The organism is Paeniclostridium hominis (assembly GCF_014306135.1).
GTDB classification, from domain to species: domain Bacteria; phylum Bacillota; class Clostridia; order Peptostreptococcales; family Peptostreptococcaceae; genus Paraclostridium; species Paraclostridium hominis.
Genome location: NZ_JACRWD010000001.1, coordinates 173,015 through 288,357, shown reverse-complemented (window position 1 = coordinate 288,357; position 115,343 = coordinate 173,015). Strand labels below are relative to the sequence as shown.

The 115,343-nt window shown below is 26.7% G+C and carries 116 protein-coding genes, 3 tRNA genes, 1 pseudogene and 1 other annotated feature (2 of these 121 running past the window's edge); of the genes and pseudogenes, 21 read left to right on the top strand and 99 right to left on the bottom strand.

Annotation, left to right across the window (positions count from 1 at the left end; genetic code table 11):
• The 15 genes from H8891_RS01420 to H8891_RS15410 all read right to left on the bottom strand — a co-directional run.
• Positions 1-586 carry the 5' portion of a bifunctional riboflavin kinase/FAD synthetase gene (locus tag H8891_RS01420; RefSeq protein WP_187004884.1) on the bottom strand. 338 nt of this gene lie to the left of the window's left edge, so only the first 586 of its 924 coding nucleotides appear in the window; the start codon lies at positions 584-586; its stop codon lies beyond the left edge, outside the window.
• Positions 587-610: 24 nt separating this feature from the next.
• Entirely contained in the window at positions 611-1,516 is a 906-nt protein-coding gene (gene truB / locus H8891_RS01415; RefSeq protein ID WP_187004883.1) for a tRNA pseudouridine(55) synthase TruB, read from the bottom strand.
• A gap of 11 nt (positions 1,517-1,527) precedes the next feature.
• Positions 1,528-2,508: a DHH family phosphoesterase gene (locus H8891_RS01410; RefSeq protein ID WP_187004882.1), complete on the bottom strand. Its 981-nt coding sequence runs from the start codon at positions 2,506-2,508 to the stop codon at positions 1,528-1,530.
• A 3-nt stretch (positions 2,509-2,511) separates the two neighbouring features.
• A complete protein-coding gene (gene rbfA, locus H8891_RS01405) occupies positions 2,512-2,901 on the bottom strand; it encodes a 30S ribosome-binding factor RbfA (RefSeq protein WP_187004881.1) in 390 nt (129 codons plus the stop codon).
• A gap of 18 nt (positions 2,902-2,919) precedes the next feature.
• Entirely contained in the window at positions 2,920-4,824 is a 1,905-nt protein-coding gene (gene infB / locus H8891_RS01400) for a translation initiation factor IF-2 (RefSeq protein WP_207723576.1), read from the bottom strand.
• 53 nt (positions 4,825-4,877) lie between these two features.
• Positions 4,878-5,201 (bottom strand): L7Ae/L30e/S12e/Gadd45 family ribosomal protein, encoded by a 324-nt coding sequence (locus H8891_RS01395; RefSeq protein ID WP_187004879.1) that lies wholly within the window; start codon positions 5,199-5,201, stop codon positions 4,878-4,880.
• Positions 5,194-5,466, bottom strand: coding sequence for an RNase P modulator RnpM (rnpM, locus tag H8891_RS01390; protein ID WP_187004878.1), 273 nt, complete (start codon positions 5,464-5,466; stop codon positions 5,194-5,196). Before rnpM ends, H8891_RS01395 begins: the two co-directional genes overlap by 8 nt.
• An 18-nt stretch (positions 5,467-5,484) precedes the next feature.
• A complete protein-coding gene (gene nusA, locus H8891_RS01385) occupies positions 5,485-6,558 on the bottom strand; it encodes a transcription termination factor NusA (protein WP_147545856.1) in 1,074 nt (357 codons plus the stop codon).
• Positions 6,559-6,586: 28 nt separating this feature from the next.
• Positions 6,587-7,048: a ribosome maturation factor RimP gene (locus H8891_RS01380; protein ID WP_147545859.1), complete on the bottom strand. Its 462-nt coding sequence runs from the start codon at positions 7,046-7,048 to the stop codon at positions 6,587-6,589.
• A gap of 153 nt (positions 7,049-7,201) precedes the next feature.
• Complete coding sequence (locus H8891_RS01375) at positions 7,202-8,581, bottom strand: hypothetical protein (RefSeq protein ID WP_187004877.1); 1,380 nt, start codon at positions 8,579-8,581, stop codon at positions 7,202-7,204.
• A 14-nt stretch (positions 8,582-8,595) separates the two neighbouring features.
• Positions 8,596-9,099, bottom strand: a complete 504-nt coding sequence (locus H8891_RS01370) for a sigma-70 family RNA polymerase sigma factor (protein ID WP_147545865.1) — start codon at positions 9,097-9,099, stop codon at positions 8,596-8,598.
• Between the two features lie 199 nt (positions 9,100-9,298).
• A complete protein-coding gene (locus tag H8891_RS01365; RefSeq protein WP_187004876.1) occupies positions 9,299-9,505 on the bottom strand; it encodes a zinc ribbon domain-containing protein in 207 nt (68 codons plus the stop codon).
• A gap of 88 nt (positions 9,506-9,593) precedes the next feature.
• On the bottom strand, positions 9,594-10,544 hold the full coding sequence (locus tag H8891_RS01360; protein ID WP_187004875.1) for an alpha/beta hydrolase: 951 nt from the start codon (positions 10,542-10,544) through the stop codon (positions 9,594-9,596).
• Between the two features lie 122 nt (positions 10,545-10,666).
• Positions 10,667-10,801 carry a hypothetical protein gene (locus H8891_RS15415; RefSeq protein WP_276510598.1) on the bottom strand — a complete coding sequence of 45 codons (135 nt, stop codon included), beginning with the start codon at positions 10,799-10,801 and terminating at the stop codon, positions 10,667-10,669.
• A gap of 326 nt (positions 10,802-11,127) precedes the next feature.
• Complete coding sequence (locus H8891_RS15410; RefSeq protein WP_207723524.1) at positions 11,128-11,439, bottom strand: chloride channel protein; 312 nt, start codon at positions 11,437-11,439, stop codon at positions 11,128-11,130.
• Here H8891_RS15410 and H8891_RS15105 point away from each other — a divergent pair.
• Positions 11,433-11,627, top strand: a complete 195-nt coding sequence (locus tag H8891_RS15105; RefSeq protein ID WP_207723522.1) for a hypothetical protein — start codon at positions 11,433-11,435, stop codon at positions 11,625-11,627. The genes H8891_RS15410 and H8891_RS15105 overlap by 7 nt on opposite strands.
• A gap of 41 nt (positions 11,628-11,668) precedes the next feature.
• On the opposite strand, the gene H8891_RS01350 is transcribed toward H8891_RS15105, so the two are convergent.
• The 5 genes from H8891_RS01350 to H8891_RS01330 all read right to left on the bottom strand — a co-directional run bounded on the left by H8891_RS01350 (position 11,669) and on the right by H8891_RS01330 (position 17,147).
• Positions 11,669-11,743, bottom strand: a tRNA-Thr gene (locus H8891_RS01350).
• A 3-nt stretch (positions 11,744-11,746) separates the two neighbouring features.
• Positions 11,747-11,822 (bottom strand) — tRNA-Asn (locus H8891_RS01345).
• 13 nt (positions 11,823-11,835) lie between these two features.
• Positions 11,836-11,909: transfer RNA gene (locus H8891_RS01340), tRNA-Cys, on the bottom strand.
• A 71-nt stretch (positions 11,910-11,980) separates the two neighbouring features.
• On the bottom strand, positions 11,981-12,697 hold the full coding sequence (locus H8891_RS01335) for a CPBP family intramembrane glutamic endopeptidase (protein WP_187004874.1): 717 nt from the start codon (positions 12,695-12,697) through the stop codon (positions 11,981-11,983).
• A 145-nt stretch (positions 12,698-12,842) separates the two neighbouring features.
• Positions 12,843-17,147, bottom strand: coding sequence for a PolC-type DNA polymerase III (locus H8891_RS01330; RefSeq protein ID WP_187004873.1), 4,305 nt, complete (start codon positions 17,145-17,147; stop codon positions 12,843-12,845).
• Positions 17,148-17,552: 405 nt separating this feature from the next.
• Between H8891_RS01330 and H8891_RS15100 the strand changes: the two genes are divergently transcribed.
• A complete protein-coding gene (locus H8891_RS15100) occupies positions 17,553-17,948 on the top strand; it encodes a hypothetical protein (RefSeq protein ID WP_207723519.1) in 396 nt (131 codons plus the stop codon).
• Positions 17,949-17,986: 38 nt separating this feature from the next.
• Here H8891_RS15100 and H8891_RS01320 read toward each other — a convergent pair whose 3' ends face one another.
• The 7 genes from H8891_RS01320 to H8891_RS01290 all read right to left on the bottom strand — a co-directional run bounded on the left by H8891_RS01320 (position 17,987) and on the right by H8891_RS01290 (position 27,562).
• A complete protein-coding gene (locus H8891_RS01320) occupies positions 17,987-20,464 on the bottom strand; it encodes an SH3 domain-containing protein (protein ID WP_187004872.1) in 2,478 nt (825 codons plus the stop codon).
• A 183-nt stretch (positions 20,465-20,647) separates the two neighbouring features.
• Entirely contained in the window at positions 20,648-20,995 is a 348-nt protein-coding gene (locus H8891_RS01315) for a cupin domain-containing protein (RefSeq protein WP_147546597.1), read from the bottom strand.
• Positions 20,996-21,079: 84 nt separating this feature from the next.
• A complete protein-coding gene (locus H8891_RS01310) occupies positions 21,080-22,075 on the bottom strand; it encodes a peptidylprolyl isomerase (RefSeq protein ID WP_187004871.1) in 996 nt (331 codons plus the stop codon).
• A gap of 306 nt (positions 22,076-22,381) precedes the next feature.
• Positions 22,382-22,963 carry a GNAT family N-acetyltransferase gene (locus tag H8891_RS01305; protein WP_187004870.1) on the bottom strand — a complete coding sequence of 194 codons (582 nt, stop codon included), beginning with the start codon at positions 22,961-22,963 and terminating at the stop codon, positions 22,382-22,384.
• 132 nt (positions 22,964-23,095) lie between these two features.
• Positions 23,096-24,796, bottom strand: a complete 1,701-nt coding sequence (locus tag H8891_RS01300) for an ABC transporter ATP-binding protein (protein WP_187004869.1) — start codon at positions 24,794-24,796, stop codon at positions 23,096-23,098.
• 357 nt (positions 24,797-25,153) lie between these two features.
• Positions 25,154-25,891 (bottom strand): LytR/AlgR family response regulator transcription factor, encoded by a 738-nt coding sequence (locus H8891_RS01295; RefSeq protein ID WP_187004868.1) that lies wholly within the window; start codon positions 25,889-25,891, stop codon positions 25,154-25,156.
• Positions 25,892-25,903: 12 nt separating this feature from the next.
• On the bottom strand, positions 25,904-27,562 hold the full coding sequence (locus tag H8891_RS01290; protein ID WP_330604948.1) for an ECF transporter S component: 1,659 nt from the start codon (positions 27,560-27,562) through the stop codon (positions 25,904-25,906).
• A gap of 241 nt (positions 27,563-27,803) precedes the next feature.
• On the opposite strand from H8891_RS01290, the gene H8891_RS01285 reads away from it, so the two are divergent.
• Entirely contained in the window at positions 27,804-28,145 is a 342-nt protein-coding gene (locus tag H8891_RS01285; protein ID WP_147546575.1) for a hypothetical protein, read from the top strand.
• 36 nt (positions 28,146-28,181) lie between these two features.
• Here the strand turns inward: H8891_RS01285 and H8891_RS01280 are convergent, their stop codons facing one another.
• Positions 28,182-29,123 (bottom strand): dipeptidase, encoded by a 942-nt coding sequence (locus tag H8891_RS01280; protein ID WP_187004867.1) that lies wholly within the window; start codon positions 29,121-29,123, stop codon positions 28,182-28,184.
• Between the two features lie 212 nt (positions 29,124-29,335).
• Between H8891_RS01280 and H8891_RS01275 the strand changes: the two genes are divergently transcribed.
• Entirely contained in the window at positions 29,336-30,064 is a 729-nt protein-coding gene (locus H8891_RS01275) for a hypothetical protein (RefSeq protein WP_187004866.1), read from the top strand.
• Positions 30,065-30,140: 76 nt separating this feature from the next.
• On the opposite strand, the gene H8891_RS01270 is transcribed toward H8891_RS01275, so the two are convergent.
• From H8891_RS01270 to murJ, 3 genes are all read right to left on the bottom strand, one after another.
• The gene (locus tag H8891_RS01270) at positions 30,141-30,698 is read right to left on the bottom strand and encodes an NUDIX hydrolase (protein ID WP_187004865.1); all 558 of its coding nucleotides are present in this window, start codon (positions 30,696-30,698) and stop codon (positions 30,141-30,143) included.
• A gap of 148 nt (positions 30,699-30,846) precedes the next feature.
• Positions 30,847-30,969: a hypothetical protein gene (locus H8891_RS15405; protein WP_270647861.1), complete on the bottom strand. Its 123-nt coding sequence runs from the start codon at positions 30,967-30,969 to the stop codon at positions 30,847-30,849.
• A gap of 133 nt (positions 30,970-31,102) precedes the next feature.
• Positions 31,103-32,650: a murein biosynthesis integral membrane protein MurJ gene (gene murJ / locus H8891_RS01265; RefSeq protein ID WP_147546566.1), complete on the bottom strand. Its 1,548-nt coding sequence runs from the start codon at positions 32,648-32,650 to the stop codon at positions 31,103-31,105.
• A gap of 179 nt (positions 32,651-32,829) precedes the next feature.
• Here murJ and H8891_RS01260 point away from each other — a divergent pair, with 179 nt between their 5' ends.
• The gene (locus H8891_RS01260; RefSeq protein ID WP_187004864.1) at positions 32,830-33,132 is read left to right on the top strand and encodes a hypothetical protein; all 303 of its coding nucleotides are present in this window, start codon (positions 32,830-32,832) and stop codon (positions 33,130-33,132) included.
• 71 nt (positions 33,133-33,203) lie between these two features.
• Here the strand turns inward: H8891_RS01260 and dltC are convergent, their stop codons facing one another.
• The 6 genes from dltC to H8891_RS01230 all read right to left on the bottom strand — a co-directional run bounded on the left by dltC (position 33,204) and on the right by H8891_RS01230 (position 39,952).
• Positions 33,204-33,434, bottom strand: coding sequence for a D-alanine--poly(phosphoribitol) ligase subunit DltC (dltC, locus tag H8891_RS01255; protein WP_147546562.1), 231 nt, complete (start codon positions 33,432-33,434; stop codon positions 33,204-33,206).
• Positions 33,435-33,452: 18 nt separating this feature from the next.
• Complete coding sequence (gene dltB / locus H8891_RS01250; protein WP_187004863.1) at positions 33,453-34,601, bottom strand: D-alanyl-lipoteichoic acid biosynthesis protein DltB; 1,149 nt, start codon at positions 34,599-34,601, stop codon at positions 33,453-33,455.
• Positions 34,601-36,115 carry a D-alanine--poly(phosphoribitol) ligase subunit DltA gene (gene dltA / locus H8891_RS01245; protein WP_187004862.1) on the bottom strand — a complete coding sequence of 505 codons (1,515 nt, stop codon included), beginning with the start codon at positions 36,113-36,115 and terminating at the stop codon, positions 34,601-34,603. Before dltA ends, dltB begins: the two co-directional genes overlap by 1 nt.
• Before the next feature lie 122 nt (positions 36,116-36,237).
• Positions 36,238-37,428: a D-alanyl-lipoteichoic acid biosynthesis protein DltD gene (gene dltD, locus H8891_RS01240; protein WP_187004861.1), complete on the bottom strand. Its 1,191-nt coding sequence runs from the start codon at positions 37,426-37,428 to the stop codon at positions 36,238-36,240.
• Positions 37,429-37,677: 249 nt separating this feature from the next.
• A complete protein-coding gene (locus tag H8891_RS01235; RefSeq protein WP_187004860.1) occupies positions 37,678-38,991 on the bottom strand; it encodes an FAD-dependent oxidoreductase in 1,314 nt (437 codons plus the stop codon).
• 4 nt (positions 38,992-38,995) lie between these two features.
• Positions 38,996-39,952 (bottom strand): hypothetical protein, encoded by a 957-nt coding sequence (locus H8891_RS01230; protein ID WP_187004859.1) that lies wholly within the window; start codon positions 39,950-39,952, stop codon positions 38,996-38,998.
• 211 nt (positions 39,953-40,163) lie between these two features.
• Here H8891_RS01230 and H8891_RS15760 point away from each other — a divergent pair, with 211 nt between their 5' ends.
• Entirely contained in the window at positions 40,164-40,835 is a 672-nt protein-coding gene (locus H8891_RS15760) for a TMEM164 family acyltransferase (protein WP_187004858.1), read from the top strand.
• Positions 40,836-40,840: 5 nt separating this feature from the next.
• Here H8891_RS15760 and H8891_RS01220 read toward each other — a convergent pair whose 3' ends face one another.
• The 14 genes from H8891_RS01220 to H8891_RS01155 form a co-directional block, all read right to left on the bottom strand.
• Entirely contained in the window at positions 40,841-41,479 is a 639-nt protein-coding gene (locus H8891_RS01220; RefSeq protein WP_187004857.1) for a hypothetical protein, read from the bottom strand.
• Positions 41,480-41,695: 216 nt separating this feature from the next.
• Complete coding sequence (locus tag H8891_RS01215; RefSeq protein WP_187004856.1) at positions 41,696-43,129, bottom strand: leucyl aminopeptidase; 1,434 nt, start codon at positions 43,127-43,129, stop codon at positions 41,696-41,698.
• Between the two features lie 82 nt (positions 43,130-43,211).
• Positions 43,212-43,652, bottom strand: a complete 441-nt coding sequence (locus tag H8891_RS01210) for a MarR family winged helix-turn-helix transcriptional regulator (RefSeq protein WP_147546542.1) — start codon at positions 43,650-43,652, stop codon at positions 43,212-43,214.
• Between the two features lie 193 nt (positions 43,653-43,845).
• The gene (gene ytfJ / locus H8891_RS01205) at positions 43,846-44,268 is read right to left on the bottom strand and encodes a GerW family sporulation protein (protein ID WP_187004855.1); all 423 of its coding nucleotides are present in this window, start codon (positions 44,266-44,268) and stop codon (positions 43,846-43,848) included.
• Positions 44,222-44,908: a hypothetical protein gene (locus H8891_RS01200; protein WP_187004854.1), complete on the bottom strand. Its 687-nt coding sequence runs from the start codon at positions 44,906-44,908 to the stop codon at positions 44,222-44,224. Before H8891_RS01200 ends, ytfJ begins: the two co-directional genes overlap by 47 nt.
• 75 nt (positions 44,909-44,983) lie before the next feature.
• Positions 44,984-45,511: an SMC-Scp complex subunit ScpB gene (gene scpB / locus H8891_RS01195; RefSeq protein WP_147546536.1), complete on the bottom strand. Its 528-nt coding sequence runs from the start codon at positions 45,509-45,511 to the stop codon at positions 44,984-44,986.
• 1 nt (position 45,512) lies between these two features.
• Positions 45,513-46,238, bottom strand: a complete 726-nt coding sequence (locus tag H8891_RS01190; protein ID WP_187004853.1) for a segregation and condensation protein A — start codon at positions 46,236-46,238, stop codon at positions 45,513-45,515.
• A 30-nt stretch (positions 46,239-46,268) separates the two neighbouring features.
• Positions 46,269-46,862, bottom strand: a complete 594-nt coding sequence (locus tag H8891_RS01185) for a site-2 protease family protein (RefSeq protein WP_243207740.1) — start codon at positions 46,860-46,862, stop codon at positions 46,269-46,271.
• A gap of 165 nt (positions 46,863-47,027) precedes the next feature.
• Positions 47,028-48,152, bottom strand: coding sequence for a D-alanyl-D-alanine carboxypeptidase family protein (locus H8891_RS01180; RefSeq protein WP_408637156.1), 1,125 nt, complete (start codon positions 48,150-48,152; stop codon positions 47,028-47,030).
• Between the two features lie 104 nt (positions 48,153-48,256).
• Positions 48,257-48,529 carry a DUF503 domain-containing protein gene (locus tag H8891_RS01175; RefSeq protein WP_330606097.1) on the bottom strand — a complete coding sequence of 91 codons (273 nt, stop codon included), beginning with the start codon at positions 48,527-48,529 and terminating at the stop codon, positions 48,257-48,259.
• A 30-nt stretch (positions 48,530-48,559) separates the two neighbouring features.
• Positions 48,560-49,330 (bottom strand): helix-turn-helix domain-containing protein, encoded by a 771-nt coding sequence (locus H8891_RS01170; protein ID WP_187004852.1) that lies wholly within the window; start codon positions 49,328-49,330, stop codon positions 48,560-48,562.
• Between the two features lie 111 nt (positions 49,331-49,441).
• Positions 49,442-50,551 (bottom strand): ABC transporter ATP-binding protein, encoded by a 1,110-nt coding sequence (locus tag H8891_RS01165; protein ID WP_187004851.1) that lies wholly within the window; start codon positions 50,549-50,551, stop codon positions 49,442-49,444.
• 114 nt (positions 50,552-50,665) lie between these two features.
• A complete protein-coding gene (locus H8891_RS01160) occupies positions 50,666-51,001 on the bottom strand; it encodes a YlbF family regulator (protein ID WP_147546524.1) in 336 nt (111 codons plus the stop codon).
• Between the two features lie 57 nt (positions 51,002-51,058).
• Positions 51,059-52,729, bottom strand: coding sequence for a ribonuclease J (locus H8891_RS01155; protein ID WP_187004850.1), 1,671 nt, complete (start codon positions 52,727-52,729; stop codon positions 51,059-51,061).
• 231 nt (positions 52,730-52,960) lie between these two features.
• On the opposite strand from H8891_RS01155, the gene H8891_RS01150 reads away from it, so the two are divergent.
• A complete protein-coding gene (locus H8891_RS01150) occupies positions 52,961-53,698 on the top strand; it encodes a metal-dependent hydrolase (RefSeq protein ID WP_147546522.1) in 738 nt (245 codons plus the stop codon).
• A gap of 21 nt (positions 53,699-53,719) precedes the next feature.
• Here the strand turns inward: H8891_RS01150 and H8891_RS01145 are convergent, their stop codons facing one another.
• The 10 genes from H8891_RS01145 to H8891_RS01100 form a co-directional block, all read right to left on the bottom strand.
• Complete coding sequence (locus H8891_RS01145) at positions 53,720-54,154, bottom strand: Fur family transcriptional regulator (protein ID WP_330594260.1); 435 nt, start codon at positions 54,152-54,154, stop codon at positions 53,720-53,722.
• 174 nt (positions 54,155-54,328) lie between these two features.
• A complete protein-coding gene (locus H8891_RS01140) occupies positions 54,329-55,300 on the bottom strand; it encodes an LCP family protein (RefSeq protein WP_187004848.1) in 972 nt (323 codons plus the stop codon).
• Positions 55,301-55,364: 64 nt separating this feature from the next.
• Positions 55,365-56,150, bottom strand: coding sequence for an ElyC/SanA/YdcF family protein (locus H8891_RS01135; protein WP_187004847.1), 786 nt, complete (start codon positions 56,148-56,150; stop codon positions 55,365-55,367).
• Positions 56,151-56,268: 118 nt separating this feature from the next.
• The gene (locus H8891_RS01130; RefSeq protein ID WP_147546514.1) at positions 56,269-56,538 is read right to left on the bottom strand and encodes a DUF1292 domain-containing protein; all 270 of its coding nucleotides are present in this window, start codon (positions 56,536-56,538) and stop codon (positions 56,269-56,271) included.
• A gap of 68 nt (positions 56,539-56,606) precedes the next feature.
• Entirely contained in the window at positions 56,607-57,032 is a 426-nt protein-coding gene (gene ruvX / locus H8891_RS01125; RefSeq protein ID WP_147546616.1) for a Holliday junction resolvase RuvX, read from the bottom strand.
• 149 nt (positions 57,033-57,181) lie between these two features.
• Positions 57,182-59,350 (bottom strand): hypothetical protein, encoded by a 2,169-nt coding sequence (locus H8891_RS01120; RefSeq protein ID WP_187004846.1) that lies wholly within the window; start codon positions 59,348-59,350, stop codon positions 57,182-57,184.
• Positions 59,351-59,359: 9 nt separating this feature from the next.
• Positions 59,360-59,620 carry an IreB family regulatory phosphoprotein gene (locus H8891_RS01115; RefSeq protein ID WP_276510597.1) on the bottom strand — a complete coding sequence of 87 codons (261 nt, stop codon included), beginning with the start codon at positions 59,618-59,620 and terminating at the stop codon, positions 59,360-59,362.
• Positions 59,621-59,667: 47 nt separating this feature from the next.
• Positions 59,668-62,313: an alanine--tRNA ligase gene (alaS, locus tag H8891_RS01110; protein ID WP_187004845.1), complete on the bottom strand. Its 2,646-nt coding sequence runs from the start codon at positions 62,311-62,313 to the stop codon at positions 59,668-59,670.
• A 68-nt stretch (positions 62,314-62,381) separates the two neighbouring features.
• Positions 62,382-62,601, bottom strand: a binding site (T-box leader).
• Positions 62,602-62,713: 112 nt separating this feature from the next.
• Positions 62,714-63,799: a tRNA 2-thiouridine(34) synthase MnmA gene (gene mnmA, locus H8891_RS01105; protein WP_147546506.1), complete on the bottom strand. Its 1,086-nt coding sequence runs from the start codon at positions 63,797-63,799 to the stop codon at positions 62,714-62,716.
• Between the two features lie 57 nt (positions 63,800-63,856).
• Complete coding sequence (locus H8891_RS01100) at positions 63,857-64,276, bottom strand: Got1/Sft2-like family vesicle transport protein (RefSeq protein WP_187004844.1); 420 nt, start codon at positions 64,274-64,276, stop codon at positions 63,857-63,859.
• 190 nt (positions 64,277-64,466) lie between these two features.
• Between H8891_RS01100 and H8891_RS15180 the strand changes: the two are divergent.
• From H8891_RS15180 to H8891_RS01090, 3 genes and pseudogenes are all read left to right on the top strand, one after another.
• Positions 64,467-64,817: pseudogene (locus H8891_RS15180) on the top strand (aminopeptidase P family N-terminal domain-containing protein); the annotation flags it as partial.
• On the top strand, positions 64,791-65,033 hold the full coding sequence (locus H8891_RS15175; RefSeq protein ID WP_330604954.1) for a M24 family metallopeptidase: 243 nt from the start codon (positions 64,791-64,793) through the stop codon (positions 65,031-65,033). The pseudogene H8891_RS15180 and the gene H8891_RS15175, both read left to right, overlap by 27 nt.
• Before the next feature lie 249 nt (positions 65,034-65,282).
• Complete coding sequence (locus H8891_RS01090; RefSeq protein WP_147546502.1) at positions 65,283-65,696, top strand: DUF3783 domain-containing protein; 414 nt, start codon at positions 65,283-65,285, stop codon at positions 65,694-65,696.
• 36 nt (positions 65,697-65,732) lie between these two features.
• Here the strand turns inward: H8891_RS01090 and H8891_RS01085 are convergent, their stop codons facing one another.
• The 3 genes from H8891_RS01085 to H8891_RS01075 form a co-directional block, all read right to left on the bottom strand.
• Entirely contained in the window at positions 65,733-66,653 is a 921-nt protein-coding gene (locus H8891_RS01085; RefSeq protein WP_187004843.1) for a YybS family protein, read from the bottom strand.
• Between the two features lie 121 nt (positions 66,654-66,774).
• The gene (locus tag H8891_RS01080; protein ID WP_187004842.1) at positions 66,775-68,445 is read right to left on the bottom strand and encodes an MFS transporter; all 1,671 of its coding nucleotides are present in this window, start codon (positions 68,443-68,445) and stop codon (positions 66,775-66,777) included.
• A 258-nt stretch (positions 68,446-68,703) separates the two neighbouring features.
• Positions 68,704-69,399 (bottom strand): hypothetical protein, encoded by a 696-nt coding sequence (locus H8891_RS01075; RefSeq protein WP_187004841.1) that lies wholly within the window; start codon positions 69,397-69,399, stop codon positions 68,704-68,706.
• Positions 69,400-69,744: 345 nt separating this feature from the next.
• On the opposite strand from H8891_RS01075, the gene H8891_RS01070 reads away from it, so the two are divergent.
• Positions 69,745-73,176, top strand: coding sequence for a pyruvate carboxylase (locus H8891_RS01070; protein ID WP_187004840.1), 3,432 nt, complete (start codon positions 69,745-69,747; stop codon positions 73,174-73,176).
• A 37-nt stretch (positions 73,177-73,213) separates the two neighbouring features.
• Here H8891_RS01070 and H8891_RS01065 read toward each other — a convergent pair whose 3' ends face one another.
• From H8891_RS01065 to H8891_RS01035, 7 genes are all read right to left on the bottom strand, one after another.
• Positions 73,214-75,220, bottom strand: coding sequence for a HAMP domain-containing sensor histidine kinase (locus H8891_RS01065; protein WP_187004839.1), 2,007 nt, complete (start codon positions 75,218-75,220; stop codon positions 73,214-73,216).
• 20 nt (positions 75,221-75,240) lie between these two features.
• The gene (locus H8891_RS01060) at positions 75,241-75,465 is read right to left on the bottom strand and encodes a hypothetical protein (RefSeq protein WP_147546490.1); all 225 of its coding nucleotides are present in this window, start codon (positions 75,463-75,465) and stop codon (positions 75,241-75,243) included.
• Positions 75,440-76,135 carry a response regulator transcription factor gene (locus H8891_RS01055; protein ID WP_187004838.1) on the bottom strand — a complete coding sequence of 232 codons (696 nt, stop codon included), beginning with the start codon at positions 76,133-76,135 and terminating at the stop codon, positions 75,440-75,442. Before H8891_RS01055 ends, H8891_RS01060 begins: the two co-directional genes overlap by 26 nt.
• Before the next feature lie 250 nt (positions 76,136-76,385).
• Positions 76,386-76,838, bottom strand: coding sequence for a Fe-S cluster assembly scaffold protein NifU (gene nifU, locus H8891_RS01050; RefSeq protein WP_147546486.1), 453 nt, complete (start codon positions 76,836-76,838; stop codon positions 76,386-76,388).
• 1 nt (position 76,839) lies between these two features.
• Positions 76,840-78,027 carry a cysteine desulfurase NifS gene (gene nifS, locus H8891_RS01045; protein ID WP_187004837.1) on the bottom strand — a complete coding sequence of 396 codons (1,188 nt, stop codon included), beginning with the start codon at positions 78,025-78,027 and terminating at the stop codon, positions 76,840-76,842.
• Between the two features lie 18 nt (positions 78,028-78,045).
• Positions 78,046-78,501, bottom strand: coding sequence for an RrF2 family transcriptional regulator (locus H8891_RS01040; protein ID WP_187004836.1), 456 nt, complete (start codon positions 78,499-78,501; stop codon positions 78,046-78,048).
• A gap of 166 nt (positions 78,502-78,667) precedes the next feature.
• A complete protein-coding gene (locus H8891_RS01035) occupies positions 78,668-79,438 on the bottom strand; it encodes a GNAT family N-acetyltransferase (protein ID WP_187004835.1) in 771 nt (256 codons plus the stop codon).
• Between the two features lie 223 nt (positions 79,439-79,661).
• Between H8891_RS01035 and H8891_RS01030 the strand changes: the two genes are divergently transcribed.
• A complete protein-coding gene (locus H8891_RS01030; RefSeq protein WP_187004834.1) occupies positions 79,662-80,219 on the top strand; it encodes a hypothetical protein in 558 nt (185 codons plus the stop codon).
• 50 nt (positions 80,220-80,269) lie between these two features.
• On the opposite strand, the gene H8891_RS01025 is transcribed toward H8891_RS01030, so the two are convergent.
• Positions 80,270-81,544, bottom strand: a complete 1,275-nt coding sequence (locus H8891_RS01025; protein ID WP_187004833.1) for a replication-associated recombination protein A — start codon at positions 81,542-81,544, stop codon at positions 80,270-80,272.
• A gap of 157 nt (positions 81,545-81,701) precedes the next feature.
• Here H8891_RS01025 and H8891_RS01020 point away from each other — a divergent pair, with 157 nt between their 5' ends.
• Both H8891_RS01020 and H8891_RS01015 read left to right on the top strand, forming a co-directional pair.
• Positions 81,702-82,340 carry an SIMPL domain-containing protein gene (locus H8891_RS01020; RefSeq protein WP_187004832.1) on the top strand — a complete coding sequence of 213 codons (639 nt, stop codon included), beginning with the start codon at positions 81,702-81,704 and terminating at the stop codon, positions 82,338-82,340.
• Between the two features lie 36 nt (positions 82,341-82,376).
• Entirely contained in the window at positions 82,377-82,547 is a 171-nt protein-coding gene (locus H8891_RS01015; RefSeq protein WP_187004831.1) for a hypothetical protein, read from the top strand.
• Between the two features lie 13 nt (positions 82,548-82,560).
• Here the strand turns inward: H8891_RS01015 and H8891_RS01010 are convergent, their stop codons facing one another.
• Both H8891_RS01010 and H8891_RS01005 read right to left on the bottom strand, forming a co-directional pair.
• Positions 82,561-82,980, bottom strand: a complete 420-nt coding sequence (locus H8891_RS01010; RefSeq protein ID WP_187004830.1) for a DUF3785 domain-containing protein — start codon at positions 82,978-82,980, stop codon at positions 82,561-82,563.
• A gap of 12 nt (positions 82,981-82,992) precedes the next feature.
• Entirely contained in the window at positions 82,993-83,898 is a 906-nt protein-coding gene (locus H8891_RS01005) for a transglycosylase domain-containing protein (RefSeq protein WP_187004829.1), read from the bottom strand.
• Positions 83,899-84,108: 210 nt separating this feature from the next.
• Here H8891_RS01005 and H8891_RS01000 point away from each other — a divergent pair, with 210 nt between their 5' ends.
• A complete protein-coding gene (locus H8891_RS01000) occupies positions 84,109-84,279 on the top strand; it encodes a DUF362 domain-containing protein (protein ID WP_147546468.1) in 171 nt (56 codons plus the stop codon).
• Between the two features lie 38 nt (positions 84,280-84,317).
• Here H8891_RS01000 and H8891_RS00995 read toward each other — a convergent pair whose 3' ends face one another.
• The 10 genes from H8891_RS00995 to H8891_RS00950 form a co-directional block, all read right to left on the bottom strand.
• Positions 84,318-84,806 (bottom strand): hypothetical protein, encoded by a 489-nt coding sequence (locus H8891_RS00995; RefSeq protein ID WP_187004828.1) that lies wholly within the window; start codon positions 84,804-84,806, stop codon positions 84,318-84,320.
• Between the two features lie 223 nt (positions 84,807-85,029).
• Positions 85,030-86,091: a serine/threonine-protein kinase gene (locus tag H8891_RS00990; RefSeq protein ID WP_187004827.1), complete on the bottom strand. Its 1,062-nt coding sequence runs from the start codon at positions 86,089-86,091 to the stop codon at positions 85,030-85,032.
• Between the two features lie 162 nt (positions 86,092-86,253).
• Positions 86,254-86,757 carry a 3'-5' exonuclease gene (locus tag H8891_RS00985; RefSeq protein ID WP_187004826.1) on the bottom strand — a complete coding sequence of 168 codons (504 nt, stop codon included), beginning with the start codon at positions 86,755-86,757 and terminating at the stop codon, positions 86,254-86,256.
• Between the two features lie 122 nt (positions 86,758-86,879).
• On the bottom strand, positions 86,880-87,809 hold the full coding sequence (locus tag H8891_RS00980) for a S8 family peptidase (protein WP_207723516.1): 930 nt from the start codon (positions 87,807-87,809) through the stop codon (positions 86,880-86,882).
• Positions 87,810-87,984: 175 nt separating this feature from the next.
• Positions 87,985-88,923 (bottom strand): SPFH domain-containing protein, encoded by a 939-nt coding sequence (locus tag H8891_RS00975; RefSeq protein WP_147546458.1) that lies wholly within the window; start codon positions 88,921-88,923, stop codon positions 87,985-87,987.
• Positions 88,924-88,941: 18 nt separating this feature from the next.
• On the bottom strand, positions 88,942-89,367 hold the full coding sequence (locus H8891_RS00970) for an NfeD family protein (RefSeq protein ID WP_187004825.1): 426 nt from the start codon (positions 89,365-89,367) through the stop codon (positions 88,942-88,944).
• 80 nt (positions 89,368-89,447) lie between these two features.
• Entirely contained in the window at positions 89,448-90,632 is a 1,185-nt protein-coding gene (locus tag H8891_RS00965; protein WP_187004824.1) for an MORN repeat-containing protein, read from the bottom strand.
• A gap of 193 nt (positions 90,633-90,825) precedes the next feature.
• Positions 90,826-91,839, bottom strand: a complete 1,014-nt coding sequence (locus H8891_RS00960) for a PTS sugar transporter subunit IIC (RefSeq protein WP_147546451.1) — start codon at positions 91,837-91,839, stop codon at positions 90,826-90,828.
• Between the two features lie 159 nt (positions 91,840-91,998).
• Positions 91,999-93,021, bottom strand: coding sequence for a 3'-5' exonuclease (locus tag H8891_RS00955; RefSeq protein WP_187004823.1), 1,023 nt, complete (start codon positions 93,019-93,021; stop codon positions 91,999-92,001).
• 123 nt (positions 93,022-93,144) lie between these two features.
• Entirely contained in the window at positions 93,145-94,005 is an 861-nt protein-coding gene (locus H8891_RS00950; protein ID WP_187004822.1) for a tRNA 2-thiocytidine biosynthesis TtcA family protein, read from the bottom strand.
• A gap of 271 nt (positions 94,006-94,276) precedes the next feature.
• Here H8891_RS00950 and H8891_RS00945 point away from each other — a divergent pair, with 271 nt between their 5' ends.
• The 3 genes from H8891_RS00945 to H8891_RS00935 are packed head-to-tail and all read left to right on the top strand — an operon-like array spanning position 94,277 to position 95,333.
• Positions 94,277-94,480, top strand: coding sequence for a spore coat associated protein CotJA (locus tag H8891_RS00945; RefSeq protein WP_270646391.1), 204 nt, complete (start codon positions 94,277-94,279; stop codon positions 94,478-94,480).
• Positions 94,480-94,743 (top strand): spore coat protein CotJB, encoded by a 264-nt coding sequence (locus H8891_RS00940; RefSeq protein WP_147546443.1) that lies wholly within the window; start codon positions 94,480-94,482, stop codon positions 94,741-94,743. The genes H8891_RS00945 and H8891_RS00940 overlap by 1 nt, the downstream gene beginning before the upstream one ends.
• A 17-nt stretch (positions 94,744-94,760) precedes the next feature.
• On the top strand, positions 94,761-95,333 hold the full coding sequence (locus H8891_RS00935; RefSeq protein WP_187004821.1) for a manganese catalase family protein: 573 nt from the start codon (positions 94,761-94,763) through the stop codon (positions 95,331-95,333).
• 53 nt (positions 95,334-95,386) lie between these two features.
• On the opposite strand, the gene H8891_RS00930 is transcribed toward H8891_RS00935, so the two are convergent.
• The gene (locus H8891_RS00930; protein ID WP_187004820.1) at positions 95,387-95,794 is read right to left on the bottom strand and encodes a hypothetical protein; all 408 of its coding nucleotides are present in this window, start codon (positions 95,792-95,794) and stop codon (positions 95,387-95,389) included.
• Between the two features lie 115 nt (positions 95,795-95,909).
• A complete protein-coding gene (locus H8891_RS00925) occupies positions 95,910-97,304 on the bottom strand; it encodes a C40 family peptidase (protein WP_187004819.1) in 1,395 nt (464 codons plus the stop codon).
• A gap of 248 nt (positions 97,305-97,552) precedes the next feature.
• Here H8891_RS00925 and H8891_RS00920 point away from each other — a divergent pair, with 248 nt between their 5' ends.
• Positions 97,553-99,703 (top strand): type IA DNA topoisomerase, encoded by a 2,151-nt coding sequence (locus tag H8891_RS00920; RefSeq protein WP_187004818.1) that lies wholly within the window; start codon positions 97,553-97,555, stop codon positions 99,701-99,703.
• Positions 99,704-99,767: 64 nt separating this feature from the next.
• On the opposite strand, the gene H8891_RS00915 is transcribed toward H8891_RS00920, so the two are convergent.
• The 4 genes from H8891_RS00915 to H8891_RS00900 form a co-directional block, all read right to left on the bottom strand.
• Positions 99,768-100,205, bottom strand: a complete 438-nt coding sequence (locus H8891_RS00915) for a YaiI/YqxD family protein (protein WP_187004817.1) — start codon at positions 100,203-100,205, stop codon at positions 99,768-99,770.
• A 404-nt stretch (positions 100,206-100,609) separates the two neighbouring features.
• Complete coding sequence (locus H8891_RS00910) at positions 100,610-101,296, bottom strand: bacteriorhodopsin (RefSeq protein ID WP_187004816.1); 687 nt, start codon at positions 101,294-101,296, stop codon at positions 100,610-100,612.
• Between the two features lie 134 nt (positions 101,297-101,430).
• The gene (locus H8891_RS00905; RefSeq protein WP_187004815.1) at positions 101,431-102,069 is read right to left on the bottom strand and encodes a pentapeptide repeat-containing protein; all 639 of its coding nucleotides are present in this window, start codon (positions 102,067-102,069) and stop codon (positions 101,431-101,433) included.
• 1 nt (position 102,070) lies between these two features.
• On the bottom strand, positions 102,071-103,459 hold the full coding sequence (locus H8891_RS00900; RefSeq protein ID WP_187004814.1) for an MATE family efflux transporter: 1,389 nt from the start codon (positions 103,457-103,459) through the stop codon (positions 102,071-102,073).
• A gap of 243 nt (positions 103,460-103,702) precedes the next feature.
• Here H8891_RS00900 and H8891_RS00895 point away from each other — a divergent pair, with 243 nt between their 5' ends.
• Both H8891_RS00895 and H8891_RS00890 read left to right on the top strand, forming a co-directional pair.
• On the top strand, positions 103,703-104,890 hold the full coding sequence (locus H8891_RS00895) for an SAM-dependent methyltransferase (protein ID WP_187004813.1): 1,188 nt from the start codon (positions 103,703-103,705) through the stop codon (positions 104,888-104,890).
• A 310-nt stretch (positions 104,891-105,200) separates the two neighbouring features.
• Positions 105,201-106,262, top strand: coding sequence for a glycosyltransferase family 2 protein (locus H8891_RS00890; protein ID WP_187004812.1), 1,062 nt, complete (start codon positions 105,201-105,203; stop codon positions 106,260-106,262).
• Positions 106,263-106,296: 34 nt separating this feature from the next.
• On the opposite strand, the gene H8891_RS00885 is transcribed toward H8891_RS00890, so the two are convergent.
• From H8891_RS00885 to glyS, 9 genes are all read right to left on the bottom strand, one after another.
• Positions 106,297-106,950, bottom strand: a complete 654-nt coding sequence (locus tag H8891_RS00885) for an HD domain-containing protein (RefSeq protein WP_187004811.1) — start codon at positions 106,948-106,950, stop codon at positions 106,297-106,299.
• Between the two features lie 77 nt (positions 106,951-107,027).
• Complete coding sequence (locus tag H8891_RS00880) at positions 107,028-107,756, bottom strand: TraX family protein (protein ID WP_187004810.1); 729 nt, start codon at positions 107,754-107,756, stop codon at positions 107,028-107,030.
• Positions 107,757-107,934: 178 nt separating this feature from the next.
• A complete protein-coding gene (locus H8891_RS00875) occupies positions 107,935-109,011 on the bottom strand; it encodes a hypothetical protein (RefSeq protein ID WP_187004809.1) in 1,077 nt (358 codons plus the stop codon).
• Positions 109,012-109,013: 2 nt separating this feature from the next.
• Complete coding sequence (locus H8891_RS00870; RefSeq protein ID WP_187004808.1) at positions 109,014-109,532, bottom strand: hypothetical protein; 519 nt, start codon at positions 109,530-109,532, stop codon at positions 109,014-109,016.
• A gap of 151 nt (positions 109,533-109,683) precedes the next feature.
• Positions 109,684-109,932 carry a zinc ribbon domain-containing protein gene (locus H8891_RS00865; protein ID WP_187004807.1) on the bottom strand — a complete coding sequence of 83 codons (249 nt, stop codon included), beginning with the start codon at positions 109,930-109,932 and terminating at the stop codon, positions 109,684-109,686.
• Positions 109,933-110,076: 144 nt separating this feature from the next.
• Positions 110,077-112,695: a pyruvate, phosphate dikinase gene (gene ppdK / locus H8891_RS00860; protein ID WP_187004806.1), complete on the bottom strand. Its 2,619-nt coding sequence runs from the start codon at positions 112,693-112,695 to the stop codon at positions 110,077-110,079.
• 275 nt (positions 112,696-112,970) lie between these two features.
• Complete coding sequence (locus tag H8891_RS00855) at positions 112,971-113,807, bottom strand: pyruvate, water dikinase regulatory protein (RefSeq protein WP_147546400.1); 837 nt, start codon at positions 113,805-113,807, stop codon at positions 112,971-112,973.
• Positions 113,808-113,817: 10 nt separating this feature from the next.
• Positions 113,818-114,459, bottom strand: a complete 642-nt coding sequence (locus tag H8891_RS00850) for a CBS domain-containing protein (protein WP_187004805.1) — start codon at positions 114,457-114,459, stop codon at positions 113,818-113,820.
• Positions 114,460-114,727: 268 nt separating this feature from the next.
• Positions 114,728-115,343, bottom strand: the end of a protein-coding gene (gene glyS / locus H8891_RS00845) for a glycine--tRNA ligase subunit beta (RefSeq protein WP_187004804.1). 1,451 nt of this gene lie beyond the right edge of the window; 616 of the gene's 2,067 nt are visible here — the last part of the coding sequence; its start codon lies beyond the right edge, outside the window; the stop codon is at positions 114,728-114,730.

The window sequence follows — 115,343 nt, the reverse complement described above, 5'->3', positions numbered from 1 at the left end:
TAGCATGAATTACTTCACCTTCTAAGGAATAATTTCTCCCTAAAAAGTCTTTTATATTATGAACTTTCCCTTGACTAATAAGTTGTCTTATATAGCTACTACTAACTCTTATATTATTTATCTTTATAGGATTTATAACTTCAATTTCCATATTATATACTTTTCCAAGTGACTTTAATTTTTCTACAGTACCTTCTTTGTTTCTAGCAAAAGTAAAGTCATGTCCTACTATAACTTTTTTACACTTTAATTTTTCTATTAAAATTTCTTTAACAAAATTTATAGCAGATATTTTCGTCATATATTCATTAAACGGAACCATAAGAATTATATCTACACCTAATGATTTTAATATATTTATTTTTTCGTCATTCGTAATTATACTTTTTATAGAGTTTTCCCTAAAATATCTCATAGGATGATTTTCAAAAGTAAATACTATGCTTTTGAATTTTTTGTGTTTAGCTTCTCTAACAGCTTTTTTTATTAATTTTATATGCCCTTTATGAATACCATCAAAGTTTCCAATTGTTATAATACTATTTTCAATATTTATTACTTTATCTAATGATTTTATAATAGTCATAATAAATTCTCCACTACTTATATTCTATATAAATAGTTTATCACTTTTTAAGCATAATGTGCCATCAACTTTTAGGAATTTTCCAACTCCTAAAAACTTACCTTCACTGTATACTCTTACAAATTCATCACTTTCATTAAAATTTCCTTTTACAAACCCTTTTTTATACACTATAGCTCCATTAACATACGATTTAACAGCTAATGGATTTATATGTATGCTATTAAAGTTTGATAATACATAATCTATGTCATATAGGTGTTTATCTAATTTCTCTTCTTTATATAAGTTTTCTAATTCTTCTAGTGTTATTGCATTTTCTAAATTAAACTTTCCTGATGATGTTCTTAGTAAAAAAGACATATGTCCACCACAACCTAGCTTTTCACCTATGTCATAACATATGCTTCTTACATAAGTTCCCTTAGAACATTTAACATAAAACATTACCTTATTATCTTTAAACGAAAGTATATTTAATTCTTTTATATTAACATCTCTATACTTAAGTTTTATTTCATCAGCTCTTCCAGCTCTAACTAAATCACACATTCTTTTTCCATTAACTTTAAGAGCAGAGTACATTGGAGGAAGTTGTTTTATTTCGCCTATTTGAGTATCAAATGCCTTTTCAAGATCATCCATACTTATATTTCCAACTTCAAATCTTTCTATTATTTCTCCTGATGAATCATAGGTATCTGTGTTTATACCTAAAGTTAGTTCACAAATATACGATTTATCCTTATTAAGTATAAGTTCACTTACTTTTGTAGCTTTTCCTATACATATAGGTAGTACCCCTGATGCATCTGGATCAAGGGTACCTGTGTGACCAACTTTTTTTATATTTAAAATTTTTCTAACCTTACCTACAACATCATGAGATGTCATACCTGTAGGTTTTAATATATTTACTATTTTATTCATACTAATCATCCTTAAATATGTTTTAAAACTTCGTCAATCACCATTTTTTTAACGTTTTCTATAGTATCTTTTATAGTGCATCCAGAAGCTCTAACATGACCTCCGCCTCCAAAATGTTGTGCTATAGTACTAACGTTTACATAGTTTTTAGATCTAAAACTTACCTTGATCTCATTAAGTTCTTTTTCTTTAAATAAAATGCCAACTTCAACTCCATCTATGTCTCTAGTATATGATGTAACTCCATCTGCATCATTAAAAGAAATTTTATTTCTTTCTAGCATATCCATTGTTAACATCATACTAGCAACTTTTCCCTCTACAATATCTAAAGTATCTAAAGCTTCGCCTAGTAACTTATAATAATTGTATGGATTACTTTGGAATATTTTTTGAATTATAATGTCTTTTTTAGCTCCTATACAAACTAAATCATATGCCATTAAGTAACTGCTCGGATTAGTGTTTGAATAAGAGAAATTTCCAGTATCTGTTAAAAGACCTGTGTATAGACAAGTTGCTATAGTTTCATCTATTATATTTTCACCTACAACTTTTGAAAACTCTTTTAGTAAGTTGTATACTAATTCACAAGTAGATGATTCATTTGGATTTATATAATTTAAATCTCCAAAATTATCATTGCTTGCATGGTGGTCTATACAAATTAATTTATTAACAGATGTTTTTATATGCTCACTAACACATATTCTATCTGCATCTCCACAATCAAGAGATATTAAAATATAATCATTTATATCAATATCTATTTCTTCCGATTTTAATATTTTTATATCTTTAACTAAAAATTTTAAATTAACAGGTATAGTATCATCTAGTACATATAATACATTCTTACCTAATTTTTTAAGCGTGTAATACATAGATAATGTAGAGCCTATATTATCTCCATCCGGACTATAATGAGAGGTAACAATAAAATTGTTACCTTCCCTTATAGCTTTTATAATATTGTTAATATTATTTAGCATAGATTACTCTCCTTGGGTTTCTTCATTAGAATCTTTTTTATTACCTTGATTCTCTTGATTAACTTTTTTAATTAGACTTTCCATATACATTCCTTTTTCTATAGAATCATCTAATTTAAATATAATTTCCGGAGTATGTCTAAGCTTTACATTTCTTCCTACTTCTTTTCTTATATATCCACAAGCACTTTTAAGTCCTGCCATACTTGATTCTTTATTTCCACCTAATATACTTACATACACATAAGCATAACTTAAATCATTAGTTACTTCAACATCAGTAACACTAACCATAGAATTTATTCTATAGTCTTTTATACCACTTATAAGCATTGTACTTACAACTTTTCTTATTTCTTCGCCTATTCTTTGTGTTCTATTATATGATGCCATAATATCGACCTCTTTTTACTATTTTAATTTTCTTTCAACCTCTTTAGTTATATAAGCTTCTATTATATCGCCTTCTTTTAAATCGTTGAAATTAGTAATTGTTATACCACATTCATATCCATGGTTAACTTCTTTAGCGTCATCTTTAAATCTCTTTAATGCTGCTATTTCACCTTCATGTATTATGAATCCATCTCTTACAACTCTTACTTTACCATTTCTAAATATCTTACCACTTAAAACATAACATCCAGCTACAGTACCAACTCCAGATATTTTAAATGTTTCTCTTACTTCTGCTTTACCTGTATCCTCATCTATATATTCTGGGTCTAACATACCTGTCATAGCAGCTTGTACATCTTCTATAGCCTTGTATATTATTGTGTAAGTTCTTATATCAACTTCTTCTTTTTTAGCCATTACTTCAGCAGTAGCAACTGGTCTTACATTAAATCCTATTATTATTGCATTAGATGCTCTTGCTAGCATAACATCAGATTCAGTTACAGCTCCAACACCGCCATGTATAACTCTTACAGCAACTTCTTCATTAGATAATTTTTCTAAAGATTGTTTAACAGCTTGAACAGAACCTTGAACATCAGCTTTAACAACTAGGTTAAGTTCTTTAACTTCAGCATCAGACATTTGACTAAAGAATTCGTCAAGACTTACTCTTTGGTTAGATTTTAACATTTCTTCTCTAGCTATATGTTGTCTCTTCTCAGCTACACTTCTAGCTATTTTATCAGTAGCAACTGCTACAAATTGATCTCCACCTTGTGGAACTTCTGACAATCCTAATATCTCAACAGCAGTAGATGGTCCAGCAGTCTTAACTCTTCTACCTTTATCATTTATCATAGCTCTTACTTTACCACAAGCAGTCCCTGCAACTATAGGATCTCCTACTTTTAAAGTACCTCCTTGAACAAGTACAGTAGCAACTGGTCCTCTACCTTTGTCAAGTTGAGCTTCTATTACAGTACCTACAGCTCTCTTGTTTGGATTAGCTTTTAATTCTTCTACTTCTGCAACTAAAAGAATCATTTCAAGTAATGAATCTATATTAGTTTTTTGTCTAGCTGATACTGGAACAGATATTACATCTCCACCCCAATCTTCAACTAATAAACCTTGGTCTGCTAATTCTTGCTTAACTCTATCAACATTAGCCGCTGGTTTATCTATTTTATTTATTGCAACTATTATTGGAACTTCTGCAGCTTTAGCATGGTTTATAGCTTCTATAGTTTGTGGCATTATACCATCATCTGCAGCAACAACTAATATAGCCATATCAGTAACTTGCGCTCCTCTAGCTCTCATAGATGTGAAAGCTTCATGTCCTGGGGTATCTAAAAATACTATCTTTTCTCCATTTATAGTAACTTCTGATGCCCCTATATGTTGAGTTATTCCTCCAGCTTCATTTGTAGTTACACTTGTTGATCTTATAGCATCTAGTAATGATGTTTTACCATGGTCAACGTGTCCCATAACTGTAACTACAGGAGGTCTTTTTACTAAATCTTCTTCTTTATCTTCTTGTATATCTATTAATTCATCTATTTCAGCTTCTTCTTGCTCTGTCATATCTTTTTCTACAAGCTCAAATCCATAATCTTTAGCTACTAATGAAGCTATTTCAAAGTTTAACTCTTGATTTATTGTTGCCATAGTTCCCATTTTCATAAGCTTCATTATTATTTCTGTAGCAGGTTTTTCTAAACTATTAGCTAATTCTTGAACAGTTAATTTTCCTTCAACTGATACAGTTGGAAGTCCACTTCCTGCTGCAACTTCATCACCTAATAATTCCATAGCCATATCTGCATCATCTTGGCTTAATTCATCATTTTTATTTTTTACGTTTATATCTAGTTCTCCTAGCTTAGCTATAAGTTCTTCGCTAGTCATTCCTAAATTTTCTGCTAATTGGTATACTCTTGTTGACACAAGACCACCCCCTATTATATTTTTGTATTTTCAATAAGTTCTAAGACCTTATCTGCAAAGCTCACGTCTTTTATTCCCATAACTGCTCTAGGCGCTTTTCCTATAGCTAACCCTAATTGTAGTTTTGTTGAATATGTAACGCATGCTATATTTCTAAAAGATGTTTTATCTTTAAATAGCTTTTTCGTATTATTTGAAGCATCTTCTGCCACTATTACTAATTTTACCCTATTTTTTTTAATATCAAGCATAGTAGAATCATCACCTGATACTAGCTTTCCTGCACGTTGTGCTAAGCCTAGGAATGAGTAAATTTTGGCTTCATTGGCTTTATTCATTGTCACCTATCTCCTTCATCAGGCTTTCATATACTTCATCAGGAACTTCAACTTTAAAAGCTCTACTTAAAGCTTTACTTTTAATTGCTTTTTTTAGACATTCGCTACAGTTACAAATATATGCACCTCTACCATTTGCTTTACCTGTTTTATCTAAAAATATTTGTCCTTCTTTATTTTTGACAATTCTTATTAACTCTTTTTTATTGTCTCTATCTTGACAAGCTATACACTTTCTTTGAGGAACTTTCTTTACTTTTTGCAAATGTATCACTCCTTATAATTAAGCATCTAATTCTTCTTTATTATCTGCTTCTTTAGCTGCTTGACTTTCGCTTTTTATATCTATCTTCCAATTAGTAAGCTTAGCTGCAAGTCTTGCATTTTGCCCTTCTTTACCTATCGCAAGTGATAATTGATAGTCAGGAACTACAACTAAAGCACTCTTTTCTTCTTCATTTACATCTACAGATACAACTTTTGATGGACTAAGTGCTGCAGATATAAATTCTACTGGATTTTCACTGTATTTGATTATATCTATTTTTTCATCGCCTAATTCATCAACAATATTTTTAACTCTTGATCCTTTAGGTCCAACGCATGCTCCTATTGGATCTATGTTTTCATCTACAGAGTAAACTGCCATCTTAGTTCTTGATCCAGCTTCTCTAGCGATGCTCTTAACTTGAACAGTACCATCAAATATTTCAGGAACTTCCATTTCAAATAATCTCTTAACTAAACCTGGATGGCTTCTTGAAACAGTTATTTGAGGTCCTTTGTTAGTTTTCTTCACTTCTAATATATATACCTTTATTTTTTGTCCTGCTTGATAGTATTCACCTGGTATTTGCTCTGCTTGAGTCATTATAGCTTCTATTCTTCCAAGGTTTACATGAACTATATTTTTGTTTACTCTAGCAACTTCTCCTGTTACTATTTCATCTTGCTTGTCTATAAATTCATTGTATACTATATCTCTTTCAGCTTCTCTTATTCTTTGAACAACTACTTGCTTAGCTGTTTGAGCTGCTATTCTTCCAAATTCTGTAGTAGTTATTTCACTTTCTATTATATCACCTATTTCATAGTTAGGGCTTATTTGTCTTGCTTCATCTATTTCTATCTCTAAGAATGTATCGTATATATCTTCTGAATCTACAACAACTCTTTGAGAGTAAACTTTTACATCTCCTTTTTCTCTATCAAAGTATACTCTAACATTTTGAGCAGATCCAAAATTTTTCTTATAAGCAGTTAAAAGTGCTTGTTCTATAGTATCTATAAGTATATCTTTATCAATTCCTCTATCTTTTTCTAATTCATCTAATGCTTCTATAAACTCGTGGTTCATTTTTTTGTCCTCCTATATTAAGTTTTAATTAGAATTTTATAGCAAGTCTTATAAGTGCTATATCTTTTTTATCAAATTCCATTTCTTCATTATCAACTATAAGTTTAACTATTTTATTGTCCACTAACTCAACTAATTGAGCTTCGAAATGTTTTAATCCATTTATAGGTTTATATAATTTAACTTCTACGTCTCTTCCCGCATATCTTATAAAATCTTTTTCTTTTTTAAGTGGTCTATCAAGACCTGGTGAAGATACTTCTAAGAAATAGTTTTCTTTTATTGGGTCTTTTTCATCTAATATTGGATTTATAGCTCTTGTTATAACTTCACAGTCATTTAGAGATACGCCTCCATCTTTATCTATAAATATTCTTAAATAATATTCTCCTGCTTCTTTAACATATTCAACATCAACTATCTCTATGTTGTGCTCATTAGTTATCGGAAGTACTAATTCTTCTATTAATGATTCTGTACTCTTTTTCATTTTGCTTCCCTCCTATTCAGTTGTTATTTTATAGCATTGTAAATGCTATAATAAAAGAGTGAGAACTTTTCGTCTCACTCTTAGTTTTTGCATTATATACTATTTTATATACTATGATACCATAGATTGTTTTTATTTGCAAATTTTCTAGTATTATTCAATAGTGAAACTCCAGTTTCCTTTTATATTATATCTATTTCCTTCAAGTTTTATATATAATTTATCACTTTTGGGATATGGCAATTTAAATGTATATGAGTATAAATTTTCATCTTCAGCTCCTACTGATAGACCTCCCTCAAAAAAATCTGCTTTTACATCTTTTATACTTTCACCTGAAGGCCTTATGTATATACTTTCAATTTTCATTGGATTTTTTTGTTCGTTTAGCTTTTGTATATATATAGTATAATTATCATTCTCTTTAATACCCTTTATTAATTTAACTTTGTCATTTGCATTTTTAAATAAATTACTATTTGTTTTTAATTTTACTATTTTATTTATAGTTGTTTCTACGTTATCAGATTCTATATCTAATTGCAATTCCTCACTTTTAATTTTCTCATTAAGTGCAAATGTTGATATTTCAGGTATAATTATCTTATATGGCTTTTTTAAATTAGTTGTATCAAATCTAAAGTGATTATACCTTTCTGGATGTTCTATAAATGCCCCTACTGCAAATTTACCATTTGAATCAATTAATTTTATAACGTCTTTTTGTTTTCTTGCATAATTACTATAAACATCTCTTTCATTTATTTCTTGTCCATAAAATGTTAATTCATTTTTTATGTCTCTATTATTAATAAAGTTTACATCCAATTTATTTTTACCTTCTTCTATCATAGCAGTTATAGTCATATTACATTTAGTATCAGTTACTCCAAGGCTTTTAATATCTGATTTTGACTTAACCTCTATAAGTTTTGTGTTAAATTCTACACTTTCCCCACTTTCCCACTTCATGGTAAATTTTATATTATCATTTTTATACTTTTTATAATACTTAAATGTACATTCATATACCCAATTATCAGCTCTGCCATCTCCACTAGTTGAAGTTGATATGTATCCTCTTGAAACTTTTTTTCTATTTCCTATCTCTATTGTAGATATTTCACTAGGCTCATAAAACTCTCCTTCTACCTTTACACTTATTTCATTATTAGCTTCATTTATATTTATATCCCTTAAAGTTATATCTGTTGATTTATTTAATTTTTGATAAATAGGTCTTTCCAATATATATTTTAATCCATCATCAGTTGTAACCATTCCACTTCCTGGAATATATTTATAATTTTGGTTAATGTAAGCTTTTACAATAAATGGCGCTGATGTTATTACTATCAATCCAATGATTGATGCTATCATTAATTCTCTCTTTATTTTCTTACTTTGTCTTTTTTCATTTATACTCTTTAATGTATCATCAATTCCCTTAATTATTTCTACTGGAACTTCTAAATTATCTTTTTCTCTTAGGAATTTATTTATCTCTATATCAAGCTTATTATTCTTATCCATTTTAAGTCCTCCATTTAGTTTATATCTATCATTTCTTTTAACTTACCTCTAGCCCTTGATAGTCTTGACTTTATAGTTCCTTTAGGTATCTTTAAAATTTCTGATATATCGCTTATTCCCATGTCTTCATAATAGTATAAAATTATTAGTATTTTTAGTTCTTCTTCTAGATTGTTTATTATACTTTTAATTTCTATTTCAGCAGAATTATCCATATATGAATTGTGTATATTTTCATTAAAGCAATTTGATGATTTTCTATTTTTTTCAACTGTGTAATTACATTGATTTATTAAAATTTTTATTAACCAAGTTTTAAAATACTTTTCTTGTCTTAAATTTTTTATATTTGTATAAGCTTTTAATATAGTTTCTTGAATGCAATCTAATGCATCTTCATTATTTTTAGTTATAGCTATAGCTACTCTATATAAATCTTTTTCATAGTTTTTTATTAAAGTAGAAAATGCAATATCATTCCCCTTTTTACTTTTTTTGACTAGTTTTACTATATCCAAGCGTCATCCTCCCATCCCTCATTATCAATTCTTCTATATATTAGATAGTTTTTATATAAAATTGGTTCTCATAATTTTTTATTTTTTAAGTAAAACATTAAAATAAATTGTCTTAAATTAATTAGGAACCTTCTTAATTCTATTTTAATATAAAAAAAGACTACTTGATTACCAAGCAGTCTTCTTGTTTTTAATTATATTAACCTATTATAAAATCGAATATATCATCAATTTTATTTGTTGGCACTTTGTAAATTTCAGTATATTTACATCTAGTACAAGTTACTGTTGTAAATTTTCTATTTTGAACATCAAATATCTTAGAAAATCCACTACCTGTTGTACATATTTCATCTTTTTCATATTCAGTATTACTACATTTTGGACATACATATCCTTTACTCATATAAATCTCCACCTTAATATAAAATATACACTAAATTATATCATAATATTATAAATAAATATAAAATAACATCAATTCTTTTTTAAATCTATTTGCCAACAACTTTATCATCTATAAACTTATATATTCTATTAAAGTATTCATCTCCTAGAATATCATATCCATTGACATGTTGAACTTTATCTATAAGCCAAATTTCTTTTTTATCATGTGGTATATTATCATATATTATCTGACTACTTTTTGGAGAACATACTTTATCTTCTTTTCCATGTATTAAAAACATCGGCGTAGTTATATGTTGTACTGATTTATATGGTTTTACATCTTCATAATTAAATCCTGATTTAACTTTAGTATATATATTCCCCATAGTTCTTGCATATCCTACAGGTAAAAGTGGTATGTTTTTTGCTTCAATACCTAATCTTATAGCATCCGACATTTCATGATATGGTGAATCAGCTATATAAAAATTTACATACCTATTTTTTTCATTTATTTCAGAATGCATTACTACAGTTGCAGCCCCCATTGAATGTCCATGAGCTCCTAATAATCCATTAGGATATTTTTTATGAATAAACTTAGCAACATTTTCTAAATCATATTTTTCTCTTAACCCAAAAGTATAATCACTTCCTCCAGTTTTACCTGTGTGCCTTTGATTATATAACATAACATTGTATCCATGATCTAAATATTCATATGCCTTTTTTAAATATTCATAGTAATTACTTTCAATCCCATGAACTAGTATTATTGTATTGTCAGTATTTTTATTAGACTTTATAAATTTACCTTCTACTTTATATCCATTTTCTGGAGAACTTATAAATACATCTTCATACTTATAATTTTTAAGTTTTTCTAGTGGTCTTCCTTCTCTATGAGAAAATACTTCTACTATATCTTCATCTTTTATTTTTTGAACAGAACCAACCGAACCATCATATACTAAGAAACCAACTACGTAAGATATTATTAAAAATAATAATATACAAACCGATGAAATTATTATGATTGCTTTTCTCTTCATTTTTTCCTCCTGATATTATTATCTAGTACTAATACTTAGTATATATCAAGTGTTAATTTTTTTCTACTTATTTTTTATAAAAATAATATATATGTTAGAAATAAAAAAAGATTAGCTAAACGCTAATCTTTTTTTATTTCTAACAAACTACTATCTGAGGATGTATATATTCCACTTCTATCATCAAATACATAACTTATTACACAAACAATAAACAAGTATTCTATGCTAGCAGATCCCGATAACTCTATTTCCATTACAAGAGATGCGATCGAAGTTTTAGTAGCTCCTGCTAATAAATTTCCTAGTATTGCTCCTATTACAAATAATAGAGTAACCTTACCGCCTTGAAATCCTACCGCTAATGTTAATGATGTTAATAGTAGTTTTATTATAAATGCATCACTTAGTAAATCTAAACTTAGACCAAGATATATTCTAGTTCCAAGTATTATTATACCTCCTATAAAACTCTTTAGTGATGTGTTAGGTATTTTTTCTGCAAATAATTTTTTAAGCTATGTATAAGTTCATCAAAAAGTTTACTTGTAAGTCCAAATAAAATCTCACATAATATAACTTTTTAAAATACATCAACCCCATTTATAGGAGATACTATATTATAGTGACTATGTTGCATTTTAAATAATTTTGCTACAAAATTTCCTATGTAACTCGCTATAAAACAAGGTATTATAGCTTCATATCGCATCTTACCGACAGTACTTACTTCGAGTCCAAATATAGTTCCTCCAATTGGAGTACCAAAAAATACTAATGGAGCCATTCTAAATGGTATATTCCCTGCTCCTTGATTAATTCTCTCAATTATTAAGTTGTTTCCTTTAGATGATTCTCTTCCATATCTAGCATATAAATAACTTACAAATGCCACCTAATGGTAATAGATATAATAACTATGGATTTGCTTATCTTGTACTAGTTGCTCATAGTAGGCTCTTTAAAAAGAAAGATATTATTATTCCTACTACAACCCCAGATATAGAAGCTCATAAAAATCACCTTAAAAATAATATAGATATTCATTCACTTTCCTTAACATGTGACTTAAACTTTATATAATTTCATAAAAAAAGTAGACTATCTAATAGTCTACTTTTCATTGGAGCTAGTGATAGGAATCGAACCTACAACCTGCTGATTACAAGTCAGCTGCTCTACCGTTGAGCCACACTAGCATATGGCGGGAATAACAGGACTCGAACCTGTGACCCATTGATTAACAGTCAATTGCTCTACCAACTGAGCCATATTCCCGAATTTAAATATTTGGAGGCGACACCCAGATTCGAACTGGGGATCAAGGAGTTGCAGTCCACTGCCTTACCACTTGGCTATGTCGCCTTAACCTTACTCTATAATTATATAATTTTTTTATTAATTTGTTAAGCATTTTTTTAAATTTTTTCTAACTTTCAATCGACATTTTTCTCATCTATCTTACTTAAATTATATATACCTTTATTGATTAAATAAATTCCTAAAACTAAATATCCTAAACTCCAAAATAAACCTATTGGCATAGGTATTATAACAAGTAAATTATTTATTAAATGAGCCAATATACAAATCTTTATAGATTTTGTGTAATAGTATATAAATCCCAATATAATAGCTCCTCCAAATGCAGCAACTCCTTGAATTAAATTAAAATGAACAACTGCAAATATTATAGATGAATATACTATAGCTTTTAATGGTTTGTTGTAATATTTTTTTAAAAGACTTTTTAATAAAATTCCCCTAAATAATAATTCTTCTAATATAGGTCCTACTATAACTATTTGAATATATATAATTATAATTCCAATTAATCCTCCAGTGTTTACATAGTTACTCACAAAAGAACTTTCAAATGTATTTAAGGTATTTATATTATGATATTTGCTCAAAATAGATATTACTACACATTTAACTAATATATAACCTAAAATCATACAAAAAGAATACAAAAAGTCATATAACTTAGAATGATTTTTTACACTTTTCAAATCATACCATAGCTGTATTCTCTTTGAAATAAAATTACAAAATAATATTAGGATTATATCAATTAATACTAATATTGACGATATTAATTTAAATGGTACTTCTCTTTGCATAGATGTAAATACTGTTGAATCTATAATCATAGTAATAACAATAATAATCGATACTAACATTTCCTTATTAAATTTTAATTTTAAATTTCTAATATAAACCTCCCCCTATATTTTTGTACTAAGTTTATAACTTTTAATTAAAAGTTATAAACTTAGTGATTTAAATTTTTATTAACTAAAATAAAGATAATTGATTTTCGTCACTCATATTTTCAAGTGACCCGTGATTAGTAAGTGTCTCTATTACAGTTTTAGATATTTTAGTTCTTTTTCTCAAATCTTCTTTAGAAATAAACTCCCCATTTTCTCTTTCTTTTTGTATATTTATAGCTGCATTCTCTCCAACTCCTTGTAGTGCTATCATAGGAGGAAGCAATGTTTTTTCTCCTACAACCTGAAATTTCTTTGCATCTGATTTATATATATCAACGGGAATTATTTTTATATCCCTTGCATACATCTCAAGTGCAACTTCCAAAACAGTTAGCATATTTTTTTCTTTTGTTGTTGCATCATTTCCAAGTTCTTCAATTTCTTTAATTTTTGCTTTTATTGCAGGTAATCCCTTTACAATTAAATCTGCATCAAAATCTTCAGCTTTAGTCGTAAAGTAAGTTGCGTAAAAAGCCTCTGGATAATGAACTTTGCAATATGCAAGTCTAAAAGACATCATAACATATGCAACCGCATGTGCTTTAGGGAACATGTACTTTATTTGTTGACAAGACCATATATACCATTTAGGAACATCATTTTTTTCCATTTCTTCTATATGTTCTGGTTTTAATCCCCTACCTTTTCTAACACTTTCCATTATAGTAAAGGCCATTTTAGGCGGTAGACCTTTAAATATAAGGTAGTTCATTATATCATCACGAGTTGATATAACATCTTTAAGTCCAACTATTTCTTTTTGTACAAGTTCTTGTGCATTGTTTAACCAAACATCAGTACCATGAGAAAGTCCAGATATACGAACAAGTTCTGCAAATGTTGTAGGTTTTGTATCAAGTAACATCTGTCTAACAAACTTTGTACCAAACTCAGGTATTGCAAGTGATCCTATAGGACAGTTTATTTCTTCCGGCGTAACCCCTAGTGCATCTGTTGATGTAAACAAGGACATTGTCTCTTTATCATCTAAAGGTATAGTTGTTGCATCTATTCCAGTTATATCTTCAAGCATTCTTATGATGGTCGGCACATCGTGCCCTAGTATATCAAGCTTTAGTATTCTACCACTTATAGAGTGATAGTCAAAGTGAGTCGTTATAACTCCACAAGAAGTATCATTAGCAGGATATTGTATAGGTGTAAAATCATAAATATCTTTATAATGTGGTACAACCATAACTCCTCCTGGATGTTGTCCTGATGTTCTTTTTACTCCAGTACATCCATTAGCAAGTCTTAATGCTTCTGATGATGTTGTGTTTATATTATTTTCTTCTATATACTTTTTAGCATATCCAAAGGCTGTTTTTTCTGCAACTGTACCTATTGTACCCGCTCTATAAACATATCCTTCTCCAAATAGTTCTTCTGTATATTTATGAATCACCGGTTGATATTCTCCCGAGAAGTTAAGGTCTATATCTGGCTCTTTATCTCCTTCAAATCCTAAGAAAACCTCAAATGGTATATCATGTCCATCTTTTTTTAATGGTCTTCCACATTTTGGACAATCTTTATCTGGTAAGTCAGCACCTGATCCCCATTCACCTATTTCATAAAAATAAGAATATTTACATTCTTCATTTTCACATATATAATGTGCAGGCAGAGGGTTAACTTCTGTTATATCACTCATAGTAGCTGCAAAAGAAGAACCTACGGACCCTCTAGATCCAACTAGATATCCATCTCTTAAAGATTTTGTAACTAGTTTTTGAGATATTATATACATAACTGCATATCCATTACCTATTATAGAATTAAGCTCTCTATCAAGTCTTGCTTTAACAACCTCCGGCATTGGATCACCGTATATTCTTTTAGCCTTTGCATAACACATTTCTCTAAGTTCAACATCCGATCCTTCAATTACTGGTGGATATGTGTCATCAGGTATAGGTTTTATAACCTCAACCATATCAGCTATCTTATTTGAGTTAGCTATTACAACTTCATAAGCCTCAACAGGATCTAAGTAACTAAATTCATCTAACATTTCATTTGTAGTTCTAAAATGAAGATAAGTTTCTTCTTCGTCAACCTTAAATCCTTGAGAATTTTTAAGTACCTTTCTAAGTACGGCTTCATGTTTATCTAAAAAGTGAACATCTCCTGTAGCTACTGGTATTTTACCAAACTTCTTTGCTACTTCTATTAATCTTCTATTTAAATCCCTTAATTCTTCTTCATCTTTAACTTCGCCTTTTTCAATCATAAATCTATTGTTATCTATCGGCATAACTTCTATATAATCATATAACTCTATTACCTTTTCCATTTCTTCATCAGGTAAATTCTTCTTTACTGCATTGAAAACTTGTCCTGCTTCACAAGCTGACCCAATTATCAGCCCTTCTCTATGCTTTTCTAATACGCTTCTTAATATCCTTGGAGCTCTATAAAAATGATTTACATGAGCATCTGAAACAATTTTATAAAGATTTTTAAGACCAGTATAATCTTTTGCGAGTAATGTTATATGATTTGTTGCTATCTTGGTATAATCTAATCCACCTAGCTTTTCATTTACATCACTTAATTTTTCTACTCCTTGTTTTTGAAGCATTTCTAAAAACTTTATAAATATATGAGCTGTAGCTTCAGCATCATCGACTGCCCTATGGTGATTTAAAAGTGGTATTCCTAGATCTTTTGCTATCACATTTAACCTATGTCTTTTTAAATGTGGTAAAAGTACTCTAGCTAGTGTTAATGTATCTATACTTTTATTTTTAAATTCTAATCCTTGTTCTCTACTTTTTTGAGATATAAACCCCATATCAAAATCCGCATTATGAGCAACTAAAACACTATCACCTACAAATTCTAAAAACTTAGGTAATATTTCCTCTATAGTAGGTTTGTCAGCTACCATATCATTAGTTATACCTGTTAACTCTTGAATTTTATATGATATATCAGCTTCAGGATTTATTAACTCACTAAACCTATCAACTACTTTGAAGTTTTCTATTTTTACTGCACCTATTTCTGTTATCTTATCATTTGTATTTGAAAATCCTGTTGTTTCAATATCAAATACTATAAAACTTTGAGATAAATCCTTATCATTAGGGTCTTTTATTATCGGTAATTCATCTTCCACCAAATAGCCTTCTACTCCATATATAACCTTGATACCATGTTTTTTAGCTGCATCCATAGCTTCTGGAAATGCTTGAACTACACCATGATCAGTTATTGCTATTGCAGGGTGTCCCCATTTAGCTGCTCTTTCAACTAATTTTTTTGTTGAGCATACAGCATCCATTGAAGACATTTGTGTATGAGCATGGAGTTCCACTCTCTTTACATCTGAAGTATCTATTCGTTCTTCTTTTACTTCTTTTTTTATACCACTTATTGTCATTGTAATTTCTCTTTGATAATTATCGTAAAGTGCGTCTCCTTTTATTTTTAAATAAGCTCCTTTAGTTACAGAATCTATAACCTTATCTTTATTCATATCATTTAAAAATAATTTACAACTAATTGAACTTGTATAATCTGTAACTGCTGCAATTAAAAGAACTTTTCCATTTCTTAATTCTTTTAACTCAACATCAAATACTTCTCCTACTATACACACAGTTCCAGAATTTTGATTTAATCTATTTATTTTTTCAACTGGAGCATTTACATTATCTCCATAAATATATTCATCTTTAATTGCAATTTCTATTGCTTGATTGCCTTCAACTTCCTTTTCTTCATCTTCTACATTTATAGATTCAGCTATTCTTTCTTTTACCATTTCTTCAATTAAATTATCATTTTTCTTAATAAGTTTTTCTACATTAGGTCCTTTGCTTACTGACTTCTCAAATATAATATCAATATCCAATCCAGCTTCTTCACTCAATACATTTTTTAATACCTGTACAGCATTTTGTTTTATCAATCTTTTGTAAAAAAGATCTGATGGCAATTTTATTTTTAAAGTTTCATCTATACACATATACTCAACATTTTTTATCCATCCATTTAGCGAAGGACATAGTGTTGTTAAAATATATATTATATTTACCCAGTATTTTTTTATAATGTCTTTTGTTTTTTGCTTTTCTAATTTTATATACCTTATCTTAATTTTGACATCATTAAAATAATCTAGCTTTTCTTTTAACTCTTGTCTTAATATCTCTATATAATCGTAACTTATTATATTTTTAGAACTTAAATATATATATATTAATTTTTCTTCTTTAAAATATGTTACTTTACTTATGTTTACATCTGCTAATTGTTTATTTAAAATATTATTATTTATACATAATTTTTCTAAATAATCTTTGACAATTTCCATAAGAAGTTCCCTCCTCTCTATCAAATCATTATATCATATATATAAAACTTTTTTTATTAGGATTAGCTACAAACTATACAATCTTTAATAATATATTATATATTATACGTCATAGTTTAGGTGGTGATTTTTATAGTTAGTTTTGATAGTAACTTAATAAATAAAATTTTAATTGCCTATGAAGATTTAGGAGAGAAGAAATTTATAAAAAAAATAGTTAAAGATATAAATATTGATAAAAAATTATATTTATTTTATTTTAAAAGAAAATTTATACCTATATGTACCCTCCCAAAATTCAGAATTATCTTAGTGTCTAAGCAGGGATTCATATCTTTTTGTTATAATTTTTTTTCTTTTCTACACTCAAAGAACTTATTTATAAATGTATCTTATAAAAATATAATGTCTATCGCTAAATTTGTTGTATACCATGAGGTAGGCCATATACTAGATAAAAGTATAAATGATAATAAAGTTGAATATAATCAAACACTTAAAACTTTCATTAATAAACTTATTGAATACGATATAGATATAAATGTAGAAAATTTTCACAAGAAAAATCTGCCATCAGATATAGAAGAGTGCGTTTTAAAACTAAAAAAAAATTTGATAAATAGAGAATCTACAGCTTGGAAAATAGCTCATGATTTAATTGAATTTGAGGATAAAAACGAAGAACTTATATTCAATAATATGAGAGAATATGCTCTAGCAACTTATAATTTTGGAAATATCCAAAATATTATTAATGAAAACAATATAGATGTTTTCATTAAATACAAAAAAGCAATATAAAAAATAATGAGGACATTAAGTCCCCATTATTTTTTATATTATCTATGTACAGGTATTTCAAATATTAAATTACTATTAGTATCATACATACCTATAAACTTATACATTATTCCTGATATAGCATTCGCCCAGTTTACGTCAGTTGCATATTGATGGTGTAAATGATCATAACTCCATCTCATTTTATACAGTGTATTTTGACCGTAGCTACCATGATGTATATAATTCGAAGAAATCCATCTGGCCGATCCTTCTATAGTTTTTTCTACACTAGTCCATCCATTTTTATATGCAGCTTCTGCTCCTGATAAGTTTGCAGTTCCATCAAATGCCCCTATCCCAAAAAAGTTATATACTTTAACTGGCTGTGGTAGAGGTTTTCCTTTATATGAAGTTAGAACTTGTCCTTGAGCAAGTGTAGATCTTCCATATCCAGTCTCTAACATAGAGTGTCCTACTAAATATGATAAATCTATATTGTACTTACGAGCTGCATTTATAAATGCTTGACCTTGATTGTAAAATACATTAGTTCCACTTGATGCAGGTTTTAGACTATTTAAGTATCCATTTAACTCTCCTGCAGTTATTCCTCCTTTATAACTATCTAATCTTAGGAATTGTAACATTCCTTTTTTCCCATTTTTAAAATTATTAGGATTTAGATAATGTTCTATGTCAGATCTACTTGCATTAATAAATCCTCCTGAAGATGAAGCTATCATATTTACTTTTGATAACTGCTTATTAATATGGTCTTGTAATGAATGATTTTCATATTTATAATTAACAGTTGCTCCATTTACTACTTCTGAACTATCTCCTCCTGAACTAATATCCCCATCATAATCTTTTAAGTATGTACTTGATACGTATGCTTCTTTTCCATTGTATTTTATCTTTGACCATCCATTACTTTCTGATATCACTTCTACTTTTTCATTATGTTTTAGCGTTCCTATTAGTCCATGACTTGTTGATGGTCCACTTCTTACATTTAATGATGTTGCTGTTACTATCTTTATTTTAGCAGATTCTTGGTTTTCACCTGGATTAGTTACTTCTCCATTTTCATCATCTTTTAAGTATGTACTTGATACGTATGCTTCTTTTCCATTGTATTTTATCTTTGACCATCCGTTACTTTCTGATATTACTTCTACTTTTTCATTATGTTTTAGTGTTCCTATTAATCCGTGACTTGTTGATGGTCCACTTCTTACGTTTAATGATGTTGCTGTTACTACTTTTGTTTTCGTAGTTCCTTCATTTGGTTTTTCACTTGGATTTGGATTAGTATTTGTGTTACTATCTCCAGCATCTTTTAAGTATGTACTTGATACGTATGCTTCTTTTCCATTGTATTTTATCTTTGACCATCCGTTACTTTCTGATATTACTTCTACTTTTTCATTATGTTTTAGTGTTCCTATTAATCCGTGACTTGTTGATGGTCCACTTCTTACATTTAATGATGTTGCTGTTACTACTTTTGTTTTCGTAGTTCCTTCATTTGGTTTTTCACTTGGATTTGGATTAGTATTTGTGTTACTATTTCCAGCATCTTTTAAGTAATCACTTGATACGTATGCTTCTTTTCCATTGTATTTTATCTTTGACCATCCGTTACTTTCTGATATTACTTCTACTTTTTCATTATGTTTTAGTGTTCCTATTAATCCGTGACTTGTTGATGGTCCACTTCTTACGTTTAACGATGTCGCTGTTACTACTTTTGTTTTCGTAGTTCCTCCATTTGGTTTTTCACTTGGGTTTGGATTAGTATTTGTGTTACTGTCTCCGACATCTTTTAAGTAAATACTTGATACATAGCCTACTCTTCCACCATATTTTATCTTTGACCATCCGTTACTTTCTGATATCACTTCTACTTTTTCATTATTTCTTAAACTTCCTATCAATGCATTACTTGTTGACGGTCCACTTCTTACATTTAATGATGTTGCTGTTACTACTTTTATTTTGGTTATTATTGTATCTGGTAATGTTTCAGATGGTTTTTCAGGTTTTTTATCTGGTATATCACCATCTATGTTCGATAAAAATTCACTTGATACATATCCTAATCTTCCATCATATTTTACCTTTGACCATCCATTATTCTCTGATATTAATTCTACAATATTGCCTTTACTCAACTTGGCAATTACTCTATAACTTGTAGATGCTCCACTTCTCATATTGAGAGTATCTGCATTAACTATCTTTTTATTAGTTGATTGATTAGTATTACTTATATTTGTGCTTATATATTCACTAGAAACCCATCCACTTTTTCCATTTGCCGCACTTATTTTATACCATCCATTATCACTTTGAAGTATAGTAACCTTGTCATTTTTTTTAACCGTAAAAATAACTGAATGACCTGTTGATGGCCCACTTCTTACATTTAGCGATGTTGCTGTTACTATCCCTTCTTGATTGGATGCAAATGCATTTGTAGCTGTCAATGGTATTAATGCTAGAGTAGCCATTGCTATTTTTCGCTTCAACACATATTCCCCCATTCTGTTGATATCATATACTTAAGTTAATTATACGACAATTTGTGTATATATTAAATATAAAAGGTTAAAATTTTGTAACTTTTTCTATAATAGGTAAAAAAACACATTAACCAATATGTATTTTATATTTTTATAGCAAAATAAAAGAGATGGTATATCCCATCTCTTTTATTCATTTATAACTATAGCTAAAATTTCTAATTCTTCATCTCCAGTATTTTCTAAATAATGCGATTCTCCATCTGCCGTATATACTACATCTCCTGATCCTATAGGTTGCATAAATCCATTATCTAAAACTCTTCCTTCACCTTTTATTATGTAATATACTTCAAAATCATCAGTGTGATCATGTACTCCTATAGAAGCTCCTGGGTCTAAAACCAATCTAGATATTAATTTAGCTTTTCCTTTTAATTCTTTCCCTTCAATTAAATGATACATAGTAGTAGTTCCTCTACCATCTCTTAACTTATTTACTTTATTAACAGTTAATTCTTGTGGCCTTTTTATCATTTAAATCTCCTCCCCTATGTGATTACTATAATTTTAACATATTTACAAAACATAATCATACATGAGAGTTAAAATTTTATAAATTTATTTTTTTACATCAACTTTATATTTTTTAGTTAATTTTTCTATCAAAGTATTTTGTTTTTCTAACATTAATTGTTCTTTTAATGATTCTTTTACATCTTCTAAAGACTGAGTTCTTTCATCTGTTTTCTTTATTATATGATATCCATATTTTGTTTCTACAAGTTTTGGATTTATCTCACCTTTATTTAACTTAAATGCTGCTTCCTCAAATTCAGAAACCATCTGTCCCTTTCCAAAGAAACCTAGATCTCCCCCACTTTGAGCACTTGTATCCTCAGAATACTTCTTTGCTAACTCTTCGAAACTTACACCTTCTAGCGCTTTTTTTAACACACCTTCAGCTAACTTTTTATTTTCCTTTAATTTAGCGTCATCTAATTTCTTATCATTTTCATCCGTATTTTTAATTAATATATGTGATGCTTTTACTTCATTAAATTTTTCTTTATTTTCATTATAATATTTCTCAACATCTTTATCACTTATATTAGATTCTTTTTCTATTTCTTTTGTTGCTATAGTTTCTTTTTCTATTGTTTTTTTAATTTCATCTTTTGTTAATTTAAATTCCTTTAAATAACTCTCTTCATCTAACCCAAAACTTTGAGATATAGTTGTCATTAACGACTTATATTGACTTTCTATATCATTTTTATCTACTTTAATTTTATTTTTAACCCCTTCTTGATATAACATTTCTGTAGTTGTTATATAATCTATCATATTTTGTTCATAATAATCTATCTGCTCATCAGTCATTTTAGTTTTTCCATTCATATAAAATATAGGTTCCATTCTGTTTTTTAATTCTTTTTCTTTTATCTTCACATCTCCAACTGTTGCTATTATCTTATTATCACTATAATTTCTACTTGTTGCTGGTAAAACTCTTCCTTTTTCCTTTCCTATATAAAATCCGGAACCTATCCCTACAGTTAGAATACCTAATACAATTAGTATTTTTTTACTTAAATTCTTTTTTTCTTTATCCATATTTTATTTAAACTCCTTTTATAATTTTAAATTGTTTATAAATACTCTACATTATAGATGTGAATTCTATATGAATACAAAATATTTTTTATTATATGTATTTTCACATTAAAAAATAAAGTAAAAATATAATTTATTTTAAAATTATATTTACATTTTATTTTTTTTAAACTATAATAATATTCAGAATATTTTTCGTAATCAACTTAATTTATAATAGATATCGAATTATATTTTAATTATTAAAATGTCCTAAAAAAAGTATGAATTATTTATCCATACTTTTTTTATTATAAATTTCATTAATTATAAATATCTTGATAATACATATTCCTTTCTAGACAATTCATATCTATGGCATTTAACGTATCTTACTTTGTTTTTTGTTACAATTTTTTTATCATAAGTTGTTACATACTTAAATCCTAAATTTTTCAAAGATTTTGTTGATTTTTTATTATCTTCATAAGTTGTTGCTATTAATTTTTCTAGTTTTAAAAATTTAAATCCATATTCTAATAAGTATTTCGTCAGATCTGTTGCTATATCATTTCCCCAGTACAATGGATTTACACATATACCCATATATGCTTCTGTATCTTTTTCAGAAACATCATTTAAACCTATATTTCCTATTAATTTTTTATTATGCTTATCTATAATTGCCCAATGATTTACATTTCCTTTTTTATAACTATCTATAAAATTTTTTCGTATAAATCGCTTTGTTTCGCTTATGGATTTGTGTACTTTTATAGGTAAATACTTTACTACTTTCTCTTGACTATAATATTCAAACATACTAGTTGCATCTTCTAAGGTTATAGGTCTTAATATATATTTATTACTTTCTATTATTTTCATTTGAGGATATATAGAGTCTTTCATATAATAATTACCTCCTTAAAGTTCAATAATATTATTTAATATGCTTATATGTTTAAAATTGTTAATGTATGTATAAAAAAAGATATAAAGAGATATTTTAAAATACCTACTTTATACCTTAATTGATCATTTTTATTTTCTGTGAAGCTTTGAGTAAACTCCTGATTTTTCAATGAGTTCTTTATGAGTTCCTCTTTCTTCTATTCCGTTTTCTGTTAAAACTATTATTTCATCTGCATTTTGTATTGTCGATAATCTATGAGCTACAACTAAATTAGTTCTATTTCTACCTAGCTCTTCTAGTGATTTTTGTATTTCATATTCAGTAACATTATCAAGTGCTGATGTAGCTTCATCTAGTATCATTATAGGTGGATTTTTAAGGAAAATTCTCGCTATAGAAATTCTTTGCTTTTGACCTCCAGATAACTTAACTCCTCTTTCACCTACATAAGTATCATAGCCTTGCGGTAATGTCATTATAAATTCATGTATTCTTGCTTTTTTGCAAGCATCTATTACTTCTGCATCTGTTGCATCTGATTTACCTATTATTATATTTTCTTTTATAGTTCCAGTAAATAAAAATACATCTTGTGCAACAACTCCAATATTTTTTCTAAGTGAATTTAAACTCACCTCTTTAATGCTTTTACCATCTATTTTAATATCTCCCTCAGAGAAATCAAAAAATCTAGGTATAAGATTACACAATGTAGTTTTCCCACCACCTGATGGTCCGACTAATGCTACTGTTTTTCCTGCTTCTATAGATAATGTAAGATTACTAAATACTTCATTATCATCTTCATAAGTAAAAGATACATTTTCTATTTCTATATTTCCTTTTACATCTTTAAGCTCTATAGGATTTTTAGCTTCTTTTTCAGTTTCTTCGTTTATTATCTCTGTAAATCTTTCAAACCCTGTCATACCGTTTTGATATTGCTCTGTAAAGTTTATTAACTTTCTAATAGGCTGTATAAACATTTTTACATATAATAGATATGCTGCAAAATCTCCTAAGTTTATATAATTCATATAAGTAAAATATCCTGCTACTATTAAAACTACCAATTCTAGTACGTCTATAAATAAAAACATTCCAGAGAAATATTGTGCCATAACCTTATAAGCACTTTCTCTTGCATGTCTAAATATATTATTAGACTCATTAAACTTTTTAAGTTCTTCTTCTTCAGTACAAAATGATTTTGTAACTCTCATTCCTGCTATACTATTTTCTAAAGTTGCATTTACATCACCAGTTTTTACCCTAGTTTCTTTAAAAGCTCTGTTCATTCTCTTTCTCTGAGTTATAGCATATAAAAGTATAAATGGTAATATTGCAAATACAATTAATGTAAGTGGTACATTAATTCTAAGAAGTATTAAAAATGAACCAACCAACATAACTAAAGATACAAATAAATCTTCTGGACCATGATGTGCAAGTTCTGAAACTTCCATAAGATCATTTATTATTCTGGACATTATAACTCCAGATTTATTATTGTTAAAATACTGATTAGGAAGTTTTTGCAAGTGAGTAAATACATAACTTCTCATATCTGCTTGCATTCTTACACCTACTACATGACCCCAGTATTGCATAAAGTAATTTAATCCTGCCTTTAATATAAATATTAATAATAAACTTATAGCAAATACCATCAACATTCTTAAATCTTTATTTGGCACAACTTCATTCATTATATTTCTAGTTATCATAGGATAAACTAAATCACACAAAGCTACTGTAAAAGCCGCTAATAAATCAAGTATAAATAACTTTTTATATGGCTTATAATACTTAATAAATTCTTTTAACATAAAATACCTCCATTTCTCTAATATTATATACCCAAAATGCAATGAATGTAATTAATAATTTCAATTATATTCTAAATTTAATTATTTTTGCAAATTTAGATATACATCTTTAAATTTAATTAATTATATGACTATTCTAAATATATACATTTTATTCCTAATAAGCTATATTACTTGTAACTTTACTTATTTCATTTAATATTTGTTTTAAATAATTCTTTATCAAACTACTCTTTTTTATTAAACATGTCTCCAATTACTTAAATATTGATAGTAAAAATATATTTACTTTTATTTACCTTAACTTATCATAAAGCTATTATTTTTTAAGATGATATTTTCTATACTTATATAATTTTATATATGCATAATATTTCTAAATTCTTTTATATTACTCCTACTAACAGGTATTTCTCTATCTACATCTTTTAACTTTAGCATATATGTACTATTAAACCATGGTATTATTTCTTTTATTTTATTTACATTTACAATATATGATCTATGAGTCTTAAAAAAATAATTTTCTGAAATACTTTTGTAAAATTCAGAGATAGAACTTTTAACTATATACTTATTATCAATTGAATAAACTATAGTATCTCTTTCACTTGCTTCACAGTAATATATATCACTAGATTTTAAAACTACCATTTTATCATCTTTCCATAAAGTTACAGTATCATGCATATCTTTTTTTTCCTCTATGTTGCACTCTCTTTTATTTTTCAATTCAATTTCACTATCTTTTAACTTATTTAATGTATTTATTATTCTTTGATCAGAGTATGGCTTTAACACATAATCAAAGGCTTCTAATTCAAAGGCTTCTACTGCATGTTCTTTATATGCTGTAATAAATACTATTTTAGGCTTAAATTTAAATTTATCTATAGTTTTAGCAAGCAACATTCCATCTAACATAGGTATATTTATATCTAAAAATATAATATCTATAATATTTTTTTGTATAAACTTTAGTACATCTAAGCCATTATCAAATTCATTTATAATTTTTATATCACTATAATTTTTTATAAAATATTTAAGTTCTTCTCTTGCTGGAAATTCATCTTCAACTATAATACAATTCATAATTTAATCCTCCTATATTGAAAATTCTATTTTTGTACCTGGATTTAACTGTTTTATAACTAATCCATTTCCATACATAAGTTTTATTCTTAGATGAACATTATAAAGTCCTATTTTGTTTTCTGGCATATTTCCATTTTTAATTTTATTTATAATCTCATCATCAATTGTAATCCCATTGTTTTCTACACTTACAATAGTCTTATAATCATTATTTTTAACTGTTATTTTAACAGTTCCTTTTCCTCCATTGTTTCTTATTCCATGAATAATTGCATTTTCAACTAATGGTTGAATTATTAAGCTAGGTATCTTTACATTAATTTTTTCATCTATGTCATATATAACATTTAATTTGTCTCCAAATCTAGCTTTTTCAATTTCAACATAAGCTTTAACTTGCTCTAATTCTTTTTTTATATCTATTAGGGTATCACTAAATTCTAAGTTATATCTTAAAAAAGTAGCTAAATTTATGATTAAACTTCTTGCGCTATCTGGATTAATTCTTATAAATGAGGTTATCGTATTTAATGCATTAAATAAAAAATGTGGATTAATTTGAGTCTGTAAAGCTTTTATTTCTGCTTTATTTGCAGCTTCTTTTATCTTCTCAAGTTTTGATAATTCCATTAATGTAGATATCATTTGTGATAACCCTATAGCTAGAGCTTGTTGAGAATCTGTTATTTCTCTTTGTTTTGAATAATATATTTTAAGTGTTCCTATAGTTTCATTTTTTTCTTTTAACGGTATTAACATAGCCGTCTTTAGTGGTGTTTTCTGATCAGCAAAATATTCTTCTTTAGTTTCTTTTACATATATAATATCTCCCTTATATATGCATTCTTTAGTTATACAACTTAATGTTTTAGTCTTTTCTTTAAAATACTCTTCCCCTATACCTACATATGCTAAAACAGTTTTTTTATTTGTTATAGAAACTGCATCAGCTCCTATATCATCCTTTATTATTTTACAAACTTTATATAATGAATCTTCATTCATATTTCTAAAATAAGGTAGAGTTTCATTTGTTATATCTAAAGCTAATTTTGCTTGCTTAGCTGCAATTTCTTCTTTTTCCTTTTTTAAGCTTTGTAATATAGATATTAAAAAACCAGTTCCTGTTTGTCCGATTATCATAGGTACGTATATATAGTGTACAATTAAATTAGCTTCTCTATATGGCTTTGATAATAAAAGGATTATTTGCATACCTATACTCTCTACAAATATTCCACATATAATTCCAATTAACCACTTTTTATCATTAGGAGTTTTATCACATAAATAACCTGACAATACACCAGCAATTATACTTGTTATAAGACATGGTATCGATGTTATCCCATTTATATCAATTAAAAATCTATGTATACCCGCTACTGATCCAGATATTATACCTACTATAGGTCCAAATAAAATTCCACCTGATACTATAGCTATATTTCTTACATTAGCAATAGATCCGTTAACATCAATACCTATGTAAGTTCCTATAATGGCAATTCCACTAAATATGCCTGAGATTATAATTAAATTGAATTTACTATTTTGTTCACTTTGCAATATACGCTTAAAAAAATTTATTTTACTAATCAATATTAAGATAACTATCAAAAAACTAGTTTTTTCCATCAATTCAACTGCTATTATACGATTTACCACAAAACCATCTCCGTACCAATTTTTTCTATATAGTTATTATATAATACTATATACAAAGAGTATATGTATTGATTTATAACTTTAATTTTAAACATTTTTTTAATTACAATTTTGTAATCCAAGGTAACAAGGGTGTAACTGTTATATAAAATTTTTCTATGTTAATATTTATATATAGAAAGATAAAGAAAAGAAATTATAATCATATAAATAAATATAAAAAAGAAAAGAGGTTTTACATATGAAAAAATCAATATTAGTTTTATCAGTATTAGTTGGAGGATTATTCTTAATAAATCCTACTCATGAAATATCATTTGCACAAGGAAATACTACATCATCTGTAAAACAGCAAACAATGTTAACTCAAGCTGATGCAGAAAAGCTTTTAATAAATAATAACAATAAAGTAAATTACATATTCAAAGGAACTTCAGATAATTTTAAATCTTTACAAGAGAAAGGATTAAAAGGATATATATTCTTACCAGATGTAGATACTGATATGGGATATTTCGTTGATGAAAATACTTCACATATATACTACTTCCATCCAAGTGGATACTTAGAGTTAATAAAATAATAAAAGCCATGTATTTATACATGGCTTTTTATTATTTTATTTCATTACATCTTTTATTACTCTTAATGCATTTTTATAAAATACTTTTTCTATTTCTTCAGTTTTAAACCCTTCTCTTTCTAACTGCATTGCAAGTTTTCCCATTTCGCTAGCATCCTTTATCTCGACCTCACATCCTATTCCATCAAAATCAGAACCTAATGCTATAACATCTATTCCACCAATGTTTCTTATATGTTTTATATGATTTACCATATCTTTTATCATGGTCTTAGGAGTATCTCCTATAAATGCACTACAGAAATTTATTCCTGTAACTCCACCTAAATTAGCCAAAGTTTTTATCATATCATCAGTTAAATTTCTACTATGATTAGTGATTTTTCTAGCATTTGAATGAGTTGCTATAAATGGTGTTTTAGATATTTTTGCTACATCATAAAATCCTGCATCTGATAAATGTGATACATCTACTATCATCCCTAACTCATTCATTTTATTTACTACTTCTATTCCAAAATCTTTTAATCCCTTAGAACTATATTCAGATCTAATATGCGGATATCCTATTTCATTTTCATGATTCCACGTTAATGTCATCATTCTTACTCCCAAATTATAAAACTTATTTAAATTCTCGATATCTCCTTCTAAAACAGCACCTTCTTCTATCGATAATAATGCACTTATCTTACCTCGTTTTTCATTATCAATTATTTCTTTATAATTAGTTGCCAAACTTATTAAATCATCATTTAAATTGACTTCTTTATGAAACTTATTAGCCATATTCATACAATGTTTATATGGTTCTTTACAACTTTCTATATCTACATATAAAGCAAAAGTTTGAGCTAAACAGTTACCTTTTATTAATTTTTCTATATCTACAGAATGAGAATTTATTTTTAATTTATCATCTTCTTTAATACTTATTAATTTATCTATTGTATCACAATGTAAATCTATGAATTTCATTTTAAATCCTCCCATAATAATTAAATTATATACTAATATTATAGTTCTGGTTATATTAAATAGCCATACAAATATTTATGTCGTTTATTGATACTTCCAACACTATTTTATTATATTTATAAGCTTGAAATATCTAATATTATTAGCTATATTTAAAGTAAGTAATGAATAATTTTTTAACAAATTATTACTATATAAAATAGGAGGATTTTATGTTATTTGAATGTTTCTATTATCCATCATTGATTAATAATAAAATAATTAAATCTTATAATAATTTAATAGAATTTAAATTTGGAGATAATGTCCCAACAAAGACCCTTTATTATAACTATGGTGAAAGTTTTATCATTCATCATGGTGATGAGTTTTTTAAAGTTGAAAATGGTGTATTAACTAACTCCATTGATTGTGAAGATATATCATTTCCTACTAATATAGTTTTCAATAAAGGTAATCAAATTAAAGTTTCATCCCCTAAAGAATTGAAATCTATACGTTTGATATTAAAAGGCGAATTTGAATTAGAAAAAGAATTAGGAAATTTATTTTTTTTATATAATTCTATAATGACAAAAATAAAGCATACTCAATATGATACTCTATCAATTCTAACTAATAGTTCACGTGATTTCATATTTATAAATGATGAATTAGATGTAAACACAAAGCAACTTATAACTGACTTATCATTTATAAAATCTAAAATATATGATTTACTTTCAAAAAATCCAAATTTAGAAGAGTCCTATTTAAATTATATGAATTTTGGATTAGAAGAAAATATATTCAACCTATCTATATATAAATATTTTATAAAAACTTCTAATGAATATAAAGGGTATTCTTATCAAATTTCAAAATCTAAAAAATCATGTCCTAAGTCAAAACTTCATAATATAATTACGTCTTGTGGTATAGATTGCAATGGATTATCTTAAGTCTTAAAATTTCTAATACTTTTAAAAAATTATTAGGACTTATAATATTATAAGTCCTAATAATTTTTTATAAAATCTATAAACTTTTAGCTTTGTTTATAAGCTTATTATAAACTCCTATCATATGTTCTTCATTTACATACTTATCTATTTCATTTATTAATATCCATTTAACACCACTATTCTCATCTTCTTTTACAAATAATTCATCTTCTTCATTAGCCTCTAATATGTATGCTATAGATAAATGTAAATGTGAAGCCACATATTTGCCTTTTTTTATATGTGAGTTTACTGGCAAAATCTCTATAGAGCATATATTATTTGTTACGGGATACACATTTTTCACTCCAGTTTCCTCCATTGCTTCCTTTATGGCAACTTTTAATAAATCTTTATCTCCATCTGCATGTCCACCAGTCCATCCCCAAGAATTATATATATTATGATGAATCATTAAAACCTTATCTCTTCTTTTATTTACAATAAATCCTGAACTTGTTATATGACAAAGTTCATTTTCTCTAGTTAATATATTTTCGTATGTATTTATACAATCTAATATTATATTTTTATCTTTTCTTTCTTGTTCATTAAAAGGAATATAATTTTTTATATCATCTATATATTTCATCATCTTACCCTCCTTAGATATATATTATTATATAAACATATTTTTGTATAATAATCAAAGTTAAAAATAATTTAATCTAAATCATAATAAAATTTTTAGTTTTATAAATTAAAGCAACTATCTCAAAGGAGATAGTTGCTTTTTTCTTCTACCAATTTGCTATTATTATTCCAAAAGATGCTGCCAGTACTACTACATCAACTATAGCGATTAATGTGTATACTTTGCTTTGTCTATTTTTAGTTATTCGAATACTTCTTGATATATTCATATTAAAAATACCCCCTAGAAAGTATTAATAATATATATTATGATGATTAACAAATTATGACATTGTAATTCAATATTTACTTTAAATATAATAAATAAAAAACTACAGCTATTTAACTGTAGTTTTTTATTTATTATTTACGTTTTATTTTACCTCTTAACATTTTTACTAATAATTTAACTTCGCCTACCCTTAGAACAATTATACTTATTCCATATACTATAGCTCCTAAACCAACAGAAACTCCTAATTTAATAGCATTTTGTATAAATCCATCACTTAATATTAAATCTAATATATTATATGTAAATCTAGTCACAAATGCCATTAAAAGGGCTGATACTAAAGCTTTTCCAAGAACCGTTATAATTTTTTTACCACCAAATGCACCTATTTTTCTTCTTAAACTGAAAGATAATAGTGAAATTGTAACTAATGACGATATACTAGTTGCAAATGCTAATCCTCCTAATTGCATATTAGTGTATTTAACAAATGCTAAGTTTAATATTATATTTAAACCCATAGCAATAATACCATTTATCATAGGTGTTTTAGTGTCTTTTAGTGAATAGAATATTTTTCCTAATATATCTCTTAACCCAAATCCTAACATACCTATTGAATAGAATATTAATGCCATTGATGTCATCTGAGTAGCTCTAGAATCAAAATTTCCTCTTTCAAACAATAATCTAACAATAGGAGTTGCTAGTATTATAGCTCCTACTGATATTGGTATTATTATTAATATAACTACATTTATAGCCGTTACTATAGACTCTTTAAATTTCTTTTGATTATTTTCTGTTGATAATCTAGAAAGCATTGGATATATAACAGAAGATATCGAAACTATAAACATACCCATAACAAATTGATTTAATTTAGTAGCATAGTTAAGTGCAGATATACTTCCTTCTACAAGAGTAGATGCTATAGTTCTATCTACGATAGAATTAACTTGTGTAACTGCAACCCCTATTAAAACAGGACCTATTAACCATAACATTTTCTTTAAGTATTTATCTTTTAAGTTAATATATGGTCTATATCTATATCCTTTTTTACGAGCAAAAGGATATTGGAATATAAATTGTAGCGACAGCCCAAATAATGTACCCCAAGGTAATAAATTTGGATCTATCATAACACTTAAAAATATAGATACAATTATAAGTATATTATACGGAACAGACATAAGTCCTGGTATTATAAAGTTTTCTTTAACTTGTAAAAATGCCATCATTATATAACTTATTCCTAAAAATGCCATTCCAAGAATTAAAACTCTTGTAAAGTATATAGCCTGTTCTAATGTTTTTCCTTCAAACCCTACTGCAAATAGTTTAACTATAGGACCTGTGAAAATAACGCCTATTAACGAAACTATTAAACAAAGTATAATAACTATATTAAGAACATTATTTGTAAATTTAAGTGAAGCTTTTTTTCCTTTTTTTGCATCTATATCACAATAAAGTGGTATAAATGCAGTCCCTAATGATGTTCCTATCGCTGAGAATATAACTGCTGGTATATTCATAGCTACTAAGAAAGCATCACTAGTTCCAGATGCTCCATACGCCGACGCCAATGCTAGTTCGCGTCCAAATCCTAATATCTTAGCGATTAATGTTGCAGCCATAAGACCTACTGCTGCTTTTGCAACCTTTGACATAAAACTCTCTCCTCTAAAATTGTAAGTATAAGATTAATTGTTTCCATATCTAATCTATTTTATATATTATATATGCATTTTTATACATTTTGCAAATTTGTTTTTCTTATCAAATGTGTTAAAATTCTTATAAGGTGTTATTTTATACCAAATTTAGACTTAATACGAGGAGGTTTCCCATGAATTTTAAAACTACATTTCATTGTTTAGTACTACAAATAGATAATTGTAGTGATGATTTATTATTTAATATAGCAACAAAAATAAGTAAACATAATTGCATAGTAAAAACTATTGATGTAGATGAATATAATAGTGAAAAAACAATATCATTTATAAATCAAGATAACAAAGATTTAATACTTTATAAAACTGATGATGTTATAAAGTTATACTTTGATAATACTATGAAAAACATAGCTCCTGTTGTGGAAATTTACAATGATATAGTAGAGTACATGAATTATAGTGATGTATTATAAAACAAGAAGGAGGAATTACTTCCTCCTTTTTTATTTGTAATAAAATACCCTATTTAATAAAATTACACTTATTATTTTCTTGCCTCTAAGAACTTAGTTAAATTATTTACTGTAGCCATATCACTTCTTTCTAAATCTGTTGGCTGAAGTGTTATACCAAGTCTTTCTTCAATTTCAAGTAATACTTCTATTATTGCTAGTGAATCTAAAAGACCTGCATCAAATAAATTAAGATCTAAATCTTCTCTTATCTCGTCACATCCTAAAACATCTTCAAAAATTTCTATAACTGTTTCTTGCATTTTGTATTCCTCCTTAAATTAAGCAAAATATCCAGAGAATATTAATAGTCCAAAGCATGCAATATGGAATGTTAGTACAATTTGCACACATTCAAACCACTTCTCTTTTTTATGCTTTTTATAAAATTTAGATTTCTTTTGATATATATCAGTTAAAACAAGTGCTGCTCCTTGATATATTCCATAAACAATATAAAACCATGTTAGCCCATGCCAAAATCCCATAACTATCATTGTAATCATTTGAGCAACATGAGATGCTGTAGCTCTTTTTTTAAATCTTTTCTTTCTTATAGACGCTATAACATATCTTGAGAAAATATAGTCTCCAAACCATCTTGAAAGACTTATATGCCATCTTGTCCAAAATTCTTTCATATCCTTACTTATAAAAGGCTTATTAAAGTTGTCTGGAGCTTTTACTCCAAATATATAACTTGTCCCTACTGCAAATAAACTATATCCACCAAAGTCAAAGAATAAATATAAACTATAAGCATACATATAACTTAAAGCATTTACAAAATTTATTTCAGATGGTATTTTTGACATCCAATATGTGTTAACTAAAAATGCAACTACATATTTATATCCAATACCCATAACTATTTTTTTTACTCCTGGAATTAAATAGTCATTTATATATTCCTCTTTTGGTATTTTTGTTTCTAAGTCTTTTTCAAATCTTCTTGATCTATCAATAGGCCCTGAACTTAATGTTGGGAAAAATAATACGAAGTAAAGCATTGTAGATATTTTAACTTCTTTTATTGCTCCATCATAAATTTCAATAACCATTTGTATTGTTCTAAAATTTAAATATGATATTCCTATAAATCCAATAACTCCAAATGATGTGTATGGTGAAATTTTATTAATTATTATTGGAGACATTGATGCTAATAGAAATAGCCTATATACAAATTTATTATCAGTTTTTTTCCTTACATATTCATACCCTTTAACTACTATAACTTCAATTATTATAAAACATAATAAAAATGATAAATGCACATTTATTCCAACTATTAAAAATATCATAAATGCACTTGCTATCATACCATAATATTTTATGTTTTTACCACTTAACCCTAAAATTATTGCAGGTATTGCTGTTAATAGTAATATATAAAGATAAAAATAATCTCCATATTGTGAAAAAGTCATTAATTTTCCTCCATAAGTTTCTTTCTATCTATTTTTCCATTAATATTTGTTGGAAACTCATCTATAATTTTTATATTTCTTGGAATCATATATGAAGGTATATACTTTCCTAATTCCTTCTTGATTATCATACCATTTTTAATATTGCCTAATTCATTATCTTCTTTTAATTCTACAATACCTTTTAAATAAGCAATTTTTTCATTCTTATAAACAGGAAGAACTATAGCATTTTTTACATTATCAACTTTTCTTAAGTTATTTTCTATATCTTCTATTTCAATTCTAAATCCATTTAATTTTATTTGGAAGTCTTTTCTTCCACAATAATATATATTTCCTCCTAACATATAACCCATATCTCCAGTTTTATAAGCTCTATGTTTAACTCCATTTATTTCGTCATAATAAAAGACTTCATCAGTTTTTTCTTTATTATTAAAGTATCCCTTAGATACTGAAGGCCCTATTATTACAATTTCCCCTTTTTCATTTTCTTTAAGTTCATTTCCATCTTCATCTATAATTTTAATTTTACAATTTTCCATAGGATATCCAACTGGAAGACTCTTTTCATCATCAATTAATTCTTGTGTCATATCATTTACACTAACTCCGACAGTTGCCTCAGTTGGCCCATATCCATTTATAACCCTTGTATTTGGGAATCTTTCTAAAAGCTCTTTAGTTAAACTCTTTGGTAAAGCTTCACCTATAAATATCATAGATTCTAATTTTGGTAACATTTCATGATTAAAACTATTTTCTGTTACACATACACCTGCAAATGACGGTGTTGAAACCCAAATTGACATATTTGATTTTTCAAATTGATTAAATAACTCTTTATAATCTGCTAATACTTTCTTTGATAAAGAAAATAATGTAGCCCCATGAACTAATCCTGGGTATATTGATGTTACTGAAAGGTCAAACGAATATGCAGCTTGATTCATAATTACCTTCTCACTTCCATCAATTTTTAAATAAGTACTAATCCAATCAACAAAGCTATCTAAGTTGTTTGAACTTATTTGAACTCCTTTAGGTTTTCCAGTACTTCCTGATGTAAATAATATATAAGCATTTTCATCTTCTTTTACCCAATTACTTTGATCTATTGTTTTTCCTTCGTACTCTTTTATTATACATTTAAGTTTATCTTCATCAATTACATTTAAATCTCCAAAGTTACTTTCTTCACTAAAGTTAAACACTACTTTAGGCTTAACTTCTTTTGTTACTTCAAAAACTCTATCTAAAGGAAAACTTATATCAAGAGGAACATACGCTCTTCCTGACTTTAAAGCCCCTATCATACAAGCCATTATAAGATTTTCTTTATTTCCATATATAACTATTGGTGTATTTTCTTCTTTATAAATATCTTTTAAGTATAAAGCTATTGCTTCTGAATACTTATCTAAATCTTTGTAAGAAAGAGTTTCTTCATTACATTTTAATGCTATTCTATCTGTGCTTGCATACTTTTTTATACCTTCAATAATTTTCATTACTTAATCCTCCTTATTAAAATTCATTGTATATAAATGGTAATTCCTTAAATGGAGTAAATGTCAGTACTAATATAGCCGCAATTATAATTACGGTAAAACAGATACTCATCATTAAATATTTATTGCTGATTAAATTTTTCAAATAATTTTTCACAAACATCTACCCATCCCTTCGTACCAAGATGCATTACATCTCTTAAATAGTATTTCTCTGTTTCCTTTTCTCTTAGGTCTATTACATCAAAACCTTCTTTTTGTGCAATTTTTTCTGCCTTATCGTAAAATTCATGTCTTTCTTTTGTAGATATTCCTGTTACATTATAGAATTTGTCCATAGCAGGTATCATTACTATTACAGGTTTAATACCTAAATTTTTGCATACATCTAGTGTAAGTTTATAATCAAAGAATTCTTTTGATTTTAACAAATTAACGTCTTTATATTTTCCTCTTACTTTATCTAAGTTATGTCCAAAATTCTTTTTGTAATAGATTTTATCTATACATAAATCATTTTTACCTACTCTTTTTTTAGCATCTTCTATAGCTTTTTCTGTTTCTTTATTCCAATCAATAGGTTTCCCTGGTTTTACTTCTTTTTTATTTTTTAAAGTAATTAATTTCTCATATAACAATCCTTTCTCCTTAAGAGTTACAAAGAATTTTCTTCCCTCAAAATAAGGAGCTAATAAAAACTTTTCAATTTTAGAAATTAATGAGTTAGAATCGTATAACTTTGCATATACAGCTTCTGGTTTATACTCCCCTGATCCAACTAACAATTTACTTGCTCTTTTTGCAAACTTTAATTTATTTGCTTTTGATATATCAGGATTATTTAAAAATGCATAAAATTGAGTTGGAGAAAATCTAGCTTGATAATGATGTGGTGTAACTCCTTCTCTATCCATAAACCATTGCATTGAGATTAGTAAAACAACTTTTTTATCCTTTATATTAGGATTTACACTTCCTATGATAGTTGCATCTTGTAAACTTTGAGTATATGCTCTACCAATAGTAAATACTCCATTTTTACTTCTATTAGTATTAAAGTAATATGTTGGATGTTGTTTTGTTGAATGTCCTAATTCTGATGATCCTAACATCATAATATCATGGTTTTTTAAGAAATAATTATTTGCAATAATTCCTTTGTCTTTTATATTGCTTAAAGAATCATTCATAATAGGAACTAAATCCTTATCTTTTAGTAATTCATCGATTTTATTATCGAGGAATTTATTTAATCCAAATAAAAATATACCTCCTATTAATAGTGGTATAATGAAATAAGTTAATTTTTTCATATTTATACTCCTCTAAAGTAATAATCTATAAATATATTATTACTTTAGAGCAATATATTCAATTACAATTTTGTAATTTTATGTGCTTATTTGTATTTTTTATTAATTTTATTTAAATTTTTGTACTAAAATACAGTATTTAGCCATTTTACCTGCCCATAATCTGTAAATCAATTTTTTGTATTTATATTGCATATTCATATTCTTTAAACCTTAAAAAGGCGGTAACAATTTGTTACCACCTGTAAGTTACTTTATAATTTTTTTATTAAATATACCCTCTAATCCAGCTTTTTTTACTCTATCTTCTATTACCTTTTTATCAGTAGTGTAAAATCCTAATTCTTTCATTCTGTTAAAGTAAACACTACCAGCAAAAGTAAACTTTAATCTATCTGCACCTTCTTTACCTAATTCTTTATTAGCACAAGCAATAAAATCGCCTATAGCTATGCTCGTAGGAAGTTGTAACAAATACATACCTATTGAATTTCTAGCTGCATTATGCCCTGCTAAAGAACCTGTGCATATAGCTTCTGTGTGACCTACAAAGAATCCACTCTTTTCTCCTCCAACAAATAAATTATCAACTCCTGTAACTCTCATATAATTATCCCTTGGAGCAACAGATAAATATCTTATAGAGTTTCCTTTTCCTCCTGAGTATGGATCTACTATTATAGCACCTTCAAATCCTGGAATTTTTCTTAATTTTTCAAGTGGATAAAATGGAGCCATAAGTTTTGCATGACCTGTATCTATTAAAACTAAATTTTTAGCAAACTCAGGAAGAGAGTACTGCTGACAAACCTTAATATCAAGCTTTTCAGTATTTATAAGTTCTTCAGGTAAAGGTACTACTGCACACCCTTTTTCATTTAAATCCTTTTGTATATCTTCACCTAAACTTTCTTTTAAAAGTTTCATAGACCCACTAAATGCGCCAAGTTCTCCAGTATTTCTTCTTCCAACCATATCCTCAACACCACATTTAGCAGTTATACTAACCCTACCACCAAAAGATGGACATCTTAGCACACACATAGCACAACCATTTCCATACTTGGCGCAATTGCCCATAGGTCCTGATGAACCAGTTGTCTCCACAAATGAATCTCCACTTATAATTTCACCATCTTCTAGAATAACTGACTCTATTTTTTTACCATTTAACTTAACATCAACCACTCTAGCAAAAAATCTTACATCAATACCCATATTTAATATTTTTTCTCTTACAGGTTTCTCTATTTCTGTAACATTATATATAGTAGAGTGCTTATGTCCCGGGAAATCCATGTCTTTATGTGTAGAATATTTATCTGTTAATTCAAATAATTCACTAGCACCTAATACTATGGCTTCTTCTGTTGCTGTATATCTACCATTATTCCTCATTATCCCGCCAATATTACCAAGTCCTAACAATAAATCTGTTCTTTCTAACAAAACAACATCAGCACCTGCTTTTTTTGCAGATATTGCGGCTGCACAACCAGCCCATCCTCCACCTATAACCACTACTTTTGCCAATTTGTATTCCCCCCTTAACAATATAAACATTATATTATTTTAAACTTTTCAAGTAATCTCTTCCATTTATCTGAGCCTTACAAGATTTTATTCTTTTTCCATCAACTACAACTGTACAACCCCCACATATACCTTCTCCACAAACAATTAAATTATTATTTGCTATAGCAAATCTAATATTTTCATCAACGCTATCAACTAATTTCATTATATCTTTATTAAATGAATTAAACCCTCCACTATATACTAACTTAACATTATTTCTTCTTATGAAATCTTTTATTAGCTCTTCATCTTCTTTTGTATTTATAAAGTGAATATTAACGTTTAAATCTTTAATTTTTTCTATAACTTCATCTACTATAGTTCTTCTTGTATCTATAAATACTTCTACGTAATTATTATTTTTCAAAATATATTTTATTATTTTAGGAGCATTAACTTGAGATAATCCACTTAATATTACAGCTACATTACTATTTGTAGTTAACTTAAATTCTCTAAGTCCAAGTACCCCATTTAAATAAGGTCCTCTAACCCAAACCTCATTAGAACTTAATAAACTTTTAGTTTTGTGTCCTACTTCCTTTATAACTACTTTTAAAAGTTCATTTTCAAGATCTACATCCATAACAGATATAGGTACATTATACTTTGAGTCAATTTCATTTTTACCTCTTAGAAGTATATATGACCCTGGATTTAATAATTCTTCTAATAACTTCTTAGGAGTTTTTATTTCTAATAAATATATGTCTTTTAAAATTTCTTTCTTTACCTTAACATCACATAATGTATCAATCTTTTGATTACAAGCTACATTTTTATTGTGCTCTAATTCATTGTATATACATACCCCTTGCCATATACAATCACACGTTTTACTGCCTTGAATTAAACTACACTGAATACAATCCCCTGAATACGCTAAATGACATGGACAATACTTGCTACCACAATCTGCACATGGTTGTATACATATTCTTTTCAAAGAATCACTTCCCTTAGATCAATTTTAAATGTCTATTTTTTAATTTCTATAATACTAATTTATTAACTAATTAATATTTTGTTACAATTAAATATTTATATAAATTTTAAAATTTTATTATCATCTATGTATGTACTGAATATAATGTATAAACGGACATGACTATATGTTTATCTTTATTTTACATAACCAATAGTTAGGGGGGAACGGCTTGAATCCTAGTTTTGTATTTTCTACTCAACACTTAATAATTCTAATATTTGTTGCTATATTTCTATTTTCATTACCTAAATTAACTAAAAACCTACTTCCGTATAGCTATTTAATAGAAAAAATAATTTGCATATCATTTATATTTGAAATTATACTAGAACAAATTTGTTTAATATCCTTAAGAAGTTATAATGTTTTATACTCATTACCAATAGGGATAACTAGAATTACAACATATATATGTATTGCGATTTTACTTTTGAAAAAATACCATTTATTTAATATTTTTTTTTCTTGGAGCATAGTTTGTTCTATAGGAGATTTGATTTTCTTTAAGGATATTCCAGTTGATTTTCCTCATATACTATACTTTTTTTATATAACATCTAGATTATTACTTTTATATTCTTTAGTTTATTTAGTAGGTATTAGAAAATTCAAAATAAATTCAAATTGTATAATAGATAATATTAAAGCGTGCTCACTATACTTCTCATTTACATTTTTATTAAATACCTTCACTAATGCAAATTATGATTATACTTTTTCAAATAACAATATATATAGTATGCTGTTATTTGTAATAGCCTCATCATTAATTTATGTCCCTTCTCTAATCAACGACAAAGACAATTTAAGTTTAAATTTTAAAAGAAAAAATAAGTTGTAAGAGTATTAAATTATACTCTTACAACTTATTTTTTTATCTATACTATTTTTATTTATTTTTACTACAAATGAAATTATAAAAAATATAGATATAGATACAATTCCTATAAGTATCAAACTAATATTTCCATTTAATTTTATATTTTCTTTTATAAAAAACATTGGCACTATTAATATCAAAGCTATAGTATTATACAATATCTTATATTTTAATGATTCTTCATTTAATCCATACTTACTAGCTCTATACAATTTTAAATATGTCAATATTAATGAAACCACAAGTGCTCCTAATAATATGTAAACAAAGTATTTAGTTACCAAAGGCTTGTATAAAATTAAATCACAAACTAAAGCTAGTATAGCAACTACAATTGAAAACTTTTTAACCGTTTCTAAATATACAATATATAAAGATGTATTTTTTATATAATTTTCACATAACTTATCACAAAACTCTTTTGGATTAACTATATGTTTTTCTAAATTAATATTTTTAGAGCTTAAGTTTACATACATATTATAAAGCTTTTGACTTATTTCTCTTTTGTGAATATCCAACATCTTTAAATTCCTTATATACTTTACCATGCTAGTATATACTTTAAAATTTTCTTCTGTGTAATTTATCCTACTATCCCCCATAAATTCACCCCATTGAATTTAAAATATTTATATATATTAATTATATCACATGCACCGCTTCTTTTTTTAATATTCAGATTTATAAAAAAAATACTCGCCATTAAGCGAGTAAATATATACTTTAGTATGTAAGAAGAAAATTTAAAATCTTAGGTTAGTTTAATTATACCACAAATTCCCTATATTGTACTTAATTGAACTAAATAAAATAATCATTTAAATTAACTTAGCTAAATTATATAAAGTTCTAGCTCCTTCACCTGTAGCTCCTTTTGATTTATAACCAAAATCTTTAGAGCTTACACTAGTTCCTGCTATATCCATATGAATCCATGGAGTATTTCCTACAAATTCACCTATAAACAATCCAGCAGTTATACACCCTCCATCTCTTCCTGGGCTATTATTTAAATCTGCTTCTTTACCTTTTAAAACCTTTTTAAATTCCTCAAATACAGGCATTCTCCATATTTTTTCACCTGATAAACTTGCTGCTTTATCTAATTTGTTATAAAATTCATCGTTATTAGATATAATAGGTGTAGCTACTGTCCCAAGTGCAACTACTGCAGCACCTGTTAATGTTGCTATATCAACTACTTTAGTTACATTTTCATTATTTATAGCGTAATAAACTGCATCTATTAATGTTAATCTTCCTTCTGCATCAGTATTTAATATTTCTATAGTCTTTTTACCCATTGAATTTATTATATCTCCTGGTTTATATGCATGTCCTGATATTAAATTTTCACATGCAGCAACTACAGCAACTACATTTTTATTAAGTTTAGATTTAGAAATTCCACACATAGCACCTATAACAGCTGCTGCTCCACCCATGTCAGTTTTCATATCAACCATAGAATTTGTAGGTTTTATAGAATAACCACCAGAATCATATGTTAGTCCTTTTCCAACTAATCCTAGTATTTCATTGCTCTCTTTATCTCCGTTATATTTCATGACTATAAGCTTAGGTTCTTTATCTGAGCCTTTAGCAACTGATATAAATGATTCCATTCCTAATTTTTCAATATCTTCTTTTCCATAGACCTCAGTTTCAAACCCATATTCCTTACCTAAATTAATAACTTCATTTGCTAAAGTTTCTGGATATATAACATTTGATGGTTCATTTACTAAATTTCTTGATATTAAAGCTATCTCAGCAAGTAATTCTCCTTGTTTTATATAATCATTATAGTTTTCATCTAAATTTAAGTTTATATTTTTATCCACACTTTCTTTTTTGTCACTTTTATACTTATCAAAAGTGTATTCTCCTAACTTAAGTCCCTCTACTAAGGCTTCAATTTCTCTATAATTTAGATTTTCTTTTATATTTAAAAAATTAATTTCTTTTATATTATATTTTTTTAATTTTTTAGATATATTACCACCTAAATTTCTTATATCATCTATAGATATTTCATTTTTTTTACCCAATCCAACTAACATTAAATCTATTAACTTATCATCTTTAAAAATTTTGCATATATCTATTTTAGAATACTTAGCTTCAAAGTCTTTAAAAAAAGTATTTAATACTTCATTTTTTAAATCTACGTTATTGTCTTCATATACGAAAAATACACTTAGTTCATTTTCTTCGAGATAGTTTTTATTACTTATAACTTGTATGTTCATATCAAAACCTCCATTTAAATTTATAGTATTTTATATTTACCCTATTTATAAATATATCCACCATAAATTTATTCTACATGAACTACATTATATCTTTCATTATATCAATAGTTTTTTGTAAGCTTTCTTCTAACTCTTTCTTTTTATCTAAATCTAATTTATCTATCTTTTCATTTATTATATCCATAAACTTATCTAATTCTGTATTAATTACTACTTCACCTTCATCAGTTATCCCATAAAAAGTATTTCTTCTATCATTAGAGTCTTCTTCTCTATAAACATAACCTAATTCAACTAATTTATTTAGAAGTATACATAAACTTGATGTTGAAACATATAATTCTCTACTTAAATTTTTTAATTCTATCTTTTCATGTTTTTGTATTTCGCCTAATGCAAAAAATTGTTTTTTAGTTAATACTTTACCTAGTTTATATCTATCTGTATTTGTACTTTTTATTAAATTTTGATAATTATTCATACTTTTTAATAAAAGTTTTGATATATTTTTATTTTCCATATATTCACCTCATTGTATATTAATAAGTACTAATTTCTAATTCTTAATATATATTATACTATTATTTTTCTAATTTTTTAAGTTCAAAATTATTTAGTTGTAAAATATTTTTTTAATTAAGCATTCTACAACTAAATAAAAGCTATAGTAATAAAGTTTAATTTCCTTAATACTATAGCTTTTATTTATATTATTAACATTTTTTATCGTCTTTAATTTCTGATTCATTATTTTTTAATTTTTGAATTTTTTCTAATACTTTAGGTGTTATATTTAAAATGCTATCTACCATATTTATACTATGGTCTAAACTCATAAGCCTTGTTTCTCCATTTTCTACAACTACAAATGCTACAGGTTGTAGAGATACAGCTCCTGCACTACCTCCTGCGAAATTTGTATCATCTAAATCTCTTTCTTCTCTTTTTTTATCTGAGCAGTCTCTTGAATATTCTCCTCCACCTATACCAAATCCTATAGTAACTTTGGATATAGGTACAACAACTGTATTTTCTGCTTTAATTGGATCTCCAATAATAGTGTTTGCATCAATTGTAGTTTTAATTGAATCAAGCGTTGTGTCCATTAGATCTTTTATAGAGTTTGTCGATCTCATCTGTTCTGGCCTCCTTACCATATTTAACTTTTTTATATTTTCTAATTTTAAAATATATATGAATCATGCCTTTTATAAAAATAATTATATCTTTTATAGTTGGACTTACATGTAGTATCCCTTTATGCTTTATAAAATTTTGGTTATAGCATGTAGATACTTTTAGATATATTTTATCTGATTCAAAGTAATTACTTACATTACCATAAAACATATTAACTAAAACATATATAAATGATGTAAGATGTATATTTTCACTTCCATAACTTAAATTAGAATATATCTCACTTATTCTAACCTTTCTAAGAATTTTATATAAAACTATTAAATTTTCTAACTCTATTTTTTTTAAATCAAGTTTTTTAAGTCTACTTTTATCCTCCTTATATTTATTTTTCTTCTTTTCATGTTTTTCTTCATCACTTTTACTTATAGGATAAATAGTCTTTGTTATATTAATTAAATTAAAAAAGTATCTAAATGATACCTTAATTTCTACATCTTTATTATCTATATTAGATGTTATGATTACGTGAATAGTACTTTTTAAGAGAAAAAATACTATCAAAGAAATAGGTAATAAAATTTTTATAAAAAAAATTAATAAATCTTTATAATTCATATCTATATTATTTTCCATTTTTTTAAAACTATACAAAAAAATAGTAGATGATAGATAAATAAAAATATTTAATCATCATCTACTATTTTTGATCTATTCTTTTTCATAATTTTCAATAGGTGGTAAGTCCTCTAATTTTTCTATATTTAATAGTCTTAAAAACTCATTAGTAGTTTTATAAATTATAGGTTTTCCTATTTTATCTAATCTACCAGCTTCATATATAAGATCATTTTCAAGAAGAGTTTGAATTACCTTATCACTTTTTACTCCTCTTATTTCTTCTAATTCAACTTTAGTTATAGGCTGTTTATAAGCTATTATAGTTAATGCTTCTAATGTAGCTTGACTTAGAGTTTTCTTTTTCTTAGGTTCTAATATATTTTTTACAAAAGATGAGTACTCCTTATTTGTACACATTTGGTATTTATCTTGTAATTTTATAATTTGTATTCCACGATTATTTTCTTTGTACTCTTCAATTAAACTATTTAACATTATTTCTATTTCTTTTGAAGAAAGTTCTTCATTTATAGCATTGTTTAATTCTTTTATGCTTATAGGGTCGCTATATGCAAACATTATAGCTTCTATAATACTTTTTATCTCATCACGTCTCATATTAACTCTCCATATTTCTCTTTATTAAGATATCATCAAAGAATAAATCCTGAACAACAATTACTTCATTACTTTTTATAAGTTCTAATACAGATAAAAACGTTGCTATTATTTCGTCTTTTTCATAATCATTTATTAAACTTGTAAATCTAATATCTTCTTTTTCTTTAATAATATTTCTTACATAGTGCATTTTTTCTTCAACAGATATAATACGAGTTCTAACAATTTTGTTTAACTTATCATCTTTTACTTCTTCTAATTCATCTTTTTTTACATTTAATATATGAGGAAGTATTTTAACTATAGCATCTAAAGATATAGATTCTAAATCTAATTTTTCTTCTATAACTACTTCTTCCTTTTTTCTATAAAATACATCTTCTATGTAAGTTACATTATTTTTTAAATCCTCTGTAGCGTTTTTAAATTTCTTATACTCAACAAGCTTTTCCATAAGTTCAAGTCTTGGATCCTCTTCTTCTTCATCATTTCTTTGCTTGTATAGTAAATACTTGGATTTTATTTGTAAAAGCTTAGATGCCATTGTAATAAATTCACTTGCTATTTCAAGGTCAAATTCTTCAAGCATATCTAAGTAAGCTAGATATTGCTTTGTTATCTCTATTATAGATATATCCTTTATATCTATTTTATGTTTTGTTATAAGGTCATATAAAAGATCTAGAGGACCTTCATATACCTTAAGTTGTACACTATACTTCATAAATTACCTCTAAATTCTATAGAATTATCACTATATTATAAATAAATTAACTATACTTAATAATACTTTAATTATAGGATTTAATATTATCACGTGAAACTTTGTTATGATTAAAAATATAAATATAATTGTACTCATACTTTCATACTTATAAACAACATCATAATATTTAGCTGGTATAAAACTAGATACTATTCCCCACCCATCAAGTGGAGGTAATGGTAAAAGGTTAAATGCCGCAAATCCTATACTATATGTAAATATACTATCAAATATAAGGTATAGAGCTTTCATATTAACAAAGCTAATAAGATTTACAGCTATTATAGCTGTTATAACATTAAATAACGGTCCCGCCAATGAAACTATTAAATTCCCCACCTTGTAGTTTTTAAAGTTATTTGGATTCACTGGAACTGGTTTAGCCCAACCAAAATGTGCAACTATAAGCATTACAAGCCCAAAGGGGTCAACATGTTTTATAGGGTCTAAAGTCATTCTTCCACTCATTTTTGCAGTATCGTCTCCTAAAAGATGTGCTACATATGCATGCCCAAATTCATGTACAGATATAGCCACTGCAATACCTACTGCCGTTACTAAAAACTGGCTTAACATATTCATTTATTTTTCTCCTATTTTTTAAGTTTTAATACTATTATAACAATATATATACTTATAATCAAACTAAGATTTAAACTAAAAATTTACTTTTTAACTTAATATATACCTTTAAAAACAAGTAATTTGATTAAATTTAAAAGACCTAGTTATACTAGGTCTTATCCTCTAAAATATATTGTCTATAACTCTTTCAAACATTTTAAAATAGCTTGCTTTATTTATATCTTTTTCATTTATAAGGTCAATTTTACCTACTTGTTTATCACCTTTATAAATGCTTATAGTTCCTAATTTAGTTCCTTTTTTTACAGGTAAATCTATATTTTTAGATACGTCTATCTTTTTAGTAAAATCTTTACTTTCACCTTTTTTTATAAGCGCGGTTAAATCATCTTTTGCAACTAAATTTACTTTATTATCATCTGCTTTATCTAGTGTTAATGTAGCTATTTTATCTGACTTAGAACATAATTTAACACTTTCATAATTTGCAAATCCATAACTTAATAGTGAAGATGAATCTTTAAATCTTTCTTGTGTTGTAGGTGCACCTAATGTTACTGCAACTAAGTGAGTTTCTCCTCTTTTAGCAGAAGCTGATAAACAATATTTTGCTTCTTGTGTAAATCCAGTTTTAACACCAGTCGCTCCTTGATAATGTTTTATCATTTTATTAGTATTTGCAAGCCCTATAGTTGTTTTCTTTTTACCAACTACTATTTGATCCATCCAAGTTGTTAAATACTTAGTTATTTTGTCATGTTTTAACAATTCTCTAGACATTATAGCTATGTCATGTGCAGATGTATAATGATTTTCTATTGGCAAACCATTAGTATTAGAAAAATTAGTATCATTCATTCCTAATTGCTTAGCTTTATTATTCATCATAGCTACGAATTCTTCTTCACTACCGCCTACATATTCTGCCATAGCTACACAAGCATCATTTGCTGATGCAACAGCTATTCCCTTTAAAAGGTCATCAACTTTTTGTGTTTCTCCTGGTTCTAAGAATATTTGGCTTCCTCCCATTTCCGATGCTCTTTCACTTATTTGAACTTCATCATCTAACTTTATCTTTCCGCTATCTAATGCTTCAACGATAAGTAACATAGTCATTACTTTAGTAACACTAGCTGGAGGAAGTTTTTCATGTGGATTTTTCTCAAATAGTATCTGTCCACTACCTACATCCATTAATATAGCTGTTTTAGATGATATATTAATGGGTCCTTGAACTTTTTTATCATCTGCAAATGCAGTAGTGCTTAAAGACATAATAACCATTATCATAGCTAAAACTATACTGGTAAATCGTCTCATTACTTTCACCTCTTGATGTTTTATTTGATACTATTTTTTCACATTTTACCTAAATTTATGCGAAGTATTTAATAAACATCAATAGTAGAATCTATATTTATAACTTCTGCATCTGTATTTTCATATACAAAGTTTATAATATTTTCCATTGTAGAATCTGCTTGTTTATTATTTATGCAAACGCCACTTATTCCTATTACTATATTTTTATGAATATCTTGATTTTCAACTTCACTAACTGATACGTTAAATGTATTTTGAAGTTTTTTCACTAAACTTTTTACTACCATTCTTTTTTCTTTAAGTGAATGAACCCAACTTGCTCTTAATGTGATTTTCATAATTATTATTTTCATATTTTCACCGTAGATTTATATATTTTTGTTTATTAAATAATTTTTAACTATTAAATAATAAATACATGCTTCATTGAAATTTCTTATATCCATTCCTAATATATCTTTTATTTTTTCTAATCTATATATAAGTGTATTTCTATGAAGATATATATTGTTAGATGTCTTAGATATATTAAACCCATTTTCTATAAATGCTATACCTGCTTCTAGTACCAATTTATCTATTTTGTCTATTAAGTTATAATCAAATAAAATTGGATATGATTTATCCTTTCCAATTAAATCTATAAGATTATATAAATTTAAGTCATATATATTAAAATATTTTCTATTGCTATTTTCAATAAATATATATTTTTTTAATCTATTACTTAAATCAATTTTAAAGTCAAACTCTTTTTTATTATTTATTTTACCTAAGTTAATTATATATGTCTTTGTATATGACTCAGTTTCTATAATCTGAGGAGTATATTTATCTATCAAATTTAAATCATTAGTATTTAATATATAATTACCCTTATAGTTTATAATATTAATGTCTTCATATAAGCTTTTAAAAACTTGATTTAAAATTTCTTCATTTAAATTTTTTTGATAAATTAAATAAAAATATCCATCCAAATTATGATTTATATCATTTTCTATTACTTCGATAACATAAGTTTCATTGTTCCATGATACAATTTGTTGTGATTTTTTTAGTAATTTTCCCCCTTTATATTTATAAACTTTGATTTTTTTCCCCAATTGTTCTTCAAAAAATTCTATTAGCCCCTTCAATATCTCACCCCATATATGTTATCCCTTAGATTTTACTATATTTCTTATATTATAAATTAAAAAGCTGTAAAACTAAAATATACTTTTAGTTTTACAGCTTAAAATTAATTTTTATATTATGGCATTAGTAGTTTCTTTATCAAATATGTGAACTTTATTTTTGTCTAAAGCTAATTTTAGCTTTTGCCCGCACTTTATATTATACCTTGAATCAAATCTTGCAGTAATATTTTTACCTTCAACATTTAAATAAGCATAAATTTCAGCTCCCATAAGTTCACTTATATCTACTGTCGCATCAAATATTGTATCTTGACTATTATCTATAAATATATCTTCTATATGAATATCTTCTGGTCTTATCCCTAAAACAATTTCTTTGTTTACATATCCATTTTTCTTTAATGAATCAGATTTAACTTTATCTAGTGCAATTTTAAAATTATTAAATATAGCATATACTACACCTTCTTCTTCAGATATATTACAATCTATTAAGTTCATTTGAGGTGCTCCTATAAATCCTGCTACGAACATATTTGCTGGATTATCATATACTTCTTGAGGTGTATCTATTTGTTGTATTACACCATCTTTCATTATAACTATTCTATCAGCCATTGTCATCGCTTCAACTTGGTCATGTGTTACATATATAAAAGTTGTTCCAAGCTTTTTATGCAGTTTAGTTATTTCTGTTCTCATGGCTGTTCTAAGTTTAGCATCTAAATTTGATAAGGGTTCATCCATTAAGAAAACTTTAGGATTTCTAACTATAGCTCTACCTAATGCCACCCTCTGTCTTTGTCCCCCAGATAATGCTTTTGGCTTTCTATCTAAAACTGATTCTAAGTCTAGTATTTTTGCAGCTTCTTTTACTTTTTTATCTATTTCAGCTTTTGGTATCTTTCTTAGTTTAAGTGCAAATGCCATATTTTCATAAACACTTAAATGAGGATATAATGCATAGTTTTGAAAAACCATAGCTATATCTCTATCTTTTGGAGCTACATCATTTACTATTTTATCTCCTATATATAACTCACCTGAAGTTATTTCTTCAAGTCCAGCTATCATCCTTAAAGTAGTTGATTTACCACATCCAGATGGCCCTACTAAAACAACAAACTCCTTATCTTGTATGTCTATATTTACATCCTTTACAGCTTCATATCCATTATCATAAGATTTACCTATACTTTTTAAAATTACCTCAGCCATAATTTATATCTCCCCCAACTATAATTAATATAGTTAAAGTATAGTCCAAAAACGTTTTCTCATATATAGTTACATTAACTAAATTATTTCATTCAAATTATACAAGAATTTGATTTACTTATAATCTTCATACACAGCAGATGCTAAAATTTTATTTATATTATCCATCATAGATGTGAACTTATACTCAGAATCTATATATCTGCTTAAATCTTTATTGCTAGATATTGTTTTTTTCAAGTCCTGTGCTAATTTTAAAGTTTTTTTATCTATAGTTACCCCATTTAAATTTTTCGATTTAATATCCATTTGAATTTTTCTATGGTTATTTAAAATTACTTCATAATTTGGATTAGATTTTATAATCTTCATATTTTTTTTAAAGTCTTTATACTCTTTACTCTCCTTTATATCACTTGCAAGTTTTGTAGTACTATCATAAACACTCATAAATTTCCTCCTATAAAAAAAGATTGAATATAATATATTATATTCAATCTTTCTTATTTATACCTCCATTATAATAGGAAGTATCATAGGATTTCTCTTAGTTCTTTGGTATAAGTATTCTTTTAAGTTATCCTTTATATTATTTTTTAAGTAAGCCCACTCTTTTATATGACTTTGTTCGCAAGCTACTAATACATTCTTAATTACTGTTTTGGCTCCATCCATTAAATCTTCTGATTCTCTTACATAAACAAATCCTCTAGATATTATATCTGGACCTGCTAAAACTTTCCCATCTTCTTTAGATATAGTAACAACAACTATCATAAGACCATCTTCTGATAAATGCTTTCTATCTCTTAATACTATATTTCCAACATCTCCAACACCAAGTCCATCAACTAACACATTTCCAGTTGGAATATGTGATGCAACTTTAGCTGAATTTCTATCTAGTTCTAAAACTTCTCCAGTTTTCATAACAAATATATTTTGACTTGGCATTCCTAAATCTTCTGCAACTTCTGCATGTTTTTTTAGCATTCTAAATTCACCATGAGCTGGCATAAAGAACTTAGGAGCAACTAATCTATGCATTAACTTTAATTCTTCTTGTCTTGCATGCCCTGAAACATGTATATCAGCTGCATCATCGTATACTACTTCTGCTCCTTTTTCAAATAAACAGTTAACTACTTTTGATATAAGTTTTTCATTTCCTGGTATTGGGTGAGCAGATATTATTACTAAATCACCTTGTCTTATTTCAACTTTTTTATGTTCAGCAGATGCCATTCTTGCAAGAGCTGACATAGGTTCTCCTTGAGATCCAGTTGTTATTATAACTAATTCATTATCTTCATACTTATGAATATCATTTAAATCTATAAGCACTTCATCTTCTATATCTATATAACCTAAATCTCTAGCTACTGCCATAACATTTACCATAGATCTACCTGAAACTGCAACTTTTCTGCCACACTTTTGAGCTGTGTTAACTATTTGTTGTAATCTGTGTATGTTAGATGCAAAAGTAGCAACTATTATTCTACTGTTATTTGCTTTTGTAAATAACCCATCTAAGCCTGTTCCTACAGTTCTTTCAGATGGATTATATCCTGGTCTTTCAACATTTGTACTATCAGCAAGCATTAATAATACACCCTTTTTGCTTAACTCACAAATTCTATGAAAATCCATAACTTCTCCATCTATTGGAGTTAAATCTATTTTAAAATCTCCTGTGTGAAAAATTATTCCCTGATCTGTATGAATAGCTATAGCACAAGCATCTGGTATACTATGATTTACTTTTAAAAATTCAACATCGAAATTTTTAAGTTTTATAATCTCCTGTGGAGTTATAACATTTAAATTCACATTGTTTAGCTTATGCTCTTTTAATTTTACTTGTATAAGCCCTACAGTAAGTTTAGAAGCATATATAGGAACATTTATTTTCTTTAATACATAAGGTAATGCTCCTATATGATCCTCATGTCCATGTGTTATAAATATTCCCTTTACTTTATCTTTATTTTTAACTAAGTAAGTTATATCTGGTATAACTATATCTACCCCTAGCATTTCTTCTTCTGGAAAACTTAACCCTGCATCTATAACTATAATTTCATCTTTATATTCAACAACAGTCATATTTTTCCCGACTTCGTTTAATCCTCCCAGAGCCATAACTTTTATTTTATTTAAACTCTTTTTAAACAATTGTATCATCTCCTTTTGTCTGCGTCTTTTTTCACTTTGACTTTTCGCACTTTAAAACGTTCTTCACTAATATACAGATAATATAAAATCACGCACTCTTTACCAGTTACTATAATTGTATCACAACTTGAACTATATTTTAAGATATATTTAAAATACATTTAACGTATTGTTTTGACAAACTATAATTATTTTGGTATTCTCAAACTATAATATTTACAGGAGGTTCTAATGCGTGGTAAAACTCACTTAACTATAGGTGTATTAGCTTCGTTACAAGCTTCTATGCTATTTAATAAACCTCTGTCTCTTATAAACGTCGTAGTTTGTTCATTATTTTCAATATTACCTGATTTAGACACATCAAATTCAATTATATCTAATACGATTTTAAATCATCATTTTTCTAAAAAAATTTATAAAATCGTTATATATACTTTAAATATTTTAATATTTCTAATATCTTTAAAAATAAATGGTAACTTTTTAATAAGTTCTATAGTAACTTTCATATCAATAATAATACTAGAAGCTAAAATAACACATGGATTTTTAAGGAAATTACTTTTATCCTTAACATTTATTTTATTAGCAATTTGTATATATCTAATTAATGGTAAATTTTATTTTATTCTATTTACTATAATATTAGCATTATTCCCTTGGCTAAAACATAGAAAGCTTTCTCATAGTTTACTAGCTATTTTAATAATAAACTTTTTACTTAAACAAATAGAACTATTAACTAATATATCAAATATATGCTTTTTTGGAACTATTGGATACTCATCTCATTTATTTTTAGGTGATTTGTTCACAAAATCAGGGATACCACTTTTTTATCCTCTTAGTGAAAAGAAATTTTCTTTTGGTTTTTTAAGAGTTGGAGGGACTTTAAGTAATATTTTAGAAATTATATTCGTTTTATTTTTAATAATTTTAATAATATTAACCTTGATAAAATTTTAAGCCCCATTACGGGGCTTGTTTTTATTTGCAATCTTTACATAAACCATAGAATTTAAGATCGTGATCTAATATACTAAAATCATATAAATCTTGTATTTCTAACTCTATAGAGTCTAATAAATCTTCTTTTACCTCTATTATTTTATTACAGTTTTTACATATTAAATGATGATGATTGTGAGCATCTGAATCATCTAAATCAATTTCATACCTTATACATCCATCATCTAAATTTAATTTAGAAATCGCACCTACTTCATCTAATAACTGCATAGTTCTATAAACTGTAGCAAGCCCTATTTCAGGACAATCAGCTCTAACTAAATCATATATTTCTTCACTACTTAGATGTTTATCCTTATGCTTTAATAACGTCTCGACGATAGCTCTTCTTTGGGGTGTTATCTTAAATCCAGTTTCTTTCAATTTTTCTTTTAATATATCTATTTGATTCATCAATATTTACCACCTTTTTTCAACTGATAATCTTTATTAATTATTTTAATTGATAAAGCTAATTTTGTCAACATATGCAAACACTTATACTATCTTAAACTAAATAAAAGTAAAGATATACTATATCTTTACTTTTATAAATATACCCATATTTTAACTTTTTTAATAACATTTTTAATTATTATAAATAAAATCATCTAATTTTTTTAAATTTTCTGTTTTATTCCATTTTACCACAAAACTATTATCTTTCGCTAATCTTCCTGATTCTCTATAATCTTCTAAAGGAAATTCCATTTGCTTTAATTCATAGTTATATATTTCTTTAGATGTAATTGCTAAATTTATTAATTTAGACATTGATATATTAACATCAACGTATGGTAATATCTTTTTTATTACCTTAGGGTAATTTGTTATAGGTAATTCCACTAATTTATCTGCTATGCTTTTTAAAACTTCCCTTTGTCTTGTATCTCTTTCATATATACTATCAACTTTTCTTATTCTTGCATATGCTAATGCTTGATATCCATTTAATAATTGTTTTCCATCACTTCTTATAAATTGTGGTTCTTCTGCTTCTTTATTAGATGTATTAAATGAATTAACTATCACATCATTTAAATGATCTATTTCCTTTTCTTTAACATTCACTTCGACTCCACCTAATACATCTACTAAATCTATAAATGAATTAAAATTAACAGCTGCGTAATCTTTTATACTTATTTTAAAATTTTGTTCAATTGTATCTAATAACAATTTTGCCCCTCCATAGGCATATGCATGTGTTAATTTTTCATATCCATGTCCAGGGATATTTACTAAAGTATCTCTTACTAAAGAAGTTAATTTTATACTTTTATTTTTGTCGTCTATAGTTAAAATCATCATAGCATCTGATCGTCCTACATTATCGAAATTCTTAGAATCACTTCCGATTAGTAGAATATTTGATACGCCTTTATTTTTTTTTGAAGAATCAAATTTTTTCTCTTGTTTATCATTATTACTTTGAATCATATTTTCATTTGATTTATTTGTAACTTCTCTATAGTTATTTAATGCATATACATTACTTATAGTTGAAAATATTACAACTGATATACTTAAACTAATACAATATTTTTTAAATTTATTCATATTCATTTCCCCTTAATTACTTTGTTAATTTTATTTTAACCATATAAATAAATTTAAATCTTTTTTATAAAACATTTTTAGCTAAATCATTGTATATTTCCAACATATTAAATATTACAGTTTTTATTAATGCAAAAAACTCTCTTAAATAGTAAACAGGTATAAATTGACTTATTGAATTAACAGTATAAAAATTTATATTTTTATATCCATTTTTCTTTGCTAATAAAAAGCTTCTGAAACTATGAAAATCTGTGGTTACAACTTTTATATTTAACTTATTTATACTTTTACTGCTAATTTTTTCTATTTTTTCTTTGCTATATTTAAAATTTTCATACGTGTTAGTAGATTTGTCTTCTAAAATTATCATTTTTTTAGATATTCCATGATTTATCAAATAATCTTCCATGGCTTTAGCTTCTGATATTTTTTCATCACTTCCCCTTCCACCAGATACAACTATATAACAATCATCATTGCTTTTATTTATGTACTCTATAGCTTTATCTAATCTACCTTTTAATGTAAGGCTAGGTCCATTATTTTTAACTGCAGCTCCTAAGATTACTAAGTAATCACAATCATCTTTTAAATTGTGTTTTGGAAAAAATATTAATATAGATTCAACTATAAAAAATATAGATAATCCTATAACTAAAACTATATTAAATGCTTTTTTTAAATTTTTGTTTAAATGTATTTTTTTCTTTATAAAATGATACAGTATTAAAACAATTCCTACAGTCATAAAAAATGTATCAAATGCCATACCATTATAAACTATTTCTAAATAAAGATAATAAAATACACATAATAATCCTATAAGTAAATCCAAATATTTAATCACTAAAAACCTCCTACTAAAATTTAATTAAATTAAAAACACATTTATAAACATTTTTCATTTAAAAAAGGAGTACCATATAGATACTCCCATTTATAAACTATACAATTTTAAATATTAATTATTCTTCGTCGTAATCTAATCCTTCTTCTTCCATTAAAGTATTATAAACAGCTACAACTGTTTCATACTCATCATCATTTTCAAGAGGAGTTAATATGTCTCCTTCTTCATCTGAATCAATTCTAAATATTAAAGCTTCTTCCGCTTCATTATCATCTAAAGGCATAAGTATAGCATACTCTTTTCCTTCTGCTTCTAAAGTTAATATTATTTCAAATTGTATTTCATTTCCATCTTGGTCTATTAAGTTCACTATATTTTCTTGCATTCATTTCACCTCAAAATTTAATTATTTAAATATATTATAACGTATATCTACATTATTTTGTACCTGTTTTAAAAAATTCTTTTACTATCTAAATATCCTTGAAGAATTATTACTGCTGCTAGCATATCTATAACTTTTTTTCTCTTATCTCTTCTAACATCTGCTTCTATTAAAGATCTTTCAGCTGCAACTGTAGAAAGTCTTTCATCCCAGTACTCTATCTTAATTCCAGTTTCTTGTTCTAAAAGTTCACAAAACTTTATAACTTTTTCCCCTTGAGGTCCTAGTGTACCATTCATATTTTTAGGAAGTCCTGAAACTATTTTGTTTACTTGTCTTTCTTTTATTATAGTTTTTAATTCTTCTATATCTTTTTTCTTACCCACTCTTTTAACAGTCTTAACACCTTGAGCAGTAATTCCCATAAGATCGCTAACTGCAACTCCTATAGTTTTATCACCCACATCTAGACCCATTATTCTTCCGTCTAATATCATATAAATCTCCTTGATTAACTAAATTTCTAGCAATTTTTCACTATATGTATATACTATATTCTTATTGTTCTCTAAATTCAAGACATTATGTGCAAAAATAAATTAACCTAGATACTAAAATATTAAGTAACTAGGTTAATTTTATATTATTCTTTATTAAAAATCATCATATTTATACTCATAATTAATAATGGTATAAGTATATAAATTGAAGTAGTACCTGCAGCTACTATTCCAGAGTCATTAACTAATAAAGTTACTATACATCCTACAGTAGATGCAACAAACCCTTTAAATATATAAGGATATTTATCTGATATTTTTTTAAATTGTCTTGACGGTTTAAATATAAAGCTTGATATAAACCCTACAATTACAAATACAATTATGATAAATACATTACTTGTAGCTATATCTATATTCATCTGTATCTTTCTAACAAATGTTTGAATTATAGCTCCTGGTCCATCAACCATTATTTGATTTACAAATACAGATAAATGAGATTGACTTTTAGATACTATATCTAGTGCTGCAAATAAGAAAACAATTATAACTGGCACTAAAGCTAAAAGTATATACTTTTTTAAATCCATCTTAGCATCAAATATAAGTAATATAAACAACACATATGCTACAGATTCAGATATTGAACCTCCTACATTTGCTCCCATTGAAGGATAAGCACTTGTTATTAATATTATTAAAGCAAGGACAACTACAAACCAATTTGGTATTTTTTTATAATTAACTAAAACTGATAAAGCAAAAATAGCACAACCTATAGTTATTCCTTCATATTCATTTCCTATTCCATAATATCTAGCACCAATTATAGCATCATAACTCATAATATTATTTTGCATTAAATGTGTCCCAAACATAGAATCTATAACAATAACTATTATAGTGAGAATAGAGAAAAATCCCATATAAGCTATATCATCTTTAAATAACTTTTTACCTATTATATAAAAAGCTACAAGGGTTCCTAATATTCCCATAGTTATACTACCTTTAGTTGAAAAATTAAATATAGGTGAAACTATAAATACTAAAGGTATTAAGATACCTAATTTTAAAAACTCTTTTAAAATACTAAAAATCATTTCTTTCTTAGGTAATTTATCTCTAAAAAATAGTAGTAATATAGTTGCGATAACACCTGCTACAGCTACTATCCCAACAGAAGCATTAACTATAGTACTTCTTACTCCTAACATAGAAACCATTTTTTCAAATTCATGATTTATAAAGCCTATATTATCTTTTTTTTCAACTTTTATAAGTTTTTTTCCTACCATTTGTGGATTTTCTATACCAAACTTAGAAAGTATATCTACACCTATATCAATATTACCAACTACTCCATCTCGTCTAGTTGTAGCTGAACGTAAAACTCCTTTTCCAGAGCCTTCAAATTTAATTATAGGTGATAATCTTTTTTGCTCTTTATAGTCTTTTTTACTTGGAAATGTAGACATTATATAAACTGTATCATTTTCATTTACTGTTTTAAAAACTTCTTTTAAATATGAATCTATATTTTTATATATTTTATTTTTCATATTCTTATAAGTTTTATCATTTAAATAATTTTTATATTCATCTAATCTATATGTATCTCCAAGTTCTATAAATACAACTTCACTATCATCATAAAACTTTTTTGTTTCGTTTTTTAACTTATCGTAATCAGTTCTCATTCCATAAGGCATAGTATTATCTTTAATGTTTATATTATCAACATTACCAGATTCAACTCTACCTATGTTATCCATAGCCATTAAAGCTATATTTCTATTTTTTAATAATTCTCCATTATTAACTTTGTCAGCATTTCCTATAACAGAAGTCTTTATTTTTTTGTCCGCTAAAGTCTGCCCTAGTGAACCAAGTTTTGACCCATAAGACCCATTCTCTAAGTTTTCACTTAGAGAATAGTTTATAGTCATGTCATTTATTTTTTTAGGATTGTGTCCTGTTTCAGCTTTATAGGCTACTCCATTGTCTTTATTAACTTCTTCAAAGTTTATAAGACTTTGACTTGGCATTGTAACTTTGCCTCCTGCACCTATAGCTGCATATGACCTTCTATCATCAGTTCCTCGGTCACCTCTGATATTCATAAGCCCTATATAGCCTTCTTTGTTAAGCTTTTTATTTAAGGCATCTATACTTAGCATGTCCTCAAGGCTTGTCCTATTCATATTAATTAATATAACTTTACCTTTTTCACTTGCAAAACTAACTGTAGATATAGAGCTTATAAGTACTATTAAAGTAGTTAATAAGGATACAATCTTTTTTTTCATAAGATTGACCTACTTTCTATTATTCAAGTAATAAGTTATAACCTCTTCTAAAATTTCATCTCTTTCAAATTTTTTCATGATTCCTCTAGCATTATTATGACTTGTTATATAACTAGAGTCTCCTGAAAGAATGTATCCTATAATTTGATTTATAGGGTTGTATCCTTTTTCCTTAAGAGCGCTATAAACTACATCTATAGCTTCGCTAACACTCATTTGTTCAGATGTTATACCTTCGAATTTCATTGTATAATCCATATTTTCATCCATACTACAACACCCCTATTTCTTTTATTTTTATTTGTTTTTTTGTTTTGTTACTTTACTTGAGATTTTAACACATCTTTTGCATGATTTAAAGCATCATCAACTTTTGTTACATCTGGTGCTCCAGCTTGTGCCATATTAGGTCTTCCTCCACCTTTTCCACCAGCAGTTTGAGCAACTTCTCTAACTATGTTTCCAGCATGAACTCCTTTTTCAATTACATCTTTAGTAGCTGTAGCAACAAAGTTTATTTTTCCTCCTGCTACATTTGCTAATACTACTACCCCTGAAGCTAATTTATCTCTTAAAGTATCAGCAGTGTTTCTAAGTGTGTCCATATCCATATCCTCAAACTTAGCTGTAACTATGTTTACTCCATTTATATCTACTTTAGAGTCTAATATAGAGTCTGCAGATTGTAAACTCATTTTAGCTTTAACTTCATTTAATTCTTTAGTTAATGATTTAGTTTCATCTAATAAATGTGCTACTTTTGCTGTTAAATTATCTTCTTTAGCTTTTATAGTTGCACATACTTCATTTATTAAGTGTTGTTTATTGTTTAGGAAGTTATATACTTCTTTACCAGTTATAGCTTCTATTCTTCTTACACCTGCTGCAACTCCACCTTCAGAAAGTATTTTAAACATACCTATTTGAGAAGTATTTGTTAAGTGAGTTCCTCCGCATAATTCTATTGAATAATCTCCCATAGATACAACTCTTACTTCATCTCCATATTTTTCACCGAATAATGCAGTAGCACCTTTTTTAGAAGCATCTGTCATACTCATATTTTCACAAGTTATATCTAGTGCTTCAAATATTATATCATTTACTTTTTCTTCTATAAGTTTTAATTCATCTTTTGATATAGCCTCAAAATGAGTTACGTCAAATCTTAATCTTTCAGGAGTTACAAGTGATCCAGCTTGGTTAACATGTTCTCCTAATACTTCTTTTAATACTTTGTGAAGTATATGAGTAGCACTATGGTTTCTAGCTGAAGCTAATCTTACCTCTTTATCAACCTTAGTATATACTACATCTCCTACATTTATCATTCCTGATTTAACAACACATATATGTTTTATAGTGTTATTTGGTCCTTTTTTAGTATCTATTACTTCTAAAACTACATCTTCATTTTTATTAACTAAAAGACCTTTATCTCCAACTTGTCCTCCACCTTCTGGATAGAAAGCAGTTTTATCAAGAACTATTACAACTTCATCTGAAACACAAGCTGATTCTACTAATTCGTTGTTTTTAGCAATTCCTTTAACAGTTGATTCTATAGATAAAGTTTCATATCCTTCAAAGTCTGTAACTATATCTTTATCTAACTTAGCTATAGCATCTTCTTTCCATGCTTCTGAGTCCATATTTCCTCTAGCATCTCTTGCTGTTTGTCTTTGCTTTTCCATTTCAGCTTGGAATCCTTCTTCATCTATTTCTAGATGTTCTTCTTCTAAAATTTCTTTAGTTAAGTCAACTGGGAATCCGTAAGTATCATATAATCTAAATGCATTTTCTCCACTTAGAGTTTTTTCATTTTTAGCTTTTAATTCTTCTATATATGAAGATAATATTTCGCTTCCCTTATCTATTGTCTCATTGAATTTTTCTTCTTCTATTCTTATAACTTTTTTGATGTAGTCTGCTTTTTCTACTAACTCTGGGTAAGCTTCTCCACTTACAGCTATAACTTCATCAACTAATTTATATAAGAAAGGCTCTTTCATTCCAAGTAACTTTCCATTTCTTGCTGCTCTTCTAAGTAATCTTCTAAGAACATATCCTCTACCTTCATTTGATGGTAATACTCCATCTGCAACTAAGAAACTTACACTTCTTATATGGTCAGTTATTATTCTTATAGATTTATCAACTTTATATTCTTTTCCATAAGTAGAGTTTGTCATTTTTTCAACAGCATTTAATATATGCTTTATAGTGTCAACGTCAAATATAGTATCAACACCTTGCATTATGCAAGCTATTCTTTCAAGACCCATACCTGTATCTATGTTCTTGTTTTCAAGTGGATTATAGTTTCCTTCTTCATCTTTGTTAAATTGAGAGAAAACATGATTCCAAAACTCTAAATATCTATCACAATCACATCCTGGTTTACAATCTGGGTTATCACATCCATATTCTTCACCTCTATCAAAGTGTATTTCTGAACATGGTCCACAAGCACCAGTACCTATTTCCCAGAAATTATCTTCTTTACCTAATCTTACTATTCTTTCTTTTGGTATACCTATTTCTTTTTCCCATATTTCGAAAGCTTCATCATCTTCTAGGTATACACTTACCCATATCTTATCTTGTGGTATATTTAGGTGTTCAGTAACAAACTCCCATCCCCACTTTAATGTTTCTTCTTTGAAGTAATCTCCAAAAGAGAAGTTTCCAAGCATTTCAAATAATGTAGCATGTCTAGCTGTAACTCCTACATTTTCTATATCTCCAGTTCTTACACACTTTTGACAAGTTGTCATTCTCTTACTTGGTGGTATTTCTGTACCTGAAAAGTAATTTTTAAGTGGTGCCATACCTGCATTTATTAATAATAAACTCTTATCGTTATGTGGCACTAATGAATAACTTGGTTGAACTAAATGTCCCTTTGATTCAAAGAAGTTTAAAAATTTACTTCTTATTTCGTTTAATCCCATTTTTTGCATTTTGATTTCCTCCTATAATTTATGTCTTTATTATTCCTTGTATTAAAAAATCCCCGCCTCTATAAAACTATAGGGGCGAGGATATATCTCGCGGTACCACCCTAATTACTGTAAAAATCACAGTATCTTCGGAAAACCTTAAGTTATAACGGAACTACCGTCAACTCCTACTTAATTTCAAAGTTGATACTCCAAGACTGCTTCAATTAATCTATCGTAAGGGCTCTCACCTAATCCCTCTCTCTGTAAAGCATCAATTAATTTACTACTTCTTTTCATTGTATTTAAATTATATATTTTCTATCTGATTATAGTTATATTACTAAATTTTCTTAAAATAATCAATAGTTTTTTTAACAACGTACGTAGTCGTTGGCGCTATTAGCAAAGTGAATTTTTATTATAAGCTCTTTTCTATTATTCCTCCACCTACAACCTTATCTCCATCATACATTACTACTGATTGACCTTTAGTTATAGCTCTTTGAGGCTCGTCAAATACTATTTTAACAGTATTTTCACCTATTTTAGTTACTGTAGCATCAGATGGTCTTGCTGAGTATCTTACCTTAGCTTGTACTCTTATAGGTTCTTTTATATCATCAATTGATATTAAATTTACATCTTTAGCTATTAATGCATTTGAAAATATATCTTCATTATCTCCTAATACAACTGTATTTTTAACAGGGTCTATATCAACTACAAACATAGGCTTACCAAATGCTATTCCAAGTCCTTTTCTTTGACCTATAGTGTAGTTTATTATACCTTTGTGCTTTCCTAATACATTTCCTTTAGTATCTACAAAAAATCCTGGGTCAATTCTTTTTTTAGAATGTTTTTTTACATATCCAGCATAATCATTATCTTTTACGAAGCATATCTCTTGACTATCTGGTTTATTATGAACATCTATACCAATTTCTTTTGCAATTTCTCTTACTCTATCTTTTTCGTAATCTCCTATTGGAAGTAAAGTATGTTCTAATTGTTCTTGAGTTAAATTATACAGAGCATAAGTTTGATCTTTTTTATCCGTAACAGATTTTTTAAGTAAATATCTACCTGTTTCTTCATCTTTTTCTATTTTAGCATAATGTCCTGTAGCTACATAATCACATCCTATTTGACGTGCTTTATTGAAAAAGTCATCAAACTTTATATGTTTATTACAAGCTATACAAGGATTTGGCGTTCTTCCGTTTAAATATTCATCTATAAATGGCTCTATTACTTTTTCTCTAAATACATCACTAAAGTTTAATACGTAAAAAGGTATACCTATTTTATCTGCAACTTTTCTTGCATCTTCAACAGCCGCAAGTGAACAACATCCACCTTCATTTTCTATAAGTTCATCATCATCATCTTGCCATAACTTCATAGTAACTCCTATTACATCATAGCCTTGTTCTTTTAAAAGATATGCGGCAACAGAACTGTCTACCCCACCACTCATACCGATCATTACTCTCTTTTTCATATTATCACCTCGTTCTTTATATTATATATACTTTGACTTGTTTTTTAAAGTGTTAACTTATACACTATCCATAAAATCATTTGCTCTTTTATATAAATAATGATTTTTTATAAATTTTCTATATGATCTTATAAACCAAATTCCACCTACTAAAACTATTATATATATAGGCCACCCAATTATACTTAAACTAGTAAATATTAAACTAATAACAATACCTATAGTTCCCAATATTAACCTATTATCCATCATATGAACAAAATCAGGAAAAAAGTTTATAGTAAACATGCTCATTCCTAACAATAATAGCATACCCACAATCATCACACCAGTAAACACAATTGGCGGAACTATTAAAACTTTAGATACTTTTTCTAATACTTTTTCTAAAATTTTTTTTACTATTATATGCTTTCCCTTATTTGCTCTCTTTGATATTTTTAAAGTTAAATGTTTTAAAAATTCAGCTCTATTCATAAACTACTCCTTTAGACTCCTCTTAGATAAAACTTTATATACTATAATATCTTTTTTGATGTACTTATAACAAGTGTTTATCTTTAAAATATTTAAATTATCTTTAACTATTGATATAATATCGATAAGAAAACATTCTCTTATTGTAAGGGGGCCAATTATGAAAAGAACATAAAGACTTTCATTATTACTAAATGATAATAATTTAGATGCAATATTTTTAACAAAACGCTCTAATGTAAATTATATTAGTAAATTTACTGATGAAGCTGCATTTGTTTTAACGTATAAAGATAAATTTTATCTTACAACTGATGGTAGATTTACTGAATTATCTCAAAAAGAATGTGTAGGTTTTGAAGTTGTAAACTTGCATTTATTTGATAAAAATATTATAAAAGCAGTTAGTCATATTTGTGCTGAAAATAGTGTAAAGAGATTAGGTTTTGAAAGAAGTAATATAACTTTTGATAGATATGAAGCGTTAAAAAATATGTTATGTAATATAGAACTTGTGGGAACTGATGGTATTATAGAATCTTTGAGATATATAAAAGATGAACCTGATCAAGCTATAAGAGAATTTATTAAAAAATATGAAAAATTTTACTATCCTGGAATAGGTCATGGTGTTGGAATGAACCTTCATGAAGAGCCATTTTTAGGTAACTATGGAACTAAAGTAATAGAAAAAGGTTGTATAATAACTATGGAACCTGGCCTATATATACCTGGATTTGGTGGAGTTAGAATATAAGATACTGTACTTGTAAAAGATGATGGAATAGAAATATTTACTAGGTTCCCTAAAGAACTTATGATTTTATAAATATCTATAAAATTACAAGTTTATCTATTATAACTTGTAATTATCCATTTTGACTAGCATTTAAATTTGTTCCACTTATATTAATTGCTGTTAATAAGTACAAATCGTTATTTATAATGTTTAGAATAAATTTAAATAGGTATTAATAATATTATTAATATATTTTTGGAGGTTAATATGAGTTTTCAAGATATAAAGAAATTATCTACTTCTAATGAAAATGTTTGCGCAATATTATACAATTTTAATAATAAAGAATTAACTATGTTAAAAAATATATGTGGTTTAATAGGGGTTAAAGAAAAAATAGTTCTTACTCCTAAGAATGGAAATTCTTTGATTAAAGATGTTTTAGAAGGAAAATTAGATGATAATTGTGAAAATGGTTTAACAAATAAAGCTGTTATATTTAATAATGTAGACCATTCTAAAATTCATTCTTTTATAGATGCTTTAAAGAAATTTAGAATCTCTAACCCTTTAATAGCTGTAGTTACAGAAACTTCTGTAAATTGGAATGTAAATACTTTAGTAAGTAATTTATTAGAAGAGCGTGAAGCTTTAAAAGCTGGTAAGCCTGTTAATCATTAATATAAAAAAACCTCGTAATGAAATTTACGGGGTTTTTTATAACGTTTGAAGTTTTCTCGGCACATAAAAAAATGAAATAATTGATATTACCCAAAAACTTATCTTAAATTTTAAAACTATGGATCCTAAAAAAGCCATTCCCATTATATTTAAAACTTTTATAGATTTAGTTCTTTGATAAGTATATAATCTAAGATATGCATAAGCATCCCTTATTAAAAAATAATAAATTATATATTTTATAGTTTCTGTCACTGTAAGTAAGTAGATATGATGTATTTCAAATCCAGTTAAATCTTTAATTTGAAGAATAAGCAAATATAATAATCCTATATATACTGTAATTTTAGAACAAAATATAAAATTTGCATACTTTCTTATATTCTTTAATATATAAAACTTTTGACTTGCCACTTCTTTTAAACACTTTATTCTACTTCCTATAAATAAGCTTCCAAAATAAGTCATTATTATCGTTCCTAAAGGAAGAGTTGCAATAAGAATATAAACTAATGAAGATTTCATGCTTTCACTAATCGGAACTTTAGCTAACATTTGTTGATAGTCCTTCATAACACTAAATCCAATTAAGTTTGAAAATAAAACATCTACTAATACCATTATAAAACAAGATATTATACTTAAATAAAATAAGTCATCTAGCATTTTAGTTTTTTTATTAATTATAAAACCGCACATGATTCCAATTATCATACTTTGACTCATACAAATTGCTGAAGCTATATCTCCCATAATTAAACCTATTATAACTAAGCAAATTAACATAGCAAGTGCGCTAAACTTAAAATCACATCTTAAGTATATAATTGCAATAAATATTGGAACTATCATATCTATATAAAGTGCATATAAAAAACCTGTTGATATTGCAAAAATACTACAAACTACAAACAAAGCAGACATAATAGCCGCTTCAGTCATTTTTCTTATTTCCATGTAATTCCTTCTTTCTTAGTTTTATTAATATTAGTATATTATATCATATACAAAATTTTGTAATAATATATAAAAAATAGTTATCTTTAATTAAAGATAACTATTTTTTATATATTTATTCTTAAGCTTTATTTTTATGATTTTTTATAAATAAAGATGCAGTTAATCCTAATAATGCGATAACTGCTGTCCCGATAAATAAATGTGCATACCCTTGGTTCATAGTATATTGATATGCATTCTCTATTGCCGGTTTAGCTTTATCCAAACTAACTAAATAATTATTTTTTAATATATCAAAATTCATATTAGGATTAGCTCCCATTGTGTGTTGAAGTCCCTTAAACATAGATTCTACAAATGACTTTACAGTATTAAATATAGTTGTGACATCTGCACTTTGAAACTTTTCCATCATTTGAGAAGATATATGTCCGCTTCCTAAAGACCCACCTGGAATATGTGGCATTACTTTTTCAATTGCACCTGGTACTTTTCTCCCTGCATCTGATACAAAGTTTATAAGTAAGTTTGGTGACACTGCAACTCCTATTGAACGAAGTAATGATACAGTTGATTGCCCCATAGATATCTCTTCAGGTTTAACCAAACTCATCATTAAATAATTTATTGGAGTTCCCATAGTAAATCCCATACCAGCTCCCATAAATACTAAGCCTATTGTTAAGTTTGTAAAATTTGGATGATTTGCTGTTACTAATGCTTGATATAACACCCCTATTATGTTTACACCAAACCCTAATAAAAGTAATTTTTTAACTCCAAATTTGTCTATGAATTTACCACCTAAAGGTGCCGCTATACCTGTAAAAACAGCAAATAGTGTTACTACATACCCTCCACTACCTCTTTTAATTCTTAGTACATTTTCTGAGAATTGTGGTAAAAATACTGTACTCATAAGTCCACATCCAACTATAAAGCTTAAAAATAAAGTTAATGCTGTTTGCTTATTTGTAAAGAAGTTTAAATTTAAAACAGGATCTTCTGCTCTTTTTTCTATAGATATAAACAATGGAATAAAAGCTATAAATATTATTAAATAAGGCCATACATCCATTGATTGAATTGAATTTGCAAAATCATAGAATTTTAAGTTTGTTAACCCATACATTATTGATGCAACCATAACACTTAATACAACTGAGCCCCATATATCCATTTTTTTAACTTTAGATTCTTTTTTATTTTCTTTTAATTTTAATGCCGCAATTATTATAATTATACTGATTGGAACATTTATTAAGAATAAAAATCCCCATCTACTATCTCCTGCCATAGAAAGTACAAAACTTCCTAATGTAGGTCCAAGTACTGTTGCTATACCATATACTCCACCTACCATACCAAGAGCTGAACCTCTTTTTTCCTCTGGAAAAGAAGCTCCTATATAAGCTGTAGCAATTGGCATTATACCTCCTCCACCTATTGCTTGAATTACTCTTGAAGTTAATAAAAATTGATAGCTTCCTACTATATCAGATACTCCACAAAGTAATGAGCCTGTTGCAAATAATATAACACATAACATATATACCTTTTTTCTACCATATGTATCGGCTAATTTTCCTGTAATTGGCATAGAAACCGCATAAGCTAATGTATATATAGTTATCATCCATACACTAGCAGACTCAGTTATGCCTAGTCCATTAGCTATTACGTTCCTTGCTGGAGATACTATACCTGAATCCATAGCCCCCATAAAAATTCCAAGTAAGAAAACTAACATAGCTATCCCTGTACTGTTTTTCTTCTGTGATCCGCTCATAAAAATACACTCCTGTTAATTAAATTTTACCTTAATTAATGTAAGAGACATAATTTTAGTTCAGTTATAATCATTTTAAAATCCAATATTAAAAATATTCTATCCTAAAACAACTACAATTTTTAATTTTTAACTTACATTAATTACCTTGTTAAATTTTTATTTTTATCAATAATTCATATACCCATTATAAAAATATTTATTCATTTATAAAATTAAAAAAGAATTGAGAATAGATAAATCTATTCTCAATTCTTTTTAATCAAACTTAAATGGATTAACTCTTATAGCATTATTGTATAAAAATGGATATGATTTACTTAAATACTCTAAGTAAGAAATCCACTGTATTGAAATATTTTTATATACTCTTATAACATCATTTTCTAAGTGGTTTATATTAAATCCTGAATCCTTATCTTTTTCTATAAATATAATTTCATCTCTTAAGTGAATTACAGACATAAGCAAGTCTGTAAAAATTTGATGTTGTAGTATACTCTCATTACTTATTAATGTTACAAACAAATTGTTATGCTCTACTAATATATTTTTTATTGCACATAAATCTATATACTTCATATCAACTTTATAATTATATTCATATAAACATTTTTTTATCTTATTTAAATCTTCAAAATTTGTTATGTAGTTTTTTGCATCTTTATCTGCATCTATAATAAAATGCATTAATTTCCCACCAACTTCTGTAAAAAATATACCTACTAACATATTTATTTTTTCGATTCTATCTTTTTTAGCTCTATAATCTATCAATTTTTCAAGCATTATAGTCACAACTAAACTGTTTATAGGAATAAAACATAAATTCATAAGGGAATAATATGCAGTGTTTAGTGCTTGACCAAAAATTAGATAATGTATAAAAAACATTATGGATGATAAAGCGATTAATATAAATGATATAACAAAATAATATCTAATTTTTTTCATTTAAGTACTCCTTTATAAAATTTTTTTAAACACTTAAGTATTATAACATAGATTATAAACTAACAATTTTCTTTAATTTTCTATGCCTTAAACTATTTAAGCATTCCTATTTTAAGGTTTTAAAAGCAATATACTTAAATTTTATGAAGTAATTATACATTTTAAGGATTTTAAACTTTTTGACCCCTATTTAATAAGATAATTATATATTTTCAAACCATAAAAATTATTCAAATATATATATTCATCTTATTTATTAAGGAACTTCATTTTTACTATTTAAAATTAAAGTTAAATACTATATACTCTTTAATATTAAAAGAAACGAAAGGAGTTTTTGCTTTTATGCTTAAAAAAATAAATAAAATACTTGTTGCCAACAGAGGTGAAATTGCCATTAGAATATTTAGAGCTTGCTCTGAATTAGGAATAAAAAGCGTGTGTATATACAGTAAGGAAGATAAATATTCATTATTTAGGACTAAGGCTGATGAATCATATCTAATTGGAGAAGATAAAGGTCCTATAGATGCTTATTTAGATATAGATGCAATAATAAAATTAGCTAAAGAAAAAAACGTAGATGCAATACATCCTGGATATGGATTTCTATCTGAAAATCCAGAATTTGTACGTAAATGTGAAGAAAACGGAATAATATTTATAGGTCCATCTGCAGATATAATGAATATGATGGGAGATAAAATAAACTCTAAGCAAATAGCAAAAAACGTAAGTGTCCCTACTATCCCTGGTATTGACAAACCTATTAAGAGTATTGAAGAAGCTAAAGAAATTGCCAGTCAAATAGGATATCCTATCATGCTTAAAGCCTCTAATGGTGGTGGCGGTAGAGGTATGAGAGTTGTATATGATGAAAATAATTTAGGCATAGAATATGAAACTGCTTGCAGTGAATCTAAAAAAGCCTTTGGTGAAGATATAATTTTTATAGAAAAATTTATAGTAAATCCTAAGCATATAGAAGTTCAAATACTTGGTGATATGTATGGAAATATTGTTCATTTATACGAAAGAGATTGCTCAGTTCAAAGAAGACATCAAAAAATCATTGAATATGCTCCTGCATTTTCATTATCTACTCAATTGCGTGAAAAAATATGCAAATGTGCAGTAAAAATAGCCAAACATGTAGGCTATGTAAATGCTGGTACACTTGAATTTTTAGTTGATGAAAATGAAAATTTTTATTTTATAGAAATGAATCCTAGAGTTCAAGTTGAACATACAGTTACTGAAATGATAACAGGAATCGATATAGTTCAAAGTCAAATATTAATTGCCCAAGGTCATAGATTAGATGGTGAAGAAATAAATATTAAAAATCAAGAAGACATACAAATAAGAGGCTACTCTATTCAGTGTAGAATAACAACTGAAGATCCAAAAAATAATTTTATGCCCGATACTGGAAAAGTTCAAGTTTATAGAACTGGTTCAGGATTTGGTATAAGACTCGATGGTGGCAATGGATTTACAGGTTCTACTATAAGTCCTTATTATGACAGTTTATTAGTCAAAACTATTTCTTGGGATAGAACTTTTAAAGGGGCAATAAATAAAACTATCCGTTCTATAAAAGAACTTAGAATTAGAGGAGTTAAAACAAATGTTGGATTTTTAATTAACGTATTAAATAATAAAATATTTGCAGATGGAAAATGTAGTACCAAATTCATTGATGAAAACCCTGATTTATTTGATATAAAAGAAAGTAAAGATAGAGGAACAAAATTACTGCAATTTATAGGAAATACAATAGTTAATGAAAATAAATGTAGCAAAAAGCCTAAGTTCCAAACTATATATACTCCTAAGTTAGAAGATTCTATTGTAAATAAAGAAGGCAGTAGAGATTTATTTAATAAACTTGGTAAGAAAAAATATATAGATACTATAAAAAATGAGAAAAAATTATTAATAACAGATACTACAATGAGAGATGCTCATCAATCGCTTCTTGCTACAAGACTTAGAAGCTATGATTTGCTAAAAGTAGCAAAACCAACAAATGAATATATGAAAGATTTATTTTCCCTTGAGATGTGGGGAGGTGCTACTTATGATGTAGCTTATAGATTTTTAAAAGAATCTCCATGGTTAAGATTAGAAAAATTAAGAGAAGAAATACCTAATATAATGTTTCAAATGCTATTTAGAGCTTCTAATGGTGTTGGATATAAAAATTATCCGGATAATGTTATAAAGGAATTTTTAAAAGAGTCTTCTAATAAAGGTATAGATATTTTTAGAATATTTGACTCTCTAAACTGGGTAGAAAATATGAAACCATCTATTTATACTGCTCTTGAAGCTGGAAAAATAGTAGAATCTACAATTTGTTATACAGGAGACATTCTAGACCCTTCAAAGAGTAAATATAACTTAGAATATTATATAAATATGGCTAAGCAGCTAGAAGAATTAGGTTCAGATATAATATGTATAAAAGATATGGCTGGACTTTTAAAGCCCTATGCAGCCTATAAGCTTATAAAAGAGTTAAAAACAAATGTAGATGCTCCTATTCATCTTCATACACATGATACTAGTGGAAATGGTGTTGCAACTATTTTAATGGCTAGTGAAGCTGGAGTTGATATTGTAGATACTGCACTTGAAACAATGTCGTCTCTTACAAGCCAACCATCTTTAAATGCTATTGTGGAAGCTTTAAAAAATACAGAAAGAGATACTAAAATAGATTTATATGGATATGAAGAATTAGGAAATTATTACAAAGATTTGAGAAAAGTATATTCTAAATTTGAAAGTGATTTAAGTAATCCATCTGCTGAAATATATAAATATGAAATACCTGGTGGTCAATACACTAACTTAAAACCTCAAGTTGATAGCTTAGGTTTATCTGATAAATTTGACCAAGTAAAAGAAAAATATAAAGAATCAAACTATATATTAGGAGATATAATAAAAGTAACTCCATCATCTAAAGTTGTTGGTGACTTAGCTATATTTATGGTAAAAAATAAACTTGATAAAAATAATATATTAATAGAAGGGAAAAACTTAGCTTTCCCAGACTCAGTAGTTGATTATTGCAAAGGTATGATAGGTCAACCTGAAGGTGGCATTCCTAAGGATATTCAAAAAATAGTATTAAAAGGGGATAAACCTATAACAACTAGACCTGGAACATTAATAGAAAATGAAAACTTTGAAAATATTAAAAAGTATCTTGATGATAAATTTAAAATGGATTCAAATATCAGAAATATATTAAGTTATACCCTATACCCTAAGGTTTATGAGAACTATCTAAAGCATTTACAATTATATAATGATATATCTAAACTTGAAAGTCATGTTTACTTCTATGGTTTATCTATTGGTGAAGAATGTGAGGTAGAAATTGAAGAAGGTAAAGTTTTAACTATAAAGTTGATAGAAATTGGAGATGTAAAAGAAGATGGAACAAGAACCTTATCATTTGAGCTAAATGGAATGATGAGAGATATAGAAATAAAGGATAATAACTACTGCTCAAATATAAAAGATATAGTAAAAGCAGATATGAATAACCCATTACAAATAGGTGCTAGTATACCAGGAAAAGTCGTTAAAGTTTTAGTTAAAGAAAATCAATCTGTTAAGAAAAATGAGCCAATTATAGTTATTGAAGCTATGAAAATGGAAACTGTTATAGTTGCAAAAACTGATGGCATAATTAAAGACATACTTGTAAAACAAGATGAACTTGTAAAGGATAAACAATTATTAGTAGAAATGAAGTAATAAAAAAGAACCTGGCAACAGGTTCTTTTTTTACTCCCTATACTTTTTTAAATTCCAAGTTTACTTTAAACAAATCTCCATCTATCTGTATATTAAATTCTCCACCTTGAAGTTCCACTAAATCACGAGCAATAGCAAGCCCTAATCCACTACCTTCTGTGTTTCTAGATAAATCTCCCCTTCTAAACCTTTCAATTATTTCATCTGCTTCAAAATTAAGTTCATAAGCTGAAATATTTTTAAAAGATAAATATACTTTATCTTCATCTACTTTCATATCTATATAAACTCTAGTATTCTCAAGTGAATACTTAGAAATATTTATTAATAAATTTTCAAATACCCTATACATTCTTTTCCCATCGCAATTTATATATACAGGTTCTTTTAGTAAGTTTACTTTTAAATTCAAATTAGAATTTGTAAGTTTTTCTTCATTTTCTCCAATACTTTGTCTTAATAATTGATTTAAATCTAACTTTTCAATATTAAGTTCTATATTACCACTACTAGCTTTGCTAGCTTCAAATAAATCTTCTATAAGAACTTTTAATCTTTTTGATTTATTATCTAATACATTTATATAATCTTTTAAATACTCTGGTTGTATATTTTCTTCTTTTTTTATCAAATCTACATAGTTTATTATAGAAGTTAATGGTGTTTTTAAATCATGGCTTACATTTGTTATAAGTTCAGCCTTCATTCTCTTACTTTTAAACTTTTCATCTATTGCACTTTCAAGACCTTCACTCAAATTATTTATATCTTGTGCAAATGTAGCCAATCTATCATTACCTTTTACTTCTATTTTATGATTTATATTTCCACTTTTTATTTTTTTAGTTCCTTCTATTATGTTATCTAAATAATCTATTTTATTTAATATAATACCTGTTATTATAATTAAACTTAAAGTTAAAAAACCAATTATTGCAATTAGCATAAAAAATGGGTCTTGCCAATACCAAGTTGTATATAAAAATATAAACATAAAACCTGCAATAATTACTATTATTAATTCTACTAAAATTAATCTCTTTACTAAGGGTAGTTTATTTTTATACTTAATAATATTTTTAATTATGTTTATAAAAAACCTACATATATTGTAAGTAATGCTATTAGTTATTAAATCTTTCTTTTTATCTAGATTTTTAAAGTAAATTATCCACACTATAATTAATGTAATGGATATAAATTTAGCAATTATAGATATAATATAACTAAAATTTAAAATCAATAAAAAGAGTAGCATGGTTATGCCTACAATATGAATTTCTATAGGTATTTTTCTATATATATTTAAAAGTAATCCATCCTTGTTAATAAATTTTCCTTTAGCTTTTATACACGCTATTAAAGAAATTATACTTATAATACCAGAAGATATTAAAACTTTAAATAAAATATCTATATTATTACGTGAATGTTTAAAATCATCTTGATATGACCTTAATCCAAATGGCTCATAATTATTTATCTGTTTGGGAATTGATATACTTATTGATATAGGTTCTGGTTTATCTTGCATTACCCAAAAATAATTTGAATATATACTTGATGATAATCTTTTTTTATCGATTATTTTTGTATATGTGCCTTCATTATTATTTAAATCAATTTCTATATTACAATAATCCTTTTGATTTTCTCTAAAAACTTTATTACTTTCATAATTAGTATTTGTATAAACTTTACCTGTTGAATTATTTTTTATAAAAAATTTTACATCTTTAAATTCACTTAAATCTTTCTTTGCATTTTCTATCGATTCATTTTCATAATCACCTGAATTTGAAGTTGCTACCACCATTCTATCTATTAAATTTTGAAGAATTTGATTATCAAAGTTATCCGTTTCAAAAAAATTATCTGCATATATTTTATTACTTTTTTCTAATAAGTTACTTTGTTTTATATAATGAAATTCATATCCCTCTATCATTTTTTGCCCTGTTGCTAAAAATATTGAAGTTGATATCAAAAATATAATTAAAAATACAATTTTTATCCATTTATTACCTTTATTTAATTTTCCCATTTGTCCACCTGCTTTTCTTTTTACAATAAATTCATCCCAGTCATAGCTTTATAAAATATAAAATTCGCAATAATTAAACCTACAAATTGTAATATTATTTTTCCTTCTAAATATGTACATCCTATTAATACAGCCCCTAACTGAGTAAAAAAGAAAAATATAAGTAACATTACAAAATGTAAAACTAATTGTATATTCCATCTTTTTATTTTGAATATATTATAACTTCTCGACTTTATAGCCAACTCCCCACACCACCTTTAAATATCTTGGTTCTTTAGGATTAATCTCTATTTTTTCTCTAATCCTCCTAATATGTACACTTACAGTATTTTCTGCATTAAAGCTATCTTCTTTCCACACCTTTTCATATATTTCATCTATAGAAAATACTCTACCTTTATTAGATAATAAAAGATTTAGTATCTTAAATTCTATAGGAGTAAGTTTTACAAATTCATCTTCTACAAAAACTTCTTTTGTACTAATATTTAATTTTAAATCTCCACTTTGAAGAATATCTTTATTTTCTTGTGCTTCATAGGTTCCTAATTTTATATATCTTCTCAATTGAGATTTAGTTCTAGCTATAAGTTCTAATGGATTAAATGGCTTAGTTATATAATCATCTGCCCCTATATTTAATCCAATAATTTTGTCACTATCTTCACTTTTAGCTGAAATCAATATTATAGGAATATTTTTTTCTTCTCTAATCTTTATAGTTGCCTTTATTCCATCCAATTTTGGCATCATAATATCCATGAGAATTAAATGTATATCATTGTTAATTAGTCTATCTAAAGCCTCTATCCCATCATAAGCTTTAAATATATTAAACCCTTCATTTTTCAAATAAATTTCAATAGAATCTACTATTTCCTTATCATCATCTACTACTAAAATATTGCTCATTTATATACCTCTCTTAAATTAATCATCGAATTTGATTATACATTATTACACCCTCTTAATCCTACTTTTTTCTATATTCATATAATAAAGTATAAATCTTAAGAAATAATTAATATAAATCTTAAGATTTTCTTACAATTTAAAAAATCTTATCATATATTAGACGAAATACACACTTAAATAGTTTCATTAAATATAAAAATTCACATAAAAAAAAGGAGCAAATGCTCCTTTTTAATTTAATATTATCTTACTCTTCTTCTTCAACATCATGATGATGATCGTGATCATCTTCTATAACAACACCATCTAATGCAGCTATGTGTATATTATTCTTTTTAGAATAATCTATTAACGCAGCTTTTATAGCTTGCTCAGCTAAAACTGAACAGTGCATTTTAACTGGTGGTAAACCATCTAAAGCTTCTGCAACAGCTTTATTAGTTATTTCTAAAGCTTCATCTATAGTTTTTCCTTTTATTAATTCTGTAGCCATAGAAGAACTTGCTATAGCTGATCCGCATCCGAAAGTCATAAACTTAACGTCATTTATAACTTTAGTATCATTATCTATATCAAGATATATTCTCATTATATCTCCACATTTTACGTTTCCAACTTCTCCTACTCCACTTGCATTTTCTATTTCTCCAACATTTCTTGGATTCATGAAATGGTCCATAACTTTTTCACTGTATTGCATATTACTTACCTCCCTTGTCTAATTTGTTATATAATGGCGACATACTTCTTAATCTTTCTATTATCTTTGGTAAATTATCTATTATAAAATCGATATCTTCTTCTGTTGTAAAATCTCCTATGCTAAGTCTTAATGAACCATGAGCTATCTCATGAGGTAATCCCATAGCCATAAGTACATGAGATGGATCTAGTGATCCTGAAGTACAAGCTGATCCACTTGATGCAGCTATACCTAACATATCTAACATTAATAATATTCCTTCTCCTTCTATAAATTCAAATGAGAAGTTTACATTTCCTGGAAGTCTATATTCTAAACTTCCGTTAACTTTTGTATGAGGTATTCTTTCTAATATACCATCTATAAGTCTAGTTCTTAAAGCAGTTAATCTTTCTATATGCTCACCCATATTAGCTTTCGCAAGTTCACATGCTTTAGCATATCCAACTATACCAGGTATATTTTCAGTACCAGCTCTTCTTCTTCTTTCTTGTGCTCCACCATGAACGAAAGTGTGTAATTTAACACCAGTTCTTATGTATAAAGCACCTATACCTTTAGGTCCATAGATTTTATGAGATGACATACTCATTAAGTCTATATTTAATTCTTTAACATCTATAGGTATATTTCCTGCAGCTTGGACAGCATCTGTGTGGAATATAACATTGTGTTTCTTAGCTATTTCCCCTATTTCTTTTATAGGTTGAATTGTTCCAACTTCATTATTAGCAAACATTATACTTATTAATATAGTTTTGTCTGTTATAGCTTTTTCAACATCTTGTGCATTTACTCTACCATCTGCATCAACATCTAAGTAAGTTACTTCAAATCCGTGATGTTTTTCTAAGTATTCACAAACATGAAGTATCCCATGATGTTCTACTTTAGAAGTTATTATATGGTTTCCTTTTGCTTTATTTGCAAAAGCAACTCCTTCTATAGCCCAGTTATCACTTTCTGTTCCACCAGCTGTAAAGTATATTTCATTTGGTTTTGCATTTATAAGTTCTGCAACTGTTGCTCTTGATTTATCTAATACGTTTTTAGCATCTCTCCCGAAAGAATGGAAACTTGATGCATTTCCGAAAGTTTCAGTAAAGTAAGGCATCATAGCCTCTAATACCTCTTTTTTAACAGGAGTTGTAGCCGAATAATCCATATATATCTTTCTTTTTTCCATTTTATTCATCTCCTAAATCTATTTTATAATTAAATCTGTTATATCATTTATATTTTTATTTTTATTTTTATTATAATCATCTACCATATCTTGAAGTGTTATTGAGTTTATAACATCCTCTATCCCTTGCTTAATTCTTTCCCAAACAACTTTGGCAACGCAAATTCCAGAGTTTTCACATGCATGTTCATCCATTACACAATCTGAAATTGAAATAGGTCCCTCAAGTACTCTTAGTATATCTCCAACTGTTATATCTTTAGGTTCTTTACCTAATAAATATCCTCCTTGAGCACCTCTTACACTTTTTATCAATCCAGACTTTTTAAGTGATGAAAATATCTGTTCAAGATATTGTTCTGATATATTTTGTCTTTGAGCTATCTGCCTTAATGGTACTGGTCCATCTCTTTGAGTAAGTGAAAGCTCAAACATTGCTTTTAGTCCGTATCTACCTTTAGTTGATAGCTTCATTTTTTACACCTTCTTTTCAAATAGGTATTCCCGACTAACTTACTAGGTTTTATCTTCAAATTTATTTTATTATATCATAGTATTTTTGTCAACATTAAATTCATAGTATTTTTCTAGGAATTAAAAAAGGAGTAAATTCTAATATTATTCACTCCTTTAAATAAATTCACTTATAATAATTTACCCACTGACCTAGTTCTTTAAACCCTATTTTTTTATAAATTTTTCCTGCCTCTTCATTATCATAAAAAAGACAAGGTGTTTTTTTATCATTTAATAAACTATTACATAATTTTACCACGCATTTAGTTGCATATCCTTTATTTCTATACATTGGGTGAGTTCCTACACCTACAACCATAGCATGAGTGCTATTTTCAGAAGTTGATTTTGCCATAGATACTACTTTTTTATTTTCTTCTATATAATAACCTCTTCCACTTTTCAAATTACTTTTTATACTCTTTATAGTAGTATTTTCAAATTCGCCTATATTTTCATAAAGCTCTAGTATTTTATTTATCTTCCCAAATCTTATTTTTTTTACGCTTGAATCTATTTCATAATCATTTAAAAATTTTAAATTTTTTAATGCACAAAAATTTACTATTCTTTTTTTACCATAAGAAATATAAGGTTCTATATATTTTAAAGTATCTATTTTACCATTTATAACTCTATACGGTAGTTTGTTTATATAATTAACAAAGCTAACTACATCATCATTATCATAAGAATAAAGTGTAAGTATATCAAAATACTGAATTAATAGACCTTTTATGTTACCAACTAAATCAAAGTTTGCCCATATGTTAAAAAAACAATTATCATATCCATATCTTTTTATATCCTCACCGATTACTAAATTAAAATTTTCTTCTTGATTTAAATAATTAATAAGTTGATTATCATAATCTTCACTTAACTTTAAAATCATTATAGCCTCCGATACTTAAATTTTATGTTAAATAATATGTTTTTAATAAATTAATTATTCTAGCTTAATTAATTCTTTCCTTCATAAACATATTTGCATATAAATCTTTTGGAAATTTTTTCAATAAACATACTTGTAATAAATTTTTTCTAGTGGTAAATTTATTTTAAAGAATTAAGCTTTTTAGTAACTAAATATCAAACTTAAGAAAGAAGGATTAATTATGACTGTATTAGATATATTTGTAAAAAATTTATGCGGTACATTTAATAACGACGAACAAATAGAAAAAGAGCTTAAAAATGGTGATATAAAACATCCTTATGCAAAACATATAAATGGCATATGTAATAATAAGATTAAAAACTTACCGGATAATTTTGATGGTTATTTTGTTATAGAAGAAAGTTATTATAAACAAGGAAACTTTAACAATATCTTGCCTCATTTATTTTTATTTACTTTGAATGAAGATAATAAAGTTGTTTTAACTTCTTATGAGCTTCCTAAGGAAATATCTAAAGAGGATTTTAGAAATGATAATCATGATTTAGTTATGGACTATAACAATTTAGTTAAATCAGAAAAGTTTACACCTATGATATATAATGAGTGTAATGGTGTATTTACAGGCGAAAGTATTAGTTATTTCACTCCTGTTACTAAATTTGAGCTTAAAGAAAAGATAGAAGCTTCAACTTTGTATGTAAGTGAAGTTTTCTATAAAAATGATAAGATAACTTTTGGATTTGTTGATCCAATTATTTATAAAAGAGTATAGTTAAATTTTGCATAAAAATAATGGTAGTAAACATTTTACCACCATTATTTTTATTTGTTATTTTTCACACTATTCCAATATTGTTCAAATGATTTTTCATTTTTATTTTCTCCTGGAATATAATACTTTTTATCTTTTATAGCATCTGGTAGGTATTGTTGTTTTACATAATGATTAGGATAATTATGAGGATACTTATAATCAACACCTCTACCTAAATTTTTAGCACCTAAATAATGTGCATCTTTTAAATGTAGAGGAATGTCTCCTGTTTCTATATTGTCTAAGTCTGCTAATGCTGATTCTATAGCCATAACTGCTGAATTTGATTTTGGACACTGTGCTAAATAAATAGTAGCTTGCGAAAGAGGTATTCGTGCTTCTGGAAACCCTAATTGCAGTGCAGATGAAACACAAGCTTCAGTTATAGTTATAGCCTGTGGCACTGCTAGTCCTACATCTTCACTTGCTACACAAAGTAATCTTCTAGTTATTCCTTGAATATCTCCAGCCTTAATAAGTCTTGCTAGATAGTGTATAGATGCATCTATATCAGAGCCTCTTAAAGATTTGTGAAATGCTGAAAGTATAGAATATCCATCATCTCCACCTTTATCGTAATTTAACATTTTTACACTCGAACACTCTATTACATTATCTAGAGTTATATTTACAGTGTTAGAAACAATATCTATTCCTACATTAAAAACTAATTCTAATTTATTTAACGCACTTCTCATATCTCCATTGCAAGTCTGTGCTATATATTCTAGTGCTTTATCTTCAACATTAATACTATCATATGTATTAATACTTTTTAGTCTTTCTACTGCCCTTTGAAGTCCTTTAAGTATATCTTCTTTATTTATTTGTTTAAATTCAAATATAGTGCTTCTACTTAAAATAGCTTTATATACTACAAAATATGGATTATCAGCTGTACTTGCAATTAATGTTACCGATCCATCTTCAATAACTTCAAGTAAGGATTGTTGCTGTTTTCTATTTAATGCCTGAATCTCATCTAGCATTAAAATTATACCATTGTATGAAAATAAATCTCTTTTAGCAGAATCTATAACTTCATTTATTTCTTTAACCCCACAGTTTACAGCATTTAATTTTACATATTTTTTGCCTGTAACATTAGCAATTATATTTGCCAACGTAGTTTTTCCAGTTCCAGGAGGTCCATATAGTATCATATTTGGAATGGTTTTATTTTCTATAAGTTTATTTATAATTTTTCCTTTGCCTATTATATGAGATTGTCCTACCATATCTTCTATTTGTTGTGGTCTTAATCTATCTGCTAATGGTTGCATACGCTCCTCCTAATTTTAATATATTAATTTATTATACTATCTTTTAATGTCTCTTGCATCTATACAATACTTTGCTAGCTTTCTATTATACTGTAATCATAATTTCTCTTATTTATTAGTATATTTATACTAAATGTAATTTTAAAGGAGGTAATTTATGCAGTATATGAATATGAATACAATGAGAGAAAAAGGACAGTTATCTGTAAATGGAGTTGGAATAGTTAAAGTTAAAGCCGATTTGGCAATATTAACAGTTGGAGTTACAACATCTAATAAAGATGTTCAGGTAGCTCAAGTAGAAAATGCTAATACTGTAAATAACATTATATTAAGTTTATCAGACTTTGGTATTCCAAGAGAAAAAATAAATGCAGATGATGTAACTATAAATAAAAGGTATGATAATGTAACAAATGAATTGATAGCTTATGAAATAACGACTACTATAAGAATAGAAGTATCTAATTTAGAAAATTTAGGTGATATTTATACTTTAGCTATTGAAAATGGAGCTAATAGTAATGTTAATTTAACATTTACTATATCTAATGTATCGCCTCATTATAATGAAGCTCTTTTAAAAGCTACTCAAGATGCCTTAAATAAATCTTCACTTTTAGCTAAAAGTCTTTCAATTAAGTTGAGACCACTTCCTGAAAATATATCTGAAAATAGTATATCTCAATACTCTATAAGTCAAAAAAATGTATCCTATTCTGGTTCTTCATATTTATCTTCAGGAGATTTAGAAGTTACAGCTCAAGTTAATATGATTTTTAATACTTATTTATAATTTTTATTAAATAAAATAGAAAAGGAGGATATTTTAATGTGTGATAAAAAAGATATACCAACTCCAGAAGAATTTGATTCAATGTTAAAAAGTATTGGCTTTGTAGAAAGTACCCATACGTATAAGAATTATTATATTGAACGTAACATAGAAAAAAAGAAAATAAAGAAGATAAGGACGATAACAAATAATAAAAAAGCTGCATAGAATGCAGCTTTTTTTATACTATACAGTTTTCTATTTGAATTATATAATCTAGGCAGTGTTCACACATTATTACGCTAACTATATAACTATCATCTACTTTTCCAGCTCTACTTAATTTATTAAATGATAAACCTTCATAGTCTTTACTTATATCGCTTATTACAAACTTACCATCTTTAGTAAATATATAAAAGTGATATTCTAAGAATCCAAAGAATTTTTGTTTTTCTTTTACTCCTGTTAAACATTCTGGACATGCCTCTTGATAATATTCTAAATCGAAGTCTACATCTTGTGCTTGATTTAAAATATTTAATATATCATCTAAATTAATATTTGATACTGGCTTTTCTTCATCATTTATTAATCCACTACAATTTTCTTTAGATAATTCATAATCTTTTTCATTAAACTTAAATTTATAAATACTCATACTACACCTCTTTTATTTAATATTCATTGGAGTTTCTTCTTTTTTAGCTTTTTCATATTCATCTTTTGTTATATATCCTAATTCCTGCATTTTATAAAGAATTATGTCTCTTCTTTTTTTAGCTGCATTATAATCTTTAGAATATAATCCAGGTCTATTTGTTATGCCTGCAAGTAAAGCGCATTCTCCTAAGTTTAATTCACTTACATCTTTTCCAAAATAAACTTGCGCTCCTTTTTGAGCTCCATATATGCCTTTTCCCAAATACATATTATTTAAGTAAAGTTCTAATATTTCTCGTTTATTCATATTCTTGTCCATTTGTCTTGCATTGTATATATCTTTAATCTTACGTTTTATAGTTTGATCCATACTCGTTAAAAGATTCTTAGAAACTTGCATTTCTAATGTACTTCCACCTTGTGTACTTTTACTAAATATATTATGAACAACTGACCTAGTTAAAGATAAGTAATCTACTCCTTTATGATCAAAGAATCTTTCATCTTCTATAGATACTATTGCATGTTGGAGATCCACTGGTATTTTGCTTATACTTACATATTCACTGCTTACTGACTTTTCTTTCATATAAGAATATGTAGGTTTAGGACTATCTTTTAATGCTATATTCATAATTACATTTGCTGATATAGCTCCTATAAAAGATATTATCAATAAAAATATTAGTAATTTCTTTATTATACTAACAAACATTTTAGACTTTTTTTTCTTTTTAGCTCTACCTTTATTAGCTCTTTTTCCTTTGCTTGAATAATTGTTTCTATTATTATTTGTTTGTTTATTCTCAGTTTTGTTTTCCACCCTTTTATGGTTAGTTTGAGATCTTGAGCTTGTATTATTAGAGCTAACTTTTTTACGTCTTATTTTATTTTTTTCATCATCATAATAACTCATTTTTTACGCTCCTTTTTAAATATATGAGTAATTATACCTTTTTATTCCAAATAAATCAAAGAGTAAAATTCATTTTATCCTTTGATTTATATTGTTATATATTTTAACTATAATTATTTAAATTTAATTTAAAAAATTTATATTTTTTTGTTTAAGATTTAAATTTAGTGGTATAAATATACTTGAATAATTTTTTAGGAGGTATTTATTATGGCTTATAAAATAAGTGATGCTTGTATAAGTTGTGGAGCTTGTGAACCTGAATGTCCAGTTAGTTGTATATCTGCTGGTGATGATAAATATGTTATAGATTCAGAAGCATGTATAGACTGTGGAACTTGCAACAGCGTATGTCCTGTTGATGCTCCTCAACCAGAATAATACATATAAAAAAAGAAAAGCAAATTGCTTTTCTTTTTTTATTTTAAATTAATATTTTTGATAACTTGGTATTGTTGAAATTTATCAATATTTTTAAATTCTAATCTTAATGGTGATTTTAAACTTTCTAAAGCTACACCTATTTTAATATCTTTTTTATCTCCTCTTTGTAAATTACCAATCATACCTGTAACTTCTCCTTGTTGAGTTATTACAAAGCATTCTGTAGATTTATGATTTTGGTATGGATATACATCTATATTAGATAATTCTACATCTACTACATCCTTATTTTTAACTTCTAATGTTATTATAGCCATTCCTTCATAATTTTTATCTAATTTTACTTTTTTGTTTTTCAAATCAACTTTTTTTACTTTTATATCTAAGGTGTCATTATAATTGATATTAATATCATTATATATAATATTTCTATTGTTCTCTAATGCAATTACATTATTTTTACTTATTATATATAAACTTAAAATGCTTAAAATTAAAAATATCCTTTTTATCTTGTATATCATTAATTTCCTCCTATAACATAATATGGTATAGTTTGTTCAAAGGATGTTTTTTCATTCATATATTTTTTTAATATTTTTTGTCGAAAATTGTTGACAGCTTTGTCGAACTTTGTTATTATTATTACAAGGTTATTCCCCTGATAACCTTAAATTTTTACTCCCCAAATAAAATATATTCCCTAATAAACCCCTTTTTATAATATATTTTACCCCTTTAAAAGCCTTACTTTGATCGGTATGAAAGTAAGGCTATTATTTTTTTCACTTCATTAAAAGCATCTGATTTTCTTTCAATATATTCACAACAATAACCCTTATATACACTGTACTTTCTATTTTCTTTATTCAATTTTACAGTTTTCACATTATAATAACCTTCATCTTCACTAACTATAATTTGCATAATAGTATTATCATTATTTTTTCTTGTAAAATAATAATGTTTATCATTTCCTTCGTATTTCCAATCTAAATTTTCATTTATATTCTCAATATCAGCAATTATTTCAGATACATTTTCATATCTTTCTTCAGGTTTAACATTTATACATTTTTCTATTATATTTACCATAGCCCTAGGTACATGTGGTAAGTACTTATTTCTTTTTGGAAATTTTCCACTGGCTGATGCAATTTTTACCATATTTATATCTTTATATTTTTTTAATTGAGTATTATATTCTAAGTTACCATTGCACATTCTATATAAAGTTGTACCTATTTGGTATATATCAACTTTATTAGTTATGAATGTACTTTTACACTGTTCAGGTGCTATGTGTTTATAGTAAACATTTCTTAATTTACCTACTCCATCTTTATTTAAATATACAGCTGATCCAAAATCTGCTAATACAGCTTTATTTTCATTATTTATGAGTATATTACTAGGTTTTATATCACAGTGAGAAATTCCCAATTTGTGTAGATATTCAATAGCTGATAAGAAATCTAAAGAATAGTTTATTATTTCTCTTATAGTTAGGTTTTTTGTTTCTAATAAGTGGTGTAGAGATCCATTTCTATAATAAGGCATAGTTATATATATATGCTCATCATCATAAGAAACATGATTTATATTTATTATATTAGGATGATTAGCTTTACAAATCTTTTTTGATTCTTCAAAGTATTTATCTGGATTTTTAAAAGATGATTTTTTAATTTTTTTCATTATAAATTGTCTTCCCATTTGTGTATCTTCAACTAAATATAACTTAGAGTTAACCCCCTCTGATTTTAAAGGTTTTATTATTTTCAAATCTATATTAGTAACTATATTCATAATATAGTATCACCACCTAAAAATAATTCTAATACAACCCCCATAAATGTCACTCCTAACTGTGCTTATTGTAACTTATATATACTATGATTTTAATTCCTAAATAAACACAAAAAATACAAAAGCTTTCACACTAATTTAAATTAATATGAAAGCTCTCTATTATTTATTAAGTATAAGAAATAATTTAGCAGTTGCTAGTGTATCACTATCTGCCCTATGTGCATTTTTATTTTCTATATTATAATATTCACACGCAGTTTCTAATTTTTTATTCTTACCTTTATATTCTTTATTTTGTTTTAATAATTCTAATGTACATATATAATTATTTATAGGCTCTAATCCCATTTTATTTAAATAATAATTTAAAAATTTCAAGTCAAACTTAGCATTATGAGCAATTATAGTTTTATCACCTATATATTGTCTAAATTTGGGTAAAACCTCTTCTAGACTTTTTTCATTTTCTACCATCTCATTACTTATATTAGTTATATCAGTTATAAGACTAGGAATTATTCCGTTTGGTTTTATTAGCCTAGAATAATTTCTTCCTATTTTATTATTATTTATCTCTGTAACTCCTATTTCTATAATTTCACAGCCTTTATATGGATCAAGGCCTGTAGTTTCTAAATCTACTACTACATAATCTTTTTTCATAAATTACTCCTCTCATTTTCATAAGTATAAGTATATATAATTATAACAAATAAAAAAACAATGATAATATGAAATTTACCATTGCCTTAAAATACTAATAAAAAAATTTAAATTTAGCTTAATCACTTTGTAATTTTCACTTGTCCATTTTTAAACATTTTCTTAGGCATTTTAGGAGTTTCTAAAAATACTAATCCATTTCCTTGCATATTTTTATCATAATGTAAATCTAAAGTAAATTTTATAAGTTGAGCATATATCTCTGACTCACTTAACATCCTTTTAAACTCTTTGTTTGAATAATTTTTTATAAGTGCTAAAGAACCACTAACGTGAGGTGCCGCCATACTAGTTCCATCTAAAATAGCATATGAGTTATTTTTAAACGTTGACAAAATTCCAACTCCTGGAGCCATAACATCTATTAAATTATTACTATTTGAAAAATAAGCTGGTTTAGCTTTTTCATCTACAGCACCTACTGAAATAACTTCACTATATGAAGCAGGATAAGAAAATTCATTAGTTATAGAATTATTATCTCCATCATTTCCAGCTGCACAAACTACTAATATATTATTACTTACGGCTTTTTTAACAGCTTTATGCAAATTTTCATCATCTAAATATCCTCCTAACGACATACTTATAATATCTACCTTTTGGCTAATTGCATAATTTATAGCATTTATAGTCCACTTGTACTCACCTTCTCCATGTCTATCTAAGGCTTTTAATATCATTAAATTACAAGCAGGTGCTACACTGTGAACAATCCCAGCAACATGAGTACCATGTCCGATATAATCATTAACTAATAATTTATTAGATTCATCATCTTTAGTGAAATTTCTAGTGTGAATAATTTTATCCTTAAGTACAACATGATTTATATCACATCCTGTATCTATAATAGCTACAGTTATACCCTCACCACTACTAGACTTATTCCAAAATTTATCAGCCCTAATCATTTTTACTCCATAAGAACTTACATTAATATCTCTACCAACTTCAGTAACCTTATAAGGTAATAACTTCATTTTATACATAAAAACACACCACCTAAATAAAATTTTATACTCAATTATATACACTTAATTGTTATATTGTGATAATTACAAAGGATATGTTATTTATTCAAATAAAAAAATGCCTCAAAATAGTTATAAAAACTTTTTGAAACATTTTTTATTTAAAAATTATATATTTAAATTTTTTTAATTTTTATTTTTTATCAGATATTATTTCTTTTATTGCTCCTATGCTACCAAGTAGACCTTGTGCTTCATAAGGTACAAATACCTTGTTATCACCCTTAGCCATTTCATTTAAAGCTTCTACATACTTAACAGATAACATAGCTTCATCTATATTTGCATTTTTAAGTGCATCATATACCATTTTTACTTTACTAGCTTCAGCTTCTGCAACTTTTTTAATAGCTTCAGCTTCACCTTCTGCTTTTCTTATTTGAGCTTCTCTTTGTGCCTCTGCATGTAAAATAGCAGTTTGTTTTTCACCTTCTGCCTTTAATATTTGAGATTCTTTAAGACCTTGAGATTCAGTTATAGCAGCTTGCTTTTTACCTTCTGCTTGAAGTATCATAGCACGCTTTTCTCTTTCAGCTCTCATTTGTTTTTCCATAGCTTCTTTTATATCTTCTGGAAGTTCTATATTTTTTATTTCAACTCTTTCTACTCTAACGCCCCATTTATCAGTGGCTTCATCAAGTATAATTCTTAACTTATTATTTACATCATCTCTTGAAGATAATGTTTTATCCAATTCCATAGTACCTATTACATCTCTTAAAGTAGTTGTAGTTAAATACTTTATAGCTTGAACTAAGTTCGCTATTTCATAAGTAGCTTTAAATGAGTCTGTTATTTGATAATAAACTACAGTATCTATTGACATAGTAACATTATCTTTAGTTATAACAGCTTGTGGCGGTGAATCTATAACTTGAGTTCTAAGGTCAATCCTTCTAACTACTCTATCTAATATTGGTACAACTATGTTAAGACCTGACTCTCCTGTCATTTTGTACTTTCCTAATCTTTCTACAATTATAACTTCTGATTGCTTTACTATTTTAATAGTAGATATAGCTAAAACTATAACTAAAATTATTAAAACAGTAAAAAATATTGTTGTAAACATATTAAAATTTACCTCCCCTTATATTTTTTCTACTACTAATTTTACTCCATCTATATACTTTATTAAAACGTTTACATCTTTAGGTATATATTTTGAATCAACTGAAGTTGCACTCCATACTTCTCCTTCTATTTTAACTAAACCTATACCATCTTGATTTATTTCTTTTGTCACAACTCCAATTTTTCCAATTAAAGCATTTATAGTAGATGGTTTTACTTCTTTGTTAACATCAAAATATTTTTGAAGTATTTTTCTACCAAATATTACTCCTATAATTGAAACAATACACATTATTATGATTTGAGTTCCTATTGATGAAACTATTAGTGAGGATAATCCTGCTACAAAACATCCAATAGCAAAGAATAGAGAAACAAAGCTTATGGTGCTCGACTCAATTATTAGTAATATTATCCCTATTATAATCCATGTTAAAAACATATAACCTCCTCCTTAAATATAATATATATTTATTTTAAATATTTTTGTATATTAACATATATTTTGTATCTTTATTGTAACTACTTTATAATCTTAGATAAATTTCTTATAATTTCTTTTTCATCTTTACTTATATCTATATCTTTTACTTTTATATCTTCTTTGTTTTCTTTTATATAAGTACCTTGCGTTATAATATTATCTTTTATATTTACTTCAAACTTTGCTTTATCTAATAAGTAATATGTTCCAACTCCATACTTACAATCTTCTTTCCATTCACCGATATATCTATAAATATCACAAGTAAAAGCACCTACTCCACATCTTAACCCATTTTCATAGTCACCTTCATATATAGATTTATCTCTATAAAAGTAAGCTCCTTTACCATGAAATAAATCGTCTTTAAAGTCCCCTTTATAAATTTCTCCATTCTTAAACTTTAACACTCCATATCCCTTTTTATATCCATATTTAAATTCACCTTCATATATGTCACCATTTTCATTTGTATAACATCCATGACCATTATACACATTATTTTTAAACTCTCCAATATACTTACTCCCACATGAATAAGAATAAGTTCCTTTACCATTTAGTTTATCTTCACTATACTCTCCTTCATAAATATCTCCATTAATTGATATATATCTTCCTCTTCCATTTCTTAATCCATCTTTAAAAATCCCTATAAATTTATCTCCATTATTGTAAGATATGATTCCTTTACCTGTTCTAAGTCCATTTTTAAACTCACCTTTATATATATCTTTATTAGGAAATGTATACATTCCAATACCTTCAATTACTCCAAACTTAAAGTCTCCACTATAAATTGACCCATCAGTATATAAGTATTTTCCTATACTATGCATTGAATCTTCTTTCCATAATCCCTCATATCTATCTTTATTAGCAAATATGCAAACTCCAAATCCACTTCTCTTTCCTTCTATCAATTCTCCTTTATAAATATCTCCATTGTCATATTTTACAATTTCATATTTATCATGTTTTTTAACTTTTTTCTTGGACGTATACATATCACTATTTAAAAAACTACTACCTTGATTATAACTATCACCACTTTCTCCTCTTAATAAAGTAGGTTTATTTGATTTACATCTACTTACTATTTTTCTTGAAGTATTTTTTCTAATTTCAATAACTGTTAAAATCAACTTCATTCCTATAAAAATCCCTGATAAAATAATAAAAATTAAAAATACTATTTCAAAATATGACTTTATACTATCCACTAAAATCCCTCCCACATATATACTTATAATATAAATTTATATATGCAAGTCCAAAAAAATGATTTTAATCATACGACATATTAATACTAATAAAAAAAGACTATATCAAAATAAATTTAGTAAGTAATATTTTTTACATAACTAACTTTATCTTAATATAGCCTATTATTTTATAATTTAATATTTTTTTAATCTAACCTCTTATTTCTGCTGCTGTAACTATTTTGTGATTTCTAAATACATAACTTCCTGTAAATCCTACAATAGTACTTATAACAGCACATATAGCCATACATATTAAAACTTCTTGTGCTGGGTTATATGCAAACATAACAGGTAATCCAGCTGAAGGTGCTGCTGTTCCCGGTGCATTGTTTATAAGTCCCATAGCTGCTACTACTACTCCACAAAGAGCTCCACTTATGAAGTTTGTTACATATATTGGTATTGGATTTGCTGAAATTATATCTGCTTGAGTTAATGGTTCTATTACTACAGATATAGTATCTCTTGTATCTCCAAATTTTAATTTTTTAAATAATACGAAATTTGCAAAAGATGTAGCTGATATAGATAATGCAGCTATTCCCATAGGTAGTCCAGTTAAACCTAGCATTGCTGTAAGTGCCATAGAACTTAATGGAGATGTTGATAATAAAGTAAAGAATCCTCCTATAATTAATCCCATTATTATTGGGCTTGAGTCTGTTGAACCAGCGATTATATCACCTATGCTTAATAAAGTAGAATTTACTACAGGCTCTAATGATACCCCTATCATTCTTGTTATAGGTGCCATTACAATTACCATAACTAATAAATCAAGTCCTGGTGGTACTTTTTCTTCTAAGAATTTAACGGCAAATGACATTAAGTATCCTGCTATGAATCCTGGTAATATTCCTAATCCAGAACATGTTATTCCTAGTAACATTGAATATACAGGCGAAACTCCTAAAGCACCCATAGTTAGTGATGCTGCTGCTAAACCACCTAATTTTCCACTAATTGATCCTAATTCACTAAGAAATGGTATCCCGATTGTATTTCCTAGAAGTGAGAATTGTATTGCTTCGACTAAGAATGTAGCACATGCTGCATTTGCTAATGCCCCCATTGCTTTCATACCATGTGGTGCCTTATAACTAAATATAGAAAATGCGGCCAGCACCATTAGTAATAGAATTGTTCCTTTTAAAACTTCCATTTTAAAGCCTCCTCTTGTCTTATTCAAGTAGCAAAACGTTTTTCTTTCCTCTATTATATTCTATTTTCTTACCATAATGCAATAAATTTTCTAAATTTTTTTACTATATTTAATATTTTTTATAGGCATAAAAACTAACCAGCTACTGCTCAAATCGGCTTAGTAGCTGGCTTCTAGTAAACTTTTTATATTTATATTTATATTTTCATACTCTAAATCTTCTTCAAATAATTCTATAATCTTAATTAATTCTTGCTTGTATTCCTCTTTATTTAATCTATAATAAAATAAATCATCGACTAAATCCATCATATCCAAGTATGTACTCTCTAATAAATAAAAATTTCCATTTTTTATATCGATAAGATTATCGAATATAAGTAATTTTTTATTTATATCTTTTATTTCTTCAATATTATGTATATCAATATCAATTATAGATTCTAAATATAATTTAAATGTTTTTAATATTTCTATAGATAAGTCATCTAATTTTATATTACTTTTTTTATTATGTATACAATCTTTATATTCTTCAAATTTAGATTTTAAATCTTTATTTATTTCTATAAATGGATTTTTTATGATATCCTTAATAATTAATAATTCTCTTATTTTACGATTGGAAGATAGTGTATTGTCTAGTATAAATAAGTTATATGCATCAGCTAAAGGATCATGTGCATCTCCATCAAATTCTACATTTGAATACTCCAGTAAGTTTTTTAATGATACATAATTAATGCACCTAATCCCTTCGTTTAAATATTGTTTTTTTATATCTATAAACAAATCTTTTATATTATTTACAAATCTAGGATGATTGTTCTTTTGTGCACTTCTTCTATCTGTATTTGAAAAACAAGTTAAATCTAAATTTCCAAATGTATAAATCCCCTCAATTTCTGTAAAATTTCCTAACCATTTCTTAAAATCCCTCATAACTTCTTCATAGGTGGGTGCTTTAATAATATCTTCATTAGTTATTTTTGTAAGTTCCTCTATATGAGGGTATATATTAATATTACTAACAGGCTTTATTAAAGACTTAAAATTAGAAATTTTTTTATTTATTGTATCGTATTTAACTGCCCCAATAGCAATAATATCTGCATTATTTATATCTCTTCCATACTTAGAATTTGACATATTCATCTCAAAATCTACATATATTTTTTTCATCCCCTTCATCCTTTCTAAAACCCTAAAAGTACATTTTACTAATTGTTAATTTATTCTAGTATAATTTTATAATACATTATCTTCAATATCAACGTAAAAGAAAAAGGATGTACTAAGTACATCCTACTCAAATCTTTCTAGGAATGAATGTTTAACTCCATCTTGTTGCCATCCTAATACCGAATCCATATTTACATTTTCCGCCGCCTTAAATATAGACTTTTCAACATCTTTAAAGTTATCACCTAAACTTTTTATAAGATCTTTTATTTCATATCTTTTATTTCCAGTCTTTTTAGCTGCTACCATACAAGCACAGTTAAGTGGCCATATACCACTGTTTTGTATGAATCTTACTATGTGTTCTTCTCTTATATAGTATAAAGGTCTTATTATTTGTATTCCGTCAAAGTTAGTAGATTTTAACTTTGGAAGCATTGTTTTAAAGTTTCCAGCACATAATAAGTTTAACATTGTAGTTTCAATAACATCATCGTAGTGATGTCCAAGTGCTAATTTATTACATCCCAATTCTTCAGCTTTAGAATATAATGCTCCTCTTCTCATTCTAGCACACATGTAGCAAGGATAGTCTTTAGCTATTTCATCTGCAATTTCAAATATTCTAGAATCAAATAGATGTATAGGTATATCTAAGTATTCGCAGTTATCTACTAATAATTGTCTTATATCTTTGTGGTATCCCGGGTCCATAGCTATAAATTCTACTTCAAAGTTTACTGGACTATGTCTTTTTAATTCTTGAAACATTTTAGCCATAAGTAAACTATCTTTTCCTCCAGATATAGCAACTGCGATTTTGTCGCCTTCTTCTACTAAATCATAAGCTCTTATTGCTTTGATAAATTTTGACCATAAATTTTTTCTATATCTTTTTACTATACTTCTTTCAATATCTTTAAGTGGCTGTCTTTCATCAAAAGGAACTATAATCTCACAGCCTTTTCCTGCTAATTCGCTCATTAAATCACCTCTTTTTTTTGTGAACATGCAACTTATTTTATCATAAAGCCCAATATTAGTTCAAGATATTCATACCTTATATCTAATTATTTCCCAGAAAATCTTTTTATTATGTTGCTTTATTTAAATTTCTACCTTTTGCATCATTTTTTAATTTTTTAGATTTTGTGTAACTATTTATCTATATATGAATATTATGCTATTAGATACAGTTAATACAACAATTATTAACTATATCATCTATAAATTAATTAGGATTGGAGGAATTTTGGTGAACGATAGAATGGTGAAAAAAAATTGCGGGTGTGAGTTAGCTAGACCTTACGTCAATGACCAGATATTTAGCAAAATGTACAACTTACCAAAGGCATTAGAGTATGGGACAATTTTTCCTGAATTAAATTTATGGGATTCTACTATGTATAATAAGAATTTATATAGAGGTAAAAAAATAAAAAATGGGGGTAAAAGATAATGGCTACAAGAGCTGAAATGTTAACTAATATAGAAGAGCTTTGTTTTGCTTGTTTAGATATGAACTTATATTTAGATACTCATACAGAAGATGCAAATGCTATAGCTACTTATAATAAACTTTGTGCTGAGTTTGCTAAAGCTAGAATGTGCTATGAAAAGAAATATGGACCTTTAAATAACTTTGGATATTCTCCTAGTCAATGCCCCTTTCAATGGGTAGAAAGTCCTTGGCCTTGGGAAAATAAATTTTATGAAATGTAATTAAGGGGGAAATTTTTATGTGGATATATCAAAAAACATTACAACATCCTGTAAATCTTAAGTCTAAGGATTTACAAATGGCTAAATATTTAATTACACAATTTGGTGGACCTAATGGAGAACTAGGAGCTGCTCTAAGATATTTATCTCAAAGGTTTACTATGCCTACAGGGAAATCAAAAGCACTTTTGACAGATATAGGAACAGAAGAGCTAGCTCATGTTGAAATGATTGCTACTATGGTTTATCAACTTACTCAAGATGCTACTCCAGAAGAATTAAGAAAAGCAGGGTTAGGTTCTAACTATGCTCAAAATGGATTTGGAATATTCCCAGCTGATGCTCACGGTGTACCTTTTTCTGCTTCTACAATAGCTGTTATGGGAAACCCTGTTACTAATCTTCATGAAGATATGGCAGCTGAGCAAAAAGCACTAGCAACCTACTATCAATTAGTAAACTTAACTGATGATGTAGATATGAAAAATGTACTTCGATTCTTAGGTGAAAGAGAAATAATTCACTATCAAAGATTTGGAGAAGCTTTAATGGATGTTTATGACTTCCAAGAAAGTAAACAAATATATTAATAAAAAACTTAAGTAGCTTCTATATTTTTATAGAAGCTACTTAAGTTTTTTGATTATACCGTAGATAAAACCCTAATTTTTGTATCTTCATCTAGTATATTAAATATACTTAAAGTGTCATATTCTAAAGCCATGTAAGTTTGTAAATATTTGTAAAGCACATCTAAAACTTCATACTGAACTTTATTTCTAAAGTATAATTGTAAATTAGATATATAAATTATAAAGCATTTATTCATTCTGATTTCTACATATGGTAAGTTACTATTTACTCTAGATGTTTGAAATAGTTCTTTTAGCCTCATGTATGCACACTCAGAGTCCCTATTGACTGTATATTCACTAAGTCTTTCATCTAAAGCATTTTCTATGTTTATAACAGCATCTCTATTCATATAAAACTCTATATAATAGTTATTTCTACTATATTTAAATTGGTAAAAATCAGTTATTACACACATGATTACTCTCCTTAAAATTTACAATATGATTATGATGACTTTATTAGTATTTTCAAATTATCATGATATTTATACATATAAAATAAAAAAATAAAAAGCTTTCGCTTTTTATTTTCTATAAAACTCTTCTTGCATTTGTATAAACAGATGAATAATATCCATTTAATTGAGATATTATAACTTTTTTACCTCCAGATGATGCATGTATAAACTCATTATTTCCTATGTATATACCCACATGATTCACTGAACCATCTTTGTCAGTATCAAAGAATATTAAATCACCTTTTTGAAGATTATTTTTATTTACATATTGCCCAAATTTACTTTGTTCTCTAGATACTCTAGGTAAATTTATTGAAACAGCATTTTTAAATACATATTGTGTAAATCCTGAACAATCAAAAGTATTAGGTCCTTCCGCTCCCCAAACATATGATTTACCTAATTGCTGTTTTGCTAAATTTATAACTCTATCCGCTTGTGATGATGAATTTGTAGATTCCCCTTCATTACTACTTGAGTTTATAGTTCCTAAATAACTAGATGACATGTATCCTATGCTTCCATTGTAATTTATTTTTGACCATCCGTTACTTTCTGATATAACTCCTACACTTGTTCCTCTACTTAAAGATGTAACAACTGGATAATTCGTTCCTGGCCCTTTTCTAAGATTTACTCTGCTTCCTGTTACAGATTTATTGTATTTTACTGTGTTATCAGCTTCTTCATTAGTATTATTATTATTTGAGTTTATAGCCCCTAAATACTTAGATGATATATATCCTATACTTCCATTATAATTTATCTTAGCCCATCCATTACTTTCTGATATAAATCCTACTTTTGTTCCTTTACTTAAAGTTTTTATAATTGAGTAATTAGTTCCTGGTCCTTTTCTAAAGTTTACACTACTTCCAGTTACTTCTTTATCAGCTTTTACCGTATTATCAGTTTCTACATTATTATTCTCTGAATTTACAGATCCTAAATATTTAGATGATATATACCCTATTGTTCCATTATAATTTACTTTAGCCCATCCATTACTTTCTGATATAAATCCTACTTTTGTTCCTTTACTTAAAGCTTTTATAACTGAGTTATTAGTCCCTGGTCCTTTTCTAAAGTTTACACTACTTCCAGTTACTTCTTTTGTAGTCTTTATTGTATTGTCACCTTCTGAAGTATTATTATTTGAAGAACCAGACACATAATCTCCATGTACAAATCCTTCTAACCCATTATATTTTATCTTAATCCATGACCCTACAGTCTCTAAGTATTCTACTTTATATCCTTTATTTAATTTATCTAAAGATGAATAGTTAGTTCCTGGTCCTTTTCTAAAATTTACTGAATTTCCAGTTATAGTTCTGTAATCAATAGTTTTTGTTTGTGTGTTTGCATCATTAACTCCATTTGCAAATGACACTCCAGTTGAGGTTGGTATTATGATTGCTGCTGAAATTAATCCAGCTACCATACTTTTTCTTTTAAAATTCATATGTACTGCTTAACTCCTCTCCCTATAAATCGGATCCAATATGTTTGTAATATAAATTATTTTATACTATAAACATTATTACAAAATTGTAAGTAATTGTCTATAATTATAAATAGTTTGCCATTTATTACATCTTCATCCAAGTAAATGTAGTTTTATTTATATACTTAAGAATTTATGTGGTTTTGTTGATGTATCTTATTTTTATATGCTAATATATTTATTAGGTTTTATTAAGGAGGTTAAGTATGAAACTTATATTAGCAGAAAAACCCTCTGTTGCAAAAACGATAGCATCTTTTTTAGGTGCTAAAACTAAACATGATGGATATTTTGAAGGAAATAATTATATAGTAACTTATGCTGTTGGGCATTTAGTTTCTTTATATGATGTTAAAGATTATGATAAAGCTTATGCAGGTTCTTGGAAAAGCGAAAACTTTCCATTTATACCTGATAAATTTAGATTTAAAGTTGATGGTTCTAAGAGCAAGCAATTTAATATAGTAAAATCACTTATTCATAGAAATGATGTTGATGAAATAATAAACGCTACAGATAACGACCGTGAAGGTGAACTGATAGCTTTTTTAATTTTTCTAACAGCTAAAAATAAAAAACCAATAAAAAGAATTTTAGTCAATGAATGGACTCCAGAAGATATAAAAAGAGGTTTAAATAACTTAAAAACTGATGAACAAATGAGAAATTTACAAGCTGCAGGATATACTAGACTTATAACAGATTGGCTAATAGGAATTAACTTTACATCTATGACTACATTAAAATATGGTAATGGAAAACTTTTAAACATAGGAAGGGTAATACTTCCTACTGTAAAGTTAGTTTATGATAGAGATATGGAGATAGCAAACTTTGTTCCAAAAACATATTATGAAATAGAAGGAAATTTCAAATGTACAAATGGTAAATATAAAGGTAAATATATAAAAGGAAAAGAATCAAAATTTGATAGTATAGATGACGCTAATAAAATAATAGATAGCATATCTTCAAGTACTGGTGTTGTTAAAGATAAAAAGGTTACAAAATCTAAGGAATATGCACCTAAGCTATTTAGTTTAACTTCTCTTCAAGGATATATAACGTCTAAACATTCTAACTTTACTTCTGATAAAGTTTTAAAAGTTTGTCAATCTTTATACGAAGGTAAAGGTAAAGGTGGATATATAACATACCCAAGAACTGATTCTATATATCTGGAAGAAAGTTTAGCTGGTAAGGCATCTCAAACTTTAGAAAAACTTAAGGTTGGACTTCCTTATGAGAATAAAATAAAATTTGCTAAAACAAAAAGAGTTTTTGATTCTTCAAAAGTAGATAGCCATAGTGCTATAATTCCAACTTATATAATACCTAATAAGTTAACTCCTGATGAAGAAATTGTTTATAATGCCATAAAAGATAGATTTATAGCAAACTTTATGCCACCTGCTGAATATGAAAATACTGAAATCCATACATTTGTTGATGATAATAAGTTTTTAACTAAAGGAAAAGTGCTTAAAGTTAAGGGATATTTAGAAGTATATAATAAAGAAGAAAAAAATGATTTACTTCCTTTGGTTAATAAAGATGAGGTTGTCGATGTTATTAATATGGATATACTAACTAAACAAACTACTCCACCTAAATCATATACAGAAGATACTTTACTTAAAGCTATGAAAAATTGTGGCAAAAATGTTTCTGATGAAGATACTACTGTTTTATCTGGATATTCTATAGGGACTTCTGCAACTCGTGCTGATGTCTTAAAGAAAATTGCAGAGGTTGGATATGTTAATAAAAAAGGTAAATCATATTATATAACTGATTTAGGTAAAAACTTAGTCGAGATATTTCCATTAAAAGATTTACTTGATGTTGATTATACTGGTAAACTTGAAAAAAGTTTAAGTGATATTCAAAGAGGCGAATTTACTAGAAGTGAATATCTGACTAATATAATGAATTTTATTGTTAATGGAGTTGAAACTATTAAAAGAGATTCAAATAAAAATATTAGTACAGAAGTTTATAGTTATAATCCTAAAACTAAGAGATATTCTAAAGGGACTTTCTCTAATGACGGATCAAAGCAAGAAAGTTTAGGTAAGTGTCCAGTTTGTCAAAATGATGTTGTTGAATGTTCTAAGGGATATATTTGTACTAATTATAAAAATTGTAAATTTGGTATTTGGAATAGTGATAGATTTCTTTTAGCTTTAAAGAAAAAGCCTACTAAAACTATGGTAAAAAGCATTCTTAAAAATGGATTTGCTAAAGTCAAAGGATTAACAAGTAAAAATGGCTCTAAATTTGATGCGATATTAAAATACACAAAGAAAGATAATGGTTATTTTGCTTGGGATATGGAATTTGAAAAAGAGGAGTAGTTCTACTCCTCTTTTTAATTCGTTAAAGAATAAAATGAAGTTCTTATTAAATCCTATTATAAATCTATTGGTATTTATATATTAGATTATTTAAACTTTCCTCAAATTTTATATCGTCTTCTCTTTGTCTTTTTTTAGGGCCTTTCATTCTCTTACCTGAACTTCTTGCTTTTTTTGATAAATGCCTCGAAAATAACAACTCATCTATATTTTCATTAGTGTATATTTTCCCATTTTGATTTATAGGATAACCTTCTTTAGATAATACCATTGCTGCTAGTCCATAATCTTGTGTTACTACGATATCTCCTTTATTAACTTTATTTACAAGCGCAAAGTCTACTGAGTCTGCTCCCTTTGAAAGTATTATGGTTTCAATTCCTGGTTTGTTAAATATATGTGATGTATCACACATTATTATTGTTTCTATATTAAACTTTCTCGCTACTTTTATTGTTATATCTACTACTGGACATCCATCTGCATCTATTAATATTTTCATAATATTCTCCTTAATAAATATATCTAATTATTACCTAATTTATTATAGTATCAAAATATATAAAAAAAAGACTGCTTCCGATACAGTCTTTTCAAATTGGGTGGGTATTAGGTTTAAAATACTATTTTATGGGGGGATAGTATTTTATCTAAAGGTTATAAGGAATCAATAATTATAAATGATTCTTACGTTTATATTTTTAAAATTTATGTCAATTCCTATTGTCTTTTATTTATTTTTTGTCTAATCTTGTTGCTTATGTATACATAGTACTACAGCTTTTTTATAAAATCTATAATAAAATAAATATTTTTTATAAAATTTTTATTTTATGACAAATTAAAATAACATATTAAATCATAATTTTAAATATAGTTTTATTTATATCTAGCAATATATTAATTTTATTCATTTTCTTCTAATTTTCTAAGACCTATTATATTCACTAACCCAAAACCTAGTTTGAATAATACGGAAATTGTTATAAATATATATATGTAAAACTTTTTGCTTACTAAATCATATACTGATGAACTCATAATCCATGATATAAAATAGCTTCCAAAAAAAATTGTAAAATATAATGCCATATTTTTATATAACCTATAAACTTTATATCCTTGAGTACTAGCGATATTTTCAATAGGCCCCCATATTACCCATAAAACAATAAAAGAGATTAACGCTTCTATGAAAAAACAGATATATCTATTAATTCCTATCTGTAAGCTTCCTATAAATATAAACAGTATCATTATAATGCTACTAAAAGCTACTCCAAATAAAATAGTATTATTTTTTTTCATATTATACATGCCTGTAAGACAAAGTAATATCAGCAAAAGAGGTATTGTAACTATACAATCTAAATATTTAGCATAAAATATAGTTTTGGCATTTATATTATTAGTTCCTATTAAAGTAGCTATAGGTATATATAAAATAGCTGACCACATTGGTATAAAAAGTGATATAAAGTAATTAATTTTAGGAACTCCTTTAGAATTTCTACTCATTATAGCTATTACTAATGCTCCTGTAAGCATAACAATTACATAAATCCAATAAAGTATTATATGCTCTTGACTCATAATATTCATCCTTCCTTGAATTATTATTTATATATTGTTAGTACTTATTTTGATTTTATGCATTAGCACAAATTTAACGATAAACAAAAGGCCATTTATAAAAATATTTAATTTATAAATGACCTTTTAAGTATTTATTTTATTATTATTCCCATAAGTTTAGCTAATTCTAAACTTTGGACAACTGAGAAAATACCTCCAGATAAATCTTTTACTCTAAATTCACACCCATCTATATTACAAGTTGTAAAGTCTACACCTTTTAATGAAATTCCATTAAATATAGATTTACTTAAATCTGTATTTTCTACTTCTAGATTATGATTATGTACTTCTTGAAAAACTCCACTTTGAAAATCTGAATTTTTAAATCTTACTCCTTTAAACTTTGAAAATGAAAAGTTTGAATATCTTCCTATACTATCTTTAAAAACTACATCTTTAAATATAGAATCTTCAAATATTGTTCCTGTTAGTTTGCAATTTATAAACTCTGCTCTATATATTCCACTGTCACTAAAATTTATATTAGACATATTACAGTTTTCAAATATAACATCAGTAATATCAATTTTTCTTAAATCGCAGTTTTCAAATACTACATTTTTAAATATACAAGAATTAAATCTAACTCTTACCTCGTATATATCCGATATAGTAATGTTTTCTATTATTTTATCTTCTAAATATTCTTCATCATAAATTTCATTAATTACATCGTAAACCTCTTCTAAGCATTTACTTATCTTAGGTTTTTCTATCTTTTTTTTCATACTAAAGCTCCTTTATATCTTTATATGATTGCTTCTTATCTTTGTTTTGAGTATCAATATCTTTTCCATATCCATATACACTCTTATATTTATTTATATACACTAGAGATATTATCATTGATAACATCTCCGCCAATGGCACTGCTAACCATACCCCATTAACTCCTAGAAACTTAGGAAGTATAATTATTCCTGCTATTAAAAATACAAATGTTCTTAAAAACGATATAGTTGCTGATACTCTCCCGTTTGAAAATGCTGTAAACATAGAAGATGCAAAAATATTTACTCCGGTTACTAAAAATCCTATAGAAAATAACTTAAATCCTTTATATCCTATATCAAATACCCTAGTTCCTCTAGGTGAAAATGTACCTACTATACTAGGTGCAAATATCATTGATATTGTAAATAATACCAATGAACTTATAGCTATAAACCTAGTACTGTATTTAATTATCTTTTTAAGTTCTTTTTTGTTTTCATTGCCATAATTATAACTTATTATTGGTGCAACTCCAGAAGAAAACCCTATATAAGCTGAGTTTATTAAAAACTCTCCATACAATACTATAGTTATAGCAGCTACTCCATTTGATCCTAAAAGTTTCATCATTACTATATTAAATAACATTGTAGTTACCCCTGTAGCTAAGTTAGTAACCATCTCTGATGAACCATTAGTGCACGAATTTATTATAACCTTAAAATCTAACTTAGGCTTTACAAAATATAATGTTGATTTTCTTTGTGTAAAATATATAGTTCCAAGAATTACAGGTAATAAATTTCCCATGCCAGTTGCATATGCAGCTCCTGATATACCCATATTCATAGGTACTATAAATATATAATCTAATATCATATTTGTAAGCCCACCAATGATTGTTAATATTAATCCTACATTTGGTTTTCCTGATGTTATTGATAAATATTGAAATAATAAATTAATTATATATGCCGGTATAAAAAAAAGTAATGCTGAAAAGTAATCCATACAGTAATCATTTAAATCTTTAGTAGATCCCAATATGGATATTATTTTTTCTGAGAAAATAAATCCTATTAAACTTATTATAATTCCTAGTGATAATCCAAGTAATATTATTAATGTGAAATTTTCTTTGGCTTCTCTTTCTTTATTTTCTCCTAATTTTTTAGCTATAACTGCACTACTTCCCGTAGCTAACATAACTCCTACAGCTATTACTACATTTATAAATGGATACACTATATTTACCGCTGATAGTGCATCTGTATTTACAAATCTTGATACGAACACTCCATCAACTATAGTATATAAAGATATAAATACAATCATAACAATAGAAGGTATAGTAAACTTTATAAGTGATGAGAAATTAAAACTTTTTGCTAATGAATTTTCCATACATCCTCCCTTACCATATGTCTTTTTTATTATATTAATAAGATAATATATATATTTACCATATAGTCAATAGGAAATTTTTAAAATAAAAGTAAATTCATAAAAACATCTATTGGAAATAATTTTTATGAAAATATAATATTGGATAATTTAACTTTTAAAGATATTTTTTAGTTAAGTTTTTAACTTTTATGTTTCATGTGGAAATTTATGGGTATTTAGAGTAAAGAGGTGACATTTAATATGAATACTATAGATAAAATATTTATTAAAGAATTTCTTACAAAGCTTGATTCAAATCCGTTTCAAGTTAAACTTTGGGATGGAGAAGAATTTTTAGTTGGTCAAGGTGAACCTATCTTTAAAGTATGCTTTAACAATCCTATAAGTAAAAAAGATTTATTAACTAGTACTTCTTTATATCTAGGTGAAGCTTATATGAGAAAAGATATTGAGATTTCAGGAGATTTATTATTGGCTCTAGATACTCTATTTAGTTGTCAAAAAGATCATTTCCATACTAATTTCTCAAAACTTGGTAAAATATTTCATAAAGCAGGTAACGAAAAGAAACAAAAATCTGAAGTTTGCTACCACTATAATCTTGGTAATGACTTTTACAGTCTTTGGTTAGATAAAACACTTAGTTATTCTTGTGCTTATTTTAAAAATGAAAACGATACATTATATGAAGCTCAAATGAATAAAATCCATTATATCTTAAAGAAACTTCAATTATCAGAAGGTGAAACTTTATTAGATATAGGTTGTGGATGGGGTTATTTACTTATAGAAGCTGCAAAAAAATATAAAGTAAAAGGAACTGGTATCACTTTAAGTGAAGAACAATATAAAAAATTCCAAGAAAGAATTGAACAAGAAGGTCTTGAAGATTACTTAGAAGTTAAGCTTATGGATTACAGAGACCTTGAACACTCAGGAATGTCTTTTGATAAAATTGTAAGTGTTGGTATGCTTGAACATGTTGGTCGTGAACATTATGATTTATATCTAAAAAATGTAAATAGTGTATTAAAACCAAAAGGTCTATTTTTACTACATTACATAAGTGGTTTAACTGAATCTCCTGGTGATGCTTGGATTAAAAAATATATATTCCCAGGCGGTGTTTGTCCATCTTTACGTGAGATTATAGATTTATTCCCTAAATATGATTTCTATACATTAGATGTTGAAAGTTTAAGAAGACACTATACAAAAACTTTAATAGAATGGTATAGAAACTTTGATAAACAAAGAGATACTGTAAAAGGTATGTTTGGTGAAGAGTTTGTAAGAATGTGGGATTTATATCTAACTTCTTGCGCTGCTTGCTTTAACAATGGAGTTATCGATTTACATCAAATTTTAATAAGCAAAGGTGTTAACAACGATATTCAAATGACTAGAGCTTATATGTACGAAGATTAATTTAAACTAAAAATGAGTAAATTTCTTGTTACAATTTTTTAAATTGTGCTGAGAAATATGTACATTTTTTAACATTACATAAAACGAACATGAATATTTATACAAATTTACATAATTTAAGGAAGGTAACTATTTGTTACCTTCCTTTTTATTTATAATTCTATAGCTAATAATTTAGTTGATATTCAAGGTGGTAAACTTGAATTAGGTATCACTGAAGATTTATTCAAAATTTAAATAAATATACAGCTTAATACTTTTATTTTTTATCCGTATAATTAGTGTATTATAGGTAATGGAGGATATTATATTGAAAAATTTAAACTTGGTCATGATTACAAAAAATGAAGAGTCTAAACTAAAAAGATGCTTAGATTCAGTAAAAAATTTTGTAAATGAAATAATAATAGTAGATACAGGCTCTACTGATAGTACTAAAGACATAGCTTTAGAATTTGGAGCTACTGTATATGATTATTCATGGGATAACAATTTCTCCAATGCTAGAAATTTTGGCTTAAAAAAATCTAATTCAGACTGGAATCTTATATTAGATGCAGATGAATTTATTTCAAATTTTGACTTTGATAGTATCTATCAGATTTTAAATGGTAATGAAAAATTTATAGGCCAAATCAAAATAGTTAACTTATTTGAACAAGAAAATGAAATAAGAAAATCTACTTCTTTTATCTCAAGACTTGCTCCAAAAGGCGTTTATTTTACAGGTAGTATCCATGAACAATTAGATTCTACTTTGCCTAGAAAACAAATTAATATTGAAGTAGAACATGATGGATATTTATATACAGATAAATTTAAAAGAAATATAAGTCTTATACTTAATGAATTAAAGGAATCTGAAAATGATACATATTTATTATATCAAGCCGCAAAAACATATTACTCTAATAAAATGTATAAAGAAGCTTCTTTTTATTTTGATAAATTTTACTCTAATATTTCTTCTTATGATTATGATTTTATTAAAGATGGATTAATTCTTTATTTATATAATCTAATTAAAGTTAATGAATTTGAAAAAGGGTTAATGGTTATTGAAAATACTTTTGATTTTATGAGTGATTGTTGTGATTTTTACTTTGTTTGTGGTTTATTTTTTACAGAATTAGTTGCTTATGATTCAAATAAATATATATCTTATTTTAATAACATAGATATTTGCTACTTAAATGCATTGCAATTAGATTATGAAATAGTTGAAGGTACAGGTAGTTATTTAGCGGCATTTAATTTAGGAATTTTTTATGAACTATCTAATAATTTAGAAAATGCTATTAAATATTTTAATCTTTCTGCATCTTATAAGTACAAGCCAGCTCTAAATAAGTTAATTAATTACACTAACTAAAATCATATTTTTAAAATAAGGGAGTAATAAATCGTTACTCCCCTTTAAAATTCCATTCATAATAAAATTCATTTAAATATTCTTCCATAAACTCGTGTCTTTTATTAGCTATTGACCTAGCTGTTTCTGTATTCATTAAATCTCTTAATTTTAATAGCTTTTCATAAAAATGATTAATCGTATGGTTTTTAGCATTTTTTACTTCGTCTAAATCATTAAACTTAATAGGTTTAATATCTGGATCAAAAATAATTCTATTTTTATTTCCACCATAAGCAAAAGTTCTAGCAATTCCTATTGCTCCAATTGCATCTAATCTATCAGCATCTTGAACTACTTTTCCTTCTATAGTATCTTGAGTAGAGTCAACTATTCCACCTTTATATGACATAGTCTTTATTATATTAATAATACTATCTATATCTTTTTTGTCTATTTTGATAGAGTTTAAAAATACTTCTGCAACTGTAGCCTTGCTGTCATTGTCATCAGAAAATTTCCAATCGTCTATATCATGAAGTAAAGCTGTCATTTCAACTATAAAAGCATCTGCTTTCTCTTTTTTCCCTATAAATTTGGCCAAATTATATACTCTCTCTATATGATACCAATCATGTCCACTACCTTCTCCAAACAATTTACTTTTAACAAATTTTTTAGTTTCTTCTATTAAAAACTCTCTATCCATATTTCACCCTCACAAATTTCTTTACTTTATATATTAAACTTATAATAAAATAAGTCGCTTGAAAATTCAAGAGACTATTAATATTGAAATCTAAATTGTAATATAGCTATTATCCATAAGTGTAATGGATAAAATATATAAAATAAATATTTACTAAATTTATTATTCATACCTCTTTTACCATTATATAAAATCATAAATGGTACTACCAATATAAATAAAAAATCTGAGTTAAACATTAACATGCTTATAGTTTCTTTTGCAGTAGAATATGTGTTATAATTCACACTAAATAGTATTATAGATAAAAATAAATATAACACTATCTGTTTTTTTTCATTACCTCTAAATAAATATGTTATTAAAATAAATGGTATTAAAACTATTCCTCCTTCTGTAAACAATCCTAATGAAATCAAAGATATTGAAATAAATAATATACCTATTTTCTTAATACCTTCTTTATTTTTACTAAACTCTATTAAATTTATAATAGTAAGTCCTAATGTCAATGTTAAAAATATATTATTATAAACTGATATTTCTTTTGATTTTAATGCTATATTAATTACAACATTCCCAATTTGCATGAATATTGCCCACCCAAATAATCGAATATTATATCTTAACTTATTTCTAGTATGAAATAAACCTTCTACTAATAAAAATCCAAATATAGGTGCTACTACCCTTGATAAAGGATAATACCACGCTGAAAATGCATTTGGAAAAGCAATATATAAATGATCCATCAACATAAGTACAAGTGCAATCATTTTTAATTCAAATGCATTAAACTTTATCATAAAAATACCTCCTATTTTATCTTAAGTACATTTTACCTTATAATAAAAAATAGATCCATTTAATAACCTTACATCTATATTACATTTTCGTAATATAATAAAAAATTTATTTAACCTTATAGTAAGTATGTAAAATAAAAAAGAGTATCTTAAATTCATTAGATACTCTTTTTTATTTTTATTTTAATATTATACTTATAGTTATTTCATACTCTTGTATCAAATTTTCTATATAGTTAAATGGTAAAGAATTATTATCATCAATTATATCTCCATTATCTAGTACATATTTAGTACTTATGCAATCCAATGATGTACTCTCTATCTCATAATCATCATTTTCTGTTGCTCCAGCTACATCTATATAAATTAAATATGGTTTCATAACTGTTGTATTTCTAACATCTCCATCAAAACATATACATTCTTTTTCATAAGATTTGCATATAGATTTATTTCTTTTATATTCTTCTTTATCTTTTTTATTTGATAATGGTTTAGAAGTATAATAAGTTATATTTTCTACAACCATAGTTACAATGTTAGCTCCACCTTTTAACATTTCTACACTTTCTATATACATACTCCTGTCTATATTGCCTACTTTAACAACTATATCTTCTTTAGGTTTATCAATATTTATTTTTTTACTTCTATATACTCTACATCTTCCACAAAATATATCTTTATTAAAATTTTCTAGCTTTTCTTCATTGTTTTCAGGTTCTTCTTTTCTAATTTCTTCTATTATTTCTTCCTTTTCTTCTTCGATAGATTCTATAACTTCTTCTTTTTTTTCTTCTTTAATCTCAATTTTTTCGTTATCTTCCTCTTTAGTTTCCTCATCTAAAGTCTCAATATATTCTATATATTTCTCCGTTAATTCTTCTTTAACTTCAATTTCTTCTATATTTTTTTCTTCATTATCTTCTTTATTTTCTGTCTCCTCTATGTTTTCTTCACTTACTTCTTCTATATTTTCAATATGTTCCATATCTTCTTCTTTTTCTTCTTCTATAGTTTCAATTTCTTTTATGTCTTTTTCATCATTTTTGTCTTCTTTTTCTTTTGTTTTTTCTTCACTCTCTACCTCATTTATATCTTTAGATACATTACGTGGTTTATTAGTTGTACTATCTTTTGTTTCCTGATCTATAAATAAATCATTTACTGTAGCTGATGGTGATAATGTATCTTCAATATAATCATTTTGTTCCTGTTTTCTTTTTACTGTAATTTCAAAATTTTTGGCCATAATTATCCCCCTGTTTTTATTACAGTTATATCTATATTGATTATATCCTGTACTAATATTCCTGTTATAAATTTATCTTCTACTTCTTCGTCATTATCACATAAAGATTTTATAGATTTATTTTCAATAATTACTTTATCGTCTTCACTAGCTCCTTTTACAAAGACTAATATTTCAAATGGAATCCATGTTGTTGTGTGTCTTACAACTCCATCAGCTGCAACTAATTCTAACTTTGGCGTCAATGATCTATAATTAACAGCTTGATTTTCTTGATTCACTATTAATTTTTTTAACTGTTCTTTATTTGCTGTATTATAAGTTATACTCTTATTTAAATATCCTTTTACTATAGCATAATCTCCATTTTTAACTATCTCAGCACTTTCAATTATTATCTCATCTTTTCTATCTGTAATTTTTATAATTGCATCTTTATCTGGTGGCGCAAGTATTATTTTTTTCTTTATAATATCTACACCACTTCCTTTTAACCTTGTTGTAGCTATATTTTCTGTCATACTAAAAAACCCCCTACTTGGTTTTATATACCTAAAATTATTTTATACTGAATCTTATATTACATTTTATTCCTTATTGATAAATTTGTTACTATTTATACACAATCATATATTTAAAACGAATCAAAATAAAAGGAGTTTTTTACTCCTTTTATTCTTCATCAGAAAAAGTTCCATTAAATCTCATTTTAGCTATTTTTAATATTTCACTTAGATTGTATCCCTTTAATTTACACCCACACTTTGGACAATATTCTAACTTTTTAGAAACTAAAGCTTTACAACTAGGTTCTGGACATCTTATTTTTTCAGTTACCCTTCCTACATCAAGACCACATCTTGGACAAACAGTTCCTGGCCTATTCGAAACTTCTTTTCCACATCTTGGACACTTAATCATAACTATCCCCCCAATATACTATATATAAATTTTAATAATATATAATATGGTAAATGTTATATTTGTGATATAAGTTTCTAAAAGTAATTATAAACAAATAAAAAAGGAATTGGATAATCCAATTCCTCTTGTTTTATATAAATTTTATTTATTTTTTATCACTGCTTGAGCTGCTGCAAGCCTAGCAATAGGCACTCTGTATGGTGAACAAGATACATAATTTAATCCTGTTTTATAACAGAACTCTATAGAAGATGGCTCTCCTCCATGTTCTCCACATATACCTAATTTAAGATTTGGTTTAACGCTTCTACCTAACTTAGCTGCCATTTGAACTAACTTACCAACTCCATTTTGATCTAAAACTTGGAATGGATCTTTTTCTAAAATTTCACTATTTACATACTCACCTAAGAATTTATTAGCATCATCTCTTGAGTATCCAAATGTCATTTGAGTTAAGTCGTTTGTACCAAAACTGAAAAAGTCAGCTTCACTAGCTATTTCATCTGCTGTTAAACAAGCTCTTGGAACTTCTATCATAGTTCCTACTGTATAATTTACTTTAACTCCTGATTTTTCTAATTCTTCTTCTATTACAGCTATAACATTTTCTTTTATAGTTTTTAATTCCTTAACTTCACCAACTAAAGGTATCATTATTTCAGGATTAACTTCTATACCACTTTGCTTAGCTTCTATTGCACCTTGTATTATAGCTTTTGCTTGCATCATAGCTATTTCAGGATAAGTTATAGCAAGTCTACAACCTCTATGTCCAAGCATTGGGTTTAACTCTTGTAAGTCAACTATTCTTTTTCTTATTTCTTTTACTTCAAGTCCCATAGTTTTTGCTAAAGCTTCTATTGCTTCATCATCATGTGGTAAGAACTCATGTAGAGGAGGATCTAATAATCTTATGTTAACACTTCTTCCATCCATAACTTTAAAGATTTCTGTAAAGTCTTCTCTTTGCATTGGTAATAATTTTTCAAGAGCTACTAATCTTTGTTCTAATGTTCTTGATAATATCATTTCTCTAACTGCTGGTATTCTATCTTCATCAAAGAACATATGCTCAGTTCTACAAAGTCCTATACCTTCTGCTCCAAATTTTATAGCAACACTTGCATCTCTTGGAGTATCAGCATTAGTTCTAACTTGTAAAGTTTTATACTTATCAACCCAGTTCATAAGAGTTTCAAAGTTTCCAGTAAGTGCAACATCAGTTTTTTCTACTTTCCCTAAGTATACACATCCTGTTGATCCATCTAAAGATATATAATCTCCTTCTTTTATAACTAAACCATCTACAGTTATCTCTTTGTAGCGTTCATCAACTTTTATTTCTCCACATCCAGCTACACAACATTTACCCATACCTCTAGCTACAACTGCTGCATGAGATGTCATTCCACCTCTAGCTGTAAGTATACCTTGTGCTACAACCATACCTTCTATATCTTCTGGTGAAGTTTCTAATCTTACAAGTATAACTTCTTCGCCTTTTTCTGCTGCTTTAACAACATCATTTGCATTAAAATATACTTTACCACAACTAGCACCAGGAGAAGCTGGTAACCCTTTTGCTATAAGCTTAGCATTTTTTAAAGATTTTTCTTCAAAGTTTGGATGAAGTAATTGATCTAATTGATTAGGTTCAATTCTCATTATAGCTTCTTTTTCATCTATTATCCCTTCTTCAACTAATTCAACTGCAATGTTTATAGCTGCTTTTGCAGTTCTCTTTCCGTTTCTTGTTTGAAGTATATATAATTTTTCATTTTCAATTGTAAATTCTATATCTTGCATATCTTTGTAGTGATTTTCAAGTATATGAGTTATCTTAACAAATTCATCATATATAGCTGGCATAGCTACTTTTAAAGTTTCTATATCTTGAGGAGTTCTAATACCTGCAACAACATCTTCCCCTTGTGCATTTATTAAATATTCTCCGAATAATTTATTTTCCCCAGTAGATGGGTTTCTAGTAAATGCAACTCCTGTACCACTAGTTTCTCCCATATTACCAAATACCATAGATTGTATATTAACTGCAGTTCCTAAATTATGAGGTATATCATTTAATTTACGATATACATTAGCTCTTGGATTATCCCAAGACTTAAATACTGCTTTTATAGCTAACATTAATTGTTCTTTTGGATCTTCTGGGAAGTTTTGTCTTAATTCTTTTTTATATATCTTTTTATACTCTTCAACTAAGACTTTTAAATCTTCACTAGTAAGATCTGTATCAAATTTATAATTTTTTTCTTCTTTTATTCTATCTAAAGCATTTTCAAACTTGTACTTTGGAACTTCCATAGCAACGTCTGAAAACATCTGTATAAATCTTCTATAACTATCATAAGCAAATCTCTCATTTTGAGTATTTTTAGCTAAAGCCTTAACAGATGTATCATTTAATCCTAAGTTTAGTATTGTATCCATCATTCCTGGCATTGAAAAAACTGCTCCAGAACGTACAGATAATAATAAAGGATTTTCATTACATCCTAATTTTTTATTTAAAGATTTTTCTAATTGAACTAACTTTTCTTCTATTTGAACTATTATATCTTCTCTTATATTTTCATTATTTTTATAATAATCATTACAAGCCTCAGTGCTGATAGTAAATCCCGGAGGTACTGGTAAGCCTATCTTAGTCATCTCGGCTAAGTTAGCACCTTTACCACCTAAAAGACTCTTCATTTCCTTTGAACCCTCACCAAAACTATAAACAAACTTACTCATGGAAAACTCCTCCTAAATATAATTTTCTAGATATAAATATGAAATTGTATTTTATATTTATATTCAAATGTAATTAGCTTTGTTGTGTCTAAAATATATAATTAATATCAAAATAATATTTTTAGATATTAACTTAAAAATGCTTAATTAAAAGCTTCCCTAAATATTAACTTTTCATAAAAACCTTACTATACACTTTTAATAAAATTTAATGTAGTAAATAAGATTTATAATACACACCGAAAATCAATTTACTTTCGATGTGCACTAAAATATTATTTATCACTGTCCTTAAATATCTTAAGTCCGTTTTCTTTCATTATATCCATTATAATACCTGCTGTTTCTTCTATAGCCTTGTTTGAAACATCTATAACTGGACAACCTACTTTTTTCATTATTTTATCGGAATAATCTAACTCTTGAAGTATTCTATCAAACTTAGCATAATTTGCATTACTTGATAACCCTAAAGACTTTAATCTTTCTTGTCTTATTTGATTTAACTTCTCTGGAGTATTAGTAAGTCCTATTATTTTCTTTTGATTTATCTCAAACACTTCTTTAGGTATTGGTATCTCTGGAACTAAAGGTACATTTGCAACCTTTATATTTTTATTTGCAAGATACATACTAAGTGGTGTCTTAGATGTTCTTGATATCCCTAATAAAACTACATCAGCTTGTAAAATTCCTCTTTGGTCTTTTCCATCGTCATACTTAACAGCAAATTCTATAGCTTCAACCCTTTTAAAATAACTTTCATCTAATTTTCTTATAATGCCTGGTTCTCTTTTTGGTGTAACACCTATTTTATTAGTTATTTGTTTTAATATTGGAGTCATCAAGTCTACACAACTTAAGTTTTCCTTTTCACAATATTGCTCAGTAAACTCTAAAAGTTCTTGTTCTACTAATGTATATATAACTATTGCATTTTCCTCTTTAGCACTTTTTAATATTTCTTCTAAAAAATTAACTTCTACAACATAAGGAAATCTTCTTATTTCATAGTCATCCTCTAGTTGAAATTGAGATATAGCAGCTTTAGTAACTTGTTGAGCTGTTTCCCCCACTGAGTCTGATATTACATATATGACTAAATTCTCCATGTACTCCTCCTTAATTATCTGCTATTTCTAGAAATAATTTTGTTATACTAGTTTTAGAAATTCTACCTACAACCTTATTTATTGTTTCATTATCCTTTTTTACTTCTTCTACAACTGGAATTGAATCTACTTCATGTTCTATTATTCTCTTTGCTGCTAAAACAACAGTATCATTCGCTTTAACTGTTACAACATTAGGTGTTCTTGTCATTATCATACCTACTGGTATTTTATTTATATCTCCTCCACCTATAGTTGCTTTTAATAAATCTTTTCTTGATACTATTCCACATAGATCTTCTTTGTTATCTATTATAAATATACTACCTACATCAGATAAGAAGATATTAACTATAGTATCGTATACATTAGTATCTTGTCTTACCATTATAGGCATACTCATTATATCTGCTACAGTTTTTTCCTTTATTTTATCGCCTAATAAGTTGACTTTATCTATGCCTGAGTAAAAATACCCAACCTTTGGTCTAGCATCTAGAACACCTGTCATTGTAAGAATAGCTAAATCAGATCTTAAAGTAGCTCTAGTTACATTAAGCATTGATGCTATACTTTCACTTGTTATAGGCTCATTATCTTTTACTATATCAATTATCTTTAGTTGTCTATTATTAAGTTGAATAATAATCACACTCCTCATTATTGTGATATACTATTTATTCATTTATCTTTATATAGTATATTATATATTTTTTATAGTATAATGTAAATACAGAAATTAAAATTTATTTTAATTATTAACTAAATACCTAAAATATTTTATCCATAAGTGGCTTAAAATAGGTATGTTACTTAAATTTAATAAGTTGAACTTTATATTTAGTTTAAAAAGAAAATTAAATATATTTTTTATAAAGATATAAAAACCGAGGAAAAATTCCCTCGGTCATTTAAGCAGATTACTTATATACTATCTTAGATAGGTCACAAATATTTAACATTGTATCATATATTTGTCTTAGTATAGCTAATCTGTTATTCTTTATAGCCTCGTCCTTGTCCATTATCATGACAGAGTCAAACATATTATCTATTGCTGGTCTTAAAGATGCAAAGGCATCAAGTGCTTTAGTGTATTCTTTATCAGCTAATAAATATTCAACATTAGAACGTATTTCTTGGAATTGTTGATATAAATTAAATTCAGCTTCTTCTCTCATTAAGCCTATGTTAACCACATTAGTTTCAGCTTTCTCAGCTAAAGTTGCAACTCTATTAAATGCTGTTAACATTTCAACTAGCTCATCTTTATCTATCCATGAGTTTAGTGCTATAGCTCTAGCATACATATCTGCTATATCATCTATATTAGAGCTTAATATAGCATCTATAACGTCATATCTTATTCCTAAGTCTCTAAATAGATTCTTTATTCTATCTTTGAAAAATTCCATTATTTGATTTGCAACTTCTGATTTGTCAAACTCTATAAATGAGTAGTTATCTAAAGTTAAATCTACAAGTTCTCTTAAACTTATATCTAGATTATTATCCATTAATATATTTATTATTCCT

Coding starts and splice junctions, on each gene's coding strand:
- truB (WP_187004883.1), bottom strand. CDS start 1,516: ATGAATAAAATAGTAAATATATTAAAACCTACAGGTATGACATCTCAT.
- H8891_RS01410 (WP_187004882.1), bottom strand. CDS start 2,508: ATGCTAAATAATATTAACAATATTATAAAAGCTATAAGGGAAGGTAAC.
- rbfA (WP_187004881.1), bottom strand. CDS start 2,901: ATGGCATCATATAATAGAACACAAAGAATAGGCGAAGAAATAAGAAAA.
- infB (WP_207723576.1), bottom strand. CDS start 4,824: ATGACTAGCGAAGAACTTATAGCTAAGCTAGGAGAACTAGATATAAAC.
- H8891_RS01395 (WP_187004879.1), bottom strand. CDS start 5,201: ATGAATAAAGCCAATGAAGCCAAAATTTACTCATTCCTAGGCTTAGCA.
- nusA (WP_147545856.1), bottom strand. CDS start 6,558: ATGAACCACGAGTTTATAGAAGCATTAGATGAATTAGAAAAAGATAGA.
- H8891_RS01380 (WP_147545859.1), bottom strand. CDS start 7,048: ATGAAAAAGAGTACAGAATCATTAATAGAAGAATTAGTACTTCCGATA.
- H8891_RS01375 (WP_187004877.1), bottom strand. CDS start 8,581: ATGGATAAGAATAATAAGCTTGATATAGAGATAAATAAATTCCTAAGA.
- H8891_RS01365 (WP_187004876.1), bottom strand. CDS start 9,505: ATGAGTAAAGGATATGTATGTCCAAAATGTAGTAATACTGAATATGAA.
- H8891_RS01360 (WP_187004875.1), bottom strand. CDS start 10,544: ATGAAGAGAAAAGCAATCATAATAATTTCATCGGTTTGTATATTATTA.
- H8891_RS15415 (WP_276510598.1), bottom strand. CDS start 10,801: ATGGAAATAGAGTTATCGGGATCTGCTAGCATAGAATACTTGTTTATT.
- H8891_RS15105 (WP_207723522.1), top strand. CDS start 11,433: ATGCCACCTAATGGTAATAGATATAATAACTATGGATTTGCTTATCTT.
- H8891_RS01335 (WP_187004874.1), bottom strand. CDS start 12,697: ATGATTATAGATTCAACAGTATTTACATCTATGCAAAGAGAAGTACCA.
- H8891_RS01330 (WP_187004873.1), bottom strand. CDS start 17,147: ATGGAAATTGTCAAAGATTATTTAGAAAAATTATGTATAAATAATAAT.
- H8891_RS15100 (WP_207723519.1), top strand. CDS start 17,553: ATGTCTATCGCTAAATTTGTTGTATACCATGAGGTAGGCCATATACTA.
- H8891_RS01315 (WP_147546597.1), bottom strand. CDS start 20,995: ATGATAAAAAGGCCACAAGAATTAACTGTTAATAAAGTAAATAAGTTA.
- H8891_RS01310 (WP_187004871.1), bottom strand. CDS start 22,075: ATGGATAAAGAAAAAAAGAATTTAAGTAAAAAAATACTAATTGTATTA.
- H8891_RS01305 (WP_187004870.1), bottom strand. CDS start 22,963: ATGAAAGACTCTATATATCCTCAAATGAAAATAATAGAAAGTAATAAA.
- H8891_RS01300 (WP_187004869.1), bottom strand. CDS start 24,796: ATGTTAAAAGAATTTATTAAGTATTATAAGCCATATAAAAAGTTATTT.
- H8891_RS01295 (WP_187004868.1), bottom strand. CDS start 25,891: ATGAATTGTATTATAGTTGAAGATGAATTTCCAGCAAGAGAAGAACTT.
- H8891_RS01285 (WP_147546575.1), top strand. CDS start 27,804: ATGAAAAAATCAATATTAGTTTTATCAGTATTAGTTGGAGGATTATTC.
- H8891_RS01280 (WP_187004867.1), bottom strand. CDS start 29,123: ATGAAATTCATAGATTTACATTGTGATACAATAGATAAATTAATAAGT.
- H8891_RS01275 (WP_187004866.1), top strand. CDS start 29,336: ATGTTATTTGAATGTTTCTATTATCCATCATTGATTAATAATAAAATA.
- H8891_RS01270 (WP_187004865.1), bottom strand. CDS start 30,698: ATGAAATATATAGATGATATAAAAAATTATATTCCTTTTAATGAACAA.
- H8891_RS15405 (WP_270647861.1), bottom strand. CDS start 30,969: ATGAATATATCAAGAAGTATTCGAATAACTAAAAATAGACAAAGCAAA.
- murJ (WP_147546566.1), bottom strand. CDS start 32,650: ATGTCAAAGGTTGCAAAAGCAGCAGTAGGTCTTATGGCTGCAACATTA.
- H8891_RS01260 (WP_187004864.1), top strand. CDS start 32,830: ATGAATTTTAAAACTACATTTCATTGTTTAGTACTACAAATAGATAAT.
- dltC (WP_147546562.1), bottom strand. CDS start 33,434: ATGCAAGAAACAGTTATAGAAATTTTTGAAGATGTTTTAGGATGTGAC.
- dltB (WP_187004863.1), bottom strand. CDS start 34,601: ATGACTTTTTCACAATATGGAGATTATTTTTATCTTTATATATTACTA.
- dltA (WP_187004862.1), bottom strand. CDS start 36,115: ATGAAAATTATTGAAGGTATAAAAAAGTATGCAAGCACAGATAGAATA.
- dltD (WP_187004861.1), bottom strand. CDS start 37,428: ATGAAAAAATTAACTTATTTCATTATACCACTATTAATAGGAGGTATA.
- H8891_RS01235 (WP_187004860.1), bottom strand. CDS start 38,991: ATGTTTATATTGTTAAGGGGGGAATACAAATTGGCAAAAGTAGTGGTT.
- H8891_RS01220 (WP_187004857.1), bottom strand. CDS start 41,479: ATGGGGGATAGTAGGATAAATTACACAGAAGAAAATTTTAAAGTATAT.
- H8891_RS01215 (WP_187004856.1), bottom strand. CDS start 43,129: ATGAACATACAAGTTATAAGTAATAAAAACTATCTCGAAGAAAATGAA.
- H8891_RS01210 (WP_147546542.1), bottom strand. CDS start 43,652: ATGGAAAATAAAAATATATCAAAACTTTTATTAAAAAGTATGAATAAT.
- ytfJ (WP_187004855.1), bottom strand. CDS start 44,268: ATGAGATCGACAAACTCTATAAAAGATCTAATGGACACAACGCTTGAT.
- H8891_RS01200 (WP_187004854.1), bottom strand. CDS start 44,908: ATGGAAAATAATATAGATATGAATTATAAAGATTTATTAATTTTTTTT.
- scpB (WP_147546536.1), bottom strand. CDS start 45,511: ATGAGACGTGATGAGATAAAAAGTATTATAGAAGCTATAATGTTTGCA.
- H8891_RS01190 (WP_187004853.1), bottom strand. CDS start 46,238: ATGAAGTATAGTGTACAACTTAAGGTATATGAAGGTCCTCTAGATCTT.
- H8891_RS01185 (WP_243207740.1), bottom strand. CDS start 46,862: ATGAATATGTTAAGCCAGTTTTTAGTAACGGCAGTAGGTATTGCAGTG.
- H8891_RS01180 (WP_408637156.1), bottom strand. CDS start 48,152: ATGGTTATTATGTCTTTAAGCACTACTGCATTTGCAGATGATAAAAAA.
- H8891_RS01175 (WP_330606097.1), bottom strand. CDS start 48,529: ATGAAAATCACATTAAGAGCAAGTTGGGTTCATTCACTTAAAGAAAAA.
- H8891_RS01165 (WP_187004851.1), bottom strand. CDS start 50,551: ATGGCTGAGGTAATTTTAAAAAGTATAGGTAAATCTTATGATAATGGA.
- H8891_RS01160 (WP_147546524.1), bottom strand. CDS start 51,001: ATGAGTGTTTATGATAGTACTACAAAACTTGCAAGTGATATAAAGGAG.
- H8891_RS01150 (WP_147546522.1), top strand. CDS start 52,961: ATGCGTGGTAAAACTCACTTAACTATAGGTGTATTAGCTTCGTTACAA.
- H8891_RS01145 (WP_330594260.1), bottom strand. CDS start 54,154: ATGAATCAAATAGATATATTAAAAGAAAAATTGAAAGAAACTGGATTT.
- H8891_RS01140 (WP_187004848.1), bottom strand. CDS start 55,300: ATGAATAAATTTAAAAAATATTGTATTAGTTTAAGTATATCAGTTGTA.
- H8891_RS01130 (WP_147546514.1), bottom strand. CDS start 56,538: ATGCAAGAAAATATAGTGAACTTAATAGACCAAGATGGAAATGAAATA.
- H8891_RS01120 (WP_187004846.1), bottom strand. CDS start 59,350: ATGAAAAAAAAGATTGTATCCTTATTAACTACTTTAATAGTACTTATA.
- H8891_RS01115 (WP_276510597.1), bottom strand. CDS start 59,620: ATGGATGAAAATATGGATTATACAATGAAATTCGAAGGTATAACATCT.
- alaS (WP_187004845.1), bottom strand. CDS start 62,313: ATGCAAAAAATGGGATTAAACGAAATAAGAAGTAAATTTTTAAACTTC.
- mnmA (WP_147546506.1), bottom strand. CDS start 63,799: ATGAAAAAGAGAGTAATGATCGGTATGAGTGGTGGGGTAGACAGTTCT.
- H8891_RS01100 (WP_187004844.1), bottom strand. CDS start 64,276: ATGAATAGAGCTGAATTTTTAAAACATTTAACTTTAAAAATATCAAAG.
- H8891_RS01090 (WP_147546502.1), top strand. CDS start 65,283: ATGAGTTTTCAAGATATAAAGAAATTATCTACTTCTAATGAAAATGTT.
- H8891_RS01085 (WP_187004843.1), bottom strand. CDS start 66,653: ATGGAAATAAGAAAAATGACTGAAGCGGCTATTATGTCTGCTTTGTTT.
- H8891_RS01080 (WP_187004842.1), bottom strand. CDS start 68,445: ATGAGCGGATCACAGAAGAAAAACAGTACAGGGATAGCTATGTTAGTT.
- H8891_RS01075 (WP_187004841.1), bottom strand. CDS start 69,399: ATGAAAAAAATTAGATATTATTTTGTTATATCATTTATATTAATCGCT.
- H8891_RS01070 (WP_187004840.1), top strand. CDS start 69,745: ATGCTTAAAAAAATAAATAAAATACTTGTTGCCAACAGAGGTGAAATT.
- H8891_RS01065 (WP_187004839.1), bottom strand. CDS start 75,220: ATGGGAAAATTAAATAAAGGTAATAAATGGATAAAAATTGTATTTTTA.
- H8891_RS01055 (WP_187004838.1), bottom strand. CDS start 76,135: ATGAGCAATATTTTAGTAGTAGATGATGATAAGGAAATAGTAGATTCT.
- nifU (WP_147546486.1), bottom strand. CDS start 76,838: ATGCAATACAGTGAAAAAGTTATGGACCATTTCATGAATCCAAGAAAT.
- nifS (WP_187004837.1), bottom strand. CDS start 78,027: ATGGAAAAAAGAAAGATATATATGGATTATTCGGCTACAACTCCTGTT.
- H8891_RS01040 (WP_187004836.1), bottom strand. CDS start 78,501: ATGAAGCTATCAACTAAAGGTAGATACGGACTAAAAGCAATGTTTGAG.
- H8891_RS01035 (WP_187004835.1), bottom strand. CDS start 79,438: ATGATTTTAAAGTTAAGTGAAGATTATGATAATCAACTTATTAATTAT.
- H8891_RS01030 (WP_187004834.1), top strand. CDS start 79,662: ATGACTGTATTAGATATATTTGTAAAAAATTTATGCGGTACATTTAAT.
- H8891_RS01025 (WP_187004833.1), bottom strand. CDS start 81,544: ATGCAACCATTAGCAGATAGATTAAGACCACAACAAATAGAAGATATG.
- H8891_RS01020 (WP_187004832.1), top strand. CDS start 81,702: ATGCAGTATATGAATATGAATACAATGAGAGAAAAAGGACAGTTATCT.
- H8891_RS01015 (WP_187004831.1), top strand. CDS start 82,377: ATGTGTGATAAAAAAGATATACCAACTCCAGAAGAATTTGATTCAATG.
- H8891_RS01010 (WP_187004830.1), bottom strand. CDS start 82,980: ATGAGTATTTATAAATTTAAGTTTAATGAAAAAGATTATGAATTATCT.
- H8891_RS01005 (WP_187004829.1), bottom strand. CDS start 83,898: ATGAGTTATTATGATGATGAAAAAAATAAAATAAGACGTAAAAAAGTT.
- H8891_RS01000 (WP_147546468.1), top strand. CDS start 84,109: ATGGCTTATAAAATAAGTGATGCTTGTATAAGTTGTGGAGCTTGTGAA.
- H8891_RS00995 (WP_187004828.1), bottom strand. CDS start 84,806: ATGATATACAAGATAAAAAGGATATTTTTAATTTTAAGCATTTTAAGT.
- H8891_RS00990 (WP_187004827.1), bottom strand. CDS start 86,091: ATGAATATAGTTACTAATATAGATTTGAAAATAATAAAACCTTTAAAA.
- H8891_RS00985 (WP_187004826.1), bottom strand. CDS start 86,757: ATGAAAAAAGATTATGTAGTAGTAGATTTAGAAACTACAGGCCTTGAT.
- H8891_RS00980 (WP_207723516.1), bottom strand. CDS start 87,809: ATGTATAAAATGAAGTTATTACCTTATAAGGTTACTGAAGTTGGTAGA.
- H8891_RS00975 (WP_147546458.1), bottom strand. CDS start 88,923: ATGTTTACAACAATATTTTTTACTGTTTTAATAATTTTAGTTATAGTT.
- H8891_RS00970 (WP_187004825.1), bottom strand. CDS start 89,367: ATGTTTTTAACATGGATTATAATAGGGATAATATTACTAATAATTGAG.
- H8891_RS00960 (WP_147546451.1), bottom strand. CDS start 91,839: ATGGAAGTTTTAAAAGGAACAATTCTATTACTAATGGTGCTGGCCGCA.
- H8891_RS00955 (WP_187004823.1), bottom strand. CDS start 93,021: ATGAAAAAAATATATGTAGATTTTGAGATGAATATGTCAAATTCTAAG.
- H8891_RS00950 (WP_187004822.1), bottom strand. CDS start 94,005: ATGAGCGAATTAGCAGGAAAAGGCTGTGAGATTATAGTTCCTTTTGAT.
- H8891_RS00940 (WP_147546443.1), top strand. CDS start 94,480: ATGGCTACAAGAGCTGAAATGTTAACTAATATAGAAGAGCTTTGTTTT.
- H8891_RS00935 (WP_187004821.1), top strand. CDS start 94,761: ATGTGGATATATCAAAAAACATTACAACATCCTGTAAATCTTAAGTCT.
- H8891_RS00930 (WP_187004820.1), bottom strand. CDS start 95,794: ATGTGTGTAATAACTGATTTTTACCAATTTAAATATAGTAGAAATAAC.
- H8891_RS00925 (WP_187004819.1), bottom strand. CDS start 97,304: ATGAATTTTAAAAGAAAAAGTATGGTAGCTGGATTAATTTCAGCAGCA.
- H8891_RS00920 (WP_187004818.1), top strand. CDS start 97,553: ATGAAACTTATATTAGCAGAAAAACCCTCTGTTGCAAAAACGATAGCA.
- H8891_RS00915 (WP_187004817.1), bottom strand. CDS start 100,205: ATGAAAATATTAATAGATGCAGATGGATGTCCAGTAGTAGATATAACA.
- H8891_RS00910 (WP_187004816.1), bottom strand. CDS start 101,296: ATGAGTCAAGAGCATATAATACTTTATTGGATTTATGTAATTGTTATG.
- H8891_RS00905 (WP_187004815.1), bottom strand. CDS start 102,069: ATGAAAAAAAAGATAGAAAAACCTAAGATAAGTAAATGCTTAGAAGAG.
- H8891_RS00900 (WP_187004814.1), bottom strand. CDS start 103,459: ATGGAAAATTCATTAGCAAAAAGTTTTAATTTCTCATCACTTATAAAG.
- H8891_RS00895 (WP_187004813.1), top strand. CDS start 103,703: ATGAATACTATAGATAAAATATTTATTAAAGAATTTCTTACAAAGCTT.
- H8891_RS00885 (WP_187004811.1), bottom strand. CDS start 106,950: ATGGATAGAGAGTTTTTAATAGAAGAAACTAAAAAATTTGTTAAAAGT.
- H8891_RS00880 (WP_187004810.1), bottom strand. CDS start 107,756: ATGATAAAGTTTAATGCATTTGAATTAAAAATGATTGCACTTGTACTT.
- H8891_RS00875 (WP_187004809.1), bottom strand. CDS start 109,011: ATGGCCAAAAATTTTGAAATTACAGTAAAAAGAAAACAGGAACAAAAT.
- H8891_RS00870 (WP_187004808.1), bottom strand. CDS start 109,532: ATGACAGAAAATATAGCTACAACAAGGTTAAAAGGAAGTGGTGTAGAT.
- H8891_RS00865 (WP_187004807.1), bottom strand. CDS start 109,932: ATGATTAAGTGTCCAAGATGTGGAAAAGAAGTTTCGAATAGGCCAGGA.
- ppdK (WP_187004806.1), bottom strand. CDS start 112,695: ATGAGTAAGTTTGTTTATAGTTTTGGTGAGGGTTCAAAGGAAATGAAG.
- H8891_RS00855 (WP_147546400.1), bottom strand. CDS start 113,807: ATGGAGAATTTAGTCATATATGTAATATCAGACTCAGTGGGGGAAACA.